A 112,156-nucleotide genomic window follows, 5' to 3' on the forward strand; every position below is an offset into this window, starting at 1 on the left:
TGCTCATTTCGGGCTCCTTTCCGCTCGAGCCAGCCTGCGCTGCTGGTAGATCGTTGCAGTCCATTCGGGGGTGAACGGGGCTTCCTTCGCCTCAGGGCTGCTCGGAGCCTCTTGGGTGCTTGGCGTCGGGATGGCGTGCCGCTGCTGCTGGCGATGGGCATAGATCGCCTTGGTGTCGAAGGTGGTCATTTCGCCTTTCCTTTTCGTGCTGCGTAGACGTCCGCAACGAGATTGTTCCAGCTCATGCGATTGTTCATGCCGGCGGCTTCCGCTTGGGTCACCGTGCCGATGGTGCCGACTACCGAGAGGTTGCGTTCAGCCAAGGGCGGGGTATGCCGGGAGGTCGACTGGCTGGCGATGCTGAGGCAGGCGACAGCGTCGGCGGCCGACATATCGGTGTTGTCGGCGAGGTGTTCGGCGGCGGCTTTGGTCCGACCGGCGGCGAACATGGAGCCCGTGATCTGACTGCGGCGCTCAATGGCTGCCTCGTTTGCTGCGGCTTGTTCCAGTCGCGCGCGGTCGTGCCAGTCCAGGTGTAGCGTGGCTGCCACCCATTCGACCGATCCCGGACGGGCTCGCTGATTGCGCGGCGGCGGTGATGCCTGGCGGCTCTTGCGTTGCACATAGTAGGCGTCGAACATCTCAAACTCCCGCGTTCTCAAAAAGTCCGGGGACGCGCGCCCGAAAGGAGCCTCGCGCGTCCCCGGCAGAATGCCGGCACACACCGCCGAAAGCTCGGTGCCCGACGGCCGGCATAGCTCAATCTCGCTTCGGCGATGGCATGTCGCTGGCAAGGTTCAGCACCGCGCGCGGGTCGATATCCGACCGCGGCAGCAGGCCCGCCAACTCGCTGAAGTGTGCCTCGTCGCGCTCGCTCGCCAGCATGTCGCCATCGATCTCCGCCAGCTTGGCAATCCGCTGTTCGAGCGATAGCGCCGCTTTGTCGTCGCCGGCCGCGTCGATCTCTTTGTCGATCGCGTCCTGAAACTGCTTCGGGAAAAGCCACGCCAAAAGGCCGATGTGATCATTGATCAGCACCGAGGCGGCGCTGCCGCCGTACTCCGAAACCCTCATGCGGTTATGCGGAAATTCGATTGGGTCGCAGCGCTCGACCAGATAAGTGACGTCAGGCTTCGCGGCCTCAACGCGCTTCGCAATTTGCTCCCGGGCAAGCTTCTTCGCGACCGCGACGGGAAACGGGGCCGCCAAGACTTCCTTGCGATCAGCGAGCAGTGTCCGCGTCCGACGCGCAGCGCGCTCGAGCGCATCGATTGCCCTCTCGCCCGCCTTGAGGGGCGACGGATCTCCATCGTGCAGGCGAATGCCGCCTTGCTCGGCGTCGAGCAGGTATCGCTCGATCGAAGTCACAAGCCGCGCGGCGCTCTGCCATGAAGTGCTCAGCTCGGCGCTGCGCTCGGTCAAACGGGACAGTGCAGCGGTCGAGTTCTTGATCTCAGTGTTGGCCTCGATAAACGACGGGTGGCTATCGTCCTCTCTGTGTTCGGGCGGCATGTTGGCGCGAAGGTTTTGCAGCCGGCCTTCCCACGTCTGCAGGTGCAGGCGCATTTCCGAGACGCTGTCGGAAACCCGGCGATGGACCGCATGCCGGTCGGCCTTGAGGTCGCGGAAGCCGAGCAGCTTTTCGCGCACCTGGTGCGGGACGCGGTCGGCGATGTCGGCGGCGAAGCGAAGCGGCTCGGCGTCGGCCTCCGCACGCTCAATCCTGGCCTTCGCCTCTACCGATTCCGACAACGTGGCACCGCGAACGATGGTCATTTTTTGCTCTCCCAAATCAGTTGCTGAATTCGTCGCGCACCGCGTGGGGCACTTCAAACTGCCCAACTATTCTTCTTATCCTGTCGGCACTTAGCGGGCGGTCGACGGTTTTCAGGATCAGCCAAAACGCGCCCTGCGCACCACCTGCGATCCTGCTTGGGCACTCCGTGGCGCGTCGATCGCGCAGCCAAGGCGTCGCGTGATATCGCCCAAGTGCAGCCGCCATCTCTTCGGATGCGTCGCGCAACGACCGGCGGCCGCCGTAGAACTGCTGCAGGCAATCGACAACCTGCTGATCGCGACCTGAGAACTTCGAGGGAGCTATCGATCGACGCAGCGCCTCCGCGGCCGCAGTCCTGTCCGCCGCGGACAGCTCGGCGCCGGAGGCGAGCGCCTCGGCGAGGCGGTGCAGGTCTGTCACCACTGTCACCGGTGACACCAGTGGTTCTGAAACTTCCTCCTGCGCGCGTGCGCGCACACACGCACGTTGTATTTCTAAGTTACTGGTGACAGTGGTGACACCGGTGACAATGCAGTAATTGCAGGCGGTTTTTGTGTCACCGGTTGATTGTGTGTCACCGGTTAAAGCCGGTGACATTCGGCTCTCGGCGCCCATGTTCCTAGTCGCCGCGCCGATAACACCACGATCTTTTGTCACCGGTCCGTACCTGAACGCGAAGCCAGCCGCGGGCCCGAAGGCACCGGGCAACCCGGTTCTGCTCCTGCTGGCCCATGCGTGACCGGTCGATGCCGATCGCCTCGGCGAGGATCTCGGGCACGGTGACGTCCTGCTTGTCGGCGAGGTAGCCCGCGACGATGTCCTCCCACGGGTCGTCGGTGAGCCGCGCCATCTGCTCGGCCTTCGCCTGGCTGATGGCCTCCGGGTTCAGGAGCCACCACTTCGCGCCGGCGCGGTACAGCCGAACGGCTTCCGCCCAGAGCTGGTCTCGATCACGGGTGAGGGCATCCAGCTTGATCTTGGTGGCCCGCACCGGCCAGAAACGCCGGTTGCCGGTCTCGTCCTTCAGATAGCAGTCGTTGTTGGTGGTGCCGGCGAATACACAGGAACGCGGTGCCTCGATCACGCGGCTGCCGTAGGGCGGCCGGAAACGGTCGACGGTGCGAGACGTCCAGGCCTTGATCCTGGTCGTCTCTGCTCTCGAACAGGCGTCGAGTTCGGATAGCTCGATGCACCATACGCCGGCCATCTGCAGCGCTGCATCCTTTGAGCCGAGGTCGGCGATTTCGTCGCTGAACCACGGATCGAACAAGGCGCGCAGGGCGGAAGATTTATAGATGCCTTGAGGCCCTTCGATGATCGGGATGTGGTCGTGCTTCACCCCGGGCTGCGCGATGCGCGCGACGGCGCCTATCATGAAGGTGCGGCCCACCGCGGTGGTGTAGCTGTCGTCGTTGGCGCCGAAGTAGTCCGGGAATAGCCGATCGAGCCGGGCCTGCCCGTCCCATTCGAGGCCATCCAGGTAGTCTAGTGGTGGGTGGTAGTGCCGTTCCTTCGCGACAAGTTGCACGGCTTGCCCGGTGGTGATGACCTTCACCGGAATCGCTGCGCGCTGCAGGAACTCGGTCAGGTTGAGGTCGTCGTTATCTTCCCACGGGCGTTCGCAGAACGCCGACGGGTGAGGCTCCCACGGCGGGGCCTTCACCAGCATGGTGCGCATGGCGAACGCGTCGTAGGCCACCATCATCTGCAGCGCGGGCATTTCCCGGATCGCTGTGGCAGCGGTCGAGAGGTCGCCGCGCGGCGCTTTCGGCGTTGCCGGCTGCTGCTGGGCCTGCGGCAAGGTGACAATCTTGTTCATAGATGCACCTCCGCGCCGAGGAAGTCCGACAACGCGAGGGCACCAGCCTGCGCGTGCTCGATCTCGGTGAAGCGGTGCCGCGATTGCCAGTATGTCGCGCGGCTCGAATAGGTGACGGTGAACTTCACGCTGCCGTCGGCCGGATCGCGGATGCTCGCGACGGCGACGGAGCCGCCGACCGCGCGGCTGATCGTCTGCTGGAGGTGGTTGCTCATCGCTGCCCTCCGGCGTCGTAGGCCAAGGCGGCGAGGGTCTGGGCGGTGAAGCGAGGGAGGCCGAAGCGGTGCTGAAGGTGTTGCGCTTGGGCGGCTGCTATGTCACGTTCTGCGGGCGAGACGTCCAAGATGCTTTTGCCGGTGCAGTGGTTGCCTCCGCTGCGCCGGCTTCGCTTTTCCGGGGGGGCTCGGCCCAAGAAATGCCCAAGATTGCCGTGATCCGAACGTGAACGTTTGCGGACATTCGCTGCAGGATTGGCTGGAATTTCACTGTAGTTTCCGTTAGCGCGCTGCGTTGACATGGTAGGGGTCACAGGTTCGATCCCTGTCGCACCCACCACGCTTCGCCCTGACGGGCTTCGCGTGGCGCAGCCACGCGGAGACCTTCAGGTCGAAGCGTGTCCGGCGTAGCTTGAACGCAGTGAAAGCGAAGACGGACGACGGCGCCGAAATCCAACGGGCGGAGGCGGGCCAGCGGCCGCGAGCTGCGGCTCGGCAAGCCGTTTCTTGATACCTCCATAAATCTCTCGACCCGAGAAGCGAGGCGACGAAGCAATCCATCGCTCGGCATATGCGACGGGATGGATAGCTTCGCTTCACTCGCGATGACCGGGTTGGTTTCCGATTCAACCTGTCAAACAGCTTGTCGGTGTCATCACCCGTCGCATGCGGGTGACCCAGTATTCCAGAGACGTCCATGCTTGAGCCGAGAGGCCGCGTCTTCTCCCGGTGTCGTCCCGGCGAAGGCCGGGACCCATACGCCGCGGCTCGTGTTGTGAACGGGACACGTCGTTCCAACGTCGCGGATAAGCAGCATTTGTGGTTATGGGTCCCGGCCTCCGCCGGGACGACGGTGAGTGTGTTGCACGATCTGTGAGTCACACATCCGCATTCTCGTGACATCGTTTTGTCCGAGCTTGGCCGCCGCTATGGAGGGCGGTCGGAAGGAAGCCGGTAGCGCCACGTTTCGCCGGCGAGAACCCCGCGCTGCCGACGCGCAACGGAGGGCCATTCGGAGCGAACCACGCTGAGGACCGCAGCATCGCCGGACGGCTCTTCATCGGCTGCGAAATATGCGCGAAGCCTGCCTTCGCAGCGGAAGCCGAGGTTGGCGTAGAGATCAAGCATATGCCTCAGGCGCCAGTCCAGATGCACCTCGGCCCGCTCGACCACGAGCACCTCGAACGCATACCGCGTCATCAGATGTGCAACGTGACTGACGAGCACGGCCTCATCCAGTCGTCCGATGCTCCAGATTGGAGCGAACGTCGCCCGCTTTTCGTGCCGGTCGATCGCGCCGAACCCGGACACGCCGAGCAGGTCTCCCGATCCAGCGGCCTCGATTGCGAACACGGCCGCGGTGTCGACCTGGTCCCGTCCCGCCGCCAGGCGCGCGGTGTTCGGCCGGTCAGATGTGCCGCGATCGAGCCGCCGCAGCATCGCTGCCTCGCGAAGCTGCTGTGCGCGCGAAGACTCCGGGCCGGTGATCCTGGTCAACAGGATGCGGTCGGTGGCGAAGCTTGCATGATTGCTCGACGGGTACATGCCGTATTGACGCACCCGATGCGCATGCCGTCAAATGACTGGAACGCCAGTTCATATGCAAATTGGTCATGCCCCTGAATCCAAGACATGTTGACCTGTTTCGAGAGGTCGTGCGCCACAACGGAATCACCAAGGCCGCCTTGAGCCTTCGGGTGGGGCAGCCTTTCATCAGCCGCGCGATCGCACGTCTCGAGCGCGAGATCGGCTTTGCGTTGTTCGAACGCGGGCGAGGCGGCGTCACGCTGACGCCGGAAGGCGAGATATTCCTGCGCGAGGTCGAAAGAAACCAGGCCGGCCTCGAGTATCTGGCGCGCGCCGCGCGCGGCATTCGCGAGCGCGGCAGCGGGACGCTCAGGATCGCGTGTCTTCCGGCGTTCACCTATTCGTTGATGCCGCAGATCGTCAGCAGCTTCCTGAGGAAGAATCCCGGCATCGTCGTATCCGTGGCCGTCCACAGCCCCGAGCGCGTCTGGAGCCTGGTGGCCTCGGGACAATGCGACGTCGGACTGGCGCGGCCGCAGGCGGGGTTTGCCGCGGTCGACGACGAACTCCTCATGACAACGGAGGCGGTCTGCGTCTTGCCCCGCCAGCACCGCTTGCGCTCGAAGCGATCGATCGCAGCGCAAGATCTGCGGGAGAGCCCATGATCGCAGCTTCCCCGAGCGCACCGCATCGATCCCGCTTTGAGCGCATCCTCGATGAGGCCAAGGTCGAGATCAAGACGGTCGCGGAGATCCAGTACAGCATGCAGCGTTGTGCCCTGGTTGCGCAGGGACTGGGTTTCTCGATCGTCGACCCGATCGTGGCCCGGGATTTTGCAAGCTCCAGAATCGTACTCAAGCCGTTCGTGCCACGACTGGAGATCGCCACCATGTTGCTGCTTCCCTCGCAGCGGCCGCGAAGCGGTCTCGCACTTCAATTCTGCGATCTGCTGCGCGCCGAAACCGCGCAGTACAGGAAGTCCGCGCGCGTGCAGGCTTGAGCAACAACCGCAGGGTTTTCTCTCGCGTTGCGCTCGACATGATTTCGCGGGACGGCGCGAGCCGCCTGCGACGTACTGCTCGCCGAAAAAAATCGACAGGCACTTGTGACTTTCGTCATCTCGACGCTCACGTGTGAATGCCGCAGCGTGCGCGCGCATGTATGCCGCGCGCGTGTTCGATGCGTATGGGATTGCATTCACGTCGCACGCGGTGGATTGCCGCATGATTGGGCACGAGCGTTCGCAATGCGATCATGCGTGGGATTCTCGATATGACATCTACCGTGCTTAGGTCGCGCCTTCGCAGCGACATGCGTTTCCTCCAGACGCGGAGATCGAGAAAATTTTCCGAAGACTCTGCGATGATGCGTTGCCCGATCGCATCGCATGAACGCAATTTTGGATTTCTGCACGACGCGCGTTGCCGCCCCTCTGGTTCTCGCGCAGATTGTTCTCTAGATCAATCGAGCCGACCGTGACGGAGCATCCGAGCCGGACACGGCCATGACGCGACGATGATGAACGCCATGTGCGAGCACGACTGCCAGAGGCACCTGCGTCAACCCTATCGGGAGCGGCCGGCGTAAGCCGTCGATGTCCGATTCCCGAAATGCCTCTTCCTTGTCTCCCCGAAATTCGCCGGTCTGTGAGCGGCCGGCGACGCAACCTTGGGAATGCGCCTCCGTTGAGCCGACGTTCGTCGTTCGCGCCAACGGGGCACGAAAGTACATGCAAGAAGACGACAAGACGCCGGCACACGCAGCGCAGCGCCTGGAACACGTTCCCTTGCCGCGCGAGCCGCGGAACATCAGGGATGTAACCCCCGCGCCGCCGCGGCTGTTCTCGACACGACACTATCCGCCCTCGGAGCAGTTCGAGGTCTGGAAAACGCGGATGGCTTCGCTGGTCGACGTTGCGCCACCGGAAGGTCATAGCCCTGCGCACGGGTTCCTGGTGGAGTACCTGACCTGCAACATGGCCGATGTCGTCTTCACCTCGGGGCGATTCGCCGCGCAATCATTCGCCCGCGTCATCAAGCCGTCGCATGGCGCGCCGGTCGACATCTGGTGGCTGTACCGGGTGCGCTCCGGCGAAGCCCGCTTCGAGAGCGCAGAGCGGCGGATTCACGCCGGGCCGGGCGCCATGTTCCTGATCTCGCTCGACGAGGATTTCCGCGGCAGCATCACGGACTATGACGGCCTGGTGCTGGGCTTGCCGCGCAGATCGTTCGCCGATGTGGCCGATCAGCTCGACGCTGTCTGCAATATTCTGCTCGAAGGCAATCTGATCGAATTGTTGGCCGATTATCTCGACCGGCTCGAAACGCGCATCACCCTGATGTCCGCAGAGGAGTTGAGGCAGGCGGGGCGGGCGACCGCGCAGATGATCGCCGCATGCATCCAGCTCTCTTCGGACCGGCTGGAGCAGGCGCGCGGCGCGGTCGAGTCGGTGCTGTTCGAGCGTGCGCGTCTTTATATAGAGTCGCATCTCGGCGATTTCGATCTGACGCCGGACCGCATCGCGCTGCAATTGCGGATCTCGCGTTCTGCCCTCTACCGTGCATTCGAGAGCGTCGGCGGCGTTGCCGGCTACATCCTGCGCAAGCGGCTGCGCGCGGCACATGCAGAACTTGTCTCGTCCGCCGACAGGCAGGTGCAGCAGATCGCCTATCGCCACGGCTTCAAGCTGGCGTCCGATTTTGCCCGCGCCTTCCGCCGCGAATTCGGCGTCAGCCCGCGCGAGATGCGCGAACGCATGCGCCGTCGGTCAACTAACGGTTGAAACTTCGATAAAACACCTCACGGTGTATCGGCCGATCATTCAACTTGTGAGACGATCTGCGTGATATTTGGACGGCCTGCTGAGTGACGCTGGCAAAATTGTGTCTATCATTTTGCGACATGACGACTCGGGGCACATTGATGGGGCAGTCGAGCGAGCGCTGGGTGGCTAGATGCGCTCGTTGAATTCGACACATCGTTGGCCAGGACGGGACGATGATCGTGCGTACGATCATCGTTATTTTTTCACGCGCGCGGCCGGCGGGCCCGCGCGTCGGCCCGGTCCATGGCGCGTCGCCTCCGGCGTCTGGATCAGATGTCGCGAAAGGGGCGCACCATGGCTGTCGCACACAACTCAACAAGATCGCTGAAACGTCCGGGCCGCGCCGGCTTCGTCCGGAGCTGGGTCGCATCGGGCGATGCGGGCAGCTCGTCGCTGCGGCGCCGGCTGTTGGCCGTGCTGCGTCAGGTGCATCGGACGCTCGGGGTGAAGCGGGATCGGCTTGGGCTTGGGTCGCTCGGAGTCGGTGGGGCGGTCGTCGCGATGCTTGCGATAGCCGGAGTCATGACCCCGCACGCGGCGTTCGCGCAGGTTGCCATCGGCAACGGGGTTTTGAGCAATCCCGCCAACTGCACCAATCCCACTGCTGCAACTGCAGGCAGCACTGCTATTGGTTGCGGCGCCCATGCTGCCGGCGCCACCTCGACCGCCATTGGCGCTAATACCAATGCGAATGGCCAGAACTCCGTGGCGATCGGCGATTCGAACAGCGCAACCGGCGACGGTTCGATCATCGTGGGCTATTCCAACTCCGTGAATGGCTTGAATGCGATCGGTATGGGTGTGTTTGCGAACGCGACCGGCACGAACGCCCTCGCCATCGGTGGGAACGCGCACTCCACCGGGGACGGATCCTCATCCTTTGGCGTCAACACCACTGCAAATGGCGTGGGTGCCTTGGCGCTGGGCTCGACGGCCAGCGCCTCCGGTGGCGCCTCGATCGCCATTGGATTGTCCTCCGCTGCCTCATCTTCAAACGGTTCGGGCACGGCCATCGGCGTCAGCGCCAAAGCAAACGCCGGAGTCGGCGGCGGGTCTCCAATCGCCATCGGCACGAATGCCAATGCCAGCGGGACCGCGCCTGCCGGCTTCACGTTCGAGGCTGTTGCGCTCGGCACCGGTTCCGCCGCCACGGGGGCTTGGTCGACCAGCGTCGGCCCAAGCGCTTCAGCGACAGGGACAGGAGCCAGCGCCTTCGGAACGTCGGCCAATGCTTCGGCAAATCAGGCCACCGCCATCGGTAACGGGGCGAAAGCCTCCGCGGTCGGCAGCGCATCCCTGGGATACCTTGCCAATGCGAGCGGCGGCAACGCCGCCGCTGTTGGCATCCAGTCGGTCGCGTCAGGTACCAGCTCGCTGGCGGCCGGCAATCTCGCCACGGCGTCGGCGGATTTCGCTGTTGCCTTGGGCAATCAGGCGCAGGCGCTGAGTACCGGAGGCTCGGTTGCGATCGGATCGGGCGCGGTCGTCAACAGTGCAGCGACGGGCGGCATCGCGATCGGCAACAATGCGGCATCCGCCGGCATCAGTTCGCTCGCGACCGGCGTTGGAGCCAGTGCCGCCGGCACAAGTTCGCTGGCGATCGGCACTGCCTCAAATGCGAGTGCCGCCGCCAGCACTGCGGTTGGCAACACAGCCGTTGCCAGCGGCCAAAACTCCTCCTCATTCGGGTCTGGAGCGCACGCGACAGGAGACAATTCTCTCGCGGCCGGCGTCAGCGCCAGCGCCAGCGGAATCGCCAGTACCGCACTCGGCATCGGCGCCAATGCGTCGGCTACAAGCGCCATCGCCATCGGCAACAATGCCGCGGCCAGTTCCGCCAACGCGGTGGCCTTGGGCACCAATGCGGTGGCCTCCGGCGGTCAGGCCGTGTCGATCGGCGCGAACAACGTCGCCTATGGCAACGGCGCCGTGGCGATCGGCGATCCCAGCTATGCCAGCGGCACCGGCGCCTTCACCGGCGGCGCGAACAACATTGCCAACAGTGACGGCACGGCGAGCGCCACCGCCGCCAACCAGGCCGCCGGCGCCGTCGCGATCGGCAACAACAACAAAGCGATCGGGCAGGGCTCGGTGGCGCTCGGCAACGGCTCGACGGCGGGCGCCGCCGGTCTTGCGGGCAATATCGCACTGGGTAACGGCGCCACGGCGGCGGCAAGCTCCGGCGATGTCGCGCTCGGCTCCGGCAGCGTCACCGCTGCCGCTGTCAACACGCCGAACACGGTGATCAACGGCACCACCTACAGCTTTGCGGGTACGACGGCGACCTCGACGGTCAGCGTCGGGGCGCTCGGCGCCGAGCGCACCATCACCAATGTCGCGGCGGGCCGCATCAGCAACGCTTCGACCGACGCGATCAACGGCTCGCAGCTCTGGGCCACCAACCAGGCGGTCGACGGCCTCGCCACCACCGTCAACAACATCAGTACCGGCGGCGGCATCAAATATTTCCACGCCAATTCGACGCTGGCTGATTCCAACGCTGTTGGCACCGACTCGGTTGCGATCGGACCGGTGTCGACCGCGACCGGCAGCGGCTCGGTGTCGATCGGCAACGGCGCCACCGCCGCCAACGCCAACGACATCGCGCTCGGCTCGGGCAGCCAGACCACCGCGGCGGTTCAAACCGCCAACATGGTCATCGGCGGCACCACCTACAGCTTTGCCGGTACCACCCCAACCTCGACGGTCAGCGTCGGCTCGGTCGGCAACGAGCGCACCATCACCAATGTCGCGGCGGGACGGGTCAGCAACGGCTCGACCGATGCGATCAACGGCTCGCAGCTGTTCGCCGCGACGTCCGCGATCGACAGCCTGTCGACCGTCGTCAGCAACGGCCTGACGCATTATTATGGCGTCAATGACGGCGGCACGCAGCAGGCCAACTACAACAACAATGGCGCGACCGGCGTGAACTCGATGGCGGCCGGCGTGGCGGCCTCGGCGACGGCGGCGAATTCCACCGCGCTCGGCTTCAACACCCAGGCCACGGTCGTCGACGGCGTCGCGCTCGGTTCGGGGTCGATCTCCAACCGTGCGCTCGCGCCGGCGTCCGGCACGATCGGCGGCACCATCATCCCCTACAACACCACCGATCTCGCGCTGCTCGGCGCGGTGTCGGTCGGCAATGCGACGAGTTACCGGCAGATCACCAATGTGGCCGACGGCACCCAGGACAGCGACGCCGTCACCGTGCGGCAGCTGACCGGCGCGCTGACCTCGTTCGCGACCACGACGACGAAATACTTCCACGCCAACTCGACGCTCGCCGACTCGCTTGCGGTCGGCAACAATTCGGTCGCGGTGGGGCCGGAGACGGTGGTCAATGGCGACAACGGCATCGGCATGGGCTTTGGCGCAACCGTGGCGCAGACCGCGCCCGGCGGCATCGCGATCGGCCAGAACTCGGAGTCCAACTTTGCCGATTCGATCGCGTTCGGCACCAATGCGCAGGCGAACGGCGTCCAGTCGGTGTCGATCGGCGCCGGATCGCAGACGACCAACCCGACCAGCGTCGCGCTCGGTCCGAACGCCAAGGCGACGGCGCAGGCCGGCGACGTCGCGCTCGGTGCCAATTCGACCACACAGGCGGTGGTCGCGACGTCGAGCACCTCGATCGGCGGCACCACCTACAACTTCGCCGGCACGACGCCGACCTCGACCGTCAGTGTCGGCAGCGCCGGCTCCGAGCGCACCATCACCAACGTGGCCGCAGGCCAGATCAGCCAGACCTCGACGGATGCGATCAACGGCTCGCAGCTCTGGGCCACCAATACCTCGCTCGCCGCTCTCTACACCACCGTCAGCAACATCTCGACCGGCGGCGGCGTGAAATATTTCCACGCCAATTCGACCGCTGCGGATTCCATCGCGACCGGCGCCGAGAGCGTCGCGATCGGACCGCAGTCGGTCGCGAGCGGGGCCAACGCGATCTCGATGGGCAACGGTTCTGCGGCGTCGGCCGACAATTCGGTCGCGATCGGCGCCGGTGCCAAGGCGACGGCGGCCAACTCGCTGGCGCTCGGCGCCAACGCCACCACCACGGCCAATCTGAGCGATGCGGCCTATACGCCTGTGGTCGGCAAGAGTGTCGCAGGGGTTGCGACCGGCGAAGTGTCGGTCGGCTCATCCGGCGCCGAACGCCGTGTCACCAACGTTGCCGCGGGCTCGGCGGCGACCGATGCGGTCAATGTCAGCCAGCTCCAGGCGGTTGCGTCGAGCTCGATCCGCTACGACTCCGACGGTTCGGGCGGCACCACCAACAAGCTGACGCTGAACAGCGGCAATGGGGCGCCGGTGACGATCAGCAACGTGGCGCCGGGCGTTGCCGGCACCGATGCGGTCAACGTCAACCAGCTCAACAGCGCGTTCCAGCAGCTCAACGGCCAGATCGGCGAGGTGCGGCAGGACGCCTGGCGTGCGGCCGCGATCGGCATGGCCGCGGCATCGCTGCGCTATGACGACCGGCCCGGCAAGGTGAGCGCCTCGGCCGGCGGCGGCGTCTGGCGCAGCCAGGGCGCGCTCGCCTTCGGCATCGGCTACACCAGCGAGAACGGCAAGCTGCGCACCAACGCGGCGGCAACCACCGCCGGCGGCGACTGGGGCGTCAGCGCCGGCGTGAGCCTGACGCTCAATTGACCCTGACGGCGACGAGGCGGCTGGCGTGTCTGGCTTTGGCGATCTGGCTCGGGGCGGCGGCGAACGCGGCCGCGCAGGGCGCGCCGCCATCCGCCTACAGCGTGAAGCCGTCGGACGTCGTGGTGCCGGAAGGCGAAACGCTCGGCGAGTTCCGGCGGATGATCCAGCCGTTCAAGAACTGGACCCTGATTTGCGACGAGAGTCTCAAATCGAAACGCCGCGTCTGCAACGTCACGCAATCGATCGTCAACGCGCAGGGCGCGGTCGCCTTCAACTGGTCGCTGATCGCGACCGCCGATGGCAAACCGCTGATGGCGATGCGGATTCCCGCGGCCGCCGGGGTCGGCGCGCAGATCGAGCTCGCGATGGGCGACAGTCCGGACCGCATCGTCGCGCAGACCGACCGCTGCGATGCCAGTTTCTGCTTCGCCACGGTCGCGATCGGCAACGTGCTGAGGCGGCACATCCGTGCGGCGACGCCGTGCCGCGTGTCCTATCAGCTGCCGCAAGGGCCGATCGTGCTGGAGGCGCCGCTGGACGGACTGTCCGGTGTGCTGGCGAAGCTGAAATGAGACAACAGGCTGCATGCGGATCCGGAAGCCGGAGCGACGCATCGACGTGCGGGACGAGAGGATGAATACGCCGATGCGACTGAAGACCCCCATCCTGATTTTCACGGCGGTCGTCGTGGCGGCGCTCAGTGCAGCCGGCGTCGTGGGCTATGCCCAGCAGATGCAGCCGGCCCAGTCGCAGCCGATGCCGCTGCAGCCGGCGACGCCCGCGCCGGCCAAAAAGCCCGCCGCCGCCGCGAAGCCGCAGCCGCACAAGCAGCGTCCGCAGGAAGCGCCGAGGCCGCCGTCTGCCGCGGCGGCCTCCGTTCCGCCGCAGCAGGCGGGCCGGCAACCGACCGTGTTCGACGAGCACGCGCGGCAGGGCAACATCGTGACCTGCGCCAATCTGTTCGGGACGCTCGGCCGCGGCCTCGCGATGAACTCCAACTACACCGCGCAGTCGCAGTGGGACGCCAAGGCCGGCAATTCGCATTCGGTGCAGTCGCTGGTCGCGCTCGCACCTAACCAGGCCAGTCAAGCCACCCCTGCCGCCAATCAGCAGGCCGCCGGCATCGTGTTTGCCGCGCCGGTTGGATCGTCCTGCGAAGGCAATCTGGTGCGGGTGACGCCGCGGACGGAGAGCTGTTCGACGGTGGCCGCCGAACTCGCCAAGCTCAACGGACAGACCGGCACGCTCGGTGAGCTCGCGACGATGGCGCTGCCGAACGGCGCGCAGGTGGTGCTGATTCCGTTAGGCAACGCCTGCGTCGCGGTGACCGCGCTGCGGGTCGCCGGGTAACGCTGCCGCTCAACCCGGTCGACCCTTGTCGGCCCCTTGCCGGCGCCAGTCAGCCCGGCTGGCGGCGCCGCGCCGGTCTCGGCGATCTCACCAATGACGCCAGCGATGATGCCAGCGCGGATAGCCGCCGCGATAATAGGCGTATGCCGGGCGCACCACGTGGCGATAGCGATAACCGTAATAGGCCGGCCGGTATCCGCTATAATATGTCGTGGTATAGCCGCCTCCCCAACGATACGGCGCAGCGTAATAGCCGTCGTCATAGGCATAGCTGCCGTAGCCGTAATAAGCGGGCGAATAGCCATAACCGTAGCCGTAGCCGGGGTAGCCGTAACCATAGGCATAGCCGGGATAGCCGTAGGCTGACGAGGCGAGACCACCGATGACTGCGCCGGCAATCAGTCCGCCTGCGAGCGCGCCACCCCAACCTCCGTGTCCCCACCGTGCTTCGGCGGGAGCCGGGGCTGCGATGGCGCTCACCCCAAGCGTACCGACGGTTGCAAGAACAAGGCCTGTTTTCCTCATGTGATCCTCCTCGATGATGATTGCCCAGCCGGTCAACGGAGGAGAGTGGCATTGGTTGCGAATGGCCGCACGCCTGCAACGATCCGGGCCTGGCAGCGAGGTGGGCGCAGCAGCTTGCCGTTGACGGCGAAGCAAATGTTCAAAGCCGAACGGAACCTGTTCCGATCCAGCGCCAGTCGCAGCGGACGATGATCCGCGTGAGCTCGCTGACCATCGTCATGACGACGAACGCACACGTCGATTCAAAACGGGAAAGCGTGGCAATCGGTTCCTGAAGCGCGATCAGACGTCGGGCCGCTGGCTCAAGATGAACTCAAGATGAACATGTGGTGTTCCCTTGGCGCGAAATGTCGCGTCGCGGCGGTGTCTAGGAACGGTGCGGGCGGCGCCGCTGTTTTCTCAGAGTTCACCGGTGAGACGCGCGCGCCGTTGCGTCGCGTCGTTCGCCGGCTTTGTTGGAGCGCGGCCGCGGTGCGGAGCGTGCCGGGCCATTTGGCGCCGGCTTCGCAATTCGGCAGCCGCAAAACTGCAGGAGGAATCGGTAATGCAGAGCAAGATCATGAAGAGCAAATTTCTGCTGACGACGGCCGTGCTGTTGGCCGGCGTCAGTCTCGCTTCGGCGCAGGGCATGCGCGAGGGCGGCGGCGGGGGCGGCATGGGTGGTGGCGGAAGCGTCGGCGCGGGCGGGAGCGGTGGCGGTGGTGAACACGGCCGCTCCGCAGGCTCGTCGGCCGGCAGTTCCGGCGGCGCAATGCATGGCGGTCCCGGGGCATCGCGAAGCGAAGGCATGACGGTCGGTCGCGGCCAGGGGGGCGCACGAGAAAGCCAGGGCGCACGAGAGAGCGGTCGGACTGAAGGTCAGATGGGCCGCGGTGCCGCCGAGCGCAGCCAGACCACCGACCAGGCCCGCGAGAGCGGCCGCGCCGAGCAAGGTCAGCGCAGCCAGAGCAAGCAAGAGCAGACCATCGGCCAGAGCCGAAGCCAGCGCGAGCAGATGGGCCGATCTGAATCCCGCGAACGCGGCAGCGCCACGACGCGGCAAAGCCAGCAGCAGCCGGAGAATCGCGCCAACGCCGCGAACCGCAGCCAGGGCACCACGACCGGTCAGGGGACGGCCCAGGACAAGGCTCAAGGCAAGGCGGGCACGACGACCGGCCAGAGCACGACCACGGGCCAGGCAAAGGGCGCGAACACGACCACCGGCCAGGGCACAACGGCAGCGCCGAATACGCGAGCCGGCCAGACCACGGGCGCGGCCGCTCCGCAGTCCGGTACGACGCAAAACCGGATGAACTCCGGACAGACCACCGGTCAGGCTCAGGGACAAGCCGGGACAACCGCTCAGACCCAGGCCCAGTCGAACGCCACGATCCAGACCGAGGCCGGGCGCACCGTGACCGCGCAGCAGCAGAGCACGATCCAGCGCTCGGTGCTGTCGGCGCGTAACGCACCGCGCGTCAATGTCAGCACGATCAACTTCGCGGTCAATCCGGGTGTGGTGGTGCCGCGGAGGTTCAACGCGGTGTCGGTTGCCGCCTTCCCGGCGCTGATCGATGCGTTCCCGTATTATCGCGACGACAGCTTCTTCGTCGTCGAGGATGAAGTCGTGTTCCTCGATCGCGAGCGCCGCGTCGTCGACGTGGTCCCGGTCGGACCGCGGACGCGCTTCAGCCATCGCGGCGGTGGCGGTGGTGGCGGCGGTAGCGTTGCGATGATGGACCTGAACCCGCAGCAGATCCGCGAGGTGCAGCAGGTGCTGATTGACCGTGGCCTGCTGGTCGGCGAGGCCGACGGCGTATTGGGATCGCGGACCCGCGAGGCGCTGATCACCTTCCAGCGTCAGGAGGGCATCACGACCAGCGGCAGCGTCGACACGCGCACGGTGACCGCACTCGGCCTGTCAGATCGGATCGGTCAGGGCGCGGGCGCATCGTCGACGGTCGGCCAGAGCCGCACCCAGCAGAACACGACTGGACAGACGACCGGTCAGACCAACAACGCGCCGCAGAACCAGTCGACCGGCCAGACCGGCACTCAGCAACCTGCCCAGCAGAACACGACCGGGCAGACCACGGGTCAGGCGAACTCGCCGCAGAACCAGTCGACAACCGGCCAGAGCGGAAATCAACCGTCCGCTCAGCAGCAGGCCCCGCAGCAGAATACGACGGGCCAGGCTGCACCGCAGAACCAGTCGACCGTCGGTCAGGGCAGCGGCAACCAGCCAAATGCCGGCCGGGACACGCAGTCCAGCCAGCCCAACCAGAACAACAATCCGCCGTCGTCAGGCTCAGGCCAGAGCCCGCAGACGCCGGCGCAAAACTCCGATCGGAAATAGGATCTCTGTGCAGGAGCCCCGCTGCAGAGCGGGGCTCTTTTTTGCGATCTTGCGATCAGTCTTTTAGTTCGGACTTCGGCACCAGGCCGAACCGGCCGTGCAATCCGCGCCAGAGGCCGGCGCACAGAACGCTCAGAAGCTTGCGCATCGAACTCCACTCGACATCAGCCATCGCGTGATCCTGCTGATGCCGGTGGCGAAAGGACAGAGCCAATTCTGAGCAGGTCTGCGCAATCTTTGAGCAAGACACCGTCGTGGCTGCGCCGTGCGCGCGGAAAAATCTCATGAGATTCAATTGCCGGCCCGCTGGCACGCCTCGTGCATCAATGGCGTCGAGTTGGCCGCTAGGGTTCCGATCTTGCCAAGCAAGGTGCTGGTCCGAGAGCAGCCGCTTGCGGGGGAGACATCCCCGCAGGTGCACGGCGGGATAAAAGCCCGGGAGACCTCGTCAGCCAAGGGATTGGCGGAGCGATGGTCTTTTCGCCAGTCCCTTTTTGTGAAGTTTTCGCAAGAGGGATCGGCAATGAACAAATTCGTTTTCTTCCTTCGCTCTGTTGTCATCGGCTGCGCGGTCGCGCTGGCGACTGTGCCTGCGGCCGACGCCGCGCCGAAGAAAAGCTTCAAGGTCGCTTGGTCGATCTATGTCGGATGGATGCCGTGGGGCTATGCGGCCGACACCGGTATCGTCAAGAAATGGGCCGACAAATACGGCATCGCGATCGAGGTCAAGCAGTTCAACGATTACGTCGAATCGATCAACCAGTACACCGCCGGCGGCTATGACGCCGTCACCATCACCAACATGGACGCGCTGTCGATTCCCGCAGCCGGCGGCGTCGACACCACCGCGGTCGTGATGGGTGATTTCTCCAACGGCAACGACGCGGTGATCCTGAAGAACAAGAGCGATCTCGCTGCGATCAAGGGCCAGACGGTCAACCTGGTCGAGTTTTCGGTGTCGCATTATCTGCTGGCGCGCGCGCTCGAGACCAGCAAGCTGAGCGAGAAGGACGTCAAGGTCATCAACACCTCCGACGCCGATATCCCGGCCGCCTACAAGACGCCTGACGTCAGCGCGGTGGTGACCTGGAATCCGATCGTAACCGAAATCCTCGGCTCGCCCGACGCGAAGAAGGTGTTCGATTCCTCGCAGATCCCCGGCGAGATCATGGACCTGATGGTGGTGAACACCGCAGTCGCCAAGGACAATCCGGGTTTCGCCAAGGCGCTGGTCGGCATCTGGTACGAGACGCTGTCCAAGATGACGGCGAACGATGCCGCCGCGAAGGCCGCCAAGGAGGCGATGGCAAAGGCCTCCGGCACCGACCTTGCGGGCTTCGACAGCCAGCTCTCGACCACAAAACTGTTTGACAAGGCAACCGATGCTGAAGCTTTTACGCGCAGCAAGACCGTCGGGGCGACGATGGATCGCGTGCGCAAATTCCTGTTCGAGAAGGACCTGCTCGGCAAGGGGGCGAAATCGGCTGACGCCGTCGGCATCGAACTCGCCGACAAGTCGGTGCTGGGCGACAAGTCGAATGTCAAGCTGCGCTTCGACCCGACCTACATGGACGAAGCCGCCAAGGGCAAGCTCTGACGCGCAGCGCGTCGCCTCAAGCCGGAGCTGACCATGCGACTTGTGAACATACGGCCGGGACGGCAGACGCGATTCTATCTGCTCGCGCTGCCGTTCGTATTGGTCGCAATCGCGTACTTCGCCGGCTCCAGCGCGCGGCTCGCGCAGAACCCGAACGACAAGCTGCTGCCTGCGCTGCCGAGCATGGTGCAGGCGGTCAAGCAGATGGCGTTCGAGGTCGACCCACGCACCGGCGGCTATCTGATGGCCTCCGACACCGTCGCCAGCCTGGGGCGACTGGGCTCGGCGCTGGCGATCTCGACGGTGGCTGCGCTGGTGCTCGGCATCGTGATCGGGCTGTTGCCGGGCGCCAACGCCCTGCTCGGGCCGTTCGTGTCTGTCACCTCGATGGTGCCGCCGCTGGCGCTGTTGCCGATCCTGTTCATCGTGATGGGGCTCGGGGAGAATTCCAAGATTGCGCTGATCGTGATTGGGACGCTGCCTTGCATGATCCGCGATCTCGCCATGAAGGTGCAGGAGCTGCCGCGCGAGCAGATCGTCAAGGCGCAGACACTCGGCGCCTCGACCTGGCAGATCGCGCTGCGCGTCGCGATGCCGCAAACCCTGCCGCGGCTGATCGACGTGCTGCGCCTGCAGCTCGGGCCGGCGTGGCTGTTCCTGATCGCGGCCGAGGCGATCGCCTCCGATTCCGGGCTCGGCTACCGGATCTTCCTGGTGCGCCGCTATCTCGCGATGGACGTCATCATTCCCTACGTCGCCTGGATCACGCTGCTGGCGTTCCTGATCGATGTCGGCCTGCGCGTCATGCAGCGACGGTTGTTTCCGTGGTTTGCCTCGGTGAGGGCGGAATGAGCGCAATCCGCTTCGACGACGTCTGGAAGGAATATGGCGACCACATCGTGCTCGAGCGCATCACGATGGAGGTCGAACCGCGCGCCTTCATTGCGCTGGTCGGCCCGTCCGGCTGCGGCAAGACCACGCTGCTCCGCATGTTGCTCGGCGAGGAGCAGCCGACCCGCGGCCAGATCCTGGTCGACGGCAAGCCGTTGCCCGGCGAGCCGGACGCCGACCGCGGCGTGGTGTTCCAGCGCTACTCGGTGTTTCCGCATCTGACGGTCTTGCAGAACGTCATGTTCGGGCGCGAACTGCGCGACGCCAAATTCACCGGCCGGCTGTTCGGCGCCGCGCGGCGCGCCGCCGCCGACGAAGCGATAAAGCTGCTCGCCGAGGTCGGGCTCGCCGGCCAGGAGGGCAAATATCCGTCCGCTTTGTCGGGCGGCATGCAGCAGCGGCTCGCGCTGGCGCAGGCGATCATGCGCGGCCCGAAGATCCTGCTGCTCGACGAGCCGTTCGGCGCGCTCGATCCGGGAATCCGCGCCGACATTCACCTTCTGATGAAGCGGCTCTGGAACGAGACCCATCTCACCGTCGTGATGGTGACGCATGACCTCAGTGAAGCCTTCGGGCTCGCGACGCGGGTGATCGCGCTGGAGCGGCAGCGCAACCGGCCGGAGGAGCGCGACCGCTACGGCGCCACGGTGTCGCGCGACCTCGAGATCTTTCCGCGCCGCAGCGCAGAGCTGCGATCGTCAGTTCAACCAGCTCCGACCGGGACGACCCGGTCAGGCAAGGAGCATCAGCCGGGACGGCCCGGCGCTCTCGTCTTGAAGGAGCAACCATGATCCTATCAGAGGAACAGAAGGCCGAGATCGCGGCGCATACCCGGCGGTATAACGAGCTGAAGGCGGCGGGACAGGAGCACGCGCCGCGCGCACTGCCGGCGCCGACTGCGCGCGACGCCGCGCCGATCGATGCCGACACGGTCATGCACCGTGAGACGATCCCGTCCGGCTGGTACTGGACCACGCGGCTGAACCGCGGTGATACCCTGCGCATCGTCAACACGTCGGGGACGTCGACCGTCAGCCTGCTCGCCTGGAACAGTGCCGACACCACCGAGCGGCTCAACCACGCCGACACCATCAAGGTGCAGTGGGCGGCGCGGCTGCAGAAGGGGCGGGTGCTGCTGTCCGACATGGGGCGCGCGCTGCTCGGCATTACCGAGGACAGCAGCGCCGCGCATGATGCGGTGGTCGGCGGCTCGACCGCGACGACCAACCAGGCCAAATACGGCGACGGCAATTTCCGCAACACGCGCGACAATTTCATTCTCGCCGCGACCAAGCTTGGGCTAGATCGCCGCGACGTCCATCCCTGTGTCAGCTTCTTCGCACCGGTCGCGATCGACGCCGACGGCAAGTTCGTCTGGTCGGAGCAGCGGCGGCAGCAGGGCGATTTCGTCGACCTGCGCGCGGAGATGGAGCTTCTGATCGCGCTGTCGAACTGCCCGCATCCGCTCGATCCCGCCAAAACCTATCCGCAGGCGAACGTGGAGATCGTGCGCTATCGCGCGGCCGCGCCGGCGGCCGACGATCTGTGCCGGACTGCCACCGCGGAAGCAGTCCGCGCCTGTCAGAACAATGCGCTGTATTTCGGCGAAACCCTGGAAGGAGCCGTGCGATGACCACGCAATCTGTTCGCACCGGCGGCCGCATCGTTCTCGATGTCGAAATTCCCGCGCGCAAGCCGTGGTCGGCGATCATCCGCAAGGGGCAGACGCTGCGGATCACCGATAGCCACGGCCAGCAGGCGGTCGATACGCTGTTCTATTGCGCCAGTGATTTCGGCGAGCGCTACAGTGGCCAGGATACGCTGCGCGCGCAGGGCTCGGCCTATGTTGGGCTCGGCACCAGGATCATGTCCAACGAAGGCCGCGTGATGTTGCGCGTGACGGCCGACAGTTGCGGCCTGCACGACACCTCGGCGGGCGCCTGCTCCTGCGAGAGCAACACCGTGCGGTTCGGGCACCAGACCCGCTACCAGCACGCCTGTCGCGAGAATTTCGTGATCGAAGCCGCGAAATACGGCATGTCGAAGCGGGACATCGTGCCGAATCTCAACTTCTTCATGAACGTGCCGATCGATCCCGCCGGCAATTTCACCGTGGTCGATGGCGTCTCCAAGCCCGGTGACGCCATCGAGCTGGTCGCCGAGATGGACGTGCTGTGCCTGATATCGAACTGCCCGCAGATCAACAATCCCTGCAACGGTTTCTTCCCGACGCCGGTGCAGGTGACGATCTTCGACGTCGCGATCGTCGAGCCGGAGGCGTGAGGCATGTTCAGCAAGGTCCTGATTGCCAACCGCGGCGAGATCGCCGGGCGGATCGGCAGAACATTGCGCCGCATGGGCATCGGTTCGGTCGCGGTCTATTCCGACGCCGACCGTTTCACCCGGCCGGTGCTCGACGCCGACGAGGCAGTGCGGATCGGTCCTCCGCCCGCCGCGGAGAGCTATCTCAACGTCGATGCGATCATGGCGGCGTGCCTTGCGACCGGTGCGCAGGCGGTGCATCCCGGTTACGGCTTCCTGTCGGAGAACCGCCGTTTCGCCGAGCGGCTCGCCGAGCACGGCATCAAGTTCATCGGGCCGCGGCCTGAGCATCTCGACGCCTTCGGCCTCAAGCACAAGGCACGCGAGATCGCCGAGCGCAGCGGCGTGCCGCTGCTGCCGGGCTCCGGCCTGCTGGAGACGATCGACGAGGCGGTGCGCGAGGCCGAAGCAATCGGCTTTCCGGTGATGTTGAAGAGCACGGCGGGCGGCGGCGGCATCGGCATGCAGCTCTGCCACGACATGGCGACGCTGCGCGAGCGATTCGAATCGGTGCAGCGCACGGCGCGGGCCAGCTTCGGCGACGCCCGGGTCTATCTCGAGCGGTTCGTTGCGCGAGCGCGGCATATCGAGGTGCAAATCTTCGGCAATGGCAAGGGCGGCGTGGTGGCGCTCGGTGAACGCGATTGCTCGCTGCAACGGCGCAATCAGAAGGTCTTTGAGGAGACGCCCGCGCCGGGGCTATCCGCCGACATCCGCCGGCGGCTGCACGCGGCCGCGGTGTCGCTCGGCAAGGCCGTGTCGTACGAGTCCGCCGGCACGGTGGAGTTCATCTACGACGTCGAGCGCGACGATTTCTATTTCCTCGAGGTGAACACCCGCCTGCAGGTCGAGCATCCCGTCACCGAGCAGGTCACTGGCGTCGACCTCGTCGAATGGATGATACGGCAGGCGGCCCGCGAGGATGTGCTCGGCCAGGCGGGCGCGCTTGCACCAAAGGGCGCGGCGATCGAGGTGCGGCTCTATGCCGAGAACCCGGGCGCCGGCTTCCGCCCGAGCGCGGGCCGGCTGACGCAGGTCAGCTTTTCGCCGGATGCGCGAATCGACGGCTGGATAGAGACCGGCACCGAAGTGTCGCCGTTCTACGATCCGATGCTGGCCAAGATCATCGTTTCAGCCGAGACGCGCGAGGCCGCGATCGCGCGGCTTTCGAAGGCGCTGGACGATACGGTCGTCGCCGGCATCGAGACCAATCTGGACTATCTGCGCGCGATAGCAGCCTCCGACGTGTTCCGCAGCGGCCAGGTCGCGACCAGTGTGCTTGGCGCATTCGCTTATCGCCCGCACACCATCGACGTCGTCGCGCCGGGGGCGCAGAGCGGGGTGCAGGAATTGCCCGGCCGGCTGCATCTCTGGCATGTCGGCGTGCCGCCGAGCGGCCCGATGGACGAACGGTCGTTTCGCCTCGCCAATCGCGTGGTCGGCAATCCGGAGACGACGACCGCACTGGAGCTGACGGTCAACGGGCCGACCTTGCGCTTCAACACCGATGCGATCGTCGCGCTATCGGGCGCGCAGATGAAGGCGTCGCTCGACGGCGCCGATGTCGCCTACGATGAGCCGCTCGCGATACGCGCCGGCCAGACGCTTGCCATCGGCAGCATCAAGGGCCCGGGCCAGCGCACCTATCTCGCCGTGCGCGGCGGCATCGACGTGCCCGAAATTCTCGGGTCGCGCGCTGTGTTTGCGCTCGGCGCCTTCGGCGGCCATGCGACGGGATCGCTGAAGGCCGGCGACGTCTTGCATATCGGTGCCGAGCCATCGGGCCTTGCGGCGCCGCGGCGCGCCACGGAGGACGAGCGGCCGCAGCTCACATCGGCGTGGCAGATCGGCGTGGTCTATGGCCCGCACGGCGCGCCGGATTTCTTCCTCGACGAGGATATCGAGACGCTGTTCGCGGCGAGCTATGAGGTGCATTTCAACAGCGCCCGCACCGGCGTGCGGCTGATCGGGCCGAAGCCGCGCTGGGCCCGCGCCGACGGCGGCGAGGCCGGGCTGCATCCGTCGAACATCCATGACAACGCCTATGCGGTCGGCTCGATCGACTTTACCGGCGACATGCCGATCATTCTCGGGCCCGACGGACCGAGCCTCGGCGGCTTCGTCTGTCCGGCGGTCGTCGCCCGCGACGAGCTCTGGAAGGTCGGCCAGCTCCGGCCCGGCGACACGGTCCGCTTCGTGCCGGTTAAACGCGACGATCCGGTTGCCGGCCCCACGGTGCTGCGCGCGCCCGAGCTCGGATCGGCGATCATTGGTCGGAATGACGACGGCCGGATCCCGGTGGTCTATCGGCGCGCCGGCGACGACAATCTCCTGGTCGAATATGGTCCGATGGAACTCGACATCGCGCTGCGGCTGCGTGTGCACGTGCTGGCGCAGGCGCTGGAAGAGGCGAAGCTCGCCGGCCTTGTCGATTTGACACCCGGCATCCGCTCGCTGCAGATCCATTACGACGGCACGGCGCTGCCACGGCAAAAGCTGCTCGACGTGCTCAAGCGGATCGAGCGCGAGTTGCCGCCGGTCGACGCGATGCGGGTGCCGAGCCGGACCGTGCATCTGCCGCTGTCGTGGCGCGATCCGCAGGCCGAGCTTGCGATGCGCAAATATCAGGAGCTGGTGCGCGCGGACGCGCCATGGTGTCCGTCGAATGTCGAGTTCATCCGGCGCATCAACGGACTTGCGAGCGAGGACGACGTTCGCCGCATCGTGTTCGACGCGGATTATTTCGTGCTCGGCCTCGGCGACGTCTATCTCGGCGCGCCGGTGGCGACGCCGCTCGACCCGCGGCATCGGCTGGTGACCACGAAGTACAACCCGGCGCGGACCTGGACGCCGGAGAACGCGGTCGGCCTCGGCGGCGCCTATATGTGCATCTACGGCATGGAAGGGCCGGGCGGCTACCAGCTGTTCGGCCGCACCGTCCAAGTCTGGAACACCTGGCGCACCACGCCGGTGTTCGAGCCGGGCCATCCCTGGCTGCTGCGGTTCTTCGACAAGATCCGCTTCTTCCCGGTCGACGCCGATGAACTCCTCGACGCCCGCGCCGAGTTCCCGCACGGCCAATACGACATCAGGATCGAAGAGGGCGAGTTCTCCTACGCCGACTACGCCAGGACACTGGCCGACGCCAAGCCATCGATCGCCGCGTTCAAGGCAACGCAGCAGGCCGCGTTCGACGCCGAGCGCCAGCGCTGGCGCGAGATGAAGCTCGACGAGGCGCCGGCTGAAACGATCGATGCGGCAGCCGCCGCGACGGGGATTCCCGACGGTCAGATCGGCGCGTTCTCCGAAGTGCCTGGTAACATCTGGAAGGTGCTGGTCGAGGAGGGCGCCAAGGTCGCGGCCGGCGACGTGCTGGCCATCATCGAGTCGATGAAGATGGAGATCTCCGTGCACGCGCCCGCGGCAGGGCGCATCGCTTCGGTGCCGGTGAAACCCGGCCAGACGCTGCGCGCCGGCGACGTGGTGGCGTTGCTCCGGCCGGGCTAGGGCGGCTACAGCCGCGCTAGTCCTTGGGATCGGCCGGAGGGACGAGCGGAGCGGGCGTCTCGACCTCTTTCTCCACCCGCTGCCGGCTTTGATAATCAATTGACGCGTTTTGCCTTAACAACCGATCGATCTTCATCCTTACGCGGCGTGCCGCCAGCAATCCAAGGACCGCCTGAACCGTTCCCGAGTAGTTGCGATCGCCGATGGAGAACGAGTAACGCCAGGTGCCCGCAGTCTCGCCTTCAATGATCATGTAATGAACTGAACGATGAATGCCGCTATGCTGGGCAGGTGTTTGTCGAACCACGACCTAGCTCATATGGCTGTTCGCTTCGGCGCCAATCGCCTGTCCCAGCGAATTTGCATGCTTGACCAAGCTCATGACGAGTTCGCCCCTGCGCGGGCCCATTGGAAGCCGACTGCCGTCGTTTCAAGGCAGAAATGGAGTGGCCGCGAAGCAATCGGCTAGACGATTTGCGTCCGTTGCGTCTTGTGATCCTGGGTCGTTAAATTGCGAGAAGGTGTCAGACCGGATGCCTCGAACCCATGAGCTCGTTTGACATAGGTCAAGATACGATCCCGGAAGCTCCCGACGTTGAGCCACGAACATAGTTCGGTGCCGAATGAAAGCCGCCACACGCCGTGAAAGCGCCTTGCCGTCGATACCGAGCTCCGCCGGGGGAATCGCGCGTCTCGCATGTGCCCGGCTGCGCGATGCGCAGGTTGATCCGGTCCCGATCGTGTCAGCTGCAGGCCTGGCAATCGACGAAGTCGAGGACCGCAAGCGCCGCATCGATGCACGAGCGCAGGTCAGGCTGCTCGAACTCGCCGCAAGGGAATTGCAGGACGACTGCTTCGGACTCCATCTGGCTCAAGGCTTCGAGCTCGGCGAGATTGGGCTTCTGTACTACGTCATGGCTTCATCGGAGCATCTCGTTGACGCCTTGCAGATCGGCGGACGCTACTGCGCGATTAACAACGAGGGTGTGCGGTTGCGGAGCTCTCTGGATCGCGGCTTCGCCATCGGGTTCGAATATGTCAACATCGATCGGTCGTCGGATCGTCACCATGCGGAATTCTGGCTGGTTGCCCTGATCCGCATTTGCCGCGCACTGACTGACGGCAGGCTGGTCCCAAAGCAAATCAAGTTGAAGCACTCCAGACGAGAAACGCCGTCGGATGTGCGATCTCTTCTCGGATGCGAGATCGAATTTGCAGCGGAAAGCGACGAGCTTTTGTTTCCGTCCCGGATCGGCGCATTACCTGTCGTGGGTGCCGATTTGCATCTCAACAGGATGTTGCTCCAATATGCCGATGAAGCGCTTCGTAACCGGGCACCGAGACGAAGCAGCGTGCAGTCACGCGTCGAAGGACACATTGCCCAGCTGCTTCCGCACGGCAAAGCCAATGCCGAGGCGGTCGCGCGTCGTCTTGGCATGAGCCGGAGAACTCTCGCTCGCGCATTGTCCTCGGAGGGGGTGGACTTCTCAGACGTTCTCAAGGCGTTTCGAATTGCCCTTGCCCGCCATTACCTCGAAGATGAGGAGCTGCCGATTTCCAAGATCGCATGGCTATTGGGCTACAGCGAGGTCTCTTCCTTCACACACGCGTTCGTCCGCTGGACCGGCCTCACGCCGAGGGCCTATCGCAGTTCGAATGGCGATCGGTGATGGGCTGACACCAGCTCTCAACTAGCTGGCACAGACTAGCAAGACCTGGCGGAGCGTACTCCGCTAGGGCAGTCCCATGCAGTCGAACTTCTTTTCCCAGCTCGCGTGTCGCTGTCGCCGCGCTTCGGCCGTGGTTTTCGGCCCCATGACCGGGGACGACTGGCTATTCCTGGCTTCGATAATTTGTTTCCACAGTCTCTTGGTGGCGCTGGTCTGGGTCGTGTTCGCGAACTGACTGATGGCGCTGCTACGTCGACGTTCGATTGCTTCGTCGATCCGCCGGTGTCCGCCTACACCTCGAGCCATTCCTCGCGAACGGCGGCATTGCTCTTGAGCTGGTCGGGGGTGCCTTCGAACACCACGCGGCCGTGGCCCATGATGTAGACCCGGTTGGAGATCTTCATCGCGATCGAGAGTTTCTGCTCGACCAGCAGAATGGCGACGCCGGCCTTGGCGATCCGTGCGATCAGCTCGCCGACCTGCTGCACGATCAGCGGCGCGAGACCTTCGGTCGGCTCGTCGATCATCATCAATTCGGGGTCGCCGAGCAGCGTGCGGCAGGTGGTCAGCATCTGCTTCTCGCCGCCCGACAGCACGCCCGCCGGCGTGTCGGCGCGCGCGGCGAGGTTGGGGAACATGTCGAGCATCTCCTGCAGCCGCCACTTGCCGGGGCGGCGCGGGTCCTTGATGCCGAGGATCAGGTTCTGGCGAACCGTCAGGCTCGGGAAGATATCGCGATGCTCGGGCACATAGCCGAGGCCGAGGCGTGCGATCTTGTGGCTCGGAAGACCTGCGATATCCCGACCCTTGAAGCGGATGGTGCCCTGCGGCGGCACCTCGCCCATGATCGCCTTGACGGTGGTGGAGCGGCCGACGCCATTGCGCCCGAGCAAGCTGACGACCTCGCCGGCGGCGATGTCGAGATCGACGCCTTGCAGGATGTGGCTCTTGCCGTAATAGGCGTGAAGATTCCTGACCTCCAGCATCAGTCGACCTCCTCGCCGAGATAGGCTTCCTTGACCTTCGGGTTGCCGCGGATCTCCTCCGGCGTGCCGGAGGCGATGATGTGGCCGTAGACCAAGACCGAGATGCGGTCGGCGAGGCCGAACACCACGCTCATGTCGTGCTCGACGATCACCAGCGTGCGTCCCTCGGTGAGGCGGCGGATCAGCGCGACGGCGCGCTCGGTCTCGGCGTGGCTCATGCCCGCGGTCGGCTCGTCCAGCATGATGACGCTGGCGCCGCCCGCGATCGTGATGCCGATCTCGAGCTCGCGCTGCTCGGCATAGGTGAGAAGGCCCGCCGGCACGTCGCGGCGGTGGCTGAGATGGATGTCGTCGAGGATCTGCGCGGTGCGCTGCTTCACCTCGGGCAGATTGTCGACGTTCTTCCAGAACGCGTAGCGGTGGCCGGTCGCCCACAGCACGGCGCAGCGGACGTTCTCCCACACCGTCATGCGGGCGAACACGTTGGTGACCTGGAACGAGCGCGACAGCCCGCGCCGGTTGATCTCGAAGGGCCGCAAGCCCGAGGTCACCTCGCCGTTGAGGCGGATCTCGCCCGAGGTCGGCTTGATGTGGCCGCTGATCAGATTGAACGTCGTCGACTTGCCGGCGCCGTTCGGGCCGATGATGGCGTGGCGCTCACCCTTGGCGACGCTCAGGTTGAGGTCGCGGATGATGGCAACATTGCCGAAGCTCTTCTCGACGGCGTTGACTTGGATGGCTGCGGTCATGCGAGATACCCCCGGTCACGGGCCACCGTCGCGGCGCGGTCCCAGGCTTCCGCAACGCGCCGCCAGGTGATGCGCGCGACCAGGAAGCCGCCGACGAGCAGGACCGCTGCGGCCGCCCAGGTCGTCGGCGCCGTGGCGACGAACGGGATGCCGAGCAGGTTGATCACATCGCCGCCCGAGAAGCGCGCAACGGTCTCGATGGTCAGGATGATGCCGAGCGCCAGCGCCAGCGTCGGGATCGCCGCGACCAGATAGGACGGGATCACGGAACGAAGCGTTCCGGCGCGGATCAGCGGACGGTGCTTCATCAGGATGCCGGCGATGCCGCCGGGTGCGAACATCACGATGCCGATGAAGATGATGCCGAAATAGAGCTGCCAGACCGAGGTGACGCTGGTCAGCCCGAGCTGCAGATAGGTCACGAGGATGGCGCCGAGGATCGGACCGAAGAAATAGGCGGTGCCGCCGATGAACGCGGAGAACAGCACGAGGCCCGATTGCGTCGCGCCGAGATAGGCCGAGTTGGCGATCTCGAAATTGATCGCGGTCAGCCCGCCGGCGATGCCGGCGAAGAAGCCGGCGAACATGTAGGCGAGATAGCGCACCACATGCGGATCGTAGCCGATGAACTCGACGCGCTCCGGATTGTCGCGCACCGCGTTGCAGATCCGCCCGAGCGGCGTGCGGGTCAGCGCATACATCGCGATCGCCGAGACCATCACCCAGAACGCGATCAGGTAATAGACTTGGATCTGCGGCCCGAAGGTCCAGCCGAACATTGGCATCAGCGCGGTGCGGTCGGTGGTGATGCCGGATTCGCCGCCGAACACGCTGCGCAGGATCAGCGACGACGAGGCGACCAGTTCGCCGATGCCGAGCGAGATCATCGCGAACACGGTGCCGGCGCGCTTGGTCATCACCCAGCCGACGAGGAGGGCGAACGCCATGCCGCCGATGCCGCCGACCAGCGGGATCACCGGCAGCGGGATCGGCCAGTTGTGGTTCGCGACCGCGTTCATGACATGCACGGCGAGGAAGCCGCCGAGGCCGTACTGCACCGCGTGTCCGAACGACAGCAGCCCGGTCTGGCCGAGCAGGATGTTGTAGGACAGCGCAAAGATGATCGCGATGCCGATCAGGCTGAACGAGGTCAGCGAGCCGCCGGTGCCGAACACCAGCGGCAGCACGACCAGCGCGACCGCGGCGAGGAGCCAGACGCCATAGAAGCTCAGGGCGCTGCCGGGCTCCTGCTTGGCCGCGGCGATGGAGGGCGTGGAAGCGTTGGTCATGACTCGCGCGTCCCCAACAGGCCCATGGGGCGGAAGATCAGGACCAGCACCAGCAGCACATAAGGCAGGATCGGCGCGATCTGCGCGATCGTGACGTTCCAGATGTCGGTGAGCGGCGAGGGGCCGAGGCTCGGATCGAGCGGGCCGAACACGCTGGCGAGCGAACCGTTGAGCGCGACCGCAAAGGTCTGGATCAAGCCGATCAGGAGCGAAGCGATGAAGGCGCCGGGGAGCGAGCCGAGGCCGCCGAACACGATGACGACGAACAGGATCGGGCCGAGCAGCGCGGCCATGTCGGACTGCGTCACCAGCGAGGGGCCGGCGATGACGCCGGCAAGGCCCGCAAGCGCGCTGCCGACGCCGAACACCAGCATGAACACGCGCCCGACATTGTGGCCGAGATGGCCGACCATGCTCGGATGGGTCAGCGCGGCCTGCACGATCAGGCCGACCCGCGTCTTCTTCAAGGTGACCAGCAGTGCGATGAAGATCACGACCGAGATCACCAGCATGAAGATCTTGTAGGCGGGGTAATTGGTGGAGAACACGGTGAAGGCGGGGAAGTCGAGCGCCGCCGGGACGCGGTAGTCGACCGGGCTCTTGCCCCAGATCATCGAGACGATCTCTTCGATCGCGAACGCAAGTCCGAAGGTCAGCAGCAGTTCGGCGACATGGCCGTGCTTGTGGGTGTTGCGCAGACCATAGCGCTCGACCGCCATGCCGACCGCGCCGACCAGCAGCGGCGCCAGCACCAGGGCAGGCCAGAATCCGATCCAGCGCGTGAGCTGAAAGCCGAAAAACGCGCCGAGCATGTAGAAGCTGGCATGGGCGAAGTTCAGCACGCCCATCATGCTGAAGATGACGGTGAGCCCGCTGGACAACAGGAACAGCAGCATGCCGAACAGGACGCCGTTGAGCGTCGAGATGACGATCAGCTCAGCCACGGCGCACTCGCTTGAGACTGGAACGGTTCACGTGATCAAAGACCTGTCGAACGAAGGAACTTACCTGTCATTCCGGGGCGGTCCGCAGGACCGAACCCGGAATCTCGAGATTCCGGGTTCGATGCTTCGCATCGCCCCGGAATGACGGGAGAGAGGCGGCCGATCAGGGCCGCTTCATGTTGCAGGTGGTCGGAAGCATCGTCTGCGCGGTGTCGATCTTGGACACGATGCGCCAGCCCCAGCCGGTGTTTTCCTCGTCGAACGGCTCCTTGGTCTTGTCGGCCAGCGAGCCGAACGAGGAGATGTAGATCGGCTGGAAGAACTGGTGGTCGTCCTTGCGGATGAAGCCCTCGCCGCCGTCGAACACTTCGAACTTCATGCCTTCGAGCGCGGCCGCGACCTTCACCGGATCGATCGAATTGGCCTTCTCGGCGGCCGCCTTGAACATCCGCATCTCGTTGACCGCGCGCGGATACCAGACGGAAATGCCGGTCTTGGCGCGGAAGTCCTTCTCGAAATCCATCGCCGCCTTGTTGCCGGAGTTCGGGACGCCTTCGCTGATCTGGAACACCTGTCCCTCGAGGCCGGCCTGCTTGATCGCGGTCGGTCCGCCGGCGCCGCCGGCATAATACGTGTACCAGTTGACCTTGAGCCCGGCGTCAGCCGCCGCCTTCAGCAGCAGCGCGAAGTCCTGGCCCCAGTTGCCGGTCACGACAGTGTCGGCACCGGACGCCTTGATCTTGGCGATGTAAGGCGAGAAGTCGGTGACCTTGAGCATCGGGTGCAGTTCGTCGCCGACGACCTGGATATCCGGCCGCTTTTCGCCCAGCATCTTGCGCGCCGTGGTGCGCACCGACTGGCCGAACGAATAGTCCATGTTGATCAGATAGACCTTCTTGATGGACGGCTGGCCCTTCATGTAGTTGGTCAGCGCTTCCATCTTGATGTCCGAGTTCGCATCCCAGCGGAAATGCCAGTAGCTGCACTTCTCGTTGGTCATCGCCGGATCGACCGCGGCGTAGTTGAAGTAGAGTACTTCCTTGCCGGGGTTACGCGAATTGTGCTTGGTGACGAAGTCCTCCAGCGCCGCGCCGACCGACGAGCCATTGCCCTGGGTGATGTAGTGGACGCCGGCGTCGACCGCCTTCTGCGCCTGCACCAGGCTTTCCTGCGGATTGGTCTTGTTGTCGAGCGGGACGATCTCGACCTTGTGGCCGAGGATGCCGCCCTTGGCGTTCAACTCGTCGGCGAGATACTGAAACGTCTTCAGGCCGCCTTCGCCGACGCTGGCGCCGCCGCCGGAGAGCGGATCGATATAGCCGATCTTGATGGATTCCTGCGCGGACGCCGCGCCTCCCAACACCGTCAGCGCTGCCGCGGCGGCAACGATCAGCCTATGCATCCTGCGTTCTCCCTTGCTCGTGTTTCTTGATCTTTAGCGATCGAGGCCGTCTCATAACCCCAATCGCCGAGCCTTCGCAACTTTCGCTTTGAATATTGCGTCAAGTTTTAGCAGAAGGTATTATGATGTTATGGGCTATATGACGCCGAAATCGGGCGCTGTTTTGAATTACAGGTAAACTTTTGGATGGGCTCACGCTTATTCGCGGTTCCGAACCAGTCGTAGCCTGCCTCCAAACCTCCCCTTGAAAAGGGGAGGTTGTTTCGCTCGTCAAGAGCGAAGCGGGTGGGGATCGGCTCTCATCCAGCATCGCCTGCCGCTACCCCCCGACCTTACCCCTTTCAGGGGGAAGGAGAAAACCGGGATTGCGACCGTGGCGCCTTAGCCCGGACGTCGGCGCGGCTTGAGGCCCGCGAGGAATAGCCGCGCGAAATGATCGGCGATCTCGGCTGGAGACCAGTCACGCCTGGTCTTGAACCAGATCGGATACCAGTGGCCCATTCCGGTGAGAATGCGCTCCGCGAAATAGGTATCGATGCGGCGGAAACGGCCCTCGTCGATCCAGCGCTGATAGCTGTTCTGGTCTTGCCGGATCGTCGCCAGCACGTCTCCGACATAGGCTTTTCGGTCTGCGTCGTTGAGATAGTTGATGTTGTGGTAGGTCGCCTTCGGGCCGCGGGGCGTGTCGTGCAGCATCAGCAGCAGGCGAATTCGCTGCACGATGTGATCGAATGCCCCAAGGCTGTGCTCTTGCAGATGCTCCCGAATGCTGACCTCGCCGGCGAGCCCGCGTCGCAGGCAGGCCAGCAGCAGGCTCTCCTTTTCACTGAAATGATAGTAGATGCCGGCGCGGGTCATGCCCGCATCGGCTGCGATGCTCTCGAGCGACGTGCCCGAGGCGCCCCTCCGGTTGAAACTGTCCGAGGCGATCGACAGCATCCTGTCGAACTTGGCGGCCCGCTTGTTCAACGCTGCGCGAGCCTCGAGAAAAGGGGCGAGGCTGAGCGGCTCGGGCATCTTGGGAAGGGCGATCTCGCGCCGGTAGACGCCGTGCGTGATGATGTCGTCGATGGCATCGATCGCCTGTTGCCGCGTGTAGTAGTCGCGTTCGGACAGCCAGAACGGAACCCAGTCCAGGACGGAGATCAGCGCCACCGCCGTGAGCAGCGGCTCGTCGCAGGCGATCGAGCCGTCCGCCACGCCCCGATCGAGGATGTCCGCCAGCAGCGCGGCGTTCTGCCAGCGCTTGGCGTGGACCTCGCTGCTGTAGGGCGCGGCCAGCGCATCGATATCGCTGAACAGGATCATGCGCTGGCCTTCGGGCCTCAGCCTGCCGCGCACGAAGCGCCTGATGATCTCGAGCCCGTCGATGCCGGGCTCGGCGGCCGCCTCGATTTCGTGGCGATAGATCGCAAGGCCGCGCAGGTAGCAGTGGAAGATGAGATCTTCCTTGTCGCGGAAATAGTGATACAGCGCGCCCGGCACGGCCTGCACCGATGCCGCGACCTGCTCCATCGTCACGTTGGCATAGGAGTGGCGGGCAAACAGCCGGGAAGCTGAGATTAGAATTTCTTCAGCCCGATCCGTCGGGTCGGCGGCGACTTGCAAGCTCGAATGCCCTTCTTGACCGCGGAACGAAAGTCCGCACGCGAGATAATCCCCTTGGCAGCCGCTTGTCGATCTGCGATAGACGGTGGCATACCATACACCAGCTGGTCTTGATTGTCTGGTGATTTGGCGACCGTCGGCCCGTGGGTGCGGGACGGCCAATATCGACCGGGCATCGGTTCGGCAGCAACTTCGGACAGGATTTTGGAGAGCAAGCCTTTCGTGAGAAGGGCTATTGGAGAGAGCATGGCGCGCAACATTCTGATTTTGGGAGCTTCCTACGGCTCCCTGCTGGGGACCAAGCTGCTGATGGCGGGTCACAACGTGTCCCTGGTGTGCCGGAAGAACACCGCCGACCTGATCAATCGCGAAGGCACCGAGGTGCGGATCAAGCTGCGCGATGAGAAGGAGCACCGCTCGATCTTCTCGCGCGATCTGCCGGGCAAGCTCGACGCCGTCACGCCCGCCGATGTCGACGTGTCGCGCTACGACATGGTCGGCCTTGCGATGCAGGAGCCGCAATACACCAACCACACGGTTCGCGTGCTGATGATCAAGATCGCGGCGGCGAAGCTGCCCTGCCTGTCGATCATGAACATGCCGCCCTTGCCGTATCTGAAGCGGATCCCCGCACTCGCCGGCATGGACCTCGAGGAGGCCTACACCAACGCGCAGGTGTGGGAGCGCTTCGAGCCGGGCCTCGTCACGCTGTGCTCGCCCGATCCGCAGGCCTTCCGTCCGCCGGAGGAGAAGGCCAATGTGCTGCATGTCGGCTTGCCGACCAACTTCAAGGCCTCCGCCTTCGCCGACGACAAGCACAACAAGGTGCTGCGCGAGCTCGAAGCCGACATCGACGCGGTGACGCTCGACGGCCAGGACGTTCCGGTGAAGCTGAAGGTGTTCGATTCGCTGTTCGTGCCGCTGGCGAAGTGGTCGATGCTGCTGACCGGCAACTATCGCTGCATCACACCGACGGAGCCGCAATCGATCCGCGACGCCGTGCATGGCGACCTGACGCGCTCGCAGGCGATCTATGATCACGTCGACGGCATCGCGCGCAAGCTCGGCGCCGACCCCGCGGACCAGGTGCCGTTCGCGAAATACGCCAAGGCGGCGGAAAGCCTGCTCAAGCCGTCCTCGGCGGCCCGTGCGGTTGCCGCCGGCGCGCCCTTCATCGAGCGCGTCGACCTCTTGGTGAAGCTGATCTCGCACCAGCTCGGCACGCCCAGCGCCGAGATCGACCGCACGGTCGAGACCGTCGATCAGAAGCTCAACGAGAAGATCGTGCAGGGCGGCTCCGGCGCGGAGTGACGCGCGTTGATGGCGAGGGCGGGCGCCCTCGCCATGCACCGGCGGTCGGCAAAGCGTGCGATCGCGGTTGCCGGACGCATGGCTCGACCTGTCCAGATAAGATAGAGTCGCCCAGCTGCGGTTGGGAGCAACGGGCATGCCGAGCAAATCGCTTCCTCTCCTTGCAATCTACGGCGACCTCGATCGCGCACGCGACATCATGCGCGCCTGGCAGCCGCTCGATCATCTCTCCCCCGACGACGCCGAGATCGTCGTGAAGGCAATCGCCGAGGGCATCGCGCGCGGGCGCCGGCACGGGATCGAGATGGGACAGTGTCATCAGGCGGCGTAAAGCCGCTAGCCCTCATGTGTCACGGCAAGGATCGTCACCGAACGCGTCTGCTGGCTCGGCGTCTGAAAATCGATCGTCTGGCCGACCGACAATCCGATCAGTGCCGCACCGACCGGCGTCAGCACCGAGATGCGCCGCAATGCGATGTCGGCTTCGTGCGGGTACACGAGCACGACCTCCCTGACGTCGCCGGTTTCGTCGTCGCGGTAGCGGACAAGCGAGCCCATGCGGACCACGTCATGCAGATCGGCATCGTCGGCGACCAGCTGGGCGCGGTCCGTCTCGCGTGCGAGGAACTGGGCGACGCGGGGAAACACCGCCATGCTGGAATCGGCCAGCGCGCTGAGGCGGTGCGCCTCGCTCGCGGTGATCACGATCGGCGGCAATGCCGGGGCGGTAAAGCTGTTTTGAACAGTTCGGGTCATATCGGTTGATCTTTGCGGTTGATCGGAGGCGCACGAGCGCCGGCGCGCGGACATCTCGCGACGCGACGGACTGAAATGATTTGGTGACGTCGAAGAATCCGGACGGCGTACGATCGCCGGCCGGCTAATTGCCTGCGTGCAGACGTCCGGCGCGCAATTCGCGGCGCGCAATGCGGGTGTCGATGCGGAGCGTGTCGATCATGGCATTATCAACATAGCCGCTGGCGACGTCGCATCCATTGCGGCGAAAGCGCGCACACCGCCGCGTGGAACGAGACGCCATCGCCGCACACAGAGCGTCAGGGCTGTCCGATGCCGGACAGGCCGAGCACCGCGCCGGCGGCGAGCGCGACAAGCGGATGGATGCGCGTCGCGGTGGTGGCGATCGCGACGCCAACCGCGATCAGGATCGTGCCCCAGCTCGAGGCCGACGCGTGGGTGATGACGACGGCGCTGGCGGTGACGAGCCCGGCGGTGACCGGAACCAGCCCGGCCTGCACGGTGCGGCGCCAGGGCCGGTCCTTGAAGCGTTCCCAGAGCCGCAGCGCGAAGCCTGTCACCAGCGACGACGGCCCGAACTTGGCGAGCGACGTCACCAGCACGCCGGAGAAGCCCGCGACATGCCAGCCGACCAGCGGCACCACCATCATGTTCGGCCCGGGTGCTGCCTGCGCCAGCGCGAACAGCGCGCCGAATTCCTGCGCCGTCATCCAGTGATGGACGTCGACCACCTGACGCTGCATCTCCGGCAGGATGGTGTTGCCGCCGCCAAAGGCGAGCAGCGAGAGCTCGGCGAAGATCAGCGCGAGCGTGACAAGGGTTGCGCTCATGACGTCTGCCTCGACCTGAGGAAGATGCTGAGCGGCGCCAGCGTCAGCAGGGTCGGCAGCAGCGGCAATCTGAACGCGGCAATAGCGAGCACGCAGAGCGCGCCGATGAAGAGGCCGAGCACATCGCGCCGCAGCGGCCAGGCGATCTTGATCGCCGTGGAAATCAGCAACCCGGCTGCCGCGGCGGCGAGGCCGCCGAACAGGTGACGGACGACCGGGTCGTCGGCGAAGCGGCCATAGATCACACCAAGGCCGATCACGACCGCGGTCGGCACCGCGATCAGGCCGAGGATCGCCGCGAACGCGCCGGGAATGCCGCGAAACTTCAACCCGACCGCGACCGACATGTTGATGATGTTGCCGCCGGGCAGGAACTGGCACAGCCCGAGCAGGTCGGTGAACTCCGCGCCGGCGAGCCAGCCGCGCTTCTCCACCATCATGTGGCGCGCCAGCGGCAGCACGCCGCCGAAGCCGGTCAGTCCGAGGATGAAGAAGCCCGTGAACAACTCGCCGACGTCAGGTGCGACATGCTTGGTGGTTTGCGCGGCGGGGATGGCGTCCATCGGCGGGGCGGCTCCGGTTCGATTTGTTCTTGAGCCGACTTTAGTTGGCCGCGTGACAAATTTCCAATATATGGATACGGGAATTTGCATATCTGTTGCATATGGATTGCCCGATGATCGAACTGCGCCATCTTCGCTATGCCGTCGCGGTCGCCGAGGAAGGTCATATCACCCGCGCCGCCGCGCGGCTCGGCATCCAGCAGCCGCCGCTGAGCCAGCAGATCCGCGCGCTGGAAGCCGCGATCGGCGCGCCGCTGTTTCGCCGGCAGCCGCGCGGGGTCGAGCTGACCGCCGCCGGCCGTGCCTTCGTCGGCAAGGCGCGCGCGATCCTGCGCGACGCCGACCTCGCGGTGGAAGCCGCGCGCCGCGCGAGCCGCGGCCAGGAGGGCCAGCTTGCGATCGGCTTCACCTCCTCGGCCGCTTTCCATCCTTTCGTCACCGGCGTGATGCGCGAAATGCGCGAGCGCGCGCCGGCGATCACGCTGTCGCTCGAGGAGGCCTCGACCGGCGAGCTGATCGCAGCCGTCGAGGCCGATCGGCTCGATGCCGCATTCGTGCGCTCGCCAAGCGAGCGGCTGGAGAACCTCACGATCACGCATCTGCTCGACGAGGAGATGGTGGTCGCATTGCCGGACCATCATCCGCGCGCCCGCAAGGACACGCGGCGGCGGATTTCGCTGGCCTCGCTCGCCGACGAGCCGCTGATCCTCTACCGCCGTCCGACTGGGCCCGGCCTCTACGACAGCATCATCGCCGCCTGTCGCGCGGCGGGCTTCAGCCCGAAGGTGGCGCAGGAGGCGACGCGGATGGTGTCGACGCTCAGTCTGGTCGCGGCCGGGCTCGGCATTTCGATCGTGCCGGAATCGATGGCGCGGCTTGAGACCGCCGGCGTGTCCTATCTTCGCCTCGACCGCGCCACGGGCCTCGTCGCGCCGCTGGCGCTGGCGCGCAAGAAGGGCCCCGCCGCCGGCACGCTCGGCCGACTGCTCGGGATCGTGACGCGGCGGGTGAAGGACCGCGCCGGCGGTTAGTGGAGACTGCGCGACGTGGCTCAACGTCGCCGCTGCCGCCGGTGGCGCGGAATGTGGGGAGTTTGGCGAACGCGCGCGTCCGGGCGCGTCTAGATAGCCTCCATCGAATCCGGCCCGCACGTGGATCGCAACTGCTCAGCTGCGTCCGGAGGACTCGGGTTCAATCAACACCGCGAAAGGCATTTCCGATGGCGCGTTTTCCTGTCCATACGCTCGAGTCTGCCCCTGAAGCCTCAAAGCCCGTCCTGCGCGAGGTCGAGGCGCGGTTTGGCATGATCCCGAACCTTGCGGCGACGATGGCGACGTCGCCTGTGCTGATCCAGAGCTTCATCGGCATCTTCGACAAGGTTCACGGCGGCAGCTTCACCGAGCAGCAGATCCAGACCGTGCTGCTCACCGACGCGATCACCAATGGCTGCGCCTGGGCGGTCGCGCTGCATTCCGCGCTCGGCTTGCAGGCTGGCCTCGATCCGGCCGATGTCGATGCGATGCGCGCCGGCCGCTCGCCTGCCGACAAGACACTCGGCGCGCTCTCGACGCTGGCGCGGTCGCTGATCGAAAAGCGCGGACGGCTCGACGATGAGGAGATCGAACGATTCCTCGCGGCCGGGTTCTACAAGGACCTCGTGCTCGAGGTGATCACCATCGTGGCGGCGTCGACCATCACCAACTACACCGGCAGCGTCACCAATCCGCCGCTGGAGGCAGCGTTGCAGGAATATGCCTGGAACGGCTGAGACGATCGCGCTTCAGTGTCTTCCACTGCGTGCCGGCCGCGAATAGCTTCACGTCCTAGCCCGCAAATCTGGCGCGGTAGTCCTGCGGCGTGGTCGACAGCAGGCGCAGGAAGCTGCGGCGCATCGTTTCCTCCGACCCGAAGCCGCAACGCCGCGAGATTCGCTTGATCGGCAGGCGCGTTTCCGAGAGGAGATGCCGTGCGCCCTCGACCCGGAGCCGCTCGATCGCGCGCGCCGGCGTCAAGCCGGTCGCCTCGGCGTAATGGCGGCTGAAGCTGCGCTCGCTCATGCCGGCCTGTTTCGCCAGCGTCGACAGCGAGAGGTCGCCGGCCAGATGGTTGCTGATCCAGTCGTGCAGCGCGCTGAACCTGTCGTCGGTTGCCTGCAGCGACAGGATTTCGCTGAACTGCGCCTGTCCGCCCGGCCGCTTGAAAAACACCACGAGATAGCGGGCGACGGCAAGCGCCGCCGTGCGGCCGAGATCTTCCTCCAGCAGCGCCAGCGCCAGATCGATGCCGGAGGTGACGCCGGCCGACGTCCAGAACGAACCGTCGCGCACGAAGATCGGATCTGGCTCGACGCGGACATCGGGAAAGCGCTCGGCGAGCTCTGCGCAAAATCCCCAATGGGTCGCGGCACGCCGGCCATTGAGCACGCCCGATTCGGCGAGCAGGAACGCGCCGGTGCAGACCGATGCGGTGCGGCGCGCTTGCCCGGCGCGCTCGCGTACCCAGTCCACCAGGACGGCATCGGCCGCCGCAGCGTTGACGCCGTCGCCGCCCGGAATCACCAGCGTGTCGACCGCGGTGTCGATCGCGGGCAGCGGATGCACCGCGAGCCCGACACCGGCGGACGACTCGACGTGTGGGCCATCCTTTGCAACCACGCGGACTTCATATGGCTCGGCGTTGCCTGCCTTGGCCGCCAGCGCATTGGCCGACGCGAACACCTGCAATGGCCCGGTGACGTCGAGCAACTGCACGGCCGGATAGGCCAGCACTTCGATCGAGCGGCGGCGGTTTGGCGGAAAACGTGGGCTGGTTGGCGTCATCGCCGAAACCTGCCGCGCTAGATTCGCTTTGTCCATAGCGCAAGGAAAGTTCGAGGGAAGTTCGATGATTGCTCACGATGTTCATCTGCGGATCGGTTCGCTGCTGTTCGAAGGCGTCGATCAAATCGATTTGACCGGGCCGTTCGAGGTGCTGTCGCGGATTCCGAATTCGACCTACCGCATCTACGGCAAGAGCGCCGAGCCCGTCCGCGACATCAAGGGATTGCGGCTGACACCGGATGCGACGCTGGCCGATGCGCCGCCGCTCGACGTGCTGCATGTGCCGGGCGGCTTCGGTCAGCAAGCCCTGATGGAGGACGCGGAAGTGCTCGGCTGGATCAACCGGCAGGCGGCGGGAGCATGCCGCATCTTTTCGGTCTGCACGGGCGCGCTGATCTGCGGAGCGGCCGGCCTGCTGAAGGGGCGCAGGGCGACGACGCATTGGGCGTCGTTTCATCTGCTGCCGTTGTTCGGCGCTACGCCCGTGAACGAACGCGTGGTGGTGGACGGAAGCTTTGTCTTTGCCGCCGGAGTCACGGCAGGCATCGATGGCGCATTGCGGCTCGCGGCTGAATTGCGCGGCGACGATGCGGCGCGCGCGATCCAGCTCTATATGGTGTATGCGCCGGAGCCGCCGTTCGACAGCGGCACGCCTGAGACCGCGCCCCCCGAAATCCTGCAGCAGTCGCGCCAGGCCGTGCGCGCGATCACGGAGCAGCGGGAGGAAACCGCGCGCCGTGTCGCGGCGAGGCTGGGCGTCGCCGTGCAGGGAGACTGAGTGCAGGCTTTTGCCGAACACTCGATTCGGTGTCACCTCGCCCCGCGTGCGGGGAGAGGTCGGAACGCATCGCTAGATGCGTTCCGGGTGAGGGGGAGTCTCCGCAACCGCAGCTATCGCCGAATATGCGGATGCGGCCCCTCACCCCAACCCTCTCTCCGTAAAGAACGGGGAGAGGGAGTGCAGCGCCGGCGCGGTCGCTATTCGACCTCGTCTCGTAGCACTAGTTCCCCGGCTCGAAGCTGCAATCGGCGCCGCCGCCAGCCTTGTCCTTGATCACTTTCGGATCGAGCGTGCAGGACAGTTTCGACAACGCCTCGTAGATCGTGCCGGCGGCGCCGTCGGGCGGCACGCCGGCGAGCGCCACGGTCGCGAACATCGCGTTGGCCTCGCTGCCCTTCACGGTACGGGTATTGCCGCCGAAGCTCAGCGCGCAGGAGCGCGAGGTGATGTCGACATTGCTGGCGCGGCAGACCACCTTGTCGGCGGTGACGACGATCTTGCTGGCATGGGAGACATTGCTGTCGCCATTGAAGAACGCCGCGACCGCCTTCTTCTCCTTGGCCGGCAATGGCGAATAGGGCGCCACCGCGCCGGCGAGCGCCAGCGCGACCGAGCCCGAGGTGGTCGCAGGCGCAGCCCATGCGGCTGACGCGGCCAGCGACAATGAACATGCGAGGATCGTCAATCGGCCCAGTCTCATTCCCGTCTCCCGGTACTGCGCTTTCCGCGGCGCGGAATCGCTAACACGTCTCGCGGCCTGAACAGGTGACGCCATTCACACGCGATGCCGCAACTTCGCGTGAGGCGCGGTGCGCGCACAGGGCAGGGCGGCCCCGCGCGGATCGGCTTGCACGATCGCGCCATCGGCGTCACAGTCCGATCCGTGGCAGCGATGCCGCCAACAACGACGACAAGAAGATCAATCCGGGGAGCGCCATGGCGGCCACGCGCATCGACTGCGACATCCATCCCGCGGTGGGGGGAACGCGCACCACGCTGCTGCCCTATCTGAGCGATCACTGGAAGGAACAGGTCGTCAGCCGCGCCATCGACGGGCTCGACCTCAATTCCTATCCGCCGTCGATGCCGCTGTCCGGCCGCGCCGACTGGCGGCCGGCGGACGGCAGCAAGCCCGGCAGCGATCTTGCCATGGTGCAGCGCGGCGCATTCGACCAGCTCGGCGCCAGCCACGCCATCTGCAACGTCGTCTATGGCGCGCAGGCGGTGTTCGATTCCTACATGGCGGCGGACTTCTGCAGGGCGATCAACGACTGGATCGCGGCCGAGTGGCTCGCCAGGGACAAGCGGCTGCGCGCCTCGATCGTGGTGCCGATCCAGGCGCCCGACCTTGCGGTCGAGGAGATCGAGCGCAGGGCCGGCGACAATCGCTTCGTCTCGGTGCTGGTGCCCTCGCAAGGCGAGACGCTGCTCGGCCGGCGCCATTACTGGCCGATCTATCAGGCCGCCGAGAAATACAAGCTGCCGGTCGCGATCCACGCCGGCAGTGCCTACCGGGGCGCGCCGAGCTCGATCGGCTGGCCGTCCTACCGCTACGAATATTATCTCGCCGAGGCGCAGGCGTTTCAGGCGCAGACGCTGAGCCTGATCTATGAGGGCGTATTCGGGAAGTATCCCGAATTGACCGTCGTGCTGATGGAGTCGGGCGTCAGCTGGCTGCCGGCGTTCATGTGGCGCGCCAACAAGACCTGGCGCGGCGTGCGCGTCGAGGTGCCGTGGGTGGAGCGCGAGCCGGCCGCGATCATCCGCGATCATTTCCGCGTCACCATGCAGCCGTTCGACGCGCCGCTGGATCCTACAAGCGTCGCCGATATCATCGACCAGATCGGCTCCGACAAGATGTTCCTGTTCGCATCCGACTATCCGCATTGGCAGTTTGACGGCGACGATCCGATCCCGCGATATCTGCCCGACAGCATCGTCAAGCGGATGTGCGAGGACAATCCGATTGAAACGTTCCCGCGTTTGAAGCTGAATTCGTAATTCGCGCGCATGATCCGGAAAAGTGGGAACCGGTTTTCCGGCAAGAACATGCGCAAACAAGAAGGAGGATCGCATGAGTGACGTCATCGACCGCCCGATGCTCGACCAGGAGAAGACCGCCGCGACGCGGCTGAAGATCATCGATTGCGACATCCATCCGAGCATTCACGCACACAGCGACCTCAACGAGTTCCTGCCGAAGCGCTGGCAGCAGCATCTCAAGGAATATGGCAGCCACCTGCGCACGCCCTATATCGGCACCACGCCCTATCCGCGCTCCTCGCCGCTGATCGCGCGGCGCGATGCCTGGCCGCCGACCGGCGGCGTGCCCGGCTCCGATCTCGATTTCATGCGCAAGCAGCACCTCGATCCCTTCGACGTCGAGTTCGGGATCCTGCAGGTGCTCGACCTCTTCATCTTCTCGCAGCAGAATCTGGAATTTGGCGCCGCGATCCAGCGCGCCATCAACGACTGGCAACTGGCGTTCTGGGCGCATCGCGATCCGCGCCTGAAGGCTTCGATCCTGGTCGGGCAGGACGGCTCCGACCTTGGCCTCGCCGAGATCGAGCGCTGCGCCAGGACCGGCGAATACATCCAGATCAACGTCTCGCCGCGCGCCAACGAACCGCTCGGCCGCCGCCGCTACTGGCCGATCTATGAACGCGCGCAAGAGCTCGACCTGCCGCTCGGCATCCATGTCGGCGGCTATGGCGGGCATGCGCCGACCGGCGGCGGCTGGCCGTCCTATTATTGCGAGGAGCATCAGTCGAACGCGCACACGGTGGCCTCGAACCTCACCAGCCTGGTGCTGGAAGGTGTTCCCGAGCGCTTCCCGAAACTGAAGATCGTGTTCATCGAGGGCGGCTTCGGCTGGATTCCCGCGACGATGTGGCGGATGGATCAGCATTTCGAACGCTTCCGCAGCGAGGTGCCGCATCTGAAGCGCAGGCCGAGCGAATATGTGAAGGAGCATTTCTGGTTCACGACCCAGCCGATCGACGAGCCGGATGAAGCGAGGCACCTGCGGCAGCTGATCGAATGGGTCGGCATCGACCGGCTGTTGTTCTCGTCGGACTATCCGCATTGGGACTATGACGACGCGCGCTACGCCTTCAAGACGCCGCTGACGGACGCCGAGCGTCGCAAGATCTTCAATGCCAACGCCCGCGCGGTTTACAAGTTTTAGAACGAGATGACTTCACTTCGGGTCGAGCGCTGGCCTCGGTTTCACCTCGCCCCGCGTGCGGGGAGAGGTCGGAATGCATCGTCAAATGCATTCCGGGTGAGGGGGAGCTTCCACGAACGCAACTATCACCGTTTATGCGGAGACAGCCCCTCACCCCAACCCTCTCCCCGTAAGAACGGGGCGAGGGAGCGCACCACCTTCGCCGCCAATATCGCAGGATTCCGATGACCCGTCACATCGTCGCGCGCACCAGTGAGATTCCGGCCGGCGGCAACAAGGTGTTCGGCATCGAGGGCCGCGACATCGTCGTGTTCCACGTCAATGGCGAGTTCTTCGCGCTGCTCAATCGCTGCCCGCATGAGGGCGCGCCGCTGGAGAAGGCGGCCTGCGTCGCGCGCTTGACCTCGCCGGAGCCCGGCATCTATCAGCGCGACCGCGTCGGCGAGATGCTGCGCTGTCCGTGGCACGGCTGGGAATTCGACATGCGCAACGGGCAGTCTTGGTTCGATCCCAAGCGGTTCAGAATCCGCTCCTATCCGGTCGCGGTCGAAAGCGGCGCCGAGTTGCAAAAGGGGCCGTATGTCGCCGAGACGTTCCCGGTGCACATCGAGGACAATTACGTGATCGTTGAGGTTTAGCGGGCGCCGCCCCGAACGCCGTCACGGCCATCCACGCCTTATTCTACCGAGCAGAAATGTAGACACCCGGAACTCGTTATTGCGATATTTGCAATAATGAAGTTCCAATCGCGACAATTATAATAACCGATGCAATGGGCCACCTTGAGCTGGCGGTCGGGAATGAACCCGTCCACCACATCAGGAACGGCACATGAAGCTCTATCACTTCGCTCTCTCCGGCCACGCGCATCGCGCGCGCCTGTTCTTGTCCCTGCTGGGAATTCCGCACGAACTTGTTGACGTCGACCTCAAGTCCGCCGCGCAGAAGCGGCCGGAATATCTCGCGCTCAACCCGTTCGGCCAGGTGCCGGTGCTCGACGATGGCGGCACCATCATTGCCGATTCCAACGCGATCCTGGTCTATCTCGCGACCAAACTCGGCCGCACCGACTGGCTGCCGCAGGATGCAAAGGGCGCTGCCGCGGTCCAGCGCTGGCTGTCGGTTGCTGCCGGCGATCTCGCGTTTGGGCCCGCTGCGGCACGCCTCATCACCGTGTTCGGCGCGAAGCACAATCCGGACGACGTGATCGCGCGGGCGCATGTCCTGCTGAAGCGGCTCGAAGCCCATCTCGCCGGTCGCGACTGGCTGGTCGGTACGGCGCCGACAATCGCTGATGTCGCGCTCTACAGCTATCTGTCCAGTGCGCCCGAAGGCAATGTCGATCTCTCCGCCTATGCGCGCGTCAACGCGTGGCTGCGCCGGATCGAGGCGCTGCCGGGCTTTGTGGCCTTTGCCAAGACCCCCGTCGGTCTGGCCGCTGCGTGACCTGCTGACCGGGCGTGCCGTCGGGCGCGCCCGTCCAACCCCGAAGGGGAGGGTAATACGATGAGCGACAGGCGAACCAAGAGCAAGCTCGCGACCTGGCATGCCGGCGAAAAGACGATCCAGCAGCAGGTCGGCGTCGCCGAGAAGATGGAGGCTGTCGGCCAGCGCGCGGTGCGGGACTTCATGCCCGACCAGCATCGCGATTTCTTCGCGCAGATTCCCTTCATCGTCGTCGGCAGCGTCGACCGAAGCGGCGACGCCTGGGCTTCGTTGCTGGCCGGCAAGCCCGGCTTCATCTCCTCGCCGACACCGCGCGGCCTCGAGATCGATGCGCGGCCCGACGCCAGCGATCCCGTCAGCGAGGGGATGCGCGAGGGCGATGCGATCGGACTATTGGGAATCGAATTGCACACGCGGCGCCGCAACCGTGCCAACGGGCTGCTGCGCGCATCGTCGGGCAAGGCACTCAGCTTCGAGCTCGATCAGAGCTTTGGCAATTGCGCGCAGTATATCCAGCTCCGCGATTTCGCCTTCGTGCGCGCGCCGGATGAACCTTTCGCGGGAGAGATCGAGGCGAGCACGACGCTCGATCGGTCCGCGCGCGACATGATCAAGGCGGCCGACACGTTCTTCGTGGCGTCCTATGCCGAGCGTGAGGACCGTCGCCAGGTCGACGTCTCGCATCGCGGCGGCCGAGCGGGCTTCGTCCGCGTCGCCGACGACGGCACGCTGACGATCCCAGATTTCGCCGGCAATCTGTTCTTCAACACGCTCGGCAACATCCTCGTCAACGGCAAGGCCGGGCTGGTGTTCGTCGATTTCGAGACCGGCGACCTGCTGCAGCTGAGCGGCGATGCCGAGGTGATGCTGGACTCGCCGGAGATCGCGGCGTTTCAGGGCGCAGAGCGGCTGTGGAGCTTCCGTGCCCGCCGCGTCGTGCGCCGGCGCGGCGCGCTGCCGTTGCGCTGGGCGTTCCGGGCCGAAGGCTGGTCGCCGAATTCGCTGATGACCGGCGACTGGGTGCAGACCGCCGAGCGGATCCGCGCCGCCGAGCGCGCCGCGCAGTGGCGGCCGTTCAAGGTCGCCAGGATCGTCGACGAGAGCCGATTGATCCGCTCGTTTCATTTGCAGCCGGACGACGGTGCGGGGTTGCTTCCGCACCGGGCGGGACAGCATTTGCCGATCCGTCTCTCGTTGCCAGGTATCGACAAGCCGGTCATCCGCACCTACACGCTGTCGGTCGCGCCGTCGGACGGCCTGTACCGGATCAGCGTGAAGCGCGACGGTGTCGTATCGCAGTATCTCCACGACACCATCCATGTCGGCGACATCATCGAAGCGCGTGCTCCGGCCGGCGGCTTCACGATCGATGCGCGCGAGAAGCGGCCCGCGGTGCTGCTCGCCGGCGGTGTCGGCATCACGCCGCTGCTCGCGATGCTGCGCCACGTGGTCTATGAGGGGCTGCGCACCCGCGGCATCCGGCCGACATTCCTGTTTCAGGCCGCGCATGCGAAACAGGACCGCGCGTTCGGCGATGAAGTGCAGCAGCTGGTGGATGCCGCCGGCGGCGCGGTGCGGATCATCCGCATCCTCGGCGATGTCGGCGGCGCCGAGCAGGGCACAGATTACGATGCTGCGGGACGGATCGACATGGCGCTGTTATCGCGCGTCCTGCCGTTCAATGACTACGACTTCTATCTGTGCGGACCGCCGCAGTTCACCCAATCGCTCTATGACGCCCTGCGCGGCTACAACATTGCCGACGGCAGGATTCACGCCGAAGCATTCGGTCCTTCATCGCTGGTCCGGAAGCCCGACCTCGTCACCGCAGCGCCGCCGCGCCGACCGCCGGCGACGACGCCGATCCCGGTCGCCTTCACCACATCGTCGAAGGAGGCGCGCTGGACGCCGGAGGCGGGGACGCTGCTCGAACTGGCGGAAGCGCGTGGCCTTAGCCCCGCCTTCAGCTGCCGGGAGGGCAATTGCGGAACCTGCCGAACGCGATTGCTGGCAGGCGCCGTGACCTATGTGAAGCAGCCCGCCGCCGAGGTGGCCGATGACGAGGCGCTGATCTGCTGCGCCGTGCCGGCGAAGCCGGAGGCCGACGGCGAGGACGGGATCCAGCTGGATCTCTGATCAGCCGCACTGGGACTGCGCGGTGGTTAAAGCCCATGAGATTAGGTTGAGCTGGAACGGCGTCGAAAGTTCGCTTCTCCCCGGTGGGGAGAGGTGAACCGAGACCGCGGCAAGCCGATGCAACGAAAATTTATCCCGCTTTAGCCCATGCTGCCCGGCATGAAGCAGCGTGGCCTCGGATGCCCGTCCAGATAATACGGCCACACCATGGTGCGGCCGGCACGGTTCGGTCCGGCGACGACGGCCTCGTCGGGAACGTCGACCCACTCGCCTTCGAGCCGCACACGATAGTGGCCGTCCTTGGTGTCCCAATCGGCGTCATCGACACGCTTCGCGTCGCTGCCGTCGCAGCAGGGGCCCTTGACGCTGCGCAGGCTCTCATACCAGGCGTTCAATTCGGGATGCCCGTGATCATGGGCCTGCGCCGGCCCGATCGCCGGCTTCGCCAGCAGGGCGGTGACCACGACGAGCGCCGCACGCCAAAACCGTTTGTTCATCTGATCCCCAAAATCCGGAAAGCCCATGACAGCCAACCCGGACATGGTCATCGAGATCAGGACATCAATCAGATGATAATCGTAATATAATCACATTCGTGAGAGCAGCGGAGCTGCTGCCGGAAGGCCGGGTGCCGACAAACTCAGGCGAGCAGGCTCATCACCTGGTCGATCACGGCCTTCACCTGCTTCGAACCCGGCCTCTGGTGCGCGAGCGCCAGCAGTCCGGCATGCACCACCATGATGGTGCGGGCGGTGACGTCGGGGTCAAAGCCCTTCCTGAACTGGGCGCGATCGGTGCGCAGCCGCGCGCGCAGCAGCTCTTCAAGCCGCCGGTTGTAGCGCTCGATGCTCTTGCGGAGCTCGACCTGGTCGAGCGAGCCGTCGGTCGCGGAATTGATCGACAGGCAGCCGCGCTGTCCCTTCTCGCCCGAGCAATAGGGAATGAAGCCGGTAAGCCACTGCCTGATGACGTCCCGCGCGGGCCCCGGCTGCGCCAGCACGCGCTCGGCCCAGCCGAGGATGCCGTCGTGATAGCGGTCCAGCACCTTCAGGAACAACGCGTTTTTGTCGCCGAACGCCGCATAGAGGCTGGGTTTGGCGACGCCGCTCGCCGCCGTGATGTCGTCGAGCGAAGTCGCCTGAAAGCCCTTCTGCCAGAACATCTGGCGGGCGATTTCCAGGACATCGTCCGGATCGAAGCTGCGCGGCCTTGCCATATCCGTCTTTTATGTACTCCCGCGTCGGATGTGAAGCCTTCACCTTGCCGTGAAGGCAGGTCCGGCTATTGACGCAATTCACATTTTGTACTTTAAAGTACATAATAAAATCGGGAGATCACGCCATGAAAGCGGTTCAGGTCGTTGCGTTCGGACATGCAGCGGAGGTGGTCAAGCTCAACGAGGTGCCGGACGTCGGCAGCCCCGGCCCCAATGAGGTCGTGGTCGCGGTGGAGGCCGCGCCGATCAACAATTCGGATTTCATGATCATCGCCGGGCGCTACGGCTATCTGCCGTCGCCGCCGGCCACGCTCGGGATCGAGGGTGTCGGGCGGGTCGTCGCCGCCGGAGCGCAGGTGAGGAACCTGAAGGAAGGCGACCGCACGCTGATTCCGTTCACGGTCCCGACCTGGACCGAACGCGTCAAATTCACCGCGTCGTGGCAGCGCCCGCTGCCCGACAACGCGGATGTCCGGCAGCTCTCAATGATCGCCGTCAATCCGGCCACCGCCTATCTGCTGCTGACCGATTTCGTGAAGATTCCGCGCGGTGGCTGGGTGATCCAGAACGGCGCCAACTCGGCCACGGCGCGGGCGGTGATCGCCATCGCCAAATCGCTCGAGCTCAAGACCGTCAACATCGTCCGCCGCGAGGAAGTCGTGGACGAGGTCAAGGCGATCGGCGGCGATGTCGTTCTGGTTGACGGCCCCGGTCTCGCCAAACGCGTCGCCAATGAAACGGGCGGGGCGCCGATCCTCCTGGCGCTCGATGTCGTCGGCGGCACCTCGACTCTGAACCTGATGAACTGTCTGGCGCCGAAGGCGGTGCTGGTCATTTACAGCGCGATGAGCGGGCAGCCGTTCTCCGGCTCGGCCCTGAGCGTGATCTTCAACGAGGTGTCGGTGCGCGGCTTCTGGCTCGGCCATTGGGGCAGGACCGCGACGGATGAAGCGTTGGCCAGGATGTACGACCATCTCGTGCCGATGGTCGCATCGGGAGCGATCAGCGCGCCGGTGCTGGGCAGCTATCGCCTGGAGGATTTTTCACAGGCGATCGCGCAGGCGGCCGCATTCAAGGGCAAGGTGATCTTCACGCCAGGCTAGGCCGTGTCCCCGGAAATTTGCCGGCGCGCCACGGCGCTGCCACGCCGCTTTCGCTGACATGTGTCCGCACGACGTCACGCCGAAGGCGGCTAGACGATGGTCGAGAGCGCGAACGCGTGCCACGCGCTCCAGTCAATGCCATCGAACGCCCGCACATACATCGTTTCAGTGCCGGTGCCGGCGCCACCACGCATCCAGACATCATTGATGTCGGCGGCGCTGACGTCGATTGCGGTGCCGGCCGCCCAATGGGAATTCGTGGAGGTCCAGAAATAGCCGCTGCTGGCGCCCGTGCCGCCATCCCAGAACTGATACCCGGTCGCGGCATTGCCGTCGGTGTCGGAATAGGACAACAGGTTGCTGATCTGGCTCCACTCGTTGACGTGTAAGGTCTGATCGCTGATCGAGGCGGAGGGGGCGTGGTTCGGCAGGCTGGTCAGGACAAAGCTGTCCCAGGCGCTCCAGCTCGTTCCGTCGAACGCGCGCACATACATGGTGTCGGTCCCACCGGCGGTGCCGCCTCGCACCCAAATGTTGGCCAGATCGGACGCTGAAACGTCGATGGCCGTGCCGGCCGCCCAGTGTGAATTGTCGGGCGTCCAGAAATAGGCGCTGTTCGCAGCCGTGCCGCCGTCCCAGAACTGGTACTGGGTGATCGCATCGCCGTCAGCGTCGGATGCCGAGGTCCAGTTGACAAGCTGCGCCCATTGCGCGGCGTTCAGCGAATGATCGCTGATCGCCGCGGACGGGGTCGCATTCGTCGACGTCAGGGTAAAGCTGTCCCAACTGCTCCAGGCGGTGCCGTCGAACGCACGCACATACATGATGTCGGTGCCGGTCGTCGAGCCACCCCGGATCCAGAGATTGGCCAGATCGGATGCCGAAACGTCGATCGCGGTGCCGGACGCCCAGTGTGAATTGTCGGGCGTCCAGAAATAGGCGCTGGTCGCGCCGGTGCCGCCGTCCCAGAACTGGTACTTGGTGATCGCGTCACCTTCGGCATCGCTAGTAGTGAGCCAGCCCTGTGGCTTGGTCCATTGATTGACGTGCAGCGACTGGTCGTTGATGGTCGCGACCGGCGCCGTGTTTGGCGTCGACGTCACGGCGAATGTGTCCCAGGCGCTCCACTCCGTTCCGTCGAATGCTCTGACCCACATCGTCTCGGAACCGGTTGTCGAGCCGCCATGGATCCAGACATTGGCGAGGTCAGCAGCCGAAACGTCGATCGTCGTGCTGGCAGCCCAGTGTGAATTGTCGGGTGTCCAGAAATAGGCACTGGTTGCGGCGGTGCCGGCGTCAAAGAACTGGTATTTGGTGGCTGGATCCCCATTGGCATCGGAGTAGCTCAGCCAGTTGCTCACGGTAATCCATTGATCGACGTGCATGGAATGATCGCTGGCCGTCACGACGGGCGGGGTATTGGTCGACGTCAGCGTGAAGCTGTCCCAGTTGCTCCAGTTCGTTCCGTCGAACGCTCTGACCCACATCGTCTCGGAACCGGTTGTCGAGCCGCCCTTGATCCAGACATCGGCCAGGTCGGCGGCCGAAACTTCGATCGTCGTGTTGGCAGCCCAATGGTCATTGGTGGAAGTCCAGAAATAGGCGCTGGTTGCGGCGGTGCCGGCGTCCCAGAACTGGTATTTGGTGGCTGCATCTCCGTTGGCATCGGAGTAGGTCAGCCAATTCTGGGCTTGCGTCCATGTATTGGTGTGCAACTGCACGTCGGGTACGGTGACAACCGGCACAGTGTTTGGAATCGTCGTGAGTGTGAAAGACGTCCAGTTACCCCAATCGGTCCCGTCGAAGGCGCGTACCCACAGTGTCTCTGTGCCGCCGACCGCACCGGCACGCACCCACACGTCGGACAGGTCGGATGCCGAAACTTCGATCGTCGTGTTGGCGGCCCAATGGTCGTTGGTGGAAGTCCAGAAATAGGCGCTGTTCGCAGCCGTGCCGCCGTCCCAGAACTGAAACTTCTGCGCGGGATTGCCGTCGGAGTCGGCATAAGTGAGCCATGGCTGTATTTTTTGCCACTGATTGTACAACAGGCTGTGGTTACCAATCGTGACGACCGGTGCGGTATTGGCCATGGTTTGCTTCCTCGTGGCGGGCCGGTCGACACCGGCTAATTTCCAAGGTGCAGCGCAATCAACTTTGCCCTCGTAAAGCGGGCTGGTCCTGCCAGCGTCATTGGGCCGAGAGCATTCCAAAACTCAGCAATATCAGGTCAGCATTGCAGAATTGGGATGTGACGTCTGTGACAGGAATCACCTGTACTGGCCAAGAGTGCTGCGGCAAAATGCCCGGACGTCGCTGTCGAACCTTACGTCGAGATTCGCGACGCGATCGCTGACAATGTAACTGACAACAGTAACACGCTGGGGTCGACGCTTTGCTTTTTGGTCTTGTTGCCTTCTGCAGCACCTTCGGCCAGTGCCGGTCGCACGCTGTGCTGGGCAACCGCATCTCGATCGTCGTGCGCTGACGCAAGCGATGGTCGCTGCGCCAGACCGCGGCTAGCGCGTGCCCGGAATAGTTGCGTCATTGCGGGACGTTAGGACGTCAGCGCGGCTCCATTGTCATTGCAGCTTGAGACCTGCCCGACTTGCCGCTACCAGTGCAGTCCGGCAGCAATGCCGAGCGCATTGGCGATAAGGAACGGTTCTCATGGCGAACACGACGGCGGAGCTTGAAGCGCTCCTGATGCAGCGATCGTTGACCGATCCGCAGCTTCTGGCGACGGCGGAGGCGGCATCGGACTTCCGGATCCTGCCGGATGCCACCGTGATCAAGATCGGCGGGCAGAGCGTCATCGACCGCGGCCGCGCCGCCGTCTACCCGCTGGTCGATGAGATCGTCGCGGCCCGCAAGGCGCACAAGCTGCTGATCGGGACCGGCGCGGGCACCCGCGCCCGGCACCTCTATTCGATCGCGGCCGGGCTTCGGCTGCCGGCCGGCGTGCTCTCGCAGCTCGGCGCCTCGGTCGCCGACCAGAACGCGGTGATGCTGGGCCAGTTGCTCGCCAGGCACGGCATCTCCGCGGTCAGCGGCGCCGGACTTTCGGCCGTGCCGCTTTATCTCGCCGAGGTGAACGCCGTGATCTTCAGCGGCATGCCGCCTTACGGCCTCTGGATGCGGCCGGCACCCGAGGGCATGATCCCGCCCTATCGCACCGATGCCGGATGCTTCCTTGTCGCCGAACAGTTCGGCTGCAAGGCGATGATCTATGTGAAGGACGAGAACGGCCTCTACACCGCGAACCCCAAGACCTCGAAGGGCGCGGCCTTCATCCCGAAAATCTCGGTCGCCGAGATGAAGGCGAAGGGGTTGCAGGATTCGATCCTCGAATTCCCGGTGCTCGATCTGCTCGCCACTGCGCGCCATGTCCGGCAGGTGCAGGTCGTCAATGGCCTCGTACCCGGCAACCTTACCCGCGCGCTCGCGGGCGAGCACGTCGGCACCATCATCACCGCGAACTGAGCAGGGGCACGACCATGGACGCTACCATCAAGCACGTCGCCTCGCCGCTCGCGCGCCAGACCCTGCTCGACAGCGATCTCACCCGTCCCGTTGCCGGCGGTCGCCCGATCCCGCTGCTGCCCTGGGTGCAGGTGGTGAAGATCGGCGGCCGCTCGATCATGGATCGCGGCCATGAAGCAATCCTGCCGATCGTCGATGAGCTGCGCGCGCTGTTGCCCGAACACCGCCTGCTGATCCTGACCGGCGCCGGCATCCGCGCCCGCCATCTCTACAGCGTCGGTCTCGATCTCGGCCTGCCGGTCGGCTCGCTCGCGCCGCTCGCTGCCAGCGAGGCCGGCCAGAACGGCCATATCCTGGCCTGCCTGCTCGCGCCGGAGGGCGTGTCCTATATCGAGCATCCGACCATCGCGAGCCAGCTCGCGATCCATCTCTCCGCGGCCCGCGCGGTGGTGGGCAGCGCGTTTCCGCCCTATCACCATCATGAATTCCCGGTCTCGCGCATCCCGTTGCATCGCGCCGATACCGGTGCGTTCCTGATTGCCGATGCGCTCGGCGCCGCCGGGCTGACGATCGTCGAGGATGTCGACGGCGTCTACTCCGACGATCCGAATGGTCCCGAGGGGAAGAAGGCGCAGCTGCTGCGCGAGGCCAGCCTCGCCGACCTTACCAAGCTGAAGGGCACGCTGCCGTTCGATCCCGCGCTGCTCGAGGTGATGGCCAATGCGCGGCATATCGAACGCGTGCAGGTCGTGAACGGCCTCGTTCCCGGCCGGCTCACGGCGGCGCTGCGCGGCCAGCATGTCGGGTCGATCATCCGCACCGGCGCGCAGCCGGCTTAAATCGAGTCGCGGACTCCACTTCACCTCGCCCCGCGTGCGGGGAGAGGTCGGAATGCATCGATAGATGCATTCCGGGTGAGGGGGAGTCTCCGCGGACGCAGCTATCACCGTACGCGCGGAGGCAGCCCCTCACCCCAACCCTTTCCACGTAAGAACGGGGAGAGGGAGCACAACGCCATTCGAACTAATCCAGTCGGTCCTTTCAGCGCGCGACCGAGGGACTACTTGATCGTCGCGCGCACCGTGATGACCGAGGTGCCGGATGCCTTCGGCCCCTGACCCGTCGCCTTGATCGCGAACGTATCGTTGCCCTTGTACTTGGCCTTCGCCCTGTATTCGAAGGTTGATGCGTTGATCTTCTTCAGCTTGCCGTAGGCCGGCTTCTGCGAGATCGCGGAGTCCGTCACCGTGCCGCGGATCCCGATCGGGATCTGGCAGCTTTGGCCCGAGGCGACGTCGATATCGCCGCTCGAATTCTCGCCCCAATCCGCCAATGTCATCGACATCGAACATTCCGGCACGGGCTGCGCCGAAGACGCCGGCGTGACATTTAATGCAAAGATGAGCGCCAGGGCGGCGACCCCCGACGTCCGCGTGGTGACGATATTCGTTTTCATGCAAAGCCCACTGCTGAAGGTTCTCGGCGCAGGAATCCTGCAACGTGGGAGCAGGGGTGGCAAGGGCTTCGGCTCGCCCGCGCGACATGTGTCGAAATGCTTGGGCGCTTGTTGCGTCGTCGAAGCGCCCTCATAGTCACCGCAGACTTGATCTGATCGGGGCAAAAGCGCGCGTGACAGGGAAGGGTTCCAATGGCTGAAAGCAGCGACGGTCAGGCAAAAGCTCAACAAGCCGGATTTGCCGGCGTCACCCGCAGGACCCTTGAGCGTCTCGCTTTGCCCGGCGATGATCGCGAGCTTGTCGTTGCCGAGGTGACCTATCCGCCCGGCGGGGTGGCCCCGCTGCACCGGCACCCCGTTGGCGGCGTGGTCTTCATCGTCGAAGGCGTTGCCGAGTCCGCGTATGGCGACGATGCGCCGCGCCAGTATCGGGCGGGTGAGACCTTGCAGGATCGACCCGACGTTCCGCACACGCTTGTTTCGCAATTGCGACCCGGACCGGCCGCTGCGCTTCCTGACCATCTACGCGCTCGAACCCGGGCGCGCCTACGCGATGGAGCCGTGAGGTTGGGAAAGGGCCAAGGCAAAATGTTACGATTGGCTCACCTGAGGTTTCGGGTTTGCGCCGGCCATCCGAGGTGGAACGGCGAGCAGGAGGCAAACCGACTCCACCAGGAGTTCATGCGCACGGTCGACAATGTCGTCCAACGAACTCGTCTTCGCGAACATGGCCTGGGCTTCAGCCAACAACCGGTCGCGCGTTGGTATGCTGGGCAGATGCAAGTCGGCGCGATGCTGTAACAGAACAAGCGCTTCCCGCACCGACAATCCGGTTTCGTGGACCGACGATTTGATAGCCTGCGCGATGTACTCGGGATTGAAGCGACCAGCGAGTTGTTCAGCCGTTCGCTTTATCACACGCGATCCCAAGCGCTGCTCGTTGCGGAGAACCTGCGTGGGCGGCGCCTTCAGATTCCAGACAATGCCGAGCAAGGACAAGGTCACCAAAACATAATAGGTCACATCAATCTCCCACCACCGGAAGCCTTGCCGCGCACTGCTTTGGTAGGCGTGATGATTGTTGTGCCAACCCTCACCCATCGTAAACAGAGCCAGCAGCCAATTGTTGCGGGAATCATCGCCCGTAACGTACCGCTTGCGCCCGTGAACATGCGCGAGGGAGTTGATGCAAAACGTGGCGTGATACAACAGCACGGTGCTCCAGAAGAAACCGACCACGAGCCCGGGCCATCCGGCGATCAGGAAGCACAGACCTGCGACCACGATCGCCGGCAAGGCCTCCAATCTGTGAAGCCACATCAACTCCGGATACGAGGCAAAATCCGCAACTTTCGTCAGATCAGTTGCATCGTGCTGTCGATAAAAAATCCACCCGAGATGACTGTACACGAAGCCTTTATGCCCCGGCGAATGCACATCTTGCTCGGTATCCGAATGAAGATGGTGATGTCGATGTTTCGCGGCCCACCAAAGCACGCTTTTCTGAGCGCTGCTTTGGGCGAGGAATGCGAGGATGAATTGAAACGTCCTGCTCGTTGAGTAGGCCCGATGCGAGAAGTACCGATGATAACCTGCGGTGATCGCAAACATGCGCAGCCAGTATAGGGCGACGCAAACTGCAGTCGCTTGCCATGAGACGCCCGTCCAGATCGCCGCCAGACACCCTGCGTGGACCAGCAGAAACGGGAGGACCTGCGGGTACATGATGTCGTCGTGTTGCTGATCTAGATCGATATTGGTGGACACGCTCGCGACCTCAGTTGCTTCAATGCGCGGGCCGCCCGGCCGGATGCTCAAATCCCGGCTTTGGCGGCATTGCACGCGGAGTAATGGTAGCTCCCCGGTCGGTAGACAAGTCGCGGGGTCGCCAAACCAGCGGCTCTGCTAGTACATTGGTTGCAAAAGCAGCATGGCGCCGATTGCCGCAGCTTACGCGGCGCGCAGATTGTTCAGTCCGGTGGTCCGCAACGATTTCAAAAAGCAATCTTCTGTCCTTCGTTGAGAGTGATCAAGCCGGCGCGTTCGCGAGGGCATCGTCTGGTTGCAGGCATCCGCGCTATTCCTTCTTCGCCGTCAGCCCGTCGACCATCGCCCGCGTCAACGTTGCGATCTCGCTGCGCAATGCGCCGATCGGCACCGCGATCAGCTTGTGCTCCAGCCCGAGCGCGACCATGCCGTGCACGGCCGAGAACAGGCTGCGCGCTGTGACGCCGAGCTGCGCCGGCGAACGCTGCGGAAACAGCGCGGCGAGCGGCTTGTAGATGTGGCGGAACAATTCCATCTGCTCGGCGATGGCCCATTCCGGCACCGGCTTGCCGGGCTGCATGCGATGCTCGAACAGCGCGCGCCACAGTTCGAGATTGTCGGCGGCGAAGTCGCAATAGGCGACCGCGATCCGCACCAGCATCTCGCGCGGCGCCGCGGCCCCGCCGATCTCGGCCAGCGACAGCGACGCATCGAGCCGCGCCAGCGTGCGTGAGCCGACGCGCAGGATCAGCTCGTCGACATCCTCGACCAGATTGTAGACGCCGCCATTGGCGACCCCGATTTCCTGGGCCAGTTCGCGGGTTTTCAGGCCGCCGAGACCCTTTGCCGCAATCGCCCGTTCCGACGCTTCGATCAGCGCTTCCCGCAGTTTTGCACGTCGTTCCAATGCCTTGGACATCTTTGATCCTTCGTTAACCATCGCATTGAGCGTCGCTCAAATATTTCTTGAGCAATGCTCATTATGTGGTACAAGAGATTCATGAGCGATGCTCATAACAGGGAGCGATGAAATGTTCAAAACTGTTTTCACTCTTTTCCGCGGCACCGTTGCGGTGGCCGAAGAGGAACTTCAAGACCGCACCGCGCTGGTCATCCTCGACCAGCAGATGCGCGATGCCGCCGCCGCCGTCGACCGCTCGAAGCGGACCCTGGCGCTGGCGATCGCCGGCGACCAGCAGGAGGGCCGGCGGCTCGACGCCACCAACGCCCGGATCGCCGATCTCGAACAGCGCGCGTCGGCGGCACTCGAGGGCGGCCGGGAAGACCTCGCCCGCGAAGCCGCGCAGGCGATCGCCAATCTCGAAGCCGAGCGCGATGCCGCGATGACCGCACGCGCGCTGTTCGCCTCCGAGATCACCCGGCTGAAGCGCCATGTCGGCAACGCCGAGGCGCGCATCGCCGAACTCGACCGCGGCCGTCGGCTGGCCCGCGCATCGGAAGCGGTGCGTTCGCTGCGCCGGAGCGGCATCGAGGCTGCACGCCCCTACGAATCGACGCTGCCGGAAGCGGAGGCGACGCTGAAGCGGCTGCGCGAGCGGCAGATGGAGATCCAGGCCGCCGACGAGGCGTTGATCGAGATCGACGCCGCCGCGGGGCCGCTCGCCACCGCCGAGAAACTCGCCGAGCAGGGTTTTGGCCCGCGCATGAAATCGACCGCCGACGACGTGCTGGCGCGGCTGAAAGCCAGGCGCCCGCCCGCTGCCTGAAACCTGAAGCCTGAACTTCAAGTCTGAAACCAAGCCAATTTCAAACCATCTATCATCAAGGAGACGACCATGAACCAGACCATCCAACCCCACAGCGGCAGCTGGGTTACCTTCACCTACGCGTCCTTTGCGGCCTCCGCCTTCCTCGTCGCCCTCGGCGTGTTCTTCCTGCCGATCGACCTCTGGATGAAGGGCTATCTCACGATGGGCATCGTGATGCTGGTCCAGACCTGCGTCACGCTGACCAAGACGGTGCGCGACAATTACGAGAGCAGCAAGTTCGTGAACCGTATCGAGGACGCCAAGGCCGAGCGCCTGCTGATGGAAGTCTCCAAGGCGGCGTGAGCCGAAGTCAAGTCGAAGCGGCGGGTGGTTTTCCACCCGCCGCTTTCGTCGGGGGCGGGTCTCGCCCCGCGTCATTGCGAGGAGCGATAGCGATGAAGCAATCCATCGCCCCGCATCTGCGGAAGCATGGATTGCTTCGCGGAGCCTGTCATCGGGGCGCGCGTTCGCGCGACCAGTTGGCTCGCAATGACGGGTGGATGGACTGCCGGCGCTTGCGGCCAACTTGTTCCGTTTCCGGAAGGCCTTGTTTACCCTGCGGCAAACAGCGTCAGGTTGCGCTCATGGCTCCTTAACAGGGGTGAGTGCAGAGATCGCGCCCGAGGGACAGAGAAATGGCGTCCACGGACAATCCCACGCCGGCTTCCAAGAGCCTTGGCAAGCACCTTGGCAAGGCGCGCGCCGCCTTTGACGGTCTGCGCAGCCATGGCGGCTTCTGGCTGAGGGCGCTGTCGCAGCCGACCATCGATCTCAGCTTGCGCACCCAGGCCGGCCAGCGCACCCGCATCGTCGAATCGCCCGGCCTGTCGCTGCCGAGGGACGAGCTCGACGCGTTGGTCGAGCAGCTGCGCATCGTCGCCGCCAAGACGCTGCCCGAGGAGAGCCTGACCTATGGCATCTTCTCCGGCGAACCCGAGCGGCTCTCGCGCGCCGTCGTCACCCTAATATCCGAAGAAAACACCGGGCGGCCGATCGCCTTCAACGCGCTGTCGGTGATGGACGTGCCGCTCGACGGCGAGCCGGCCGAGGTCACTCATCTCGGCCTCGTCATGGTCGATCCCGATGTGCACGGGCAGGGGCTGTCCTGGGTGCTCTACGGCCTGACCGCGCTGGTGCTGTTCGCCCGCGACGGGCTGCGGCCGAAATGGATATCCAACGTCACCCAGGTGCCGGCGGTGGTCGGCATGGTCAGCGATACGTTCTCGGACGTGTTTCCGTCGCCGCTGCCGGGCGCGCGGCAGAGCTTTGCGCATCTCCAATTGGCGCGCGGCATCATGGCAAGGCATCGCGCGGTGTTCGGCGTCGGCGAGGAAGCCGGCTTCGACGAGGCGCGCTCGGTCATCACCAACGCCTATACCGGCGGCTCGGACGCGCTGAAGAAGACCTTCGAGGTCGCCCCGAAGCATCGCAATGCCGTCTATAACGAGTTTTGCGCGCGCGAGCTGGACTACGCGCGCGGCGACGACGTGCTGCAGATCGGCCGCGTCGATCTTGCCGGCGCGCGCCGCTATCTCATGAGCGAGGTGCCCTCGGGCTCGCTGCCGGCGCTGCTCGCGGCGTCCGCGATGCTGGCGCTGCAGCGGCTGGTGCTGCCGATGGTCTACTGGATGGACGACAGCCGCGCCTTCGGCACGCTGCGTCCGCGCAAGCAGGATGGCGGGGCCGCGCGATGAATTTCGACTATTACTCCTTCACCGGCCGTAATATCGGCTTCATCGACGAGCACGAGCAGCAGCTGCTGCGTCAGGCGCGGGTGTTCGTCTGCGGCGTCGGCGGCATGGGCGGCGCGGCCTTCATGGCGCTGGCGCGCGCCGGCGTCGGCAAATTCGTGATCGCCGACATCGACCGCTTCGAGGTCTCCAACCTCAACCGCCAGGTGTTCGCCTTCGCCGACGAGGTCGGGCGCGAGAAGGCGGCGGTTGCCGCGGAAGCGGCGAGGCGCATCAATCCGACCATCGAGATCGAGGTGCTTGGCGAGAACTGGACCAGCGAGCTGGCGGGGATCGCCGCGCAGTGCCCGGTCATCGTCAACGGCATGGACGATATCGCTGCCGGCGTGCATCTGTACCGGACTGCCAAGCGCGCCGATGCCACCGTGATCGACGCCTACATGTCGCCGCTGCCGTCGGTGATCGTGGTGCGCCCGCACGATCCGCGGCCCGAGCAGCGCCTCGGCTTCCCGACCCTTGGCAAGGACTGGACCGATATCACCGAGGACGATCGCCGCGCCGCGATGCGCGCCGAGATCGAGCACGTGATGCTGCACTCCTCGTCGCGCGACTATGTCGACCTCGCCATCGCCGGCGAAGTGGCCGCTGGCCGCCGCAGCCGGATGTCGTTCGCGCCGATGGTGATCTCGACCGGCATGCTGATGGCCTATGAGGCGGTCGCGCTGATTCTGGGCCGCACCTCGGGCACCGATTGCCGTGGCTGGTTCCTCAACCCGCATCGGCCCGCGATCGAGAAGCCGCGCAATGCGCTCGTCGCCGCCCTGATGCGTCCGCTGGTTCGGCGGGCCATCGACGAATTGACTGGCAGCAAATGACGTCCGGGGTGATCGCCGATTCCATCGTCAATCTGTGCGGCGCCATCGGGCTCGCCGTGGCGATGATGACGTTCTACCGGCGCGATCCAAGGAGCCCTTTGACGCTCCGCCTGCTGCTCGCACTCGGCGTGATCGCAATCCTGTTCCTCGACCGCGGCCTTGCCTGGTGGACTGGAAGCCGCTTGCTCGACCGCCTCTCGGTGATCCCGGCCTCGCTGGTCCCGCTCGGCGCCCTGATCGTCACCGAAGGCATCCTGCGGCGTCACGCGCCGCGCCCGGTCAAGATCGCGGCGCTCGCGGGCGGCATCCTGCTCGGTCTTGGCGGCCTGTTCGGACTGCAACGGCTGGCAATGCCTTACGCGATCGCGCTGGCGCTGTTCCAACTGCTGGGCTTCGCCACGTGCGCGCTGCTGCTGGCGACGCGCGATCGCGCCTCGCTGATGGCCGCGGAGAACCGCAGCATCGGCCGCATGGCGGTCGGTGCGATGGTCGTGATCCCGTTCATCCTGACCGACTTCCGCACGCTATTTCCCGATATCCCGGTGCGGCTCGGCGCGCTGGGCGCGCTGCTCACGGTGACGGTGATGCTGATCGCCGGCGGCGGCGCCGAGACGCGCCGGCATGGCCTTGCGATGATGGCGCTGCGGCTGATCTCTTCGGGCCTGTTGGGGCTCGCCGCCGCCTTCATGGCGCCCGACGTCGACGCCGCCCAGATGGTTCGTTTCGTCGCGGTTGCGATCGCCGGCGTGCTGACCATCGGGTTGATGACGGACGCGCTGCGGGCACTGTTCGAATCGCAGGAGCCGGGCGTGCTCAATTCGGTCGCGGCATCGCCGGCGCAGACCCGCGAGCAGTTGATCGCCGAGCTCGCGCGGCATCCGATCTTCGAAAGCGCGCGGCGCTTCCGCGAGAACGAGCTCGCGCTCTACGATCCGCCGCTGCTGCACGACTTCCTGTCGACCCGGCGCGTGCTGCGGCGGTCCGACGCGCCATGGGGACTGGCGTCGACCGATCCCGCGGCCGAGCGCATGGTCTCTCTGATCGCAGCCAACAACGCCTCCCACGTCATCGTGCTCGGACACGATCCGCTCGACCTGATCGTGCTCGCGGTGCCCGTCACCGCGGCCGATCCAACCACTGAAACCGCGCTGGCGCTGGTGCGCCGGCTGCTGGCGTTGACCCCGGAGGCCAAATGACATCAGAGATCCGCGAGGGCGACCGCAGGGCGGCATTCGACGCCGCCCTCAATGCCTACGGGCCCGACAGCCTCTACGTGCCGCCGCTGTGGAGCGATTTCGACCGGATGTTTGATCCGGCCGGGAACCCGTTCGTCACCGAAGGCCACGGCCGCTATGCGCTGTTCTCCGCGCATCGCGATGGACGGCCGGTCGGTCGCATTGCGGCCTCGATCCACGACGCGTCCAACCGCAAGCACGGCACCCGCCATGGTGCATTCGGCTTCTTCGACTGCATCGACGACGTCGAGGTGGCCGATGCGCTGCTGCGCGCCGCCGAGCAATGGCTGTCGGCGCGCGGCATGAGCCGCGTCGCCGGCAATTTCAATCTCACCGCGATGCAGCAGATCGGCGTGATGACCGACGGGTTCGACCATTCGCCGTTCACCGACATGATGTGGTCGCCGCCGCACATCGCAAAGCATCTCGAACGTGCCGGCTATGCCGCGACCTTCCCGATGACGACGTTCGAGATCGCGCTCGACGGCGGCAAGCCGGAGCAATTGCTCGGCGACAAGCAGCGCGCGGTGCTGGCCGATCCCGATTTCGTCTGGCAGCCGATCAAGCGTTCCGCCTTCAAGGTGCGGTTGGAGGATGCGCGGCTGATCCTCAATGACGGCTTTGCCGACAATCCGATGTTCGTGCCGCCGACCGCCGCCGAATATCTGTTCCAGGCCGGCGACATGATGTGGATCATCGACAAGCGGATTTCGACCGTGGTCTATCACCGCGGCCGGCCCGCCGGAGCGATCATCGCGATCCCCGACCTCAATCCGCTGATCAAGGCGATCGGCGGCCGGGTCGGGCTGTCAGCGCCGTTCAAATTCGTGCAGCACCGCGTGATGAACAGGCGCGCGGTGCTGATCTATCAGTCGGTCTGCCGCGACCTGCACAATCGCGGCCTCAACGGCGCGATGCTCTACCGCACCGCGCTGGCGTTGCAGGAGGCCGGCTATCGCACGCTCGGCGGCACCTGGATCGCTGACATCAACGGCCCGTCGCTGCGCCAGGCGGAGAAGGTCGGGGCGAAGCCGCTGCACCGGCTGCATCTATTCACCAAGCGGCTAGCCGCACCATGAGCGCGCTGACGCCGGATCTGCTGCGCGAGGTGGTCGCGGAGGCGCGGTTGGCGCCGAGCGTCCACAACATCCAGCCGACCCGCTGGCGCCTGCTCGGCGATGGGCGGCTGGCGCTGGTCGATGCGACCGGCGTCCGCGCCCCGGTTGCCGACCCCGTGGGGCATGACGTGCTGGTGTCGCATGGCGCGGCGCTGGAGGGCATGAGCCTCGCGCTTAACCGCCGGGGCTTCGCAATCACAGGCATCACCACGCTCGAGCAGCCGCTGTCGCCGCAGTTTGCGGTGCTGTGCTCTTTTGCGATCAGGCAAGGAGCCGAGCCCGATCCGCTGGCGGACCTTGTGGCACGCCGCATGTCGTGGCGCGGCAAGTTTGCGGCATCGCCGGTCGATGCGGCGGCGCTGGCGCAGCTGGCTGCCGCGCGCGACGATGTAATCTGCATTGGAGATCGCCAGGCGATTGCCGATATCGCCAACTGGGCCGATCGGGCCGAATTCTCCTTTGTCCGCGGCGACGACTATCGGGCTGAGCTGCTCGCATGGATGCGGCTGTCGCCCGGCCATCCGCATTATCTGCTCGATGGGCTCAACCGTGATGCGCTCGCCATGAATGCGGTCGAGGCCACCGCCGCGCGCTACCTGCTCGGCACCCTGTTCAAGCCGCTCGATCGTCTCGGCCTCGCCGCATCGTTGCTTGCCGACGGCGCCAAGACCGCGTCGGCGTCGGCGATCGTCCTGTTTTGCCGTCCCGTCGGTGAGGATCCACTCACGACCGGACGGCATTTCTACCGCGCCTGGCTGGAGATCGATCGCGCCGGTTTCGCGGCGTGCCCGATTTCGGCGCTGGCCGATCATCCTGACTTTAACGACCGGCTGCGAAAGCTCGGCAAAATCGGCGCCGATCTATGCCTCGTCAACGTGTTCCGCATCGGCCGGCCATCAAAACCGATCAAACCGCGGCATTTCCGGTTGCCTGTTGACCGGCTCATTGTCTGAAAATTAAGCTGCAATCCCCGCTGTCAAAACTTCACGCGGTCGTGCTATGACGCCGCCCGCTAACCAACGACCGGTGGAGATGATGTCGAAGCAATCGCTGCGCGAGGAGGCCGAACGCCTCATCCGCGAGACCATGGAAAAGCGGAACTTGGTCGTCAAGCAGGGCACGACCCGGATCGAGGCCGTTTGCGGCAAATGCGGTGCGCCGAACCGGGTGCAGGCGGAAAAGGGCCAGTCCCGCGTCAAGTTCACCTGCAAGAACTGTGACCACAAGCAGGAGACGCTGTGAGCGGGGCCGCGCTCCCGTCATCCTGAGAGAATGTGAATGTATTCAGCGTCGTCCTGGCGAAAGCCAGGACCCATTACCCCAACCGCTTGTTGTTGTGCGATGCTGGGGCCACTATCGCACTCTCAATCGAATTCGGTGGTTATGGGTCCTGGCCTTCGCCAGGACGACGGCGTGCGGAGGCCGCTCGCTACAATACTCACGGTGACAGTCAGCAGTCGCGTAGGATGGGTGGAGCGAAGCGATACCCGTCAATGCATCGGTGCGGCGGGATGATGGGTATCGCTGCGCTCCACCCATCCTGCGAAGCAGGTCTACTTGAATACTTCGCAGACCGTGACGTGATCCGGCGCGATCCTGGCCGCGGTCCACAGCGAGACGCTGTGCCACCAGGCATCGAGCGCGTGCCGGTCGCAGGCGAGCTTCACGCTCATCCCGCCGGCGAACTTGATCCAGTCCGCAAAGCTCGCGCGCGACACCGCGATCACGACCGGAATGTCGGCGCCGAGTGCGCGCTCGATCAGGAAGCCGAGGCCCTTGCCGTCGTGCTCCCGCTTGCCGAAGCGGTTGATGACCACAAGATCGGCGCCTTCAGCGAGCGCATCGGCGACGCGGACGCCGGCGGCCTGCAGCCGCGACAGATCGAGCTTGCAGCCGGTCGCGCCAGCGCTCGTGGTATCCGGGCTCGACGGCTGCGCCAGCAGCAGCGTCTCGCCGCTATGCACCAGCACAGCCGACAGGCTGGAATCCGCGCATTGGCCTGATTGCACCATGCCGACCACGCGCGCGCCGTGTGCTCTCAGATCGGCAGCGAAGTCGCGCAGGATGGCATCGGGATCGTTATCGGCGTCATAGACCAGGGCGGCAAGGTCGCATTGGGCGTCGAACATGATGGGCTCTGTTCGTTATGGAGGGGAGGGGCGGCCGCGGCACCGAGGCGTCGCGGCCGCATGTTGATGGGTCAGGCGGCCGGTGGGCCGTTGATGATCTGCAGCTGGGTGAACTCGGCGAGGCCTTCCTCGGCGAATTCGGTGCCGATGCCCGACTGCTTGGCGCCGCCGAACGGGATGTTCGGGGCCATGTCGAGGTGCTTGTTGATCCACACCGTGCCGGCCTCGATCCGGGTCGCGATCTCGTGCGCGCGCTGGATGTCGGACGACCAGACCGACGCGCCGAGGCCGTAGGTGGTGGCATTGGCGCGGCGGATCACGTCGTCCTTGTCGGAGTACTTGATGACAGGCAGCACCGGACCGAACTGCTCCTCGTCGACCAGCTTGGAGCCTTCCTTGATGTCGCGCACGATGGTCGGCTCGATGAAATAGCCGGGGCGGTCCATCGCGGCGCCGCCGGCGATCACATTGCCGTTCTTGCGGGCGTCGTCGAGGAACGCCTTGACTTTCTCGTACTGCATCTTGTTCTGCAGCGGGCCGAGCTTGGTGCCCTGCTTGGAGCCGTCATCGACCACGGTGTTCTTCGCGATCGCGACCAGCTCGTTGCAGATTTCGTCATAGACCGACTCGTGCACATAGAGCCGCTTGATGGCGAGGCAGACCTGGCCGGAGTTCTGGAACGCGCCCTCGAAGATGCCGGGCGCGACCTTCTTCGGATCGACGTCGTCGAGCACGATGCCGGCGTCGTTGCCGCCGAGCTCGAGCGTGATCCGCTTCAGGGTCTGCGATGCGCTCGCCATTACCTTCTGGCCGGTGGCCGAGGAGCCGGTGAAGGAGATCTTGCGGATGTCGGGATGCTTGGTCATGTGGTCGCCGAGATCGTTGGCATCGGCGATGAAGTTGAGCACGCCCTTCGGCAGGATGTCCTTGACCAGTTCGGCAAAGCGCAGCGAGGCGAGCGGCGTGGTCGGCGCAGGCTTCACCACCAGCGTGTTGCCGGCGAGCAGCGCCGACGGCAGCTTGAACGCCAGGATCAGCAGCGGATAGTTCCAGGGAATGATCGCGCCGACCACGCCGAGCGGACGGCGATAGGCCTCGACCTTGCGGTCGCCGGAATTCTCGATCACGCGCATCGGCAGTTCGAGCGAGCCGAGATAGCGGAAGAAGCCGGCCATGCCCATCACCTCGCCGGTGGCATCGGCGAGCGGCTTGCCCTGTTCGCTGGTCAGGATATGCGCGAGCTCGTTGGCGTTGGCCTCGATCACCTCGGCCATCTTGATAATCAGCTTGCGGCGCTCCTCCATCGGCGTGGCGGCCCAGGCCGGGTAGGCGGCCTTCGCGGCGGCGACAGCCTTGTCGAGCTGTTCCCTGGAGGCGCGCGGGCATTGCGCCACCACCTCTTCGGTCGCCGGATTGAGCACCGGCATGGTCTGGTCGCCGGGTACCATCTTGCCGTCGATGAGAAGCTTGTAATCACTCATTGGCCTTGCTCTCCCTGGTCAAACGGGCCCTTCGCGGACCTCGCTATATTCGTGCGTATATCACGAATGCGGGTTCGACGCCACGGCCATTCAGGGCACGCGCGCGGTACTGCCGAACCGAATGAATTCTCTGGAAAATCGTGAAGAAAAATCAGCCTGAGCTTCGTGCCGATTTATTCGCGGTCGCCCGCCCGGCGTCAATCGGGGCACCGCGGGCTTCAATAGATTCTAATGCCGCGCGCGCCTCTGCCGATGGCTGCCGCGGCTATACTTTTAAGGGCTGGACGCTGGTCGTCTTGGCGATATATTAAATGGAATATAACGATGATCCGGAGTGCCGGCATGCAGATCGAAACCCAGGAGCTCACCACCTGCGAAGTCGCGTCCGATGGCTGCGCCATTTCGCTTGGCTTCGTGGACGGCAAGGGCGAGCCCGCAACCATCCGCCTGTCGATCAACCAGGTCGGCGCGCTGGTCATGACCTTGCCCGGGCTGATCAGCAAGGCGCTGCAGACCCGCTTCGGCGACCAGACCTTGCGCTACGCCTATCCGCTGGATTCCTGGGTGATCGAACAGTCGACCGATCCGGCGCAGGGCATGGTGACGCTCAAGACCACGGACGGCTTCAGCGTCTGCTTCTCGATTCCGCGCGCCCAGCAGAGCGAGCTCGGCGAGGCGCTGGTCGCGCAGCCGGTGACAAGGGTGCAGGTGCGCGCGAACTAGGAGCTTGTAGGATGGGGGGAGCGAAGCGATACCCATCAAATAGCGGACCGCGGGAGAGGTGATGGGTTTCGCTTCGCTCGACCCATCCTATGATTCCCCCCGGTTCACTTCCCCTTCACGAACGCGGCGAACGCGTCGCCGTAATCCGGATGCCAGCGCGACAGCGGCGGGCGGTTCTCGACGATGTCGCCGGCGGCCCACAGGATGCGGCGCTCGTCGAGTACGCGCGGCACGTCGTTGTCGGGGCAGAGGATGTAGAAGTCGCCGGCTTCGAGGCGTTCGATCATGAAGTCGACGGTCTGCTCAGCTGTCCAGGCGCCGGCCGGCTTCTCGGTGCGGCCGCGGGCGGTCAGCCCGGTGAAGACAAAACCCGGGATCAAGAGATGCGCCGATATCTTGCAGCCGTCGGTGTTGCGCAGCTCGTGCTGCAGCGCCTCGGTGAATGCCTTCACGCCGGCCTTGGAAACATTGTAGGCGGGATCGCCCGGCGGCGTGGTGATGCCCTGCTTGGAGCCGGTGTTGATGATCAGCCCCGGCCGGCCGCGCTTGATCATGTTGGGCGCAAACGTCTGCGTGCCGTTGATCACGCCCCACAAATTGACGCCAAGGATGCGCTGCCAATTGTCCGCGGGCCCGAACATCGCGCTGCCGGGCTGGATGCCGGCATTGTTCATCAGGATGTCGGTGCCGCCGAACTTTTTCGCGACCGCGGCCTCCAGGCTTGCGACCGCGTCGGCGCGGCTGACATCGACCGCTGCCGTCATGATATCAGCCGCGCCACCCGGCGCCGCAGATGACAGTTTTGTCGCAGCATCCTTCAGCCGGTCGTCGCCGAGGTCGGCGATGCAGACCTTCATGCCAGCCTCGGCGAACCGCACTGCGGCGGCAAGTCCGATGCCGGAGGCGCCGCCGGTGATCACGGCAACATGATTGGCTGATATCACGGGGTGGGGCATCTGCGGTCTCCGGACAAGCGAGAGGGCAAGTATATCTTAGGGTCGGGCTTCATCCTTCGAGACACCGCTTCGCGGCTCCTCAGGATGAGGCCTTATAGCAGACCTCATGGTGAGGAGCGCGGCAATGCCGCGCGTCTCGAACCATGAAGCCATGGAACGTGCCGCGACGATCCGCACCACGCACGCAGGCGCATGACAGGTTTTCGTACGCGCCGCCCTCGACAACGCCGGCTCGGCTTTACGGTTTCGCGCCTGCGCTGTAGAATTCGGGATATAACGCTTCCAAAAGACCTCAGCCGACATTTTACAGGGAGTGCAAACATGGCTGTTTCGCAGGCTATTCCGATCACGCGCCATCCTTATGCCGATGGCTCCTACAAGAAGATGCTGATCGACGGCAAATGGGTCGACGCCGCCTCCGGCAAGAAATTCGAGACACATAATCCCGCGACCGGCGAGCTGCTCGCGTCCGTCGCCGAGGGCGATGCCGAGGACATCAACCGCGCGGTCGCGGCGGCGCGCCGCGCGTTCGAAGGTCCCTGGAGCAAGGTGAAGCCGTTCGAGCGGCAGAACATGCTGCTCAAGCTTGCCGAGCTCGTCGAAGCCAATTTCGAGGAACTGTCCCAGCTCGACACGCTCGACATGGGCGCACCGATCAGCCGGACCCGCGGCAACCGCCTGCGCGCGCTCGGCATGCTGCGCTACTATGCGGGACAGGCGACCGCAATCCACGGCGAGACCATCGAGAACTCGCTGCCCGGCGAGATATTCTCCTACACGCTGAAGGAGCCGATCGGCGTGGTCGGCGCGATCATCCCCTGGAATGGGCCGCTGACCGCCTCGATCTGGAAGATCGGCCCGGCGATCGCGACCGGCTGCACCGTGGTGCTGAAGCCGGCCGAGGAATCGCCGCTGACCTCGCTGCGCATCGGCGAACTCTGCATGGAGGCCGGCATCCCGCCCGGCGTCGTCAACGTCGTGCCGGGCTATGGCGAGACCGCGGGCGCCGCGCTCGCCTCGCATCCCGATGTCGACAAGGTCGCCTTCACCGGCTCGCATGTCACCGGCCAGTCGATTATCCGTGCGTCGGCCGGCAACCTCAAGCGCGTCTCGCTCGAGCTCGGCGGCAAGTCGCCGGACATCGTGTTCGCCGACGCCGATCTCGACGCCGCGGTGCCGGGCGCGGCGATGGCGGTGTTCGCCAATTCCGGCCAGATCTGCAGCGCCGGCACCCGACTGTTCGTCGAGCAGAAGGTCTATGACGAATTCGTCGGCCGCGTCGCCGAGTTCGGCCAGAAGCTGCAGGTCGGCAACGGCCTCGATCCCAACACCCAGATTGGTCCGCTGGTGTCGCAGCAGCAGATGGACCGGGTGTCGGGCTATCTCGACATCGGCCAGAAGGAGGGCGCCAAGGCGCTGGCCGGCGGCGGCCGCCTCACCGAGGGTGCGCTGTCGAAGGGCTATTTCGTGCAGCCGACCGTGTTCGCCAATGTGCAGGACAACATGCGCATCGCGCAGGAGGAGATCTTCGGGCCGGTGATCTCGGCGATCTCGTTCAAGGATCCGGACGAGCTGATCAAGCGCGCCAACGCCACCACCTTCGGCCTCGGCTCGGGCGTCTGGACCACCAATGTCAGCAAGGCGCACCAGGTCGCGAAGGCGCTGCGCGCCGGCTCGGTCTGGGTCAATTGCTACCAGGCGATGGATCCAGCGGTGCCGTTCGGCGGCTACAAGATGAGCGGCTACGGCCGCGAGTCCGGCAAGCAGCACGTCGAGGAATATCTCAACGTCAAGGCGGTCTGGATCAAGACCGGCTAGATCGTTCGGTTCGACCGCATCTTGCTTACCTCTCCCCGCCTGCGGGGAGAGGTATAGGCCGCCTATGGCGGCCGTCCTCAAGAACGCCGAAGCGGAGCTTCGGCTATGTTGCATCGCCAGATGCAATCCGGGTGAGGGGGTACAAATCTCAACGCTCGACGTGCTCGCGGAACGAAGCCCTCACCCCAACGCTCGCATGATTTCGGAATATTAGAAGAATATCCCTGATTTGCCCGACGCGTCAAGTTGCCTTGTCGAGCGCCGGGGCGCCGCCGGCTCCTTTGCATGGGGTTGTTTTCGATATTTTTGCGACGCGCCCCTGCGACAGCCGCCGGTTCCTGCGTTTACCGCCCGGCGGCCTTCTTCGGCTTGCCGATGTCGCTGCGCAGCGCCTCGAGATCCTTGCGCACCGCGCTTGCCGCGTCGCGCTCGATCTTGCGGTAGCGCGCCACCAGGGAGAGGCCGAACGGGGTCAGCACCGCGCCGCCGCCATTCTTGCCGCCGGTCTGCCGTTCCACCGCCGCCTGGCGGCAGATGCGGTTGATCTCGTCGACCAGGTCCCAGGCGCGCTTGTAGCTCATGTCCATTGCGCGGCCGGCGGCGGAGATCGAGCCGCATTCCTTGATCCGCTCAAGCAGCAGGATCTTGCCCGGCCCGATCCGGTCCTCGGCATCGAGGTCGATGCGGACGCTGAGGGAGGGGAGCGATGAGGCGCTCGATTTCGACATGGGAGACCTGTTCTCGTGGCAACAGATTGCCACTACCCGCTTTCATGAACAAGATGAACCCGTTAGATAACGGGCATGATCCGGAAAAGTGGACACCGGTTTTCCGGGCGGATCATGCCCAGACTATAACGGAAACCACATAAGAATATTTGGGGCAGGCATGAATCCTCCGTCGCTGTTTTCTCCGCTCAAGATCGGTCCCTACCAGCTCGAACATCGCGTCGTGATGGCGCCGCTGACGCGGATGCGGGCGGCGCGGCCGAGCCTCGTGCCGCGGCCGATGAACGCGGAATATTACGCGCAGCGCGCCACGCCCGGCGGCCTGCTGATCGCGGAGGCCTCGCCGGTGGTTGCCACCGGCTTCGGCAATCCCGGTGTTCCCGGCATCTATAGCGAGGCGCAGATCGCGGGCTGGCGCGAGGTGGTGGATGCCGTGCACGCCAGGGGCGGCTTGATCTTCCTGCAGCTCTGGCACGTCGGCCGCGTCTCGCATTCCTCGTTCCAGCCGGGCGGCGCGCTGCCGGTGGCGCCGTCGGCGGTCGCGATCCCGTCCGAGTTCAAGTGCATGACGGCGGACGGCAAGGTGGTCGACTACGAGACGCCGCGCGCGCTCGAGACCGACGAGGTCGCCCTGATGGTCGAGGCCTACCGGCAGGGCGCAAAGAACGCGCTCGCCGCCGGCTTCGACGGCGTCGAGGTTCACGGCGCCAATGGCTATCTGATCGAGCAGTTCCTGCAGTCGCGCAGCAACCTGCGCACCGACCGGTATGGCGGCTCGATCGAGAATCGCGTCCGCTTCCTGATGGAGGTGACGCAGGCGGTGACCGAGGTGTGGGGTGCGAGCCGTGTCGGCGTGCGGCTCTCGCCCTATGGCATCGCCAATGGCAGTGGCGAGGCCGACCCGATGCCGCTCTACAGCCACGCCATCACGGCGCTGGACAAGCTCGGGCTTGCTTATCTGCATTTCATCGAGCCGCGCGCCTCGGGCACCGGCCGCGCCGAGGTCGACTGGCAGAACGTGCCGTCCGCGATGGTGCTGTACCGCCCGATATGGAGCGGCGTGCTGATCACCGCCGGCAATTTCGTCAGCGAAACCGCACAGAGCGCGGTCGCCGAAGGTCATGCCGATGCGATCGCGTTCGGCCGCTACTTCATCTCCAACCCGGATCTGCCGCGCCGCCTGCAGCGGCGGCTATCCGCTGACCAAGTACAACCGCGCCACCTTCTATGCCGGCGAGGAGAAGGGCTACACGGATTATCCGGTGCACGACGAGCTGGCGCAGGCTTAACTCTTCGTAGCCCGGATGGAGCGCAGCGAAATCCGGGGCCTTGCATCAGCGGATCAAGCATCCCCGGATTTCGCTACGCTGCATCCGGGCTACGATAGCTCGGCCAGCAAAACCGGGAGGCCGCGATGTTTCCGGACGACGAGTTCGAGCCGACCAAGAAGCCAAAGCCGGTGGCGCTGGCGAAGCCCGCGGCCGGCCAATGCCTGTGCGGCAAGGTGCGGTTCGAGATCGACGTGCCGGCGCGCTGGGCCTGGCATGATCACACGGCCGCCAGCCGCCGCGCTCATGGCGCGGTTTACGCGACCTATGTCGGCAGCTGGAAGAAGCGCTTCCGCATCACGCAGGGCGAGAGCGAGCTGTCGCGTTACGAGGACGCGGAAAGCAAGACCGCGCGCAGCTTCTGCGCCAATTGCGGCACGCCGATCATCTACGAACGCGCGCGGTCGCCGCACATGGTCAACATCCCGCGCGCGCTGTTCTCGGGGCGCACCGGCCGGCAGCCGCTCTATCACATCGCGATCGAGGAACTGCAGTAATGGGCCTACACCGGCGAGCCTCTGGTGCCACTGAAGGGCTATCCCGGCGTGGTCTGGCAGCGCTCGAAAAAGAAGAAGCGCAGCGAGCGCGAGGGGATGTTCTAGCGAGCGTTTTGCCTCAGGCGCGCGCCTGCGGAATGCGGCCATGACCGCCCGCTCGATTGCTCCGGCTGCGCAAGTTTGGTCATCTCCCTTGATCCCCGTCGGCCAACGCGCCGACAGGCCTGGAGGGAACATGAAGAATCGCATTACCGGCCGCTCGGCATTTTTGGCGCTGCTGAAGGATGAGGGCGTCACCCATCTGTTCGGCAATCCCGGCACCACCGAACTGCCGATCATGCACGCGCTGAAGGAGCATCCCGATCTCACCTATGTGATGGCGATGCAGGAGAGCCTGGTGGTCGCGATGGCCGACGGCTTCAGCCGCGCCTCCGGCAAGCTCGTCGCCTGCAACGTCCATGTCGCGCCGGGACTCGGCAACGCGATGGGCTCGCTCTACAATGCGAGCTTCACCGGCACGCCGCTGATCCTGACCGCCGGGCAGCAGGAGCAGGGCCATGGTCTGACCGAGCCGGTGCTCTACGGTCCGCTGGTGCAGATGGCGACGCCGCTGGTGAAATGGGCGGTCGAGGTGACGCGGCTCGAAGACCTGCCGCGCATCGTGCGCCGCGCCGCCAAGATCGCGACTACGCCGCCGACCGGGCCGGTGTTCATCTCGCTGCCCGGCGATATCCTCAATTCCGAAGCCGGCATCGAACTTGGACGCTCCACCCGGATCGACACCCGGGTGAGGCCATCGGAGGATTCGCTCAAGGCGCTGGCCGCGCGCATCCTGAAAGCGGAGCGACCGGTGGTCGTCGTCGGCGACGAGATCGTCAAGAGCGACGCACTGCGCGAGGCGGCCGATCTCGCCGAGACGCTGGGCTGCCCGGCCTGGCAATCGCCGACGCCTTTTGGTTCGCATTTCCTGTCCGAAAGCCCGAGTTTCATGGGCGCGATCGCGCGGCTGCAGAAGGTCGCGCGCGACGTGCTGGCGCCGCATGATCTGTTGATCGCGCTCGGCGGTGATCCCCTGCGGATGTCGGTCTATAGCGAGGTCGATCCGCTGCCGGACGGGCTCTCGATCGTGCAGGTCGGCCTGGTCGACAGCGACCTCGCCAGGAACTATGGCGCCGAGATCGCGGTCAAGGCGGACGTCAAGGAAACGCTGCGCGCGCTGGTCCCTGCGTTGAAGGAGGCCGGCGGCGGCGCGCTGGAGACGCGTGCCAAGCAGGGACTCGCGGCCTTGTCGACCAAGAACTGGGCGGCGAAGCGCAAGGCGCTGGTCGAACAGATCTCGAAGGCGAGCCAGACCTCGCCGATCGATCCGGACTGGCTGGCGCTGCAGGTCGTGGAGGCGATGCCTGACAACGCGATCCTGGTGGACGAGGGCCTGACCTCGTCGCGCCAGATCATCGCGCTGCGCGCGCATCGCGACCGCTACGGCTATCACGCGCTGGCCTCCGGCGGCATCGGCTGGGGCCTGCCGGCTGCGGTCGGCGTCAGCCTCGCCAATCCGCAGCGCCCGGTGGTGTGCTATTCGGGCGACGGCTCGTCGATGTATTCGATCCAGTCGCTGTGGACCGCGGCCAACCACAAGCTGCCGCTGACCTTCGTCATCGTCAACAATGGCGGCTACCGCATCATCAAGCAGCGCCTGCTCGCGTTCCACGGCGACGATCACTACATCGGCATGGACTTCATCGACCCGCCGGTCGATTTCACCGGCGTCGCGCGCTCGCTTGGGCTCGAGGCGATCAGGATCACCGACCCACAGGAGCTGAAGGGTGTGATGAAGTCGGCTTTCAGCCGTCCGGGCGCGAAGCTGATCGAGGTGGTGGTGAGCAATTCGGTGAATTAGTTGGGACGTCATTCCGGGATGGTCCGAAGGACCAGACCCGGAATCTCGAGATTCCACAATTCGCAATTGCGAATTGGGGTTCGATGCTTCGCATCGCCCCGGAATGACGTTGTCTACTCCGCCGCAGCGCTCCGCTTCACGCGATAACGGCTTGCCGGGTGCGTCGCGTCGAGCCTCGCACGCCCTGCGCCGAACAACTTCTCGCGCAAGGTGCCCTTCGCATATTCCCGCTTGTAGCGGCCGCGCTTGACGAGCTCCGGCACCAGCATGTCGGCGATGTCCTCGAAATCGCCGGGCGAGATCGCAAACGCGACATTGAGGCCGTCGACGTCGGTGTCCTCGAACCATTGCTCGATCTTGTCGGCGACCTGCTCGGGCGAGCCGACCACGACCGGGCCGGCGCCGCCGATGCCGACATGCTCGGCGACCTCGCGCACGGTCCAGACCCGGCCGGGATCGGCGCGGGTGACGTTGTCCATCGCGGAGCGGCCGGCGTCGTTCTGCACGTGCCGCACCTCCTGGTCGAGCGAATAGGTCGAGAAGTCGACGCCGGTCCAGCCCGACATCAGCGCCAGGGCGCCCTCATGGCTGATATGGCGGCGATACTCGGCGTATTTCGCCTTCGCGTCCGCCTCGGTCGGCGCCACCACGACGCACATCATCGAGAACATCAGGATCTCGGCTGCGTTGCGGCCCTTCGCGGCGGCGAGCTCGCGGATCGCCGAGACGCGTGGACCGATCACCTTCGCCGACGGTCCCGACATGAATACGCATTCGGCATGCTCGGCGGCGAACTGCCGGCCGCGCGGCGAGGTGCCGGCCTGGTAGAGCACCGGCGTGCGCTGCGGCGACGGCTCCGACAGGTGGATCGCGTTGAGCCGGTAGTTGCTGCCGTCATGGTGTACCGCATGCACCTTGCTCGGATCGCTGAAGATGCCGCGCGCGACGTCGCGGATCGCGGCGTCGTCCTCCCAGCTGCCTTCCCAGAGCTTGTAGACCAGCTCCATATATTCGTCGGCGAGCTCGTAGCGGTCGTCATGCGCGGTCTGCTTGTCCTTGCCGGCGCCGCGCGCCGCGGAATCGAGATAGCCGGTCACCACGTTCCAGCCGACCCGGCCGCCGGTGAGGTGATCGAGCGTCGACATCCGCCGCGCGAACGGGTAGGGCGGCTCGAAGGAGAGATTGCTGGTGACGCCGAAGCCGAGATTTTCGGTCACCGCGGCCATCGCCGGGATCAGCATCAACGGTTCGTTGGCCGGGGTCTGCGCCGCGTTGCGCAGCGCCGCATCCGGATTGCCGGCATAGACGTCGTAGACGCCGAGCACGTCGGCGAGGAACAGCCCGTCGAACCGGCCGCGCTCCAGCGTCTTCGCCAGATCGATCCAGTAGGACAGCTTGTTGTAGTCCTTGGTGCGGTCGCGCGGATGGGTCCACAGCCCCGGCGACTGATGCGCCACGCAGTTCATCGCAAAGGCGTTGAGCCGGATTTGTTTTGTCATTGTCGAAAACCTTGGTCGAAACCTTGCGCGCCGTGCTGCCCGGTCTATGCCGGGCGTCCCGCTTCAACTTGTTGCGACTTCCCACGTTTTGGCAAGGCCCATTCGCATTTCGCGCCCTTCCGGTCGCGATCTGATCCCGATAGGTTGCGCGCTTCCAGAAGCATGATCGGGACGCAAAGCATGGCGTTCCGGTGCGATCATGCCACGACGCGACCGGACGAAGGAACAATCATGGCGACACGGGCCGACGCAATCGCAAAGGTGCGAGAGCATTTTCAATCGGGAGAGTTCTTGAAGGAACTGGACCGCAGGGTCGGCTACCAGACCGAGAGCCTGAATGCCGACAAGGCCGATGCGCTGCGCGCCTATCTGGTGGAGAATCTGCAACCGGCCTTCGCCGAGCTCGAGTTCAAGACCCACCTGATCGAGTCGCCGACCGGCCGTGGGCCCTATCTGATCGCCGACTATCAGGAAGACGCTTCGCGGCCGACCGTGCTGACCTACGGCCATGGCGACGTCGTCGACGGCATGGTCGGCGAATGGCGCGACGGGCTCAATCCCTGGCAGACCACGGTCAAGGGCGAGCGCGTCTATGGCCGCGGCACCGCCGACAACAAGGGCCAGCATTCGATCAACATGGCCGCGCTGCGCGCGGTGAAGCAGGCGCGCGGCGGCAGGCTCGGCTTCAACGCCAAATTCATCATCGAGACCGGCGAGGAGATCGGCTCGCCCGATCTGCGCGAGGTCTGCGAGGCGCACCGCGAGGAACTGAAGGCCGACCTGTTCATCGCCTCCGACGGGCCGCGGCTGTCGGCGGAGCGGCCGACCATCTTCCTCGGCTGCCGCGGCGGCAACCGCATCCATCTCGACGTCAATCTGCGCGAAGGCGGCAACCATTCCGGCAATTGGGGCGGCGTGCTCGCCAACCCCGCCACGATCCTGGCGAGCGCGATCGCGAGCCTGGTCGATGGCAAGGGCCGCATGAAGCTCGAGATCCTCAAACCCCCGCCGATTTCGAACCGCGTCCGCGCCGCGCTCGCCGACGTCGAGGTCAAGCCGACGGCGGACGAACCGGCGCTCGCGGAAGACTGGGGCGAGGAGGGCCTGACCGCGGCGGAGCGGCTCTATGCGTGGAACACGCTGGAGGTGCTGGCGATGTCGTCGGGCAATATCGAAAAGCCCGCCAACGCGATTCCCGGCAAGGCCAACGCGGTGCTGCAGCTCCGCTTCGTCGTCGGCACCCGGCATCTCGAGGTGATCGACGCGGTGCGGGACTATCTGCACAACAACGGTTTTCCGATGGTCGAGGTCTCGGGCACGCAGCGCTTTGCCGCCTCGCGCACCGACATGGACAGCCCGTGGATCGACTGGGCGGCGAACTCAATCCGCGCCACCACCGGCAAGGCGCCGGCGGTGCTGCCGAACTTCGGCGGCTCGCTGCCGAACGACGTGTTCTCCGAAGGCCTCGGCCTGCCGACGATCTGGGTGCCGCATTCCTATCCGGGCTGCTCGCAGCACGCCCCCGACGAGCACATCCTGCTGCCGGTGACCGAGGAGGCGCTGACCATCATGGCCGGCCTGTTCTGGGACCTCGGCGAGGCCCCGCGGAAGTCTTGAGCCTCACTCGCTACTCCGTCACGGCCGGGCTTGTCCCGGCCATCCACGTCTTGACGCTACGAGACAAAGACGTGGATGCCCGGCACAAGGCCGGGCATGACGAGTGGAAAGTTTGTTGGCTGACGCTGCCAAGGAAATTCTGATGACATTATCAACTTCGGCCGCCGCTCAGCACGCCACTGCGGTCGACAAGAAAAACATCACCCGTCTGATCGTCGCGACTTCGGTCGGCAATGCGCTCGAATGGTACGATATTTCGGTCTACGCCTATTTCGCGGTGTATCTCTCCAAGGCGTTCTTCCCGGCCAATGATCCGACCACCTCGCTGCTGTTGACCTTCGGCAGCTTCGGCCTGTCGTTTCTGATCCGCCCGATCGGCGGCGTCGTGCTCGGCGCCTATGCCGACCGGCACGGCCGCAAGGCCTCGCTGATGCTGTCGATCGTGCTGATGACGCTGGGCACGCTGGTGCTGGCGCTGATGCCGACCTATCACACCATCGGCATCCTGGCGCCGATCGCGGTGCTGCTGGCGCGCCTGGTGCAGGGCTTTTCCGCCGGCGGCGAGTTCGGCTCCTCGACCGCGTTCCTGGTCGAGCACATGCCGGAGCGGCGCGGCTTCGTGGCAAGCTGGCAGTTCGCGAGCCAGGGCGTCAGCGGTCTGTTGGGCGCGGGCTTCGGTGCGCTCCTGACCTCGCTGATGAGCCCGGAGGATTTACAGTCCTGGGGCTGGCGGCTGCCGTTCCTGTTCGGCGTCCTGATAGGCCCGGTCGGCATCTATATCCGCAACCATGTCGACGATGCGACGCCTCCGCCGGCCGCGAAGCAGGAATCGCCGGTCAGGGAAGTGCTCGCGCGGCAGAAGCTCGCCACGATGCTCGCGATCGGCGCGCTCGCCGTGTCGACCGCGGTCAACTATTTGATTGTCTACATGCCGACCTATGTGGTGAAGACGCTCAACCTCGCGCCATCGGTCGGCTTCATTGCCTCGTTCGCCGCGCAGACCGCGGTTGCGCTGCTGGCGCCGATCGCAGGCATGGTCTCCGACAAGATCGGACGTACCACCCACATGATCCTGTTCGCGCTGCTGCTGCTGGTGTCGATCTTCCCGGCCTTCCTCTTGCTCACCGGCAAACCGACGCCCGAGATCATCCTGCTCGGCGTGCTCTGGCTCGGCGTCCTCAAGTCGCTGTATTACGGGCCGCTCGCCGCGCTGATGTCGGAACTGTTTCCGGCGGCGACGCGTGCGACCGGGCTCGGTCTCAGCTACAATATCGGTGTCACCTTGTTCGGCGGTATGGGGCCGGCGATCATGACCTGGCTGGGCGGTTTCCCGCTGATCGGCGAGCTCGCGCCGGGTTACTATCTCACCGCGGTCTGCATCCTCAGCCTCTGCGCGCTGTTCACGATCCGCAGGATGCGGCTGGCGTAACGCATGATCCGAAAAAGTGCGAAGCGGTCTTTCGAAAGATCATGCGCAAATGGCATCAGATTTCGTGATGCGAAATTCAGATATGCTTATTGTTGCACAGCAACGTAGATAGTCGAAATCAAAGTTTCATCTGACGAAAGTATACGGTGTCCGGCGCACGTCATCCGTCCTAGGATGATGTCCGCCGGGCGCGTCTCTTCGTTGCGCCCGGTTCAGGATTTGGAATTGACGGCAAGGAAGGCCAGGGAATGAACGCCTCCACGACTGCGACCGCACGGACCAGCCGCAAGAGGCCACTGCCGGAGCCGGGCCAACCCGACAAGTTCAACGCGATCCAGAAGGTCTGCGCGATCCTGCGCGTGCTGGCGCAGCGCTCGCCGCTGCGGCTCACCGACATCGCCGACACCACCTCGCTGAACAAGGCGACGGCGCTGCGCATTCTCAACTCGCTGATCGAGGAAGGCTTCGTCAGTCGCGTCGCCGGCGCCAAGACCTATGAGCTCGGCCAGGAGGCGCGGGTGATGGCGGTCGGCGCGCGCCGTTCGGTCGACATCGCCGAGCTGGCGCAGCCGAGCCTGCTCCGGCTGTCGGAGCGCTCGGCCGATACGGCGCTGCTGTCGGTGCGCTCCGGCGTCGAGGCGCTTTATCTGGCGCGCTCGGTCGGCAACCATCCGCTGCAGCCGAACTATCTGCAGATCGGCAGCCGCCGTCCGCTCGGCGTCGGCGCCGGCGCGCTGGCGCTGCTGGTCTGGCTGCCGGATGCCGAAATCGAGGCTGTGATCGAGGTGATCGTGCCGCGGCTGGCGAAATCGCCGCGCATCACGCCGAAGTTCCTGCGCGAGCGGATCGCCATGGCGCGCAAGGCCGGCCACACCGTGCTGATCGACGCCGCGTTCCCCGGCATGGGCGGCGTCGGCGTGCCGGTCCGCGACGATGCCGGCGAGGTGGTCGCTGCGCTCTCGATCGGCGCCGCGTCCGACCGCATTCGCCGCCGCGAAGGTGAGCTCGCCGACATGCTGAAGAAGGAAGCCCAGGTGCTGGCCCGCGCGCTGGCCCAGGCGCCGAAGAACGGGCGTGCGGCGAAGATGGGTTGAGCGGTCGGGATGCGAGCATCGGCTCTTCACCTCGCCCCGCGTGCGGGGAGAGGTCGGAACGCATCGTCAGATGCGTTCTACGCCCCCTCATCCAGCGCCACCAGCTCGCGCTTCTTGCGCAGTGAGGGCAGCAGCGGGCCGACCAGCAGCACCAGCGCGAAGGCGAGGCAGATCGCCGAGATCGGTCGCTCCACGAAGGTCATGAGGTTGCCCTGGGAGAGGATCAGCGACTTGCGCAGGTTGTTCTCCAGCATCGGCCCGAGCACGAAGGCCAGCACCAGCGGCGCCGGCTCGTAGCCGAGCTTGCGCATGAAATAGCCGATCACGCCGAACGCGATCATGACGTGGACGTCGAACACGTTGTTGCTGGAGCAATAGACGCCGATGATCGTGAACAGGATGATCAGCGGGAACAGCACGTTGTAGGGCAGCCGCAGCAGCTGCACCCACATGCCGATCATCGGCAGGTTGAGCACCAAGAGCATCAGGTTGCCGATATACATGCTGGCGACGATGCCCCAGAACAGCGTCGGATTCTGCGAGATCATCAGCGGTCCCGGCTGCAGGCCGTGGATCACGAAGGCGCCGAGCAGCAGCGCCATCACCACATTGGGCGGGATGCCGAGCGTCATCAGCGGAATGAAGGCGCCGCCGGCCGCGGAATTGTTCGCCGATTCCGGCCCCGCGACGCCCTCGATCGCGCCGTGGCCGAAGCGCTCCGGATGCTTCGAGAGCCGCTTCTCCAGCGCGTAGGAGGCGAACGACGCCACCACGGCGCCGCCGCCGGGCAGGATGCCGAGGAAGAAGCCGAGCACCGTGCCGCGCGCCACCGGTCCGGCGCTGGCCTTCCAGTCCTCCTTGCTCGGCAGCAATTGGTTGATCCTGGTCTTGATGATGTCGCGCTTGATCGCCTGCTCGGTGTTGAGCAGCACCTCGGCGACGCCGAACAGGCCCATCACGACCGGCACGAGGCCGATGCCGTCGATCAGCTCGAGGCGGCCGAAGGTCAGCCGCGGCTGCGCGGTGATGCTGTCGAGCCCGACCAGGCCGAGCACGACGCCGATGCAGGCCATCAGCAGCGCCTTGGCCATCGAGCCCTGGGTGAGGAAGGTCAGCACCACGAGGCCGAGCACCATCAGGCTGAAATATTCGGCCGGCCCGAACGCGATCGCGACGCTGGCAAGCGAGGGCGCCACCAGCATCAGCGCGATCAGCGCGAAGGTGCCGGCGATGAACGAGCCGAAGGCGGAGATGCCGAGCGCGGGGCCGGCGCGGCCCTGCTTGGCCATCTGGTGGCCGTCGATGCAGGTGACGACGGAAGCGGCTTCGCCGGGGATGTTGACCAGGATCGAGGTGGTCGATCCGCCATACATCGAGCCGTAATAGATGCCGGCCATCATGATGATGCCGGATTCCGGCGTGCCTGACAGCGTCACCGGCAGCAGCAGCGACATCGCCGAGATCGGGCCGATGCCGGGCAGCACGCCGACCAGCGTGCCGATGAACACGCCGATGAAGCAGTAGAGCAGGTTGATCGGCAGCAGCGCGACGCCGAGGCCGTGGGCGACGTTGACGAGAGTATCCATGGGCGCTCAACCGATCTCGAACATGCCGCTCGGCAGCTGGATCGCGAGCAGGTGCTTCAGCACCCACCACATTCCGAGCGGGGCAAGGATGGACAGCGGGATCGCCAGCGACCAGCGCACCGGATCGATCACGCGGAGCAGCAACAGCATCAGCGGGATCGCCGACAGCAGGAAGCCGAGCGGCTCCAGCGCAAAGGCGAACGCGGTGAGGCAGACGATGACCAGCACCGGCTTGCCCCAGCGCGCATTCTCCCAGCGCGAGGCGAAGGTCGGGCCGCCCTCGGTGACCGCCGCGATCATGATCGAGGCCGCGAACACGCACATCAGGATGCCGGTGTAGAACAGCACGTAGCCGGAGCCGGGATCGTTGATGGTGCCGAGCTTCAGCTTGAGGCCCGACCAGATCACGAAGGCGCCAAGCCCGAGCCCGATCAGCCCGCCCCACAGCTCGGAGTTGTTGAGGCGGAATTTGACGTTGGTTTGGTCAGTCATGTGGAGTGCCTTTAGGTCACCGTCGTCCTGAAGTGGCGAAGCGCCATCACCTCCCCACGCGTCGTCCCGGCGAAAGCCGGGACCCATCACCAGGGGGTCAGGTTGTTGAAACGAGCTGTGGCCCCAGCGTTGCGTGACAATAACCTTCGGTGGTTATGGGTCCCGGCTTTCGCCGGGACGACACAGTGGGTGGTTCTCGCGCATCCCGTTGTTAGTCCCGTCGTAGCGGACTGAACACTACTTCTTCGCCAGCCCGAGCGTGTCGATCACCTTGCGCTCGGACTCGGTGACCTCGCCCACGAACTTCTTGTAGTCCTCGGTGTTCTTGTAGTTCGGCACCATGTCGTATTTGGCCAGCGTTGCGATCACCGCCGGGTCCTCGATCGCCTTCTTGAAGGCATCGTGCAGCTTGGCGACGATCTTGGGGTCCATGCCCTTGGGGCCGGCGATGCCGAACGGCGAGTCATACACCATGGGGTAGCCGAGCTCCTTCAGCGTCGGTACGTCCGGATAGTTCGGCGAGCGCGCGCCGGTCCACACCATCAACAAGCGGAGCTTGCCGGCATCGACCAGCGGCCGCCAGCCGGTGGAATCCGCCTGCAGCATGGTGTGCTGGCCGAGCACGGCGGCATTGGTCTCGGCGCCGCCCTTGAACGGCACCTGGGTCAGCTTGATCCCGGCCATCAGGGCGATCTGCTCCATGCCGATGTGCAGCGAGGTGCCGGTGCCGGGCGTCGCATAGGTCACCTTGCCCGGGTTCTTCTTGGCGAAATCGACCACGTCCTGCCAGGTCTTGAACTGCGACTCCGCGTTGGTGGTGACGCCGAAAGTGTAGCCGGTGAGGTGGATGATGTAGGAGAAATCCTTCGCCGGATCCCACGACACCTCCTGCATCAGGGGCAGGCGAAACACCGTGATCGGGATCTGGGCGATGGTGTAGCCGTCGGGCTTGGCGCCGGCGGCCATCGTCGCGGGGCCCACGGTGCCGCCGCCGCCCGCCTTGTTGTCGACCGCGATCGGCTGGCCCAGCACCTTGGAGGCGCTCTCCGCGATCGCCCGCATCGAGATATCGGTCGAGCCGCCCGCCGGCCATGGCACGATCAGCGTGATCGGCTTGGTCGGATAATCCTGCGCCTGTGCCGCTGTCGACACCAGCATGCCGGCGGCGGCGAGCAGGACCATCAAGCGATTGCGGTGCGACATCTCGATCTCTCCCTTGTGACCGCGTTCGATCGCGGCCGCGTCTTGTTCGGTGTTGGCAATGATCGTCCCTGTCATGCTGGGACCGAGGGCGCATTGGACAGAACGGGGCGGGCAACGGAAGCGCGAATTGCGCTCGAAGCGCCGGCTGCGACAATTGGTCTGCCGCGACCTGCCGAGCGGCGGAATTCAATCGGCATTTGGTCTGACGGATTGGCCGTTCCCGGCAGCATGCGGGGAGGGTGCGGGGTGCGCGCGCATGACCGGCAAGCCGGGTTTGGTCAAGCGAATAATCAAGGGAACCCAAAGGCATCGGCGCCTTGCGGGATTGCGCCCTTCCGGTCATCATAGGTTGTCCGCCGCAGGAAGCTTCCCCGACAGATGACGCCATCGCCTGACGCCACCGACGACGCTGTGACGAGGGCGTTTGCCGGCCTTCCCGCGTTGCTCGACGAGGCCCCTCGGTTGGTCGCGCGCGGGCGGCTGCTCGATTGCGATTGCCTGCTCGGCCCGATGGCGCGGCCGTTTCATGCCGCGATCCGCGCCGGGCGTATTGTCGAGTTCGTGCCTTCGCCGGTCCTGATGCGCTCCTGGCGCTTTTCCTATCGCGCGACGCCGCAGGCCTGGTCCGCCTATTGGCAGGCCGAGCCAAAACCCGGCTGGCACGATCTACTGGCGCTGACCAAGCGCGGCGAGGCGGTGCTGGAAGGCGACCTGCATCCCTTCATGGCGCATCTGCAATACTTCAAGGACCTGCTGGCGCTGCCGCGGCAGCATTTCGCGGCGGCCGTATCATGAGCGGCAAGATCATGAACGGCCACGTCGAGCCGATGGTCGGCCGCTACGTTCACGTCGAGATCGGCGGTGAGCTGCACCGCATCTATTTCGAGGAGAACGGCACGGGCATTCCGCTGGTCTGCCTGCACACCGCGGGATCGGATGCGCGGCAGTGGCGCCATCTGCTCGGGGACGCGCAATTTGCCGAAAATTTCCGCATCATTGCCTTCGATATGCCCTGGCATGGCAAGTCGAATCCGCCGATGAGCTGGACCGGCGATGAATACCAACTCACCACTGCGCGCTACACCGAGACCATCCGCGCTTTCTGTCGGGCGTTGGGGCTGGAGAAGCCTGTGGTGATGGGCTGCTCGATCGGCGGCCGCATCGTGCTCAACCTTGCGATCGAACATGCCGCCGAGTTCCGGGCGCTGATCGGGCTCGAGGCGGCCGATTTCCAGGCGCCGTGGTATGACACCAACTGGCTGAACCGGCCGGACGTTCACGGCGGCGAAGTCTGCGCCGCGCTGGTGTCCGGGCTGATCGCCCCGCAGAGCCCGGAGCCTGCGCGGATGGAAACGCTGTGGGCCTACAAGCAGGGCGGTCCCGGCGTGTTCAAGGGCGATCTGTATTTCTACCGTGTCGACGGCGACCTGCGCGGCCGGGTCGCGTCAATCGATACTAAAGTATGCAAGCTGTATCTCCTCACGGGCGAGTATGATTTCTCCTGCACGCCTGAGGACACGAGGCGGACGGCAGCGGCAATAGGGGGCGCCAGCGTCACGATCATGGAGCAGCTCGGTCATTTTCCGATGAGCGAGCATCCGGAGCAGTTTCGCCGCTATATCGCACCCGTCCTCGCTGATATTCTCACGCACTAGAACGACCGTTTCCACGCAAGGAGTAGACGTATGACACGCAACTATCTGATCGGCTTCGCGCTCGCCGCCGCGCTCGGCGCGAGCCAGGCGCAAGCCGACGAACTGACCGGAACGCTGAAGAACATCAAGGACACCGGGGCGATTACGCTCGGCTACCGCGATTCCTCGATCCCGTTCTCCTATCTCGACGACAACCAGAAGCCGGTCGGCTACGCCATGGACATCTGCTACAAGATCGTCGATGCCGTGAAGAAGGAGCTGAAGCTCGACAAGCTCGAGGTCAAGCTCAACCCGGTGACCTCGGCGACGCGTATTCCGCTGATGGCCAACGGCACCGTCGACCTCGAATGCGGCTCGACCACCAACAATGCCGAGCGCCAGAAGCAGGTCTCCTTCACCAACAGCCACTTCCTGACCGCCAGCCGCTACGTCACCAAGAAGGCGAGCAAGATCAATTCGATCGACGATCTGAAGGGCAAGACGGTGGTCTCGACCGCCGGCACCACCAACATCAAGCAGCTCACCGAGGCCAACCTCGCGCGCGGGCTGAGCGTCAATATCATCCCGGCCAAGGATCATGCCGAGGCCTTCCTGATGGTCGAGACCGATCGCGCGGTCGCCTTCGTGATGGACGACATCCTGCTTGCGAGCCTCGTCGCCGGCTCGAAGTCGCCGGATGACTACGTGATCTCCAAGGACGCGTTCTCCAAGCCCGAGCCCTACGGCATCATGCTGCGCAAGGACGACGCGCCGTTCAAGAAGGTCGTCGACGCCGCAACCGCCGCGCTCTACACCAGCGGCGAGGGCCAGAAGATCTATGACAAGTGGTTCACCCAGAAGATCCCGCCGAAGGGCCTGAATCTCAACTCGCCTGCTGGACCGGAGATGAAGAAGCAGTTTGCGAAGCCGTCGGACTCTCCGGATCCGGATGCCTATCTGGTCAACTGACCGCTGCGTATGACCCGTCGCCCCCTTTTGGGAGCGGGTCCTGAAAGTTAGCATGTCCGGCCATTTTTGGAGGAGAATGGCCGGACATTTGCATAGACGCCGCGCGCGATGCCGGCGTTATGCGTGACCGGCACGGCCGCGTGGGGGACCTGTGAACTATAATTGGAACTGGCACATCTTCCTTGAGCCGAACCCGATGGGGACCGGCACCTATCTCGACCTGTTGCTGTCGGGGCTGGTGGTCACCGTCAAGGTGTCGGTGCTGGCCTGGATCATCGCGCTGGTGTCCGGCTCGGTGATCGGCGTGCTGCGCACGCTGCCGTCGCGGACGGTGTCGTGGATCGGCTTCTGCTGGGTCGAGTTCTTCCGCAACATGCCGCTGCTGGTGCAGCTGTTCCTGTGGTTCTTCGTGCTGCCCGAACTGTTGCCGCGGTCGGCCGGGCTGTGGCTGAAGCAACTGCCGAATGCGCCGTTCTGGACCGCCGCGATCGGCGTCGGCTTCTTCATGTCGGCGCGCGTCGCCGTGCAATTGCAGGCCGGCATCACCTCGCTGCCGCGCGGGCAGAAGCAGGCCTCGACCGCGCTCGGCCTCACCACGGTGCAGACCTATCGCTACGTGCTGCTGCCGATGGCGTTCCGCATCATCCTGCCGCCGCTGACCTCCGAATTCCTCAACACCATCAAGAACAGCGCGGTCGCCATCACCATCGGCCTGATCGAACTGACCGGCCAGGCCCGCTCGATGCAGGAATTCTCGTTCCAGGTGTTCGAGGCGTTCACGGCGGCAACCGTGCTCTACCTGCTCCTCAATTTCGTCGTGGTGACCGCGATGCGCTTCCTCGAGCGCTATGTCGCGATCCCCGGCTACATCACGGGCAAATGACGATGATCGGCAGTTTCGATTTCGACGTCATCCGCCGCTCGTTGCCCTACCTGTTCCTGGAGGGCATGCGCTTCACGCTGACCTTGACCGCGCTCGCAGCGTTCGGCGGCCTGGTGTTCGGCACCCTGATCGCCCTGATGCGGCTGTCGAGCTACAAGGTGCTCGGGCGCATCGCGGGCTTCTATGTCGACTTCATCCGCTCGCTGCCGCTGGTGCTGGTGATCTTCTGGTTCTACTTCCTGGTGCCGTATATCGGGCAGTGGCTGACCGGCGCGTCGCGGCCGATCACGGTCGGCGCCTTCGCCTCCTCGCTGATCACCTTCATCGCGTTCGAGGCGGCGTATTTCTCCGAGATCATGCGCGCCGGCATCCAGTCGATCTCGAAGGGGCAGCCGGCCGCGGCCAGCGCGCTCGGCCTGACCTACGCGCAGTCGATGCGCTACGTCGTGCTGCCGCAGGCGTTCCGCAACATGCTGCCGGTGCTGCTGACGCAGACCATCGTACTGTTCCAGGACACCTCGCTGGTCTACGTGCTGTCGATCCCGGATTTCCTCGGCGCCGCCAGCAAGGTCGCGCAGCGCGACGGCCGGCTGGTCGAAATGTACCTGTTCGCCGCGCTGGTCTACTTCGTCATTTCCTGTGTCGCATCCTACGGCGTTCGGCGCCTGCAGGCGCGCATCGCCATCGTTCGCTGAGACATGACCCGGAAAAGTGGGAACCGGTTTTCCGACAAGGTCATGCCTAAACAAAAAAGCTGAGCCATCATGATCGAGATCAACCACGTCAACAAATGGTACGGGCCGAGCTTCCAGGTGCTGAAGGACTGCACCACCAGCGTCGCCAAGGGCGAGGTGGTGGTGGTCTGCGGTCCATCCGGCTCGGGCAAGTCGACCCTGATCAAATGCGTCAATGCGCTGGAGCCGATCCAGGGCGGCGACATCACGCTCGACGGCGTCAAGGTCAACGATCCCAAGACCGACCTGCCGAAGCTGCGCTCGCGCGTCGGCATGGTGTTCCAGCACTTCGAGTTGTTTCCGCACTTACGGATCATCGACAATCTCCGCCTCGCGCAGGAGAAGGTGCTCGGCCGTAAGGCTGAGGGCGCCACCGCAAAGGGCATGAAGCTTCTGGAGCGCGTCGGGCTGAAGGATCACGCGAAGAAGTTTCCCGCCGAACTGTCCGGCGGCCAGCAGCAGCGCGTCGCGATCGCCCGCGCCCTGGCGATGGACCCGATCGCCATGCTGTTCGACGAGCCGACCTCGGCGCTCGATCCGGAGATGATCAGCGAGGTGCTCGACGTGATGGTCGACCTCGCCCGCGAGGGCATGACCATGATGGTCGTGACCCACGAAATGGGCTTTGCCAACAAGGTCGCCGATCGCGTCATCTTCATGGACCGCGGCGAGATCGTCGAGGACGCCAAGAAGGCCGACTTCTTCGGCACGCCGCGCAGCGACCGCGCGCAGAAGTTCCTGTCGAAGATCTTGCAGCACTGAGCTGAGGGAGTCTCTCCGCCTGTCATTCCGGGGCGCCTCGAAGAGGCGAACCCGGAATCTCGAGATTTCGCGTTCGATGCTGCGCATCGCCCCGGAATGACGACGGCTACAGGGTTTTCCCCCGTTAACAATTTGCGTATACGAAGGCCTGAAACCCCCTTCGTCCGCAGGAGAACTCGCGTGGAAAAGATCGCTTACGTCAACGGCTCGTTCGTGCCGCATTCGGAGGCCAAGGTCTCGGTCTTCGACCGCGGATTCCTGTTCGCCGACGGCATCTACGAGGTGGCGGCGGTGCTCGAGGGCAAGCTGATCGACAACGCCTCGCATCTGGCGCGGCTCAAGCGTTCGGTCGGCGAGATCCAGCTCGCGCTGCCGGAGACGCTGGAGCGGATCGAGGAGATCCAGAAGGAGCTGGTTGCGCGCAACGACCTCGTCAACGGCATGGTCTATCTCGAGGTCACCCGCGGCGCCGACAAGGGCCGCGACTTCGCCTTCCCGAAGGCCGACGTCAAGCCGACGCTCGTGATGTTCACCTCGGAAAAGGACATCATCAACGCGCCCTCGGCCAAGACCGGCATCAACGTCATCACGGTGCCCGACATCCGCTGGGAGCGGCGCGACATCAAGAGCGTGGCGCTGCTGGCGCAGGTGCTGGCCAAGCAGGCGGCGGCCGCGGCCGGCGCCGGCGAAGCCTGGATGATCGAGGACGGCAAGGTCACCGAGGGCGGCTCGTCCTCGTCCTTCATCGTCACCCAGGACGATGTCATCGTGACCCGGCAGAACGGCAACGAGATCCTGCCCGGCTGCACCCGCAAGGCGGTGGTCAAGCTCGCCGAGGAACGCCAGCTGCGCATCGAGGAGCGCGCCTTCACGATCGAGGAAGCGCTCGCCGCCAAGGAAGCCTTCATCACCAGCGCTTCCGTCTTCGTGCAGGGCGTGGTCGCGATCGACGGCAAGAAGGTCGGAGGCGGCAAGGTCGGCCCGATCACCGACCGCCTGCGCGAGATCTACGTCGAGTTCGCCCGCGCGACGGCGGTTTAGGACCGTCGCCGCACTTTACGCTGTCATCGCCCGGCGCGACCGCGGCGATCCAGTATTCCAGAGACGGCGGTGCTTGAGCCGAGGCGTCGCGGCGTACTGGATGCCCCGCATGAAGCGGGGCATGACAGCGGAATATACCGCTGAGAGTATGGTCCTCACGCCGCCGCCTTCGCCTTCACCGGATGCACCGCGCGGAAGCCGATGGCGATCCGGTTCCAGGCGTTGATCGCGCCGATCAGCGTGGTCAGGTTGACCAGTTCGCTGTCCGAGAACTGGGCGCGCACCGCCTCATAGTCGGCGTCGGGCGCATGCGTCTCCGCAACCAGCGTCAGCGCTTCGGTCCAGGCCAGCGCCGCGCGCTCGCGCTCGCTGTAGAGCGGGGATTCGCGCCAGGCGTTGAGCAAATAGAGCCGCTGCTCGGTCTCGCCGTGCTTACGGGCATCCTCGGTGTGCATGTTGATGCAATAGGCGCAGCCGTTGATCTGCGAGGCGCGGGTCTTGACCAACTCGATCAGCGATTGCTCGAGGCCGCTCGCAGCAATCTGGTTTTCGACCGCGACCAGCGCTTTGATGGTCTCGGGTGCGGCCTGGTAGAAGTTCATGCGGGGCTTCATGGTCGTTCTCCGTGGTTGTGGTTTGGGTTAGTGCGCACCGCCGCCAGCGAGCTGGCCCGGCTTCTTCAGGAAGAGTGTCGCCGCGAGTGCGATGATCAGCGCGATGCCGAGCAGATAGAAGGTATCACTGAAGGCGAGGATGTAGGCCTGCTTCTGCACGACCTTGCCGATCGCCGCGATTGCGCGGTGGGCGGCCGCGGCCTGATCGGCGACGCCGTGGTTCATGAAATACTGCGTCAGCTGCTCAATCCGGTTCCGCGTGGCCTGTTCCAGCAGCGAGACCGACTGCATCAGGACGTTGGAGTGATATTGCTCGCGCTTGGTCAGCAGCGTCTGCAGCACGGCGATGCCGACGGCGCCGCCGAGGTTGCGCATCATGTTGAACAGCGCGGAGGCCGAGCCCGCGTTCTCCAGCTCGATGCCCGCGGTCGCAACCGCCGACAGCGGCGCCATCACTAGGGCCTGACCGATCGCGCGGACGATGTTGGGCCAGAACAGCTGGTCGGTGGCATAGTCGTTGGTCATGAAGATGTTCATGAAGTTGGAGCCGGCGAACAGCGCGAAGCCGACGCCGATGATGATGCGCGGGTCGAAGCGCTGCATCAGCCGCGGCACCAGCGGGATCAGCACGAGCTGCGGCAGCCCGGTCCAGGCCAGCACCATGCCGATCTGCTCGGCGTTGTAGCCCTGGATGCGCGACAGGTACTGCGGCAGGATGAACACCGAGCCGTACAGCGCGATGCCGAGCAGGAAGTTGGCCAGCATGCCGAAGCCGAAATTCCGGCGCGCGAGCAGGCGCAGATTGAGCAGCGGCTTCTCCACAGTGAATTCGACGATCAGGAAGGCGACCAGCGCGACCGCCGCGATCACCGACAGGCGGACGATGAAGGGCGAGCCGAACCAGTCGTCCTTGTTGCCTTCCTCCAGCACCGTCTGCAGCGCGGCGAGGCCGATCGCCATGGTGATGATGCCGAGCCAGTCGCCCTGGCGGATCAGCGATAGCTTCATCGGGCTCGGATCGAGCGAGACGTACAGCATCGCGATCATCACCGCGCCGGGCACCAGATTGACATAGAAGATGTACTGCCAGCCCCAGTTCTCGGTGAGATAGCCGCCAATGGTCGGGCCGATCGCCGGCGCGAACGTCGCCGACAGCGCGAACAGCGCGAGCCCGATCGGCTGCTTGGCCTTCGGCAGCAGCGTGATGATCAGCGTGAATGCCATCGGGATCAGCACGCCGCCGGTGAAGCCTTGCACGGCGCGCAGTGCGATCATCTGGGGCAGGTCCTGCGCCAGCGCGCACGCCGCCGAGAACACCAGGAACAGGAACGCGTTGGTGAGCAGATAGATGCGCACCGAGAACACCTGCGCGAGCCAGCCGGAGAGCGGGATCACCACGATCTCGGCGATCAGATAGGAGGTCGAGATCCAGCCGCCGTCGTCGATCCCGGCGCCGATCGCGCCCTGCACATCGGCGAGCGAGGCATTGACGATCTGGATGTTGAGCACCGCCATGAACGCGCCGAGCGTCGCCCCGATCACCGCGATCCAGGTCTTTGTCGGGATCGCTGGTGTCGACGGCGTGGCGGGAGCGGGGAGAGCGGCTGCGTTCGCAGCGTCGGCTGTGGGCTGAAGTGCGGTCATCGGCGTGTTCTCTGGCTTGCACACGCAAGATGTATTAGGCGGCCACTTTCGATAATCCGGGAAAGACTGGAAGGATTGTTCTGTCGCGGTTGATAATCGGGCGCTGTTACGGCACGCGACGCAGATCCTTCGTCTGCCAGCCGTCAGTTCGTGAGATGGGCACGCCTGTCAGGCTCCCTCTCCCGCTAGCGCGAAGGGTGGGGTGGGGGCTCTCTCCGCGAGTCGTGTCGTGGGAGAGCCCCCACCCGCCGCGCGCTACGCGCACGTCGGCCTCCCCCGCAGGCGGGAGAAGCGAAGAAAGTTCGCACTCTTATCGTTGACCGTAGTCTCTATCCGCCGTTCGCCCGCGTCGCCGATGCCAGCCGCCGCTTCTCTTCGCGCTCGGCCAGCACGGTTGCCTTGGTGTTGACGGTCGGGATCGCCGACATGCCCGGGCGCAGGAGGCCGGTGAGGCTGTGATCGTCGAGCACGATCTTCACCGGCACGCGCTGCACGATCTTGGTGAAATTGCCGGTGGCGTTGTCGGGCGGCAGCAGCGCGAATTCGAGGCCGCTGGCCGGCGACAGGCTGTCGACATGGCCCTTCAGCGTGGTGCCGCGAAAACTGTCGACCGTGAGCTCGACCGGCTGGCCGTTGCGTACATGGGTCAGCTGCGTCTCCTTGAAATTGGCGACCACATAGACCGCGTCCAGCGGCACCACCGCCATCAGCTGGGTGCCGGCCTGCACATATTGCCCGACGCGCAGCGAGCGGGCGCCGACCGTACCGTCGACCGGCGCGGTGATCCGGGCGTAGGACAGGTTGAGCTCGGCCTGCTGCTCGACCGCGCGAGCGCGGTCCACCTGCGCCGCGGCCTGGGCGCGCTGCGTGGTCAGAACGTCGACCTTGCGCTGCGCCGCCGACAGCGCCGACTTCGCGTGCTGCAATTGCGCGGTGTTGGCACGCAGCGCCGCGTCGGTCTGTTGCGCGCGTTGAATGGTGCCGGAGCCGGATTTCATCAGCCCGTCGTAGCGGGTCTGCTCTTCCTGCGCGAATTTCAGGTTGGCCTCGGCGGCGGTGACGTCGGCCGTGCTCTGGTCGATGATCGGCTGCTGCAGCTCGAGCTGGGCATCGAGGTTGCGCACCGAGGCGCTGGCGGCGTCGACATCGGCCTTGGCCTGGCCGAGCGCGGTGCGGTAATCGCGGTCGTCGATCTCAGCCAGCAACTGGCCGGCCTTCACCGGCTGGTTGTCGGTGACCAGCACACGGGCGATGTAGCCCGACACCTTCGGGGCGATGATCGTGGAGTCCGCCTTCACATAGGCGTCGTCGGTGGCTTCGAGGTAGCGGCCGGTGGTGACGTAGTCGTAGCCAAAGTCGGCTGCCACGGCGACGCCGATGACGGCGACGAGCCCGAGCGCTGCCCGCTTGATCGCTTTCCGCGACGGGCGGAGGCCGATTTTGGCCGAATCTTCAGGGACATAAGTGGTGGTCGACATGACAGCCTCCGGGTCGAACATTCGCGTCCTTCCAGAAAGGGCGCCCAGTACGGCCCTTAGATGCAATGTCCTCCCTGCTGTGATAATCCCGATAAAACTGGAAGCATTATCAAGCCAGCGCTGATAATCCGGACCCTGCCGCATGGATCGCCTGACCAGCCTGACCGCCTTCGTCCGGGTCGTGGATTCCGGCGGTTTCTCCGCCGCTGGCCGCAAGCTCAACATGTCCACCACCATGGTGAGCAATCACGTGCAGTCGCTGGAGGACCGCCTCGGCGCCCGGCTGCTCAACCGCACCACGCGCAAGGTCAGCCTCACCGAGGTCGGCCAGGCCTATTACGACCGCTGCGTCCAGATCCTCGCCGACATCGAGCAGGCCGACGACATCGCGGGCGCGCAGCAATCGGTGCCGCGCGGCACGCTGCGCATCTTCACCAACACCCATCTCGTCCAGTTCCTGTCGCCCGCGGTGGCCGAGTTCCTCGCCACCTATCCCGAGGTCAAGGTCGATCTCACGATCGGCGAGCGCAATGCAGATCTAATCGACGAGAACTACGATCTCGCGGTGCGCATGGTGCCGCCGCCGGACTCCAGCCTGATCGTGCGCACCATCGCGACCTGGCGCCACGTGCTGTGCTGCTCGCACGGCTATATCGAACAGCACGGCAAGCCAACGCTGCTGGCCGACCTCTCTGCGCGCAACTGCATGCGCCACGCCAACTATCCCTATGGCGACGAGTGGCGCTTCGCCGACCGCAAGGGCACGCCGGCTGCGGTGCGCGTCTCCGGAAATCTGATTTCCAACAGCGGCGAAACCCTGAAGCTCGCGGCGCTGGCCGGCGTCGGCGTCTTCCTCGCGGCCGGCTTCCTGGTCCGCGACGAGCTGGAGTCGGGACAACTGGTCCGCCTGCTGCCCGAATACCGGCCGGTCGAGCTCACGATGAACGCGGTCTATCCGCACCGCCATCATCTCTCGGCGAAGGTCCGCACCTTCATCGACCTCCTGGTCCGTCACGCCACCGAGCAGCAGAAGCTGATCAATCCGTACTCGTGATGGGAGGTGTGCAGGGTGGGCACGCTTGCACTGAGCGGCCTCCGCGCTCCGGTGATGGAGCTGGTCGCATTTCTCTCTGTTCGTCGTCCCGGCCCCCCGTGCGCAATTGCGCACTAGGCCGGGACGACAGTGTGTGTGTTGCACGGCCGGCGAGTCAGACATCCGCAAGCTCGCAGCCTCGCCGCGCCACCCCAGATGACGGAACCAGCAGCAGAGCGCTTTCCTGCCGCGTCATGACGGCCCGGCATCCCTTGCATGGCGTTCGCGTGTATGAAGACGGCAGCGTCTGCCGCCGGGGCCTGCCATGCCGCTTCGTCTTCTCGCATCACTGCTGTTCGCGCTCGCAGCAAACCTGCTGCTGCAACTGCCGGCGCGCGCCGCCTATCCGGACCACATCGTCAAGATCGTGGTGCCGTTCGCGCCGGGCGGCGGCACCGATGTCGTCGCGCGGACGCTGGCGCAGGAGATGCAGAAGGATCTCGGGGTCACCGTCATCATCGAGAACAAGCCGGGCGCCGGCACCATCATCGGCACGCAGAGCGTCGCGACGAGTCCACCCGACGGCTACACGCTGCTGATGGCGACCTTCGCCAATGCGGTCAATCCGAGCCTTTACAGCAAGCTGCCCTATGACGCGCACAAGGATTTTGCACCCGTGGCGCTGGTGGCGCGCTCGTTCAACGTCGTCGTGGTCAATCCCGCTTCGCCGATCAAGTCGATTGCCGATCTGATCGCGGCCGCGAAGGCCGATCCGGAAAAGCTGTCCTACGGCACCTATGGCACCGGCACCTCGGCGCATCTCGCCGGCGAACTGTTCAAGCACATGGCCGGGGTCAATCTCACCACCGTTCCCTACAAGGGCGCGGCGCCCGCCATCACCGACCTCTTGGGCGGCCAGATCCAGGTGATGTTCACCACGGTGGCAAGCTGCGCCTCGCTGGTCGAGGCCGGGCAGCTGCGCGCGATCGGAGTGACGTCGGCCGAACGCTCGCCCGCGTTCCCGCAATTGCCGACGGTCTCGGAAGCCGGCGCATCCGGCTATGTCGCCGAATCCTGGTACGGCCTCTACGCGCCGGCCAACACGCCGCCGGACATCATCGGTCGCCTCAACAAGTCGGCGGCCAAGGCCGTGCAGGCGGAGGCCTTCAAGAAGCTCAGCGTCAATGAGGGCCTCGTGATGGTGGCCTCACGGCCGGCCGAGCTCGACCGCTACTTTGCCGGCGAGGAGGCGCGCTGGCGCAAGGTGATAAAGGACGCCGGCATCAAGGCCGAATAGGCGCCATGCACCAGGTGACGATCACATCTTTTTGCGTCGCATTGCCGTAACCGTGATTCTAGACGCAACGAACCGGTTCCTGGATCGTTGCCATGATGAGCGGAACCTCCCGCCTCGAGCTATGTCTTGCGTTAACGAGTAGGCCATGTGGATATTGTTGCTGCTGCCGTTCATCGGCTTGCTGTGGGTGCCGTTCTATAATTTCGTCGAGCCCTCCCTGTTCGGCTTTCCCTTCTTCTACTGGTACCAGCTCGCCTGGGTGCCGATCTCCTCGCTCTTGATCTGGCTGGTCTATCGCAGCCGCCGGCCCGATGCCGACGAGCAGCGATGAGGGGAGACACCATGACCGATCACATCGCCTGGGTGGCGCTCTGCGTCTTCATCTTCTTCTTCGCGCTCGTCACCGTGATGGGTTTCTTCGCGGCGCGCTGGAAATCCGGCCCGGTCAGCGAGCATCTCGACGAATGGGGCCTCGGTGGCCGCCAGTTCGGCACCTGGATCACCTGGTTCCTGGTCGGAGGCGATTTCTACACCGCCTACACCGTGATCGCGGTGCCGGCGCTGGTCTATGCAGTCGGCGCCTATGGCTTCTTCGCGCTGCCCTACACCATCATCGTCTATCCCTTCGTGTTCGCCGTCATGCCGGTGCTGTGGAAGAAGGCGCATGCCAGCGGCTACGTCACCGCCGCGGACGTCGTCCACGGCGCCTATGGCTCGCGTGCGCTCGAGCTCGCGGTGGCGTTGACCGGCCTGGTCGCGACCATGCCCTACATCGCGCTGCAGCTGATCGGCATGGAGGTCGTGATCAAGGCGATGGGGCTATCAGGCGAACTGCCGATCATCGCCGCCTTCGTCATCCTCGCACTTTATACCTATAGCTCCGGCCTGCGGGCGCCGGCGCTGATCGCCTTCGTCAAGGACATCATGATCTACATCGTGGTGCTGGCCGCCGTGGTCGTGGTGCCGGCGAAGCTCGGCGGCTATGGCGCGGTGTTCTCGGCTGCCAACGACGCCTTCACGGCCAAGGGCGGCGCCACTGGGCTGACGCTGAAGCCTTCGCAGTATCTACCCTATGCGACGCTGGCGCTGGGCTCGGCGCTCGCCGCCTTCATGTATCCGCACACGCTGACCGGCATCTTCGCCTCGAAGTCGGCGGATACCATCCGCAAGAATGCGATCCTGCTGCCGGCCTATACGCTGCTGCTCGGCCTGATCGCGCTGCTCGGTTACATGGCCTATGCCGCCAACATCAAGGTGACCTCGCCGAACGACGTGGTGCCGATGCTGTTCAAGACGCTGTTCCCGGAATGGTTTGCGGGCTTTGCGTTCTCGGCGATCGCGATCGGCGCGCTGGTGCCGGCGGCGGTGATGAGCATCGGTGCCGCCAATCTGTTCACGCGCAATGTCTGGAAGTCCTACGTCAACCCGGACATCTCGCATGCGGGTGAGGCGTCGGTGGCGAAGATCACATCGCTGGTGGTCAAGGTCGGTGCGCTCGCCTTCATCCTGTTCCTGCCGACGCAATATGCGCTCGACCTGCAATTGCTCGGCGGCCTCTGGATCGTACAGACCCTGCCGGCGCTGGTGTTCGGGCTGTTCACCGTCTGGTTCCGCGCCGAAGGGCTGCTGCTCGGCTGGGCGGTCGGCATCGGCTGGGGCACGTACACCGCGTGGAGCAACGGGCTGAAGCCGCTCGCCAGCATCACGCTCGGCGATGCCAGCTACAGCTTCTATGTCGGCCTCGGCGCGTTGCTGCTCAACATCGTCGTGGCGGTGCTCGCGACCGTCGTGGTCGGCTTGATATCACCCGCCAAGCGCCGCGCGGCGGCCTGAGCCGTCGCCTTGGTCTGACGGGGCGGAGATAAGTCGCGCGGTGAGCCGCGCGACTTCCGCCCTGGTCTTTTCGGTCGCGGCATCCTTTATCGGCCCATAACCGCGGATCTCCATCGGCGCCTTTGCCAGCGCGACGAGATCGGGCAGCCGTGCCTTGTCGAGCTTGCCGAGCATGGTCTCGATCAACGCCTCATACCAGGTGATCAACTCGCGCTCGGTGCGGCGCTCCGCGGTGTAAGCGAACACGTCGAACGCCGTGCCGCGCAGTGCCTTCAGGTTTGCCAGCAGCCGCAGCGGCGTCTGGATCCACTGCCCGAATGCGCGCTTCCTCGGCCGTCCCCGTGCATCGCGCCGTGCCGGAAGGAACGGCGGTGCAAGGTGATATTGCACCGTGAAGTCGCCGTCGAATTCTTGGCTGAGCTCGTCGAGAAAGCCCGACTGCATATGCAGCCGCGCCACTTCGTATTCGTCCTTATACGCCATCAGCTTGAACAGCGACCGGGCCACGGCTTCGGTCAAGGTCTCGCTGCCGAGCGCCACTTCGGCGCGCCGTACGCGGTCGATTGTCGCCCGATAGCGCGCGGCATAGGCCGCGTCCTGATACGACCTGAGGAAATCCACGCGCCGCGCGATCACCTGCTCCAGCGTTTCCAGTATGTTGGCCGCAGCACCGTCGGTCTTCGGCAAGAACTCCGGATCGGCGAAGGCGATCCGGCCCCAGCCCAGCGCCTGCCTGTTGCGCTCGACGGCGACGCCGTTGAGTTCGATCGCGCGGGTCAGCGCCTCCAGCGAGACCGGCACCAGGCCCTGCTGCCAGGCAAAGCCGAGCATCATGATGTTGGCAAACACGCTGTCGCCGAGTAGCCGCTCGGCCAGCGCGTTGGCGTCGATCATGGTGAGGTTGCCCGACCCGATCACCCGCTCGATCGCGCGCAAGCGAACCGGCGAGGCGAGGTCGGCATCGCGGAAGCGCACCACATCGCCGGTCGGCATCTCGGCGGTATTGACCGCAGCGCGCATTCCCTTGCGATAGGTGCCGGACGCTTTTGCCGACGAGCTCACCACGAGGTCGCAACCGATCAGCGCGTCGGCCGCGCCCTGGTCGATCCGCACCTGATGCAGCGCGTCGGGCGTAGCCGCCAGCCGCAGATAGCTCAGCACGGGGCCGAACTTCTGCGCAAAACCCGTGAAGTCGAGCACCGAGACGCCGCGACCCTCGAGATGCGCGGCCATCGCGATCAGCGCGCCGACGGTGATGACGCCGGTGCCGCCGACGCCGGTGACGAGGAGATCGTAGGGCCGCTCCAGTCCCGCGAGCTCCGGCACCGGCAGCGCAGCTGCGCGTGTCAGCGGATCGATCGCGCTCGCGCTCTTCGCCCGCCGCTTGCCGCCCTCGATGGTGACGAAGCTCGGGCAGAAGCCGTTGAGACAGGAAAAGTCCTTGTTGCAGGTCGAGAGGTTGATCCTGCGCTTGCGGCCGAACGGCGTCTCCTTGGGTTCGACACTGAGGCAGTTGGATTCCACCGAGCAGTCGCCGCAGCCTTCGCAGACGAGGTCGTTGATGAAGGCAAAGCGCGCGGGATCCTCGATCGTGCCGCGCTTGCGCCGCCGCCGCTTCTCGGTGGCGCAGGTCTGCTGATAGATCAGCACGGTGACGCCGGGAATTGCGCGCAGCTCGCGCTGCACGGCGTCCATCGCCTCGCGCGGATGGATGGTGACGCCCGCGGGCAGGTCGGCCGGCGAGAAATGCGCGGGGTCGTCGGAGACCAGCGCGATCCGCGCGACGCCCTCGGCGCGGACAGAGTGCGCGATCGCCTGCACGCTGACCGGGCCGTCGACCGGCTGGCCGCCGGTCATCGCCACCGCGTCATTGAACAGGATCTTGTAGGTGATGTTGGCTTTCGCGGCGATCGCCTGCCGGATCGCCATCGAGCCGGAGTGATAGTAAGTGCCTTCGCCGAGATTCTGGAACACGTGGCTGTTGCCGGTGAATTTCGATGATGCCGCCCAGTTGACGCCTTCGCCGCCCATCTGGATCAGCGACGAGGTCTCGCGGTCCATCCAGCTTGCCATGAAGTGGCAGCCGATGCCGGCCAGTGCCTTGGAGCCCTCGGGCACTTTCGTCGAGGTGTTATGCGGGCAGCCCGAGCAGAAATACGGCGTGCGCGTCGCGCCCGGCACCGCGATCATGCGGTCGCTCTCGGGCACCAGTGCGGCGACGCGGCGGGCGAGCTGCAGCTCCGGAAACATCGGGTCGAGCCGGCGCGCCAGCACGTCGGCCAGCATGCGCGGCGACAATTCACCGGTCCAGGAGATCAGCCGCGCGCCGCTCTCGTCATGCTTGCCGACCATTCGCTCCGGCTTGGAGCCGGGATAGTCGTAGAAATATTCCTTGAACTGGCTCTCGATGATGCCGCGCTTCTCTTCGACCACGAGGATCTCACGCTTGCCCTTCACGAACTCCATCGCATCATGCAGCGCCAGCGGCCACACCATGCCGACCTTGTAGATGTCGATGCCGAAGCGGCGGCAGGCGGCTTCATCCAGCCCGACCAGCCGCAGCGCCTCCATCAGATCGAGATGCGCCTTGCCCGTGGTGACGATGCCGTAGCTCGCATCCTTGATGTCGTAGATGTGGCGGTCGATCGGATTGGCTTTCGCGAAGGCGTAGACCGCGTGCTTCTTCGCCTCCAGCCGTTCCTCGATCTGCGGGCCCGGCAGATCCGGCCAGCGATAATGCAGGCCGCCGGGCGGCGGCACGAAATCCGGCTGCACGAAACGGCGTGGCGGCCGCAGTTCGACCGAGGCGCCGGATTCCACGATCTCCGAGATCGCCTTGAACCCGACCCACATGCCGGAGAACCGGCTCAGCGCGTAGCCATATTCGCCGAATGCGTGATATTCGCCGACATCGGCCGGATGCAGCGTCGGCATGAACCAGCTCATGAAGGCGACGTCTGACTGGTGCGGCATCGAGGACGATACGCAGCCATGGTCGTCGCCGGCGACGACGAGCACGCCGCCATGCGGCGAGGAGCCATAGGCATTGCCGTGCTTCAGCGCATCGCCGGAACGGTCGACGCCGGGGCCCTTGCCGTACCACAGGGCGAACACGCCATCGACCTCGCGACCCCTTTGCGTCTCGACCTGCTGCGAGCCGAGCACCGCGGTCGCCGCGAGGTCCTCATTCACCGCGGGCAGGAATTCGATGCGGCTGTCCTTGAGCTGCTCGCCGATCTTCCACAATTCGAGATCGACGCCGCCGAGCGGCGAACCGCGATAGCCGGAGATGAAGCCCGCGGTGTTGAGGCCGGCGGCGCGGTCGCGCCGCGCCTGGTCGAGCACGATGCGAACGATGGCCTGCGTGCCGGTGAGGAAGACGCGGCCATGTTCGCGGCTGTAGCGCTCGGACAGCTGATAGGCGTCGAGCAGCGGCATCTGGCCCATGACTGACCCCTCCGGGATTCGCGATGTTTGATCCGACTAGGCTATGCCTGTGGGCTTGGTAGGTCTTACCTATCCATTCATTCGTCGAGGGGAAATCGGCAAGATGTTGCGAAAAGTGGGATAGTATGGTAGAGTTTACCAAGTCGGAGAGGCTCGCAATGGTCGAAGGGCAGGACGAGAAAATCCTCGCCGAGCTGCAGAAGGACGGCCGCGCCACCAACCAGCAGCTTGCGGAAACCGTCGGGATGTCGACCTCGGCGTGCTGGCGCCGGGTCCGTGCGCTGGAAGAGTCCGGCGTCATCTCGGGCTATTCGGCGCTGGTCGCGCGCGAGCGCGCCGGCTTTGCGACGTCGGCGATCCTGCACGTTTCGCTGGAGCGCCACGACGTGAAGTTCGTCGACGAGTTCGTTGCCCGGGTGATGAAGCGCCGCGAGGTGCTGGAATGCTTCGCAACCACCGGCGACGCCGATTATCATCTGCGCGTCGTGGTGCGCGACATGGACGCCTACAACAAATTTCTCGACGAGTTCATGTTCCGTATTCCCGGCATCCGCCACGTCCGCACCAACGTGATCCTGAAGGAGATCAAGACCGGCGTGGCGTTGCCGTTTTGAAGTGTGCCGCGACGGCCGCGCCATACATGCGCTGTCGTCCCGGGGTAGGCCGGGACCCATAACCACGAATACGCATTGTTGCGCGGGACTGGAACGACGGGTCCCGTCCACCACATCGGCTGCGGAGTGTGGGTCCCGGCCTTCGCCGGGACGACGATGTTTGATGCGGCATCTACGCCTCCGCCGATTTGGTGCGCGTCAGCAGCATGAACACCATGACATGGCTGACCAGCAGCAGCGGCACGTAGAGCGCCGGAATGTAGATGCCCGCGCCGAACAGGCCGGGATCGCCGATCTTCACGCCCATGTAATAGGCGTTGAGCAGATCCAGCGTGCCCCAGATGTTGAACAGCCAGACGATCGGAATCGCGATCGCCCACCGCCAGGACAGCGCCGCCATCGCGAGCAGAGCGAGAACGGCGGCGACGAGATCGCCCCATCCGACCTCGCTTGCGAAATCCGCGCTCAAGTGCGGCGACACGAACCCGGCCACCATGAAGTTCATGCCCAGGAACCGGAACGCATGGAACGCTGCGAGTAGTCGGAGCGCGCTGTCACGTGGCATCGCGCGGACCGCCGGCCAGACATAGGTGACGGCCACGACAGCACTTGTCAGAAACGCGCCGGCGACGCTGAGGACGAATGGAAGATTGAAGCCCGGGGGCATCGGCGGATTTCCTTGTTGTCGATCGGTTCGGTTGGCTTGCGTTCAGGACCTTGACGCTCAGGGCTTGGCGACGAGCAGGCGGAGCGGCAGCAGCGGGCCGACCCCGATGTACTCGTGATCCATCAGATCGAGCTTGGACAATGGCAGGCCTTCCATGATCGCGTGCGCCTCGGATGGATCCTTGGCATCGAACAGGAAGACCACGCCGCGCCCGTCGGAGCGCGAATACCATTCGCGAATCTTGCCGTTGAGATAGAGCTGCACGGTCTGCCGGATTTCGTCCGGCATCACGGCCATCACCTGATCGCGGGTGACGCCAGCTTTCGCGGTGAGGATGACCATCACGCCGGTGGTGACGGTGGAGGTGGCTTGTGCTTGCGCAGGGGATGGTGCAGTCATGGAAGTGGTGCCTGTCAAAGTGAGGGTGAGAGCCAGGATTGTGTGACGGATTGTTCGCATCGGTCGCAGGTCTTCGCTCGCGACGGGTGTCGTGATGTTGCGTGGAGCAGCGCGCGTCGCGTTGCCGCTGCTTGTGGCTCCGATGTAGGGTGGCTTTCCGCGAGCGACTATTCGCGATAATGTTCACAGGCCATGAAGCAGAACTTCACAGTCCGGCAAGGCGCGCTCGACGGCGTCGAGGCATTCCTGGCCGTCGCGCAGCACCGCAGTTTTCGCCGCGCGGCGGCCGAGCTCAGCGTCACGCCGTCGGCGATCAGCCAGGCGGTGCGCGCCCTCGAGGCGCGCCTCGGCGCCGTGTTGTTCATCCGCACCACCCGCAGCGTCGGGCTGACCGACGCCGGCGAACGGTTTCTGGCGCGCGCAAGACCGGCATTCGAGGAACTGGTCGCGGCGAGTGGGGCGGCGCGCGAACTCGGGCAGAAGCCCGCCGGGCTGTTGCGCCTCACGGTGCCGCGCTCGGTGGTGCCGATCCTGCTGGAGCCGCTGATCGCCTCGTTCTGCAAGGCCTATCCCGAGATCGAGGTCGAGCTCGCCGCCAGCGAGGAATTGGTCGACCTCGCCGCCGGCGGCTTCGATGCCGGCATCCGGATGGGCCAGTTCATCAACCCGGACATGGTCGCGGTGCGACTGACCAAGCCGTTCCCGTTCGCCATCGTCGGCAGCCCGGACTATCTCGCGCGCCGCGGCCGGCCGAAACGCCCGGACGATCTGCGCGCGCACGCGTGCCTGCGGCTCCGGCGATCGAACGGCGGGCTCGCGCCATGGTCGCTGAACGACAACGGCCGTTCGATCGAGCTTGCCGTGTCGGGATCCTTCATCGGCCATGATTTCCCGACGCTGGTCGGCGCTGCCATCGAAGGCGTGGGCCTCGCGCAAGTCCCCGCACCGCTGATATCAGGCGCCGTGAAGGAGAAGAAGCTCGTCCGCGTGCTGGAGCCATTCGCGCCGACCACGCCGGGCGTGTTTCTCTACTATCCCGGTCACCGCCAGATCATGCCGAAGCTGCGCGCCTTCATCGATCATGTGAAGCGCCGGCCGGGAGCCGCGCGATGAGCCAAATGTAGGATGGGTGGAACGAAGCGTGACGACACCGCGCTGTTTGAAATCTTGAATCGAGAACCATCCCCATTGTCGTCCCGGCGAAGGCCGGGACCCATTACCACGAATGTGAATTATTGCGCGGCGCCATGGCCACAGCGCGCTTCAACAACACAACGCTGTGGTTATGGGTCCCGGCCTTCGCCGGGACGACACCGAGGACGAGGCGCGCGCGCCGACAACAGCGGGGAGGTCGAGCCACTCGGCCTCACACCTTCTCCCTCACGAACCTGTTCCGCAATGTCCCGATGCCGGTGATGTCGATCTCGACCACGTCGCCGTCCTTCAGGTCCGGCGAGGCGCCGTCGGTGCCCATCCAGATCACGTCGCCGGGCGACAGCGTGAAGTATTTGGTCAGCTCGACGAGGAACGGCACGATGCCGAAGATCATCTCGTTGGTGTGGAAGCGGCCGGTCTCCTTGCCGTTGACGCGGATCGCGGTCTCCATGCGGTCGAGGTCGACATCGGTCTCGATCCACGGGCCCATCGGCTTGAAGGTGTCGGCATTCTTGGCGCGCCACAGTCCGCGATCGGCCTTCTGCCAGCTGCGTTCGGAGACGTCGTTGCCGATGGTGTAGCCGAACACGCAGTCCATCGCGTTGGCCTCGGTCAGGTGCTTGGCGGTCTTGCCGATCACGACGACGAGCTCGCCCTCGTAATGGATCTTCTCGGTCGCGCTCGCGGGGATCACGACGTTCTCGTCATGGGCGATCAGCGCGTTCTGCGCGCGGTAGCCGATCTCGGGACGATCGGGAACGTTCGGCACGGTGCCGGCCTTGTCGGCGGCTTCCTTGAGGTGTTTCAAATAATTCAGCCCGACGCAGTAGAAGGTTCGCGGGATCAGCGGCAGCTCGATCTTGACGTCCTTCAACGCATGCGTCTTCGACGTCTTGCTCCATTCACCGAACGGATCGCCGTTGACGGTGGTGACGGTGTCGCCCTCGACGAGGCCCCAGGAAGTAGTGCCTGCGGCGGTGAATTTCAGCCAGCGCATGATGATGTCCCTCTATTCCGCGGCCTGCGCGCGGGTCTTCCAGGCGCCCGCGGCCGGGCGCTTGAGCCCAAGATTCTCGCGCAGCGTCGTGCCGGCGTAATCCGTGTGGAACAGCCCGCGCTTCTGCAGCTCGGGCACCACGTGATTGACGAAATCGGCATAGGAGCCCGGCACGTAGCTCGCCGCGACGACGAAGCCGTCGCAGCCGCGATTGACAAACATCTCCTCCAGCCGGTCGGCGATCTCCTTCGGGCCGCCGACCATCGCGTCCTGTACCTGGCCGCGGCCGGAGAAGGTGATGAAGTCGCGGGTCGAGGGATTGCTCTTGCCGGAGGTGCGCAGCACGCCGTCGCGGATGCCGAGCATGCCTTGCATGCCCTGCAGCTCCTCGGTGGTCAGCGGCTCGTCGATCGGTTTGGCGCCGAAATCGAAGTTGAGGCCTTCGGCGAGCAGCGACAGCGCATCGATCTCGAGCGGCAGCTTCTGGATCACCGCCATCCGGTCCTCGGCCTCGGCCTTGGTCGCGCCGGTGACCGGGGTGATCAGATTGCAGAGGAACATCTGGTCGGGATCGCGTCCCGCCTTGGCGGCTTCGCCCCGGATCGCATCATAGCCCTGCTTGGCATTGGCGAGGTTGCGTGCCGCGGTGAAGATCACCTCGCCCCAGCGCCCGGCAAAGCGCTGGCCGCGGCCGGAGGCACCGGCCTGGATCACGACGGGATGGCCCTGCGGCGAGCGCGGCACCGTGAACGGGCCGCGCGAGGTGAAGAACGCGCCCTTGTGGTCGAGCCGCTTCACCTTGGTCGGATCGGCGAAGCGACCGCTCTTCTTGTCGATCACCAGCGAACCGTCTTCCCAGGCATCCCAGTGGCCGAGCACCACCTCCATGAACTCGTCGGCGCGGTCATAGCGATGATCGTGCTCGAGGTGCTGCTCGCGGCCCATGTTGAGCGCTTCGCCGTCATTGACCGACGTCACCACGTTCCAGGCGGCGCGGCCACCGGTCATCAGGTCGAGCGTGGCGAAACGGCGGGCGACGTCGAACGGCTCGAAATAGGTGGTGGAGGCGGTCGAGGCGAGGCCGAGCTTGGTGGTGACCATGCCCATCGTGGTCAGCACCACGATCGGGTCCATCTTCACGCAGCGGATGCCGTATTCGACGGTGTGGGCGTGATCGTTGCCGTAGCGATCGGGCATTGCGAGGCGATCGTCGAAGAACGCCATGTGGAACTTGCCGCGCTCCAGGATGCGCGCGATCTCCTGATAGTAGTCCGCCGACATCGAATCGTCGCGCGATTCCGGGTGGCGCCAGGAGCTCGGCAGGTTGGTGCAGTTCTGCGCCTGCAAAAAGCCAACCAGCGCCATTTGCCGTGTCATGTCGTTCTCCTGTGTCCGGAACTATCAGCGAAGGTCGAGCTCATCGGTGAGCTTGTAATCGGCGGCGAGTGCCTTGAGCTTGTCCCAGGTCGCATCCTCGATCTCGATGCCGTCCTTGCGCCGCTGCTGCTCGCGCAGATATTCGATCTCGCCGGGATAGAACACGCCGCGGCTCCCTTCCGAGGGCGGCGTCGATTTCAAATAGCGGGCGAAGTCGGCGACTTCCTTCCTGAAGTCCTTGAGCGGACGGAATGCGGCGACGTTGAACACCGCCATGAAGCAGCCGTCGTTGTGCCGGCCGGTCGGCTCGACGCCGAAGCCGAGCCCGGTCAGGAGGCCGCACAGCACCTCGACCATCGCGGCAAGGCCCGAGCCCTTGTAGCCTTCGCTGCCGCCGAGCGGCAGCAGCGCGCCGCCCTTGCGGTAGTCCTTCGGGTCCGTGGTGTCGCGCCCCTCGGCATCGATGATCCAGCCCTTCGGGATGCTCTCGCCGCGCGCCACCGCGAGCTGGATCTTGCCGGCGGCGACCGCCGAGGTCGCCATATCCAGGTAGAACGGCGCCTCGAGATCGGAGGGCACCGCGATCGAAAGTGGGTTGGTGCCGAGCCGGGCCTCGCGGCCGCCGAACGGCGCCACGTGTTTCGGCGAGCGGCCGGAATCGGCGGCCGCAATCCCGATCATGCCTTCGCGCATCGCCATCATCGGGTAATGCGCGAGCCGTCCGACATGACTTTGCCGGAACACGGTGCAGGCCGCGACATTGGCAGTCTTCGCCTTGTTGATGGTCATCTCCATCGCCTTGGCGTTGACGTGGAAGCCGAAGCCCCAATGACCGTCGATCACGGTCGTGGTCGGCGTCTCCTGCACGATGGTCCATTGCGCGCCGGGCACGATGTGGCCGGCCTTGATGCGGTCGATATAGGTCGGGATTGCGATCACGCCGTGGGAGTCGTGGCCGGCGAGGTTGGCGTTGACGCAGCCGGAGGCGACTGCGTTCGCCTCCTCCTCAGATGCGCCGGCGCCCCGCAGGAGCGCCGCGCCGATGCGCGTGAGACGGTCGGCCTGGACGATCGGCATGGGATTTTCCTCGCGGTCTGCCCGCGTGATGCGCGGGTCGTGCTTGCTGTAGTCGACGTCATGCTCTCAAAGCGCCGAGGGGCGAGCAAGGGCAGAAAATCCGGTCGGCCATACCGCCAGCAGGGTGCTCGCCGCCGCGATTTCACGGAGTGGAACGGGCGCGGTCGCGTTACGGAATTTGGCTGCTCCGGCGGCGCGAGCGGGACGTCCATCCGCGCCTCGCCGTCCTCCGCCTCAGGCTGGCACACCGGTGTCCGTAATATCCCGGAAAACCGCCGCCCGCGTTCGTCAGCCGTTTACTTTGTCGTGCAACTTGCCGGATACGCTAACCACCACTTAGGCGTCTCGCGGGCAATGTTCCCCGCCAGATTGGAGGGGTTGGCCCCGGGGCCTTCAGGAATCGTGCAGTCGAGCATCGGGCGTACATTCGCGGCGTTGAGTGCCACCAACGAAGCGATCCTGTACGCGAAATCACCAGAAGAATTGTACGGCAAGGTCTGCGAAGCCGCGTTCTCGAGCGGGAGCTTCCTGGCCGCGACCGTGTTTTTGCTGGAGCCGGATACCGGTCTCCTGAAGTTCGCGGCCGGCTTCGGCGACGATGTCGCGCGACTACGCAGTATCACCATTTCCGCGATCGCCAACACCCCGGAGGGAGAAGGCGTCGCCGGCCGGGCGTTCCGCGATCAGAACGCCTGCGTCGCCAACGACTATGTCAACGACGCCCGTTCGGCCGCCTGGCGCAACGGTGCCGCGGCGGCCGGCGTCGGCGCGGCGGCGGCCCTGCCGCTGGTCTGCAACCGGCGCAGCGTCGGCGTCTTCATGGTGACGCGGCGCGAGGCCCAGTCGCTGGGCGAAGAGATCGTTTCGCTGCTGGAGCGCATGGCCGCGAACGTGTCCTTCGCGCTCGATAATTTCGACCACGAAGCCTCGCGCAAGAGCGGCGAGCGGGCGATGCGCCGGCTCAACCGCATGTTCGGTGCCATCAGCGCAACCAACGAGGCGATCCTTCGCGCCAAGACCGAGCACGATCTCTATCAGCGGGTCTGCGATGCCGCGGTTTTCAGCGGAAAGTCCTTCGCCACGGTGGTGCTGCTGGCCGAACCCGACACGCACTGGTTCGAGCCCGTCGCCGGCACCGGCGAGGCGCTCGACCTGATCACGCAGACGCGCTTCTCGACCGATCCGGACAACGTCTACGGCAAGGGGATTTGCGGCGAGGCGTTCCGGACCCAGCGGCCCTGCGTTGAGCACGATATCCCGATATCGATGAGCCCGTCGCATATGCCGATCGGCGGCAGCGGCCTGATGGCCTGCGTCGCGCTGCCGCTCACCCGGTTCGGCAAAAGCGTCGGCGTCCTGATCTTCTTCACCGGCAATTCCTGGGCGCGTGACGAGGAGATCATCGCGCTGCTTGCGGGGATCGCCGAGAATGTCTCGGTCGCGCTCGACAATTTCGGCCGTGCCACCGAAAAGGCCAGGACCGACGCCGAGCGCGAGCGGCTGTCGCGGATGTTCGCGGCGCTGAGCGCGACCAACGAGGCGATCATGCGCGCGAGATCACGGCTCGAGATGTTCGAGCTGGTCTGCGCGGCGGCGGCGCATGGCGGCGGATTCAACTCCACCAGCATCCTGATCGCGAAGCCCGGCGACGATTTCCTGGAGATGATGGCGGTCGCGGGACCGACCGCGGCAAATGCGCGCCGCCTCAACGTCTCGCGCAGCGAGGCACGCCCCGAAGGGCGCGGCGTCTGCGGCCGGGCGTTCCGCTCCCGGCGCGCCTGCATCAACAACGATTTTCTGGGCGACGTCGCCAGCAACCCCTTCCGCGACGTCATCGACCGCGAGGACGCGCGATCGGGCGCGGCATTCCCGCTGATCGTCGACGACGAGCCGGTCGGCGTGATGCTGTTCATCTCCGCCAAGCGCAACACCTTTTCGGCCGAATTCGCCGAGCTGCTGCAGCGGCTCGCCGACAACGTCTCCTATGCGCTGGGCAGCTTCGAGCGTGCCGACGAGAAGGCGCGGACCGAGGAGCAGAAGGAGCGGCTGCGGCGGATGTTCGCGGCGCTGAGCGCGACCAACGAGGCGATCATGCGGGCGAAATCCCGCAGCGAACTGTTCGATCTGGTCTGCGATGCCGCGGCGGTCGGCGGCCAGTTCGTCTCGGCAACGATCAGGCTGGTGCGCCCCGGCGAGGCCTTCCTGGACAATGTGGCCGCCTCGGGCCCCGACCGGGTGCGGGCCCGCGAGGTTCAGCTGTCGGCCGACGCGACGCGTCCGGAGGGACAGACGCTGACCGGCGTTGCGATCCGCACGCGCAGGCCCTGCATCAGCAACGACTATCTCGGCGATTTCGGCCCCGAATCGCACGTCTATCCGGCCGTGCGCGACAGCGGCAGCAAATCGGGCGCAGCCCTGCCGCTGCTCAAGAACGGCGAGGCGATCGGCGCGCTGGTGTTTCTCTCCAGCGAGTTCGGCACCTTCAGCCCGGAGATGATGGCGCTGCTGCAGCGGCTTGCCGAGAACGTGTCGTTTGCGCTGGCCAATTTCGATCGTGCCGACGAGAAGGCGCGGGACGACGAGCAGAAGGAGCGGCTGTCGCGGATGTTCGCGGCGCTGAGCGCGACCAATGAGGCGATCATGCGGGCGAAGTCCCGCGCCGAATTGTATCGACTGGTCTGCGCGGCGGCGGCGACCGGCGGCAAGTTCACCTCGACCACGATCGCGCTGGCGCAGACCGGAAGCGACTATCTGCGGATCGTCGCGATTGCGGGGCCGGCGGCGGAGGGCGCGCGCCAGGTGACGCTTTCGACCAGCGAGGCGCACCCCGAGGGGCGCGGCGCCTGCGGCCGGGCGTTCCGCTCCGGCAAGGCGTGCATCATCAACGACTATTTTGCCGATCCCGAGACCGCCGCCTTCCATGAGCGCGCCCGGCTCGATGGAACGCAGTCCAGCGCCTCGTTTCCGCTGATCGTCAGCGGGCAGGTGGTCGGGGTCATGATCTTCGTCGCGATCGACAAGGACACCTTCACGCCGGAGTTCGCCGAGTTGCTGCAGCGCCTCGCCGACAATCTGGCGTTCGCGCTTGAGAGCTTCGATCGCGCCGATGAGAAACACAAGGCCGATGAGCGCATCGAATATCTTGCCTCGCACGACAGCCTGACCAATCTGCCAAACCGCGAGACGTTCAACGAGATGCTGCATCACGCGATCTCGGCGGCGGATCGCCATCGCCGGCACCTCGCGGTACTGTTCATCGATCTCGACCGCTTCAAGGTGATCAATGATTCGCTCGGCCACGACGCCGGCGACATGCTGCTGGTGGCGATCGCCGAGCGGCTGCGTGGATCGTTGCGCGCGAGCGACGTGGTGGCGCGGCTCGGCGGCGACGAGTTCGTGGTCATCCTCGAGGAAACCGCCGAGCGGGACGACGTCGAGCGCATCGCCGGCGATCTTCTGGTTTCGCTCAGCCAGCCGCTGCAGCTCAGCGGGCATGAGTGCCACACCACGGCCTCGATCGGCATCGCGATGTATCCGACCGATGGCTCGGACGTGCAGACGCTGACCAAGAATGCCGACATGGCGATGTATCTCGCCAAGGAAGACGGCAAGAACGGCTTCCGCTTCTTCTCCAACGAGATCAGGGCGCAGTCGATCGAGCGCCTGACGATGGAGAGCGCATTGCGCCGCGCGCTCGAGCGCAAGCAATTCTCGCTCGACTATCAGCCCAAGGTGGACATGGCGAGCGGGCAGATCAGCGGCGTCGAGGCGCTGCTGCGCTGGACCCATCCCGAGCTCGGCAAGGTATCGCCGGGGCAGTTCATTCCGCTTGCCGAGGAAACCGGCCTGATCGTGCCGATCGGCCGCTGGGTGCTGAAGGAAGCCTGCGGGCAGAACATGGCGTGGCAGCGCCGCGGCCTCAGGGCCGTGACGATGGCGGTCAACCTTTCACCGCGGCAGTTCGGCGATCCGAATTTGCTCGACGACATCGACGCGGCGCTGGAGGAGAGCGGCATGTCGCCGGCGCTGCTCCAGCTCGAGGTCACCGAAAGCATGGTGATGCGCAACGTGACGCGCGCGGTGCGCGTGCTCGACGCGATCCAGAATCGCGGCATTCGGCTGGCGATCGACGATTTCGGTACCGGCTATTCGTCGATGTCGCTGATGAAGCAGTTCCCGATCGACACCATCAAGATCGATCGCTCCTTCGTGCGCGACCTGCCCAACGATTCCGAGGACGTCGCGATCGCGCAGGCAATTATCTCGATGGGCAAGGCGCTCGGCATGACCATCGTCGCCGAAGGTGTCGAGACCTCCGAGCAGCAGGAATTCCTGCGCGCCCATGCCTGCGACGAGATGCAGGGTTTCCTGTTCAGCCGCCCGCTGCCGCCGCGCGATCTCGCCGAATTGTTGAAGCCGTCGCAGGCAGAGGCGTCATCGCCGTTGCAGCCGTCGCTGGATGGCGAGGCGACCAGCGAGGCCGGGCCGG

At 65.2% G+C, this 112,156-nt stretch carries 99 protein-coding genes, 3 pseudogenes and 1 riboswitch (2 of these 103 running past the window's edge); of the genes and pseudogenes, 58 read left to right on the plus strand and 44 right to left on the minus strand.

Features of this window, described 5'->3' with window-relative positions:
- The 8 genes from ACVWY5_RS02990 to ACVWY5_RS03025 all read right to left on the minus strand — a co-directional run.
- Window positions 1-7, minus strand: the beginning of a protein-coding gene (locus ACVWY5_RS02990) for a hypothetical protein (protein ID WP_028332896.1). The gene continues 182 nt to the left of window position 1, outside the view; 7 of the gene's 189 nt are visible here — the first part of the coding sequence; its start codon is at window positions 5-7; its stop codon lies off the left edge, out of view.
- Window positions 4-189, minus strand: coding sequence for a hypothetical protein (locus tag ACVWY5_RS02995; RefSeq protein ID WP_028332897.1), 186 nt, complete (start codon window positions 187-189; stop codon window positions 4-6). The genes ACVWY5_RS02990 and ACVWY5_RS02995 overlap by 4 nt, the downstream gene beginning before the upstream one ends.
- Window positions 186-641, minus strand: a complete 456-nt coding sequence (locus ACVWY5_RS03000) for a hypothetical protein (RefSeq protein ID WP_028332898.1) — start codon at window positions 639-641, stop codon at window positions 186-188. The genes ACVWY5_RS02995 and ACVWY5_RS03000 overlap by 4 nt, the downstream gene beginning before the upstream one ends.
- Before the next feature lie 118 nt (window positions 642-759).
- The gene (locus tag ACVWY5_RS03005) at window positions 760-1,776 is read right to left on the minus strand and encodes a hypothetical protein (RefSeq protein ID WP_028332899.1); all 1,017 of its coding nucleotides are present in this window, start codon (window positions 1,774-1,776) and stop codon (window positions 760-762) included.
- 16 nt (window positions 1,777-1,792) lie between these two features.
- Window positions 1,793-2,434, minus strand: coding sequence for a hypothetical protein (locus ACVWY5_RS03010; RefSeq protein ID WP_321177533.1), 642 nt, complete (start codon window positions 2,432-2,434; stop codon window positions 1,793-1,795).
- Window positions 2,397-3,596: a virulence-associated E family protein gene (locus ACVWY5_RS03015; RefSeq protein ID WP_051376048.1), complete on the minus strand. Its 1,200-nt coding sequence runs from the start codon at window positions 3,594-3,596 to the stop codon at window positions 2,397-2,399. Before ACVWY5_RS03015 ends, ACVWY5_RS03010 begins: the two co-directional genes overlap by 38 nt.
- Window positions 3,593-3,811 (minus strand): hypothetical protein, encoded by a 219-nt coding sequence (locus ACVWY5_RS03020; RefSeq protein ID WP_028332901.1) that lies wholly within the window; start codon window positions 3,809-3,811, stop codon window positions 3,593-3,595. The genes ACVWY5_RS03015 and ACVWY5_RS03020 overlap by 4 nt, the downstream gene beginning before the upstream one ends.
- Before the next feature lie 927 nt (window positions 3,812-4,738).
- A complete protein-coding gene (locus ACVWY5_RS03025) occupies window positions 4,739-5,251 on the minus strand; it encodes a GNAT family protein (protein WP_321176646.1) in 513 nt (170 codons plus the stop codon).
- Between the two features lie 215 nt (window positions 5,252-5,466).
- On the opposite strand from ACVWY5_RS03025, the gene ACVWY5_RS03030 reads away from it, so the two are divergent.
- The 6 genes from ACVWY5_RS03030 to ACVWY5_RS03055 all read left to right on the plus strand — a co-directional run bounded on the left by ACVWY5_RS03030 (window position 5,467) and on the right by ACVWY5_RS03055 (window position 14,168).
- Window positions 5,467-6,003, plus strand: a complete 537-nt coding sequence (locus ACVWY5_RS03030; RefSeq protein ID WP_321176645.1) for a LysR substrate-binding domain-containing protein — start codon at window positions 5,467-5,469, stop codon at window positions 6,001-6,003.
- The gene (locus ACVWY5_RS03035) at window positions 5,967-6,338 is read left to right on the plus strand and encodes a LysR substrate-binding domain-containing protein (protein ID WP_321177530.1); all 372 of its coding nucleotides are present in this window, start codon (window positions 5,967-5,969) and stop codon (window positions 6,336-6,338) included. Before ACVWY5_RS03030 ends, ACVWY5_RS03035 begins: the two co-directional genes overlap by 37 nt.
- Before the next feature lie 729 nt (window positions 6,339-7,067).
- Entirely contained in the window at window positions 7,068-8,120 is a 1,053-nt protein-coding gene (locus ACVWY5_RS03040) for a helix-turn-helix domain-containing protein (protein WP_028332903.1), read from the plus strand.
- 336 nt (window positions 8,121-8,456) lie between these two features.
- The gene (locus tag ACVWY5_RS03045; protein WP_051376049.1) at window positions 8,457-12,818 is read left to right on the plus strand and encodes a YadA-like family protein; all 4,362 of its coding nucleotides are present in this window, start codon (window positions 8,457-8,459) and stop codon (window positions 12,816-12,818) included.
- Window positions 12,815-13,390, plus strand: coding sequence for an invasion associated locus B family protein (locus ACVWY5_RS03050; RefSeq protein ID WP_321176644.1), 576 nt, complete (start codon window positions 12,815-12,817; stop codon window positions 13,388-13,390). The genes ACVWY5_RS03045 and ACVWY5_RS03050 overlap by 4 nt, the downstream gene beginning before the upstream one ends.
- A gap of 73 nt (window positions 13,391-13,463) precedes the next feature.
- Window positions 13,464-14,168 carry a hypothetical protein gene (locus tag ACVWY5_RS03055; protein ID WP_321176643.1) on the plus strand — a complete coding sequence of 235 codons (705 nt, stop codon included), beginning with the start codon at window positions 13,464-13,466 and terminating at the stop codon, window positions 14,166-14,168.
- 87 nt (window positions 14,169-14,255) lie between these two features.
- On the opposite strand, the gene ACVWY5_RS03060 is transcribed toward ACVWY5_RS03055, so the two are convergent.
- Entirely contained in the window at window positions 14,256-14,693 is a 438-nt protein-coding gene (locus tag ACVWY5_RS03060) for a hypothetical protein (protein WP_028332906.1), read from the minus strand.
- Between the two features lie 544 nt (window positions 14,694-15,237).
- Here ACVWY5_RS03060 and ACVWY5_RS03065 point away from each other — a divergent pair.
- The 7 genes from ACVWY5_RS03065 (at window position 15,238) to uca (ending at window position 25,345) form a co-directional block, all read left to right on the plus strand.
- On the plus strand, window positions 15,238-17,028 hold the full coding sequence (locus ACVWY5_RS03065) for a peptidoglycan-binding protein (protein WP_028332907.1): 1,791 nt from the start codon (window positions 15,238-15,240) through the stop codon (window positions 17,026-17,028).
- Window positions 17,029-17,361: 333 nt separating this feature from the next.
- A riboswitch (guanidine-I (ykkC/yxkD leader) is annotated at window positions 17,362-17,472 on the plus strand.
- Between the two features lie 79 nt (window positions 17,473-17,551).
- Complete coding sequence (locus ACVWY5_RS03070; protein WP_028332909.1) at window positions 17,552-18,625, plus strand: putative urea ABC transporter substrate-binding protein; 1,074 nt, start codon at window positions 17,552-17,554, stop codon at window positions 18,623-18,625.
- Window positions 18,626-18,658: 33 nt separating this feature from the next.
- The gene (locus tag ACVWY5_RS03075; RefSeq protein WP_028332910.1) at window positions 18,659-19,477 is read left to right on the plus strand and encodes an ABC transporter permease; all 819 of its coding nucleotides are present in this window, start codon (window positions 18,659-18,661) and stop codon (window positions 19,475-19,477) included.
- Window positions 19,474-20,307 (plus strand): ABC transporter ATP-binding protein, encoded by an 834-nt coding sequence (locus ACVWY5_RS03080; protein ID WP_028332911.1) that lies wholly within the window; start codon window positions 19,474-19,476, stop codon window positions 20,305-20,307. Before ACVWY5_RS03075 ends, ACVWY5_RS03080 begins: the two co-directional genes overlap by 4 nt.
- On the plus strand, window positions 20,304-21,149 hold the full coding sequence (locus ACVWY5_RS03085) for an urea amidolyase associated protein UAAP1 (RefSeq protein ID WP_028332912.1): 846 nt from the start codon (window positions 20,304-20,306) through the stop codon (window positions 21,147-21,149). The genes ACVWY5_RS03080 and ACVWY5_RS03085 overlap by 4 nt, the downstream gene beginning before the upstream one ends.
- Window positions 21,146-21,799 carry an urea amidolyase associated protein UAAP2 gene (locus ACVWY5_RS03090; protein WP_028332913.1) on the plus strand — a complete coding sequence of 218 codons (654 nt, stop codon included), beginning with the start codon at window positions 21,146-21,148 and terminating at the stop codon, window positions 21,797-21,799. The genes ACVWY5_RS03085 and ACVWY5_RS03090 overlap by 4 nt, the downstream gene beginning before the upstream one ends.
- A 3-nt stretch (window positions 21,800-21,802) precedes the next feature.
- Window positions 21,803-25,345 carry an urea carboxylase gene (gene uca / locus ACVWY5_RS03095; RefSeq protein WP_028332914.1) on the plus strand — a complete coding sequence of 1,181 codons (3,543 nt, stop codon included), beginning with the start codon at window positions 21,803-21,805 and terminating at the stop codon, window positions 25,343-25,345.
- Between the two features lie 16 nt (window positions 25,346-25,361).
- Here uca and ACVWY5_RS03100 read toward each other — a convergent pair whose 3' ends face one another.
- Complete coding sequence (locus ACVWY5_RS03100) at window positions 25,362-25,652, minus strand: hypothetical protein (protein ID WP_321176642.1); 291 nt, start codon at window positions 25,650-25,652, stop codon at window positions 25,362-25,364.
- 316 nt (window positions 25,653-25,968) lie between these two features.
- On the opposite strand from ACVWY5_RS03100, the gene ACVWY5_RS03105 reads away from it, so the two are divergent.
- Window positions 25,969-27,015 carry an AraC family transcriptional regulator ligand-binding domain-containing protein gene (locus ACVWY5_RS03105; RefSeq protein WP_321176641.1) on the plus strand — a complete coding sequence of 349 codons (1,047 nt, stop codon included), beginning with the start codon at window positions 25,969-25,971 and terminating at the stop codon, window positions 27,013-27,015.
- Between the two features lie 290 nt (window positions 27,016-27,305).
- Here ACVWY5_RS03105 and ACVWY5_RS03110 read toward each other — a convergent pair whose 3' ends face one another.
- The 6 genes from ACVWY5_RS03110 to ACVWY5_RS03135 all read right to left on the minus strand — a co-directional run bounded on the left by ACVWY5_RS03110 (window position 27,306) and on the right by ACVWY5_RS03135 (window position 33,993).
- On the minus strand, window positions 27,306-28,001 hold the full coding sequence (locus ACVWY5_RS03110; protein ID WP_028332916.1) for an ABC transporter ATP-binding protein: 696 nt from the start codon (window positions 27,999-28,001) through the stop codon (window positions 27,306-27,308).
- On the minus strand, window positions 28,001-28,750 hold the full coding sequence (locus ACVWY5_RS03115) for an ABC transporter ATP-binding protein (protein WP_028332917.1): 750 nt from the start codon (window positions 28,748-28,750) through the stop codon (window positions 28,001-28,003). The genes ACVWY5_RS03110 and ACVWY5_RS03115 overlap by 1 nt, the downstream gene beginning before the upstream one ends.
- Window positions 28,747-30,039 (minus strand): branched-chain amino acid ABC transporter permease, encoded by a 1,293-nt coding sequence (locus ACVWY5_RS03120; RefSeq protein WP_028332918.1) that lies wholly within the window; start codon window positions 30,037-30,039, stop codon window positions 28,747-28,749. The genes ACVWY5_RS03115 and ACVWY5_RS03120 overlap by 4 nt, the downstream gene beginning before the upstream one ends.
- Window positions 30,036-30,983, minus strand: a complete 948-nt coding sequence (locus ACVWY5_RS03125) for a branched-chain amino acid ABC transporter permease (RefSeq protein WP_016847025.1) — start codon at window positions 30,981-30,983, stop codon at window positions 30,036-30,038. Before ACVWY5_RS03125 ends, ACVWY5_RS03120 begins: the two co-directional genes overlap by 4 nt.
- 163 nt (window positions 30,984-31,146) lie before the next feature.
- A complete protein-coding gene (locus ACVWY5_RS03130; protein ID WP_016847024.1) occupies window positions 31,147-32,385 on the minus strand; it encodes a branched-chain amino acid ABC transporter substrate-binding protein in 1,239 nt (412 codons plus the stop codon).
- A 381-nt stretch (window positions 32,386-32,766) separates the two neighbouring features.
- Window positions 32,767-33,993: a TetR/AcrR family transcriptional regulator gene (locus tag ACVWY5_RS03135; RefSeq protein ID WP_160321762.1), complete on the minus strand. Its 1,227-nt coding sequence runs from the start codon at window positions 33,991-33,993 to the stop codon at window positions 32,767-32,769.
- Between the two features lie 246 nt (window positions 33,994-34,239).
- Between ACVWY5_RS03135 and ACVWY5_RS03140 the strand changes: the two genes are divergently transcribed.
- Both ACVWY5_RS03140 and ACVWY5_RS03145 read left to right on the plus strand, forming a co-directional pair.
- Window positions 34,240-35,304 carry a ketopantoate reductase family protein gene (locus tag ACVWY5_RS03140; protein WP_028332920.1) on the plus strand — a complete coding sequence of 355 codons (1,065 nt, stop codon included), beginning with the start codon at window positions 34,240-34,242 and terminating at the stop codon, window positions 35,302-35,304.
- 136 nt (window positions 35,305-35,440) lie between these two features.
- Window positions 35,441-35,635: a hypothetical protein gene (locus ACVWY5_RS03145; protein ID WP_028332921.1), complete on the plus strand. Its 195-nt coding sequence runs from the start codon at window positions 35,441-35,443 to the stop codon at window positions 35,633-35,635.
- A 5-nt stretch (window positions 35,636-35,640) separates the two neighbouring features.
- Here the strand turns inward: ACVWY5_RS03145 and rnk are convergent, their stop codons facing one another.
- From rnk to ACVWY5_RS03160, 3 genes are all read right to left on the minus strand, one after another.
- Window positions 35,641-36,060, minus strand: coding sequence for a nucleoside diphosphate kinase regulator (gene rnk / locus ACVWY5_RS03150; RefSeq protein WP_038377294.1), 420 nt, complete (start codon window positions 36,058-36,060; stop codon window positions 35,641-35,643).
- Between the two features lie 299 nt (window positions 36,061-36,359).
- Window positions 36,360-36,890 (minus strand): chromate transporter, encoded by a 531-nt coding sequence (locus tag ACVWY5_RS03155; RefSeq protein WP_028332922.1) that lies wholly within the window; start codon window positions 36,888-36,890, stop codon window positions 36,360-36,362.
- Window positions 36,887-37,453, minus strand: coding sequence for a chromate transporter (locus ACVWY5_RS03160; protein WP_028332923.1), 567 nt, complete (start codon window positions 37,451-37,453; stop codon window positions 36,887-36,889). The genes ACVWY5_RS03155 and ACVWY5_RS03160 overlap by 4 nt, the downstream gene beginning before the upstream one ends.
- Window positions 37,454-37,566: 113 nt before the next feature.
- On the opposite strand from ACVWY5_RS03160, the gene ACVWY5_RS03165 reads away from it, so the two are divergent.
- Entirely contained in the window at window positions 37,567-38,484 is a 918-nt protein-coding gene (locus ACVWY5_RS03165) for a LysR family transcriptional regulator (RefSeq protein ID WP_193395231.1), read from the plus strand.
- A 188-nt stretch (window positions 38,485-38,672) separates the two neighbouring features.
- Window positions 38,673-39,221 (plus strand): carboxymuconolactone decarboxylase family protein, encoded by a 549-nt coding sequence (locus ACVWY5_RS03170; RefSeq protein ID WP_028332925.1) that lies wholly within the window; start codon window positions 38,673-38,675, stop codon window positions 39,219-39,221.
- Between the two features lie 55 nt (window positions 39,222-39,276).
- Here the strand turns inward: ACVWY5_RS03170 and ACVWY5_RS03175 are convergent, their stop codons facing one another.
- On the minus strand, window positions 39,277-40,272 hold the full coding sequence (locus ACVWY5_RS03175; protein ID WP_051376061.1) for a GlxA family transcriptional regulator: 996 nt from the start codon (window positions 40,270-40,272) through the stop codon (window positions 39,277-39,279).
- Between the two features lie 64 nt (window positions 40,273-40,336).
- On the opposite strand from ACVWY5_RS03175, the gene ACVWY5_RS03180 reads away from it, so the two are divergent.
- Complete coding sequence (locus ACVWY5_RS03180) at window positions 40,337-41,050, plus strand: DJ-1/PfpI family protein (protein ID WP_028332927.1); 714 nt, start codon at window positions 40,337-40,339, stop codon at window positions 41,048-41,050.
- A gap of 223 nt (window positions 41,051-41,273) precedes the next feature.
- On the opposite strand, the gene ACVWY5_RS03185 is transcribed toward ACVWY5_RS03180, so the two are convergent.
- Window positions 41,274-41,753, minus strand: coding sequence for a hypothetical protein (locus ACVWY5_RS03185; protein WP_028332928.1), 480 nt, complete (start codon window positions 41,751-41,753; stop codon window positions 41,274-41,276).
- A gap of 236 nt (window positions 41,754-41,989) precedes the next feature.
- Here ACVWY5_RS03185 and ACVWY5_RS03190 point away from each other — a divergent pair, with 236 nt between their 5' ends.
- The 5 genes from ACVWY5_RS03190 (at window position 41,990) to ACVWY5_RS03210 (ending at window position 47,822) form a co-directional block, all read left to right on the plus strand.
- Window positions 41,990-43,054, plus strand: coding sequence for an amidohydrolase family protein (locus ACVWY5_RS03190; RefSeq protein WP_028332929.1), 1,065 nt, complete (start codon window positions 41,990-41,992; stop codon window positions 43,052-43,054).
- A gap of 73 nt (window positions 43,055-43,127) precedes the next feature.
- Window positions 43,128-44,240: an amidohydrolase family protein gene (locus ACVWY5_RS03195; protein WP_028332930.1), complete on the plus strand. Its 1,113-nt coding sequence runs from the start codon at window positions 43,128-43,130 to the stop codon at window positions 44,238-44,240.
- 224 nt (window positions 44,241-44,464) lie between these two features.
- The gene (locus tag ACVWY5_RS03200) at window positions 44,465-44,878 is read left to right on the plus strand and encodes a Rieske (2Fe-2S) protein (RefSeq protein ID WP_028332931.1); all 414 of its coding nucleotides are present in this window, start codon (window positions 44,465-44,467) and stop codon (window positions 44,876-44,878) included.
- 193 nt (window positions 44,879-45,071) lie between these two features.
- The gene (locus ACVWY5_RS03205) at window positions 45,072-45,686 is read left to right on the plus strand and encodes a glutathione S-transferase family protein (RefSeq protein WP_028332932.1); all 615 of its coding nucleotides are present in this window, start codon (window positions 45,072-45,074) and stop codon (window positions 45,684-45,686) included.
- Between the two features lie 60 nt (window positions 45,687-45,746).
- A complete protein-coding gene (locus tag ACVWY5_RS03210) occupies window positions 45,747-47,822 on the plus strand; it encodes a 2Fe-2S iron-sulfur cluster-binding protein (protein WP_028332933.1) in 2,076 nt (691 codons plus the stop codon).
- A 140-nt stretch (window positions 47,823-47,962) separates the two neighbouring features.
- On the opposite strand, the gene ACVWY5_RS03215 is transcribed toward ACVWY5_RS03210, so the two are convergent.
- Together ACVWY5_RS03215 and ACVWY5_RS03220 are read right to left on the minus strand one after the other, a co-directional pair.
- Entirely contained in the window at window positions 47,963-48,319 is a 357-nt protein-coding gene (locus ACVWY5_RS03215; protein WP_028332934.1) for a hypothetical protein, read from the minus strand.
- A gap of 143 nt (window positions 48,320-48,462) precedes the next feature.
- Window positions 48,463-49,038, minus strand: coding sequence for a TetR/AcrR family transcriptional regulator (locus ACVWY5_RS03220; protein ID WP_028332935.1), 576 nt, complete (start codon window positions 49,036-49,038; stop codon window positions 48,463-48,465).
- 68 nt (window positions 49,039-49,106) lie between these two features.
- On the opposite strand from ACVWY5_RS03220, the gene ACVWY5_RS03225 reads away from it, so the two are divergent.
- Complete coding sequence (locus tag ACVWY5_RS03225) at window positions 49,107-50,141, plus strand: zinc-dependent alcohol dehydrogenase family protein (protein WP_321176640.1); 1,035 nt, start codon at window positions 49,107-49,109, stop codon at window positions 50,139-50,141.
- Between the two features lie 89 nt (window positions 50,142-50,230).
- On the opposite strand, the gene ACVWY5_RS03230 is transcribed toward ACVWY5_RS03225, so the two are convergent.
- Entirely contained in the window at window positions 50,231-52,231 is a 2,001-nt protein-coding gene (locus ACVWY5_RS03230; protein ID WP_321176639.1) for a hypothetical protein, read from the minus strand.
- Window positions 52,232-52,808: 577 nt separating this feature from the next.
- Here ACVWY5_RS03230 and ACVWY5_RS03235 point away from each other — a divergent pair.
- Both ACVWY5_RS03235 and ACVWY5_RS03240 read left to right on the plus strand, forming a co-directional pair.
- Window positions 52,809-53,621 (plus strand): amino acid kinase family protein, encoded by an 813-nt coding sequence (locus tag ACVWY5_RS03235; RefSeq protein ID WP_028332938.1) that lies wholly within the window; start codon window positions 52,809-52,811, stop codon window positions 53,619-53,621.
- A 14-nt stretch (window positions 53,622-53,635) separates the two neighbouring features.
- Window positions 53,636-54,460: an amino acid kinase family protein gene (locus ACVWY5_RS03240; RefSeq protein WP_028332939.1), complete on the plus strand. Its 825-nt coding sequence runs from the start codon at window positions 53,636-53,638 to the stop codon at window positions 54,458-54,460.
- A 221-nt stretch (window positions 54,461-54,681) separates the two neighbouring features.
- On the opposite strand, the gene ACVWY5_RS03245 is transcribed toward ACVWY5_RS03240, so the two are convergent.
- Window positions 54,682-54,966 carry a hypothetical protein gene (locus tag ACVWY5_RS03245; protein ID WP_028332940.1) on the minus strand — a complete coding sequence of 95 codons (285 nt, stop codon included), beginning with the start codon at window positions 54,964-54,966 and terminating at the stop codon, window positions 54,682-54,684.
- A 303-nt stretch (window positions 54,967-55,269) separates the two neighbouring features.
- On the opposite strand from ACVWY5_RS03245, the pseudogene ACVWY5_RS03250 reads away from it, so the two are divergent.
- Window positions 55,270-55,497 (plus strand): annotated as a pseudogene (locus tag ACVWY5_RS03250) (cupin domain-containing protein); the annotation flags it as partial.
- A gap of 171 nt (window positions 55,498-55,668) precedes the next feature.
- Here ACVWY5_RS03250 and ACVWY5_RS03255 read toward each other — a convergent pair.
- Together ACVWY5_RS03255 and ACVWY5_RS03260 are read right to left on the minus strand one after the other, a co-directional pair.
- Complete coding sequence (locus ACVWY5_RS03255; RefSeq protein WP_321176658.1) at window positions 55,669-56,802, minus strand: acyl-CoA desaturase; 1,134 nt, start codon at window positions 56,800-56,802, stop codon at window positions 55,669-55,671.
- 352 nt (window positions 56,803-57,154) lie between these two features.
- A complete protein-coding gene (locus ACVWY5_RS03260) occupies window positions 57,155-57,763 on the minus strand; it encodes a WHG domain-containing protein (RefSeq protein ID WP_028332943.1) in 609 nt (202 codons plus the stop codon).
- A gap of 112 nt (window positions 57,764-57,875) precedes the next feature.
- Here ACVWY5_RS03260 and ACVWY5_RS03265 point away from each other — a divergent pair, with 112 nt between their 5' ends.
- From ACVWY5_RS03265 to ACVWY5_RS03300, 8 genes are all read left to right on the plus strand, one after another.
- A complete protein-coding gene (locus ACVWY5_RS03265; RefSeq protein WP_028332944.1) occupies window positions 57,876-58,571 on the plus strand; it encodes a PspA/IM30 family protein in 696 nt (231 codons plus the stop codon).
- Window positions 58,572-58,640: 69 nt separating this feature from the next.
- Entirely contained in the window at window positions 58,641-58,916 is a 276-nt protein-coding gene (locus ACVWY5_RS03270; protein WP_028332945.1) for a YiaA/YiaB family inner membrane protein, read from the plus strand.
- A 332-nt stretch (window positions 58,917-59,248) separates the two neighbouring features.
- Window positions 59,249-60,307, plus strand: coding sequence for a hypothetical protein (locus ACVWY5_RS03275; RefSeq protein ID WP_321176638.1), 1,059 nt, complete (start codon window positions 59,249-59,251; stop codon window positions 60,305-60,307).
- Complete coding sequence (locus ACVWY5_RS03280; protein WP_028332947.1) at window positions 60,304-61,179, plus strand: ThiF family adenylyltransferase; 876 nt, start codon at window positions 60,304-60,306, stop codon at window positions 61,177-61,179. The genes ACVWY5_RS03275 and ACVWY5_RS03280 overlap by 4 nt, the downstream gene beginning before the upstream one ends.
- A complete protein-coding gene (locus ACVWY5_RS03285; protein ID WP_028332948.1) occupies window positions 61,176-62,375 on the plus strand; it encodes a hypothetical protein in 1,200 nt (399 codons plus the stop codon). Before ACVWY5_RS03280 ends, ACVWY5_RS03285 begins: the two co-directional genes overlap by 4 nt.
- Window positions 62,372-63,493, plus strand: coding sequence for a hypothetical protein (locus tag ACVWY5_RS03290; RefSeq protein ID WP_028332949.1), 1,122 nt, complete (start codon window positions 62,372-62,374; stop codon window positions 63,491-63,493). The genes ACVWY5_RS03285 and ACVWY5_RS03290 overlap by 4 nt, the downstream gene beginning before the upstream one ends.
- The gene (locus ACVWY5_RS03295; RefSeq protein WP_028332950.1) at window positions 63,490-64,485 is read left to right on the plus strand and encodes a nitroreductase family protein; all 996 of its coding nucleotides are present in this window, start codon (window positions 63,490-63,492) and stop codon (window positions 64,483-64,485) included. The genes ACVWY5_RS03290 and ACVWY5_RS03295 overlap by 4 nt, the downstream gene beginning before the upstream one ends.
- An 82-nt stretch (window positions 64,486-64,567) precedes the next feature.
- A complete protein-coding gene (locus ACVWY5_RS03300) occupies window positions 64,568-64,774 on the plus strand; it encodes a hypothetical protein (protein WP_028332951.1) in 207 nt (68 codons plus the stop codon).
- Window positions 64,775-65,085: 311 nt separating this feature from the next.
- On the opposite strand, the gene ACVWY5_RS03305 is transcribed toward ACVWY5_RS03300, so the two are convergent.
- Together ACVWY5_RS03305 and ACVWY5_RS03310 are read right to left on the minus strand one after the other, a co-directional pair.
- Window positions 65,086-65,661: a DUF2478 domain-containing protein gene (locus ACVWY5_RS03305; protein WP_028332952.1), complete on the minus strand. Its 576-nt coding sequence runs from the start codon at window positions 65,659-65,661 to the stop codon at window positions 65,086-65,088.
- Between the two features lie 71 nt (window positions 65,662-65,732).
- The gene (locus tag ACVWY5_RS03310) at window positions 65,733-67,142 is read right to left on the minus strand and encodes an aldehyde dehydrogenase family protein (RefSeq protein WP_028332953.1); all 1,410 of its coding nucleotides are present in this window, start codon (window positions 67,140-67,142) and stop codon (window positions 65,733-65,735) included.
- Window positions 67,143-67,484: 342 nt separating this feature from the next.
- Between ACVWY5_RS03310 and ACVWY5_RS03315 the strand changes: the two genes are divergently transcribed.
- Window positions 67,485-67,865, plus strand: a complete 381-nt coding sequence (locus tag ACVWY5_RS03315; RefSeq protein ID WP_028332954.1) for a hypothetical protein — start codon at window positions 67,485-67,487, stop codon at window positions 67,863-67,865.
- Between the two features lie 104 nt (window positions 67,866-67,969).
- Here the strand turns inward: ACVWY5_RS03315 and ACVWY5_RS03320 are convergent, their stop codons facing one another.
- Window positions 67,970-68,821 (minus strand): SDR family NAD(P)-dependent oxidoreductase, encoded by an 852-nt coding sequence (locus tag ACVWY5_RS03320; RefSeq protein WP_028332955.1) that lies wholly within the window; start codon window positions 68,819-68,821, stop codon window positions 67,970-67,972.
- A 321-nt stretch (window positions 68,822-69,142) separates the two neighbouring features.
- Here ACVWY5_RS03320 and ACVWY5_RS03325 point away from each other — a divergent pair, with 321 nt between their 5' ends.
- Window positions 69,143-70,639 carry an aldehyde dehydrogenase family protein gene (locus ACVWY5_RS03325; RefSeq protein ID WP_028332956.1) on the plus strand — a complete coding sequence of 499 codons (1,497 nt, stop codon included), beginning with the start codon at window positions 69,143-69,145 and terminating at the stop codon, window positions 70,637-70,639.
- Window positions 70,640-70,983: 344 nt separating this feature from the next.
- On the opposite strand, the gene ACVWY5_RS03330 is transcribed toward ACVWY5_RS03325, so the two are convergent.
- Window positions 70,984-71,367: a winged helix-turn-helix domain-containing protein gene (locus ACVWY5_RS03330; protein WP_016846469.1), complete on the minus strand. Its 384-nt coding sequence runs from the start codon at window positions 71,365-71,367 to the stop codon at window positions 70,984-70,986.
- A gap of 160 nt (window positions 71,368-71,527) precedes the next feature.
- Between ACVWY5_RS03330 and ACVWY5_RS03335 the strand changes: the two are divergent.
- The 3 genes and pseudogenes from ACVWY5_RS03335 to ACVWY5_RS03345 all read left to right on the plus strand — a co-directional run bounded on the left by ACVWY5_RS03335 (window position 71,528) and on the right by ACVWY5_RS03345 (window position 75,092).
- A pseudogene (locus ACVWY5_RS03335) lies at window positions 71,528-72,656 on the plus strand (alkene reductase).
- A gap of 125 nt (window positions 72,657-72,781) precedes the next feature.
- A pseudogene (locus ACVWY5_RS03340) lies at window positions 72,782-73,297 on the plus strand (GFA family protein).
- A gap of 130 nt (window positions 73,298-73,427) precedes the next feature.
- On the plus strand, window positions 73,428-75,092 hold the full coding sequence (locus ACVWY5_RS03345; RefSeq protein ID WP_028332958.1) for a thiamine pyrophosphate-binding protein: 1,665 nt from the start codon (window positions 73,428-73,430) through the stop codon (window positions 75,090-75,092).
- Between the two features lie 113 nt (window positions 75,093-75,205).
- On the opposite strand, the gene ACVWY5_RS03350 is transcribed toward ACVWY5_RS03345, so the two are convergent.
- Window positions 75,206-76,591, minus strand: coding sequence for an LLM class flavin-dependent oxidoreductase (locus tag ACVWY5_RS03350; RefSeq protein WP_028332959.1), 1,386 nt, complete (start codon window positions 76,589-76,591; stop codon window positions 75,206-75,208).
- Between the two features lie 231 nt (window positions 76,592-76,822).
- On the opposite strand from ACVWY5_RS03350, the gene ACVWY5_RS03355 reads away from it, so the two are divergent.
- The 3 genes from ACVWY5_RS03355 to ACVWY5_RS03365 all read left to right on the plus strand — a co-directional run bounded on the left by ACVWY5_RS03355 (window position 76,823) and on the right by ACVWY5_RS03365 (window position 80,731).
- Window positions 76,823-78,208: a M20 family metallopeptidase gene (locus ACVWY5_RS03355; protein WP_038377314.1), complete on the plus strand. Its 1,386-nt coding sequence runs from the start codon at window positions 76,823-76,825 to the stop codon at window positions 78,206-78,208.
- A gap of 142 nt (window positions 78,209-78,350) precedes the next feature.
- Window positions 78,351-79,637 (plus strand): MFS transporter, encoded by a 1,287-nt coding sequence (locus ACVWY5_RS03360; protein WP_028332961.1) that lies wholly within the window; start codon window positions 78,351-78,353, stop codon window positions 79,635-79,637.
- Between the two features lie 248 nt (window positions 79,638-79,885).
- On the plus strand, window positions 79,886-80,731 hold the full coding sequence (locus ACVWY5_RS03365; protein WP_051376052.1) for an IclR family transcriptional regulator: 846 nt from the start codon (window positions 79,886-79,888) through the stop codon (window positions 80,729-80,731).
- Between the two features lie 77 nt (window positions 80,732-80,808).
- On the opposite strand, the gene ACVWY5_RS03370 is transcribed toward ACVWY5_RS03365, so the two are convergent.
- From ACVWY5_RS03370 to ACVWY5_RS03380, 3 genes are all read right to left on the minus strand, one after another.
- Window positions 80,809-82,317, minus strand: a complete 1,509-nt coding sequence (locus ACVWY5_RS03370) for a tripartite tricarboxylate transporter permease (protein ID WP_028332963.1) — start codon at window positions 82,315-82,317, stop codon at window positions 80,809-80,811.
- 6 nt (window positions 82,318-82,323) lie between these two features.
- A complete protein-coding gene (locus tag ACVWY5_RS03375; RefSeq protein ID WP_028332964.1) occupies window positions 82,324-82,809 on the minus strand; it encodes a tripartite tricarboxylate transporter TctB family protein in 486 nt (161 codons plus the stop codon).
- Window positions 82,810-83,046: 237 nt separating this feature from the next.
- Window positions 83,047-84,012 (minus strand): Bug family tripartite tricarboxylate transporter substrate binding protein, encoded by a 966-nt coding sequence (locus ACVWY5_RS03380; RefSeq protein WP_028332965.1) that lies wholly within the window; start codon window positions 84,010-84,012, stop codon window positions 83,047-83,049.
- Window positions 84,013-84,390: 378 nt separating this feature from the next.
- On the opposite strand from ACVWY5_RS03380, the gene ACVWY5_RS03385 reads away from it, so the two are divergent.
- The 7 genes from ACVWY5_RS03385 (at window position 84,391) to ACVWY5_RS03415 (ending at window position 90,035) form a co-directional block, all read left to right on the plus strand.
- Window positions 84,391-84,807 carry a hypothetical protein gene (locus ACVWY5_RS03385; RefSeq protein ID WP_028332966.1) on the plus strand — a complete coding sequence of 139 codons (417 nt, stop codon included), beginning with the start codon at window positions 84,391-84,393 and terminating at the stop codon, window positions 84,805-84,807.
- The gene (locus ACVWY5_RS03390; RefSeq protein ID WP_321176637.1) at window positions 84,804-85,667 is read left to right on the plus strand and encodes an alpha/beta hydrolase; all 864 of its coding nucleotides are present in this window, start codon (window positions 84,804-84,806) and stop codon (window positions 85,665-85,667) included. The genes ACVWY5_RS03385 and ACVWY5_RS03390 overlap by 4 nt, the downstream gene beginning before the upstream one ends.
- Window positions 85,668-85,697: 30 nt before the next feature.
- Window positions 85,698-86,615, plus strand: coding sequence for an amino acid ABC transporter substrate-binding protein (locus tag ACVWY5_RS03395; protein WP_028332968.1), 918 nt, complete (start codon window positions 85,698-85,700; stop codon window positions 86,613-86,615).
- A 151-nt stretch (window positions 86,616-86,766) separates the two neighbouring features.
- Window positions 86,767-87,498 carry an amino acid ABC transporter permease gene (locus ACVWY5_RS03400; RefSeq protein WP_028332969.1) on the plus strand — a complete coding sequence of 244 codons (732 nt, stop codon included), beginning with the start codon at window positions 86,767-86,769 and terminating at the stop codon, window positions 87,496-87,498.
- A 2-nt stretch (window positions 87,499-87,500) separates the two neighbouring features.
- Window positions 87,501-88,193 carry an amino acid ABC transporter permease gene (locus ACVWY5_RS03405; RefSeq protein WP_026192237.1) on the plus strand — a complete coding sequence of 231 codons (693 nt, stop codon included), beginning with the start codon at window positions 87,501-87,503 and terminating at the stop codon, window positions 88,191-88,193.
- Between the two features lie 69 nt (window positions 88,194-88,262).
- Complete coding sequence (locus ACVWY5_RS03410; RefSeq protein WP_028332970.1) at window positions 88,263-88,994, plus strand: amino acid ABC transporter ATP-binding protein; 732 nt, start codon at window positions 88,263-88,265, stop codon at window positions 88,992-88,994.
- 180 nt (window positions 88,995-89,174) lie between these two features.
- Window positions 89,175-90,035: a D-amino-acid transaminase gene (locus ACVWY5_RS03415; RefSeq protein WP_028332971.1), complete on the plus strand. Its 861-nt coding sequence runs from the start codon at window positions 89,175-89,177 to the stop codon at window positions 90,033-90,035.
- Window positions 90,036-90,190: 155 nt separating this feature from the next.
- On the opposite strand, the gene ACVWY5_RS03420 is transcribed toward ACVWY5_RS03415, so the two are convergent.
- The 3 genes from ACVWY5_RS03420 to ACVWY5_RS03430 form a co-directional block, all read right to left on the minus strand.
- Window positions 90,191-90,649: a carboxymuconolactone decarboxylase family protein gene (locus tag ACVWY5_RS03420; RefSeq protein ID WP_028332972.1), complete on the minus strand. Its 459-nt coding sequence runs from the start codon at window positions 90,647-90,649 to the stop codon at window positions 90,191-90,193.
- 27 nt (window positions 90,650-90,676) lie between these two features.
- A complete protein-coding gene (locus tag ACVWY5_RS03425) occupies window positions 90,677-92,293 on the minus strand; it encodes an MDR family MFS transporter (RefSeq protein WP_028332973.1) in 1,617 nt (538 codons plus the stop codon).
- Window positions 92,294-92,622: 329 nt separating this feature from the next.
- Window positions 92,623-93,771: an HlyD family secretion protein gene (locus ACVWY5_RS03430; protein WP_038377315.1), complete on the minus strand. Its 1,149-nt coding sequence runs from the start codon at window positions 93,769-93,771 to the stop codon at window positions 92,623-92,625.
- 142 nt (window positions 93,772-93,913) lie between these two features.
- On the opposite strand from ACVWY5_RS03430, the gene ACVWY5_RS03435 reads away from it, so the two are divergent.
- The 4 genes from ACVWY5_RS03435 to mctP all read left to right on the plus strand — a co-directional run bounded on the left by ACVWY5_RS03435 (window position 93,914) and on the right by mctP (window position 97,934).
- Entirely contained in the window at window positions 93,914-94,825 is a 912-nt protein-coding gene (locus tag ACVWY5_RS03435) for a LysR family transcriptional regulator (protein WP_028332975.1), read from the plus strand.
- Window positions 94,826-95,129: 304 nt separating this feature from the next.
- Window positions 95,130-96,101 carry a tripartite tricarboxylate transporter substrate binding protein gene (locus ACVWY5_RS03440; protein ID WP_028332976.1) on the plus strand — a complete coding sequence of 324 codons (972 nt, stop codon included), beginning with the start codon at window positions 95,130-95,132 and terminating at the stop codon, window positions 96,099-96,101.
- 145 nt (window positions 96,102-96,246) lie between these two features.
- The gene (locus tag ACVWY5_RS03445; protein ID WP_028332977.1) at window positions 96,247-96,432 is read left to right on the plus strand and encodes a DUF3311 domain-containing protein; all 186 of its coding nucleotides are present in this window, start codon (window positions 96,247-96,249) and stop codon (window positions 96,430-96,432) included.
- 11 nt (window positions 96,433-96,443) lie between these two features.
- Complete coding sequence (gene mctP / locus ACVWY5_RS03450) at window positions 96,444-97,934, plus strand: monocarboxylate uptake permease MctP (protein WP_028332978.1); 1,491 nt, start codon at window positions 96,444-96,446, stop codon at window positions 97,932-97,934.
- Here mctP and ACVWY5_RS03455 read toward each other — a convergent pair.
- The gene (locus ACVWY5_RS03455; protein ID WP_028332979.1) at window positions 97,905-101,381 is read right to left on the minus strand and encodes an indolepyruvate ferredoxin oxidoreductase family protein; all 3,477 of its coding nucleotides are present in this window, start codon (window positions 101,379-101,381) and stop codon (window positions 97,905-97,907) included. The genes mctP and ACVWY5_RS03455 overlap by 30 nt on opposite strands.
- A 158-nt stretch (window positions 101,382-101,539) precedes the next feature.
- On the opposite strand from ACVWY5_RS03455, the gene ACVWY5_RS03460 reads away from it, so the two are divergent.
- Window positions 101,540-101,995, plus strand: a complete 456-nt coding sequence (locus ACVWY5_RS03460) for an Lrp/AsnC family transcriptional regulator (RefSeq protein ID WP_028332980.1) — start codon at window positions 101,540-101,542, stop codon at window positions 101,993-101,995.
- A gap of 172 nt (window positions 101,996-102,167) precedes the next feature.
- On the opposite strand, the gene ACVWY5_RS03465 is transcribed toward ACVWY5_RS03460, so the two are convergent.
- The gene (locus ACVWY5_RS03465; RefSeq protein ID WP_028332981.1) at window positions 102,168-102,662 is read right to left on the minus strand and encodes a hypothetical protein; all 495 of its coding nucleotides are present in this window, start codon (window positions 102,660-102,662) and stop codon (window positions 102,168-102,170) included.
- Window positions 102,663-102,719: 57 nt separating this feature from the next.
- Complete coding sequence (locus ACVWY5_RS03470) at window positions 102,720-103,061, minus strand: muconolactone Delta-isomerase family protein (protein WP_244482161.1); 342 nt, start codon at window positions 103,059-103,061, stop codon at window positions 102,720-102,722.
- 192 nt (window positions 103,062-103,253) lie between these two features.
- Between ACVWY5_RS03470 and ACVWY5_RS03475 the strand changes: the two genes are divergently transcribed.
- Complete coding sequence (locus tag ACVWY5_RS03475) at window positions 103,254-104,174, plus strand: LysR family transcriptional regulator (RefSeq protein ID WP_028332983.1); 921 nt, start codon at window positions 103,254-103,256, stop codon at window positions 104,172-104,174.
- Between the two features lie 253 nt (window positions 104,175-104,427).
- Here the strand turns inward: ACVWY5_RS03475 and ACVWY5_RS03480 are convergent, their stop codons facing one another.
- Genes ACVWY5_RS03480 through ACVWY5_RS03490 form a run of 3 tightly spaced genes read right to left on the minus strand, consistent with a single transcriptional unit; the run spans window position 104,428 to window position 107,667 of the window.
- Window positions 104,428-105,213, minus strand: coding sequence for a fumarylacetoacetate hydrolase family protein (locus tag ACVWY5_RS03480; protein WP_028332984.1), 786 nt, complete (start codon window positions 105,211-105,213; stop codon window positions 104,428-104,430).
- A 12-nt stretch (window positions 105,214-105,225) separates the two neighbouring features.
- A complete protein-coding gene (locus ACVWY5_RS03485; RefSeq protein ID WP_028332985.1) occupies window positions 105,226-106,590 on the minus strand; it encodes an LLM class flavin-dependent oxidoreductase in 1,365 nt (454 codons plus the stop codon).
- A 24-nt stretch (window positions 106,591-106,614) separates the two neighbouring features.
- Window positions 106,615-107,667, minus strand: coding sequence for an Ldh family oxidoreductase (locus tag ACVWY5_RS03490; RefSeq protein ID WP_028332986.1), 1,053 nt, complete (start codon window positions 107,665-107,667; stop codon window positions 106,615-106,617).
- Window positions 107,668-108,069: 402 nt separating this feature from the next.
- Here ACVWY5_RS03490 and ACVWY5_RS03495 point away from each other — a divergent pair, with 402 nt between their 5' ends.
- Window positions 108,070-112,156, plus strand: partial view of a GAF domain-containing protein gene (locus tag ACVWY5_RS03495; RefSeq protein ID WP_028332987.1) — the 5' portion only. The gene runs 29 nt beyond the window's last position; 4,087 of the gene's 4,116 nt are visible here — the first part of the coding sequence; its start codon is at window positions 108,070-108,072; its stop codon lies beyond the right edge, outside the window.

The sequence above is a fragment of the Bradyrhizobium sp. USDA 3256 genome (assembly GCF_054058275.1).

Bases quoted from the DNA above. Each gene is read 5' to 3' on its own strand.
- ACVWY5_RS03020 (WP_028332901.1), bottom strand. From the start codon at position 3,811: ATGAGCAACCACCTCCAGCAGACGATCAGCCGCGCGGTCGGCGGCTCC.
- ACVWY5_RS03330 (WP_016846469.1), bottom strand. From the start codon at position 71,367: ATGTCGAAATCGAGCGCCTCATCGCTCCCCTCCCTCAGCGTCCGCATC.
- ACVWY5_RS03175 (WP_051376061.1), bottom strand. From the start codon at position 40,272: ATGACGCCAACCAGCCCACGTTTTCCGCCAAACCGCCGCCGCTCGATC.
- ACVWY5_RS03465 (WP_028332981.1), bottom strand. From the start codon at position 102,662: ATGCCCCCGGGCTTCAATCTTCCATTCGTCCTCAGCGTCGCCGGCGCG.
- ACVWY5_RS03355 (WP_038377314.1), top strand. From the start codon at position 76,823: ATGGCGACACGGGCCGACGCAATCGCAAAGGTGCGAGAGCATTTTCAA.
- ACVWY5_RS03190 (WP_028332929.1), top strand. From the start codon at position 41,990: ATGGCGGCCACGCGCATCGACTGCGACATCCATCCCGCGGTGGGGGGA.
- ACVWY5_RS03065 (WP_028332907.1), top strand. From the start codon at position 15,238: ATGCAGAGCAAGATCATGAAGAGCAAATTTCTGCTGACGACGGCCGTG.
- ACVWY5_RS03485 (WP_028332985.1), bottom strand. From the start codon at position 106,590: ATGACACGGCAAATGGCGCTGGTTGGCTTTTTGCAGGCGCAGAACTGC.
- ACVWY5_RS03210 (WP_028332933.1), top strand. From the start codon at position 45,747: ATGAGCGACAGGCGAACCAAGAGCAAGCTCGCGACCTGGCATGCCGGC.
- ACVWY5_RS03380 (WP_028332965.1), bottom strand. From the start codon at position 84,012: ATGTCGCACCGCAATCGCTTGATGGTCCTGCTCGCCGCCGCCGGCATG.
- ACVWY5_RS03025 (WP_321176646.1), bottom strand. From the start codon at position 5,251: ATGCTGCGGCGGCTCGATCGCGGCACATCTGACCGGCCGAACACCGCG.
- ACVWY5_RS03000 (WP_028332898.1), bottom strand. From the start codon at position 641: ATGTTCGACGCCTACTATGTGCAACGCAAGAGCCGCCAGGCATCACCG.
- ACVWY5_RS03130 (WP_016847024.1), bottom strand. From the start codon at position 32,385: ATGCATAGGCTGATCGTTGCCGCCGCGGCAGCGCTGACGGTGTTGGGA.
- ACVWY5_RS03445 (WP_028332977.1), top strand. From the start codon at position 96,247: ATGTGGATATTGTTGCTGCTGCCGTTCATCGGCTTGCTGTGGGTGCCG.
- ACVWY5_RS02995 (WP_028332897.1), bottom strand. From the start codon at position 189: ATGACCACCTTCGACACCAAGGCGATCTATGCCCATCGCCAGCAGCAG.
- ACVWY5_RS03015 (WP_051376048.1), bottom strand. From the start codon at position 3,596: ATGAACAAGATTGTCACCTTGCCGCAGGCCCAGCAGCAGCCGGCAACG.
- ACVWY5_RS03205 (WP_028332932.1), top strand. From the start codon at position 45,072: ATGAAGCTCTATCACTTCGCTCTCTCCGGCCACGCGCATCGCGCGCGC.
- ACVWY5_RS03195 (WP_028332930.1), top strand. From the start codon at position 43,128: ATGAGTGACGTCATCGACCGCCCGATGCTCGACCAGGAGAAGACCGCC.
- rnk (WP_038377294.1), bottom strand. From the start codon at position 36,060: ATGACCCGAACTGTTCAAAACAGCTTTACCGCCCCGGCATTGCCGCCG.
- ACVWY5_RS03420 (WP_028332972.1), bottom strand. From the start codon at position 90,649: ATGAAGCCCCGCATGAACTTCTACCAGGCCGCACCCGAGACCATCAAA.
- ACVWY5_RS03040 (WP_028332903.1), top strand. From the start codon at position 7,068: ATGCAAGAAGACGACAAGACGCCGGCACACGCAGCGCAGCGCCTGGAA.
- ACVWY5_RS03265 (WP_028332944.1), top strand. From the start codon at position 57,876: ATGTTCAAAACTGTTTTCACTCTTTTCCGCGGCACCGTTGCGGTGGCC.
- ACVWY5_RS03215 (WP_028332934.1), bottom strand. From the start codon at position 48,319: ATGAACAAACGGTTTTGGCGTGCGGCGCTCGTCGTGGTCACCGCCCTG.
- ACVWY5_RS03370 (WP_028332963.1), bottom strand. From the start codon at position 82,317: ATGGATACTCTCGTCAACGTCGCCCACGGCCTCGGCGTCGCGCTGCTG.
- ACVWY5_RS03440 (WP_028332976.1), top strand. From the start codon at position 95,130: ATGCCGCTTCGTCTTCTCGCATCACTGCTGTTCGCGCTCGCAGCAAAC.
- ACVWY5_RS03280 (WP_028332947.1), top strand. From the start codon at position 60,304: ATGAATTTCGACTATTACTCCTTCACCGGCCGTAATATCGGCTTCATC.
- ACVWY5_RS03320 (WP_028332955.1), bottom strand. From the start codon at position 68,821: ATGCCCCACCCCGTGATATCAGCCAATCATGTTGCCGTGATCACCGGC.
- ACVWY5_RS03170 (WP_028332925.1), top strand. From the start codon at position 38,673: ATGGCGCGTTTTCCTGTCCATACGCTCGAGTCTGCCCCTGAAGCCTCA.
- ACVWY5_RS03060 (WP_028332906.1), bottom strand. From the start codon at position 14,693: ATGAGGAAAACAGGCCTTGTTCTTGCAACCGTCGGTACGCTTGGGGTG.
- ACVWY5_RS03245 (WP_028332940.1), bottom strand. From the start codon at position 54,966: ATGTCGATGACATTGGCGGATTGGGGCGAGAATTCGAGCGGCGATATC.
- ACVWY5_RS03110 (WP_028332916.1), bottom strand. From the start codon at position 28,001: ATGCTGGAGGTCAGGAATCTTCACGCCTATTACGGCAAGAGCCACATC.
- ACVWY5_RS03365 (WP_051376052.1), top strand. From the start codon at position 79,886: ATGAACGCCTCCACGACTGCGACCGCACGGACCAGCCGCAAGAGGCCA.
- ACVWY5_RS03260 (WP_028332943.1), bottom strand. From the start codon at position 57,763: ATGTCCAAGGCATTGGAACGACGTGCAAAACTGCGGGAAGCGCTGATC.
- ACVWY5_RS03385 (WP_028332966.1), top strand. From the start codon at position 84,391: ATGACGCCATCGCCTGACGCCACCGACGACGCTGTGACGAGGGCGTTT.
- ACVWY5_RS03475 (WP_028332983.1), top strand. From the start codon at position 103,254: ATGAAGCAGAACTTCACAGTCCGGCAAGGCGCGCTCGACGGCGTCGAG.
- ACVWY5_RS03235 (WP_028332938.1), top strand. From the start codon at position 52,809: ATGGCGAACACGACGGCGGAGCTTGAAGCGCTCCTGATGCAGCGATCG.
- ACVWY5_RS03185 (WP_028332928.1), bottom strand. From the start codon at position 41,753: ATGAGACTGGGCCGATTGACGATCCTCGCATGTTCATTGTCGCTGGCC.
- ACVWY5_RS03155 (WP_028332922.1), bottom strand. From the start codon at position 36,890: ATGAGCGCAACCCTTGTCACGCTCGCGCTGATCTTCGCCGAGCTCTCG.
- ACVWY5_RS03430 (WP_038377315.1), bottom strand. From the start codon at position 93,771: ATGTCGACCACCACTTATGTCCCTGAAGATTCGGCCAAAATCGGCCTC.
- ACVWY5_RS03480 (WP_028332984.1), bottom strand. From the start codon at position 105,213: ATGCGCTGGCTGAAATTCACCGCCGCAGGCACTACTTCCTGGGGCCTC.
- uca (WP_028332914.1), top strand. From the start codon at position 21,803: ATGTTCAGCAAGGTCCTGATTGCCAACCGCGGCGAGATCGCCGGGCGG.
- ACVWY5_RS03165 (WP_193395231.1), top strand. From the start codon at position 37,567: ATGATCGAACTGCGCCATCTTCGCTATGCCGTCGCGGTCGCCGAGGAA.
- ACVWY5_RS03145 (WP_028332921.1), top strand. From the start codon at position 35,441: ATGCCGAGCAAATCGCTTCCTCTCCTTGCAATCTACGGCGACCTCGAT.
- ACVWY5_RS03240 (WP_028332939.1), top strand. From the start codon at position 53,636: ATGGACGCTACCATCAAGCACGTCGCCTCGCCGCTCGCGCGCCAGACC.
- ACVWY5_RS03470 (WP_244482161.1), bottom strand. From the start codon at position 103,061: ATGACTGCACCATCCCCTGCGCAAGCACAAGCCACCTCCACCGTCACC.
- ACVWY5_RS03085 (WP_028332912.1), top strand. From the start codon at position 20,304: ATGATCCTATCAGAGGAACAGAAGGCCGAGATCGCGGCGCATACCCGG.
- ACVWY5_RS03070 (WP_028332909.1), top strand. From the start codon at position 17,552: ATGAACAAATTCGTTTTCTTCCTTCGCTCTGTTGTCATCGGCTGCGCG.
- ACVWY5_RS03255 (WP_321176658.1), bottom strand. From the start codon at position 56,802: ATGTACCCGCAGGTCCTCCCGTTTCTGCTGGTCCACGCAGGGTGTCTG.
- ACVWY5_RS03270 (WP_028332945.1), top strand. From the start codon at position 58,641: ATGAACCAGACCATCCAACCCCACAGCGGCAGCTGGGTTACCTTCACC.
- ACVWY5_RS03310 (WP_028332953.1), bottom strand. From the start codon at position 67,142: ATGAGTGATTACAAGCTTCTCATCGACGGCAAGATGGTACCCGGCGAC.
- ACVWY5_RS03460 (WP_028332980.1), top strand. From the start codon at position 101,540: ATGGTCGAAGGGCAGGACGAGAAAATCCTCGCCGAGCTGCAGAAGGAC.
- ACVWY5_RS03160 (WP_028332923.1), bottom strand. From the start codon at position 37,453: ATGGACGCCATCCCCGCCGCGCAAACCACCAAGCATGTCGCACCTGAC.
- ACVWY5_RS03425 (WP_028332973.1), bottom strand. From the start codon at position 92,293: ATGACCGCACTTCAGCCCACAGCCGACGCTGCGAACGCAGCCGCTCTC.
- ACVWY5_RS03295 (WP_028332950.1), top strand. From the start codon at position 63,490: ATGAGCGCGCTGACGCCGGATCTGCTGCGCGAGGTGGTCGCGGAGGCG.
- ACVWY5_RS03350 (WP_028332959.1), bottom strand. From the start codon at position 76,591: ATGACAAAACAAATCCGGCTCAACGCCTTTGCGATGAACTGCGTGGCG.
- ACVWY5_RS03305 (WP_028332952.1), bottom strand. From the start codon at position 65,661: ATGTTCGACGCCCAATGCGACCTTGCCGCCCTGGTCTATGACGCCGAT.
- ACVWY5_RS03290 (WP_028332949.1), top strand. From the start codon at position 62,372: ATGACATCAGAGATCCGCGAGGGCGACCGCAGGGCGGCATTCGACGCC.
- ACVWY5_RS03115 (WP_028332917.1), bottom strand. From the start codon at position 28,750: ATGACCGCAGCCATCCAAGTCAACGCCGTCGAGAAGAGCTTCGGCAAT.
- ACVWY5_RS03045 (WP_051376049.1), top strand. From the start codon at position 8,457: ATGGCTGTCGCACACAACTCAACAAGATCGCTGAAACGTCCGGGCCGC.
- ACVWY5_RS03435 (WP_028332975.1), top strand. From the start codon at position 93,914: ATGGATCGCCTGACCAGCCTGACCGCCTTCGTCCGGGTCGTGGATTCC.
- ACVWY5_RS03490 (WP_028332986.1), bottom strand. From the start codon at position 107,667: ATGCCGATCGTCCAGGCCGACCGTCTCACGCGCATCGGCGCGGCGCTC.
- ACVWY5_RS03055 (WP_321176643.1), top strand. From the start codon at position 13,464: ATGCGACTGAAGACCCCCATCCTGATTTTCACGGCGGTCGTCGTGGCG.
- ACVWY5_RS03080 (WP_028332911.1), top strand. From the start codon at position 19,474: ATGAGCGCAATCCGCTTCGACGACGTCTGGAAGGAATATGGCGACCAC.
- mctP (WP_028332978.1), top strand. From the start codon at position 96,444: ATGACCGATCACATCGCCTGGGTGGCGCTCTGCGTCTTCATCTTCTTC.
- ACVWY5_RS03075 (WP_028332910.1), top strand. From the start codon at position 18,659: ATGCGACTTGTGAACATACGGCCGGGACGGCAGACGCGATTCTATCTG.
- ACVWY5_RS03315 (WP_028332954.1), top strand. From the start codon at position 67,485: ATGCAGATCGAAACCCAGGAGCTCACCACCTGCGAAGTCGCGTCCGAT.
- ACVWY5_RS03005 (WP_028332899.1), bottom strand. From the start codon at position 1,776: ATGACCATCGTTCGCGGTGCCACGTTGTCGGAATCGGTAGAGGCGAAG.
- ACVWY5_RS03105 (WP_321176641.1), top strand. From the start codon at position 25,969: ATGAAAGCCGCCACACGCCGTGAAAGCGCCTTGCCGTCGATACCGAGC.
- ACVWY5_RS03345 (WP_028332958.1), top strand. From the start codon at position 73,428: ATGAAGAATCGCATTACCGGCCGCTCGGCATTTTTGGCGCTGCTGAAG.
- ACVWY5_RS03200 (WP_028332931.1), top strand. From the start codon at position 44,465: ATGACCCGTCACATCGTCGCGCGCACCAGTGAGATTCCGGCCGGCGGC.
- ACVWY5_RS03395 (WP_028332968.1), top strand. From the start codon at position 85,698: ATGACACGCAACTATCTGATCGGCTTCGCGCTCGCCGCCGCGCTCGGC.
- ACVWY5_RS03300 (WP_028332951.1), top strand. From the start codon at position 64,568: ATGTCGAAGCAATCGCTGCGCGAGGAGGCCGAACGCCTCATCCGCGAG.
- ACVWY5_RS03120 (WP_028332918.1), bottom strand. From the start codon at position 30,039: ATGACCAACGCTTCCACGCCCTCCATCGCCGCGGCCAAGCAGGAGCCC.
- ACVWY5_RS03285 (WP_028332948.1), top strand. From the start codon at position 61,176: ATGACGTCCGGGGTGATCGCCGATTCCATCGTCAATCTGTGCGGCGCC.
- ACVWY5_RS03220 (WP_028332935.1), bottom strand. From the start codon at position 49,038: ATGGCAAGGCCGCGCAGCTTCGATCCGGACGATGTCCTGGAAATCGCC.
- ACVWY5_RS03090 (WP_028332913.1), top strand. From the start codon at position 21,146: ATGACCACGCAATCTGTTCGCACCGGCGGCCGCATCGTTCTCGATGTC.
- ACVWY5_RS03455 (WP_028332979.1), bottom strand. From the start codon at position 101,381: ATGGGCCAGATGCCGCTGCTCGACGCCTATCAGCTGTCCGAGCGCTAC.
- ACVWY5_RS03180 (WP_028332927.1), top strand. From the start codon at position 40,337: ATGATTGCTCACGATGTTCATCTGCGGATCGGTTCGCTGCTGTTCGAA.
- ACVWY5_RS03375 (WP_028332964.1), bottom strand. From the start codon at position 82,809: ATGACTGACCAAACCAACGTCAAATTCCGCCTCAACAACTCCGAGCTG.
- ACVWY5_RS03390 (WP_321176637.1), top strand. From the start codon at position 84,804: ATGAGCGGCAAGATCATGAACGGCCACGTCGAGCCGATGGTCGGCCGC.
- ACVWY5_RS03275 (WP_321176638.1), top strand. From the start codon at position 59,249: ATGGCGTCCACGGACAATCCCACGCCGGCTTCCAAGAGCCTTGGCAAG.
- ACVWY5_RS03325 (WP_028332956.1), top strand. From the start codon at position 69,143: ATGGCTGTTTCGCAGGCTATTCCGATCACGCGCCATCCTTATGCCGAT.
- ACVWY5_RS03405 (WP_026192237.1), top strand. From the start codon at position 87,501: ATGATCGGCAGTTTCGATTTCGACGTCATCCGCCGCTCGTTGCCCTAC.
- ACVWY5_RS03410 (WP_028332970.1), top strand. From the start codon at position 88,263: ATGATCGAGATCAACCACGTCAACAAATGGTACGGGCCGAGCTTCCAG.
- ACVWY5_RS03140 (WP_028332920.1), top strand. From the start codon at position 34,240: ATGGCGCGCAACATTCTGATTTTGGGAGCTTCCTACGGCTCCCTGCTG.
- ACVWY5_RS03360 (WP_028332961.1), top strand. From the start codon at position 78,351: ATGACATTATCAACTTCGGCCGCCGCTCAGCACGCCACTGCGGTCGAC.
- ACVWY5_RS03230 (WP_321176639.1), bottom strand. From the start codon at position 52,231: ATGGCCAATACCGCACCGGTCGTCACGATTGGTAACCACAGCCTGTTG.